Genomic DNA, 110,190 nt, shown 5'->3' with positions numbered 1-110,190 from the left:
GCCCTTGCCACGAGTATCCTGACGGCGCAAAGCCGGGCTTATATATTGCGCGGCACATCCTAAGCTGGGATGTACCGGATTGTGCGTCGTACCCTATTGACAGGTGTGGCCCCATAAAAGTGTGAGATGTCACTGCATCCGGACGTTGGACAGGCCGCGCAACAAATCGTTGATGCGTTCGTTGCCGCATGGAATAGCCACGATGCCAGCGCCTTTTCCGCGATATTTGCGCAAGACGCCGATTTCACGAACGTATTTGGAATGAAGGCAACGGGCCGATCATCGATCGAGCAGTTTCATAGGCCCATATTCGAGACGATGTTCAAGGACAGTCAGCTCAAAGCCACCAAAACCCAAATGCGTCCTATCCGCTCCGATGTTGCCGCACTCGACATTCACTGGAGCATGACGGGCGCGCGCGATCCGCAAGGGAATGAATGGCCTGAACGCCATGGGCTGATCAACATGGTGATCGTGCGCGAACACGATGTCTGGTCGATCGCCGTCATGCACAACATGGACCTGCCCGAGGACGGCAAAGCGGAAGCTCAGCGTAAGCTGCAGAGTTGACGCACTCTTCAGAACCCAGCGAAGCGGGCGTCCCTGCGAATAAGCATGGGGACGCCGGACTACTGCTTCCGTGGCCATATTGTGCGCAGCTCAGCTTGGGCGTGCCTTTTCCGGCCCATGCTCCATCTTCAGCGGCAATTCCGGCAGAAACAACAGCACGATCAGCGCCAGCGCCACGATGGCTGTTCCCGTTGCGAAGGTCATGGCGATCGCGTGACGATAGAGTGCTATCGCGGCGGCATGAGCCTCGGGAGAGACCGTAGCGAGCTGTTTCATGCCAGCCTCGGTCAAGGACGATACATGCATCCCATCCAGCGCGCCGCCAGCGTTCTGAACGCGATAGGCAAGGATGGCGCCGGAGCCGGTAACGCCGATAAGGCCGCCGAGCGAGCGGAAGAAGGCGAGCGTCGCCGTTCCCACGCCGCGATGGGCTAGGGGCAGGGCATTCTGCACCGCGATCGTCATTGTGGGCATGACGAGGCCAAGACCGAGGCCGAGTGCAAAGACCGTCGGCTCGATGATCCAGAAGCCCTGACTGGTGGCTGCAGCCCAGGCGAGTACGGCGAAGGCAGCGGTTGCGAGGCTGAGACCGCAGAGCTGCGCCGGCTTGTAGCGCCCGAAGCGATGCAGCAGCACCCGACCGTTGACCATGGAGGAGATGACGACGCCGATCATCAGCGGGCCGGTGAGCAGGCCGGAATGCGATGGGCTGACCCCCATGACCATCTGAAAGAACAGCGGAAAGAAGAGGCTTGCGCCCAGCATTCCCATGAAGGTCAGGGCGAGCACGGTGCAGGCGACGACGAACAGCCGGTTGCGGAAGAGATCGGGCGGCAGCACCGGCTCTGGTTCATGCCGGATATGCAGAATGAAAAAGACGAAGAGAACGAACGCAAGGGCGGAAAGCCCGAAAATCTCAGGCGAATTCCAGGACCATTCATTGCCGCCGAGGGCCAGCACCAGCAGGAAGCTGGTCGTGCAGCTGGTCAGCAGCGCCGCGCCGAGATAGTCGATGCGGCGGCTGCGCGCCTGATGCGGCCGCTTCAGTGCCCGGCCGATCATAACGAGCGCGACGGCGCCGATCGGCAGGTTGACGTAGAAGATCCAGTGCCATGACAGGAGATCGGTGATGACGCCACCGGCGATCGGGCCGATGACGCTGCAGATGGCGAAGACGGCTGCGATCGAACCTTGATTGCGGCCGCGTCTGGCTGGCGGCACGATATCGCCGATGATGATCTGGGCCAGCGGCAGCAATCCCCCGGCGCCGATACCCTGGATCGCCCGGAAGATGATGAGCTGCGGCAGCGTCTGCGCGATGCCGCTCAGCACCGAGCCGAGAAGGAAGATGAGGATCGCCGCATAGATCATCGGCTTCCGGCCATATTGGTCGCTGAGCTTGCCGTAGAGCGGCATGGTGCTGGTTGAGGCGAGCACATAGGCGCTGACCACCCAGGAGAGGTGCGTCAGCCCGCCGAGATCGCTGACGATACGCGGCAGCGCCGTCGCGACGATGCTCTGGTCTATGGCGCCGAGGCCGAGAACGATCATCAGTCCGAGGATGACGGCGCGAATCTCGCGACGATCGGGCGGGTCGCCTGCCGCCGGAGCGGATGGTGGGGCAACATTCGGGCGAGCGGTATTCATTGTCCGATCTCCATGAGCGGTTCGATTGCGGCACGAATGGCGTCACGCTGCTGCGGCGACAGTTTGGCGAGTTCGGAGGCGAGCCAGTCGGTTCTCCGCCGTTTCAGGCTGCGGATGATGTCCTCACCTTTCTCCGTCGCCACCAGACCATTGCGGCGCCGGTCGCTCGGGTCCGGTTCCGAACGGGCGATGAGGCCATCCCGCTCCATGGCTTTCACATGCCCTGAAATCGTCGGTCCGCGCAGCTTCTCCATCCGCGCCAATTCGGCAACGCCGATGCCCGGCTGGCGCATGATGGCGACGAGCAACAAGGCATGCAGCGGCGACAGTCCGGCCTCGTCGCTCTCGCGCCGCAATTGTCGATGCAGGCGATGGAGGGCAGGACGCAACACCTCGGCCAGCGCGTAGGCTTCCTCGATTCCGTGATGACGGTCGGCTTTGCTCATCGATAGACTCGTTCACATCTAGATAGATAGGCTTCCTATCTATATACCTATCGTGCGGCATGTACTTGCGCAAGCAATAATATTGTGAAAGATTTTCAATCATTGCGCGTTGTTCATCAGTATTACGACTCGATAGGAGGAGAAGAGCTGTGAAACGATTCCTGACAACCGTAACAGTGACTGCCCTGAGCGCCCTGCTTGCGGTAGTGTCTTTCGACCCCGCGGCCGCTGCACCGATTCAGCCGCTGATCCAGCCGGCAATCCAGCAGACCGACAATCAGCTCGCTGGCCTGACCGAAGTTCAATATCGCCACCACAACAGGCACTATCGCGGGCGTCACCGTCCGCATTATCGTCCTCACTACCGTCCGCATCATCGCCCGGGTTATTGGCATGGCCATCGCGGCTATCGCTATCACCGTCCGGGCTACCGGCGTCATGGTGGCTGGTGGTATCCGATGGCCGCCTTCACCGCCGGCGCGATCATTGGCGGAGCCGTTTCGCAGCCGCCGCGCGGCAGTGCGCATGTCCGCTGGTGTGCAAGCCGCTACAAGACCTATCGTGCGTCGGACAATACCTATCAGCCGACCAATGGTCCGCGCCGCCAGTGCGTCAGCCCGTAATACGAAATGGATCGAAATCCCTCTCCGTTTCGCGGAGGGGGATTTCTTTTCAGACTGTCGCGGGAAGGCTGTCTTCAACCGGTCAACTGTTCGGAGACGTCCCACAACCGCCGCCAGATCGCCTGATCACGGGCATGAGCGGCAATCTTGGCACGCACCGGCGGACCTTTGAGCTCATAGAAACCGTTCGGGCCATACATGGCGCCGCCTTCCGCCGTAGGCGAGGTGGCCGCAAAGAGGCTCGGGAGGGCGCCGGCTGCTGCCGTATGCGATAGAAACGGCCCCAGCAATTTTGTCGCGATTTCGAGACCGCCGGCCCGATCACGGCCCATGCGCGGACCCGTGGTCTGCAGGCCGGTCGCGGCATAGCCGGGATGAGCGGCAACGCTTTTCAGCTTCCAGCCTTCGGCGCGGGCGATGCGATCGAGCTCCAGGCTGAACAGCAGCGTTGCCAGCTTCGATTGGCAATAGGCGGGCCAGGGACGATAGCGCTTGCGCCACTGCAGATCGTCGAAATTGATCCTGCCGCTGCGATGCGCCAGGCTGCTCACCGTGACCACTCGCGGATTTTCCGCAGCAGAAACCTTTGGCAACAGCCGCATCGTCCAGGCGAAATGGCCGATATAATTGGCGCCCATCTGCATTTCGAAACCATCTTCGGTCTCATGCCGGTCCGGGATGGCCATGACACCGGCATTGTTGATGAGCAGATCGATATGCGGCAGTCTATCTCCGATGCGGGTTGCCGTGCGCGCGACGGAATCGAGGCTGGCAAGATCAAGCGCTTCGAATGTCACGTCTGCGCCCGGTGTCGCCGCACGGATCTTGGCGAGTGCCTCATTGGCCCTGGCCTCGTTTCGTGAGGCGATGACGACCTTTGCGCCGGCTCCTGCCAGAGCCTTTGCTGCTTCGTAGCCGATACCGCTGTTGGCGCCGGTAATGACTGCGATGCGGCCCGTCTGCGGCGGAATATCTTTTATTGTCCAGTCTGGCATTGCGGAGCTCCTGTGAAGAGATTTTGGCATTGCCCATTGTATCTGGTAATTTCTACACTAAATGCAAGTTTGCAATAAATGAAAATATGTAAGTGCAAAATATGCGATGATGCTTGCATATCAATGGCTTTCGACGGTCTAATGGCGTGGCATGCCTTCGAATTGCCACGCTGTTCGGCCCTCATAAAATTATGTGACCGAAGATTGGATTTGCGGAATGACGACAAAGACCTCATGCGCTGATTTTGTGCAGTTCTTCCGCTCCTGGGTCAGCGATCCCCTGCGTGTTGCGGCTGTGGCGCCCTCCGGTGAGAGGCTGGCAAGGCTGATGACCCAGGAGATCGAGCCGTTCGATGGTCCGATCCTCGAACTTGGTCCGGGCACCGGCGTATTCACGCGGGCGCTGCTGGCGCGTGGCGTCCCCGAAAGTGCGCTGACACTCGTCGAATTCGGCGAGGAGTTCGCTGTCCGCCTGCGGGAGCGTTTTCCGGCGGCGCGGGTGGTGCATATGGATGCGGCGCAGCTCGGCCGATGCGGACTTTTCGATGACGCGCCTTTCGGCGCCGTCATCAGCGGCCTGCCGCTGCTGTCCATGCCGCCCTCCAAGGTGGTGGCCATTGTCGGTGGCGCCTTTGAAACGATGAAGCCGGGAGGAGCTTTCTATCAGTTCACCTACGGCCCGCGCTGTCCGGTGCAGAAACCGATCCTTGAAAGCCTGGGGCTTACGGCAAAGCGCATCGGCGGTACGGTGCGCAACATTCCGCCGGCCGGCGTCTACAGGATATCGCGGCAAAATCCTCTGGAGCTCTCGATTGCTGGCTCCAAATATCGTAGCACCGGAGAGAATGCCGGAATCAGCGCCTAAGCGCCGGAAGCCGGCAAGGCCGATTTGGGGCGGCCCGAAGTGAGTTCCGGGGGTAGCGGATGGCGAAAAAGCCGGATGTCGATGGCGCGGTGAAGGAAGGCCGGCGCGAACGCAAGCGTCGTCAAACCCGCGAACGCATCGAATCCGCCGCCTTGCGGCTGTTTCTCGATCGTGGCTTCGAGGCCACCACCATCGAGGACATCACGGAAGCTGCCGATGTTTCCAAGCGCAGCTTCTTCGATTATTTCCCCAGCAAAGAAGATGTGGTCACCGCCTGGCAGGATGGTTTTGCCCGCGAGCTGATCGGCGCGGTCGCGGCCCAGCCCGAAGATGCTTCGATCGTCGACGTCATCGAGAAGGCTGTCAATTCTGCCCTTCGTGCTGCCATCGCCGATCCGCAGAGCCTTGCTCTGGCTGCCCTGATTCACAATACGCCGACGCTTCAAGCACGCGACCAACTCAAATATGCCAAGCTGGAGAAGAAGCTTGCGGATGCACTGTTTGCCCGTGGCAGCGGCAGCGAGGAGGAGCGTCTTCGTCTTGGCATGCTTGCGGCCGCGGTCGTGACGATGCTGCGCATCGGCAGCGAGCGCTGGATGCAATCTCCGCAGGATGTTTCCGTAGAGCAGTTCGCTCGTAACCTCTTCGATGAGCTTTGGGCCACGCTTGCCGATCTCGGCAAACAGGTGCAACGGCGTACATGATGGCACCTGGCTAGACTAAGGGAAACCGCCCTGATCGGTCGCGACGCATCGCGTATCGATACATTGCATACGCCGCGATGCAGACCCATCTAGTATCGGATCGCGACTGTATCTCTCCCTCGCGAAACCCTCGATTTGCCCCTCGAATCTCGGCTCCCCTCGGATGCCGGAAACGCCAGCCACATTTCAGATCAGCAAAAGGGACTATAACCATGTCAGAATTCGACGCAGCCAAGTCCGGTCAGTTCAAGATCGGCGGTGACCTTCCCGTTCATCGTCTCGGTTTCGGCGCCATGCGCATTACCGGCGCCGGTATATGGGGTGAGCCAGAGGATCATGACGAAGCCGTCCGTACGCTGAGGCGCCTGCCGGAACTCGGCATCAATTTCATCGATACGGCCGATTCCTATGGTCCGGATGTTTCCGAACGTCTGATCAAGGAGGCTCTCCATCCCTACGGTCATGGCCTCGTGGTCGCGACCAAAGGCGGTTTGACCCGAACCGGCCCGAATGTCTGGGTGCCCGTGGGTCGCCCCGAATATCTGATCCAGCAGGCGCACAAGAGCCTGCGCAACCTCGGCGTCGATCGCATCGATCTCTGGCAACTGCATCGCATCGATTCCAAGGTACCGGCGGCGGAGCAATTCGACGCCGTGAAATCGTTGCTAAGTGACGGCATCATCCGTCATGCGGGCTTGAGCGAAGTCTCTGTTGCCGACATCGAAGCCGCATCGAAGCATTTCAAGGTCGTGACGGTGCAGAACCGTTACAATCTGGTCGATCGCACCAGCGAAGACGTGCTCGACTATTGCGAAAAGCACGGCATCGGCTTCATCCCGTGGTTCCCGCTGGCCGCCGGCGACCTCGCCAAGGAAGGCTCGCTGCTCGATACCATCGCGAAGAAGCACAATGCTGCTCCGAGCCAGATCGCACTTGCCTGGGTGCTGAAGCGCAGCCCCGTAATGCTGCCGATCCCTGGAACCGGCAAGGTCAAGCATCTTGAGGAAAATACCGCAGCGGTCGATATCGTTCTGTCCGACGAGGAGTTTGCGGCGCTCGATGCCGAGGGCAAGAAAGCCTTCAAGGCCGCATAAGCCGAAATTCGTTTGTCCGGTCGGCGGTTGCTGACCGGACAAGCGTCGGCGAGGGTGCTTTCCCCTGCAGAAACGCCGATCACAATCATGTGAATCTGAGGATTTAGGTCGATAACGACTGCAAAATAGGCGTTGGAATCTCGGAAATGCCGGTGCTATGCGATATTTTTGGCATCTGCGGAGAAAGCAATGCGCTCATTGCATTGCTGCAATGCGAAAGATAATCTGTTCATACTATCGCGAGCATTATATTTACTCCCTCGAAGGCAGCGCACTCCTCCTCCCAGCGCTCCTTCAATGATTGGCAACACTCCTCCTCCTCCCAGTTGCCAATCCGGATCAAGAGCCCGATGCATCCTCCTCCCGCATCGGGCTCTTTTTTACTTCCAGTCGGATCATCAGTTAGCGGTGTTGGACGATTGCGTTGCGCCTTTGCAATGCTGTCGCGAATTAGCATTGCGTCATGAGCCAAAGAACCGCTGGAGTCGCTTGCGCCGTGGACATGCATGCGTAGAGTGGCGCGACGTTATGGCGGTAAGGAAGGGTTGCATGATGCAGCGCATGGCGGGTTCGGACCGATGGGGGAAGCTGTTTTTCCGAACTGTAGCTGTCGTTGCCACATTGTCGCTGGCCGGATGCGGCCGTCCCATCGGGGTTATGCAGCCCATCAGTGAAAACGTGCCTGGCACATCCAAGGTCGATCTCCTCGTCGCGACGACACGCCTGCCGGACAAGGACCCGGCCATTCTGTTTTCCGGCGAGCGCGGGCCGGGGCTCAAGGTGGATGCCGTCAGTGTTTCCATTCCGCCTGAGGCCAATCGCAAGGTCGGTCAGGTGCAGTGGCCGAGCCGTCTGCCAGGCGATCCGTTGAAGAATTTCGTCACGACGGCCGTCAAGCCTTTGGCGACGGAGGCGGACGGGCGAGCCTGGGTGCATGCGGAACTGCCGAAAAACAAGCGTGTGCTGATTTTCGTGCATGGCTTCAACAACCGCTACGAGGATGCCGTCTACCGCTTCGCGCAGATCGTTCACGATTCGCACGCCGACGTCGCGCCGATCGTGTTCACCTGGCCGTCGCGCGCCAGCATTTTCGATTATGCCTACGACAAGGAGAGCACCAACTATTCCCGCGACTCGCTTGAGGAATTGTTGCGTCGCGTTGCGGCCGATCCGGCTGTCGGCGACATCACCGTCATGGCGCATTCGATGGGCAGTTGGCTCGCGGTCGAATCGCTGCGGCAGATGGCGATCCGCAATGGCCGCGTCGCGCCGAAGATCAAGAACGTCATCCTGGCGTCGCCCGATCTCGACGTCGATGTCTTCGGAAGGCAGTTCGCGGCACTCGGCAAGGACAAGCCGCATTTCACGCTGTTCGTCTCGCGGGATGACCGCGCGCTTTCGCTGTCGCGGCGCATCTCCGGCAATATCGATCGCCTCGGCCAGATCGATCCGACGGCTGAACCCTATCGCAGCGAGCTGGAAAAACAGGGGATCACCGTGCTCGATCTCACCAAGCTCAAGACTGGCGATGGCCTCAATCACGGCAAGTTCGCCGAAAGCCCGGAAGTGGTGAAGCTGATCGGCGCGCGGCTGATTGAGGGCCAGACGATCACCGATTCCGATGTCGGCATCGGCGATGCCGTCGGCGCGGTCGCCATGGGTGCTGCCCAGACGGTCGGCAGTGTCGCAGGTGCTGCCGTCAGCGCTCCGATTGCCATTTTCGATCCTCGGACGCGGGCGAATTACGGCGAGCAATGGCGTCGCGTCGGTGCGTCGGCGAACAATACCGTCGGCTCGCTCGGCGATAGCGTCGAGGCGACCGGCAACAATGTCGGCGACGCATTGAAGCAATAGCGCTGTCGCGGCATGTCCCTCAGCGGAGGCGTTTCAGCGCCGCCGCAAAACGCCATAGCCACGCCGCTCGATCTGATATATCAGAGGGGTGTGCATGGCGCTCGCTCGGTTTACCCTCCAGAATGCCTGCGTTGGCGGCGACATGACGCAACACGTCCGATGGGAGCCTGTGAAATGAGATGGAAGCGCACAATCCAGCTGCTGGATGTCCACTGCGAAGGTGAAATCGGCAAGGTTGCCATCGGCGGCGTCCCAAAAATCCCCGGCAACAGCATTGCCGAGCAGCTGCATTGGCTGAACACGGATCCGAAGGGTCAGGAACTGCGGCGCTTCCTTGTGCTGGAGCCGCGCGGTGCGCCGATCGGCTCCGTCAACCTGCTGTTGCCGGCTAAGCATCCTGAAGCCGATGCCGGTTTCATCATCCTGCAGCCGGATCAGGCACATGCAAGCTCCGGCTCGAACTCCATCTGCGTGACCACCGCTTTGCTCGAATCCGGCATTGTCGAGATGAAGGAGCCTGAAACCGTCGTCACGCTCGATACGGCCGCCGGTCTCGTGCGCGCGACTGCGACCTGCCGCGACGGCCGCTGCGAAAAGGTGCGTCTGACTATGGTGCCGTCCTTTGTGCATGAGCTGGATGTCGAGCTTGAGACGCCGCAATGGGGCAGGATCAAGCTCGATCTCTGCTATGGCGGGATTTTCTATGCGCTTGTTGATGTCGGCCAGATCGGATTGAAGATCGAAAAGGCCAATGCAGCCGCCCTCGTGCAGCCCGGCATGATCCTCAAGGAAGCGATCAACCGGGCGATGACCGTGGTCCACCCGGAAATTCCCGCAATTTCCGGCGTCGCCTATGTCATGTTCCGCGATATCGACGCCGATGGCGCGATCCGCACCTGCACGACCATGTGGCCCGGCCGCGCCGACCGTTCGCCCTGCGGCACCGGCAATTCCGCCAATCTGGCGACGCTGCATGCCCGCGGCAAGGCCAAGGTCGGCGATGTCTTTAAATCCCGCTCGATCATCGGTTCGGAGTTCGAGGTAGGCCTGCTGGCGGAGACCGAAGTTGCCGGCAAGCCGGCCGTCATCCCGACCATCACCGGCCGCGGCTTCACCTTTGGCTTGAGCCAGGTGGCGCTCGATCCCTTCGACCCGATGGCGGAAGGTTTTGCCATGACGGATGTCTGGGGGCCTTCAGCTGGAGATATTTGAGGGTAGGCGGATGATTAGCTTCTGCCATCTATGAGAGTTTCGCCCCTCACCCTAACCCTCTCCCCGCAGGCGGGGAGAGGGGACTAGTCCTGTATCCTCGTCTGAGTAAAGTGTGGGAAGGAAGGCTGCGGTTGCGCCCATCTCCTTCTCCCCGCATGCGGGGAGAGGTGGCCGAAGGCCGGATGAGCGGCGGGCCTGCTATTTTGCTGGATAAATCACACCCTTGCGCAGAATGATATTCCCATAGAGCCGGGGCTCGCTGGTCTGGATCAGCGCATGTGCCTGCTTCACCCGCTCGTAGAATTCCGCCGGCAGTAGCGGCACGACATTCATATCTGGCACATGACGGGCACAGCACTCGATCATCTCCGCATGAACGGGGTCGACGGCATCGCGGTCCTGCTTGACGGTTGCCCGGAAAATCGCCTGCGGCACGAAATCGTCGATCGGCAGCACGCTTAGCACTGCATCGAGCACGGGAATGACGCCATGGCCGTCGAGGCGGATGAGGCGGCGTCCATGTTCGAGACCGGGATAATTGCCGTCGACAAGGGCGATCTCGTCGCCGTGGCCCATGGCGCGTAGCGTCGCCAGAAGTTCCGGGCTCAACAGCGGGTCAATGCCCTTCAGCATGCTCAATCTCCTTGAAAAGAACGTTTTGGTCGATGAGGTAGCGCGCGAAGATCGGCAGGCTGGCGCCGCCGATGGCGCGGGCCTGCGGCCCCACGGCGCCCTCGATGATCTCGGGCATGACGACACCTTGAAGATCCAGTTCCGCCGCTGCCTTGATGGTTGCGCGCACCACGCGTTCCCGCACCCAGCCGGGGAAGCCGCCATCGATGACGGCAGCGCTGAAATCAAGAACGGAAGCGGAGGCGACGATCGCCTGTGCCAGTGCCTTGGCCGTATCCTGGATCCAGATCTCCAGCGGCTCGCCGAAATCGATCCAATTATCCGCCGAATACCAGAGAGGGCGTGGATCGAAACCGTGATCCCGCAATAGGTTTTCCAGCACGAAGATCGAGGCGATTTCCAGAAGCTGCCGGTTCTCGCCGTTGCGGCCGCGCACGGGCAGAGGGCCGAGCGCGCCGGCCGTCCCGGTCCGGCCAACAAAGACGGATGAATTGAGGACGATGCCGCCGCCGATGAAGGAACCGATGAAGAAATAGACGAAATCAGGATAATGCGGGCCGACGCCGAAGACCAGCTCGGCACCGCAGGCGCTGGTGGCGTCGTTCTGCAGGAAGACAGGGTAAGCGACGCGCGAAGCGATTTCGGTTCTCAGATCGAAGCCGCGCCAGGCATCCATCGCACCGGGCGGGGCACCTACCTGCTCGGCCCAATTCCAGAGCTCGAAAGGTGCCGCGACGCCCATTCCGGCAATCTTGCGGCGCTGGTCATCATGGAGGCGTCCCTCCAATTCCCTGATGCCGGCCGTGACGAAGGCGATGATGTCTTGCGGCAGCGGATATGGGTAGGTCTGATGCAGCTGCATCCTGATACCGCCGACAAAATCCATCAGCACAAGGTCGGCGCTGCGCCGGCCGATCTTGACGCCGAAGGAGAGCACCGCATCCGGGTTGAGCCGCATGGGAATGGATGGCTGGCCGACACGGCCGCGCACCGGAGCATCGCGGGATAGCAGCCCGTCCTTCTCCAGCGCGCGCATGATGACGGAGACTGTCTGCGCCGAAAGCCCGCTGCGCCGCGCGATATCGGCCTTCGACAGCGCGCCGTGACGGCGAACGAGCGAAAGCACGAGCCGCTCGTTATGGGCGCGCACGCCAAGCTGGTTCGCGCCCCCGGAGGGGTCGAGAATCGCCGGTGTTGTGGGTGTGTCCTCCGGGTCCTGCACGAGAGACATGGGCCTGCTCCTTCCATCATGGCCATGCCTGATTTTTTTCAAGAATGCCACATCGAATTAATAATTCAATCCGATTTATTTATTGACAGCTGGAAATCTTTAGGTTCAGATATGGGGGTAGGAGATGCGCATATGGCCGTGGAGGAGGTCCACTGGAAATAATCCGACAGGCATGGCGCGTCTTCAAGCCGGGTTGAGGCCCGGGGCTGCCGGAAGGTCCGGCTTTTAAACATCGGGAGGATTGAATGAAGAAATCTGTTATTTCCGCCGCCGTCGCCGCCCTGGCGCTCGGCGTTGCTTTTGCCGCACCTGCGAAGGCTGCCGGCGTATCCGCCTGCCTCATCACCAAGACCGATACCAATCCCTTCTTCGTCAAGATGAAAGAGGGCGCGACCGCCAAGGCCAAGGAACTCGGCGTGACGCTGAAGTCCTATGCCGGCAAGATCGATGGCGATAGCGAAAGCCAGGTTGCTGCGATCGAGAGCTGCATCGCAGATGGCGCGAAGGGCATCCTGATCACCGCCTCCGACACCAAGGGCATCGTTCCCTCGGTCAAGAAGGCACGCGATGCCGGCCTGCTGGTCATCGCGCTCGACACTCCGCTTGAGCCGGCCGATGCGGCCGACGCCACCTTTGCCACGGACAATCTGCTCGCCGGCAAACTCGTTGGCCAGTGGGCCAAGGAAACGCTGGGCGACAAGACCAAAGACGCCAAGATCGGCTTCCTCGATCTGACGCCGTCGCAGCCGTCGGTCGACGTTCTGCGCGACCAGGGCTTCATGATCGGCTTCGGCATCGACCCGAAGGATCCGAACAAGATCGGTGACGAAACCGATGCGCGCATCGTCGGCCATGACGTCACCAACGGTAACGAAGAGGGCGGCCGCAAGGCCATGGAAAACCTTCTGCAGAAGGATTCCAGCATCAACGTCATCCACACGATCAACGAGCCGGCTGCAACCGGCGCCTATCAGGCTTTGAAGGCCGTCGGCCTCGAAAAGCAGGTGCTGATCGTGTCGATCGACGGCGGTTGCCCGGGCGTCAAGTCGGTCAAGGATGGCGTAATCGGCGCGACTGCGCAGCAGTATCCGCTGATGATGGCGGCCCTCGGCGTCGAGGCGATCAAGAAGTTCGCCGACTCGGGTGAGAAGCCGAAGCCGACCGAAGGCAAGACCTTCTTCGACACTGGCGTTTCCCTGGTGACGGACAAGCCGGTCTCCGGCCTGAAGTCCATCGACACCAAGGAAGGTCTCAACAAGTGCTGGGGCTAAGCCCCTCACGAATGTGATATAGTCCCTTCAGAGCCGCGTCATGCGCCTCATGGCGCGGCTCTTTGACAGGGAGAAGACAATCGCAACAGTCACGTCGGTCGGGCTCAGATCCTGGCTGGCCCCCAACAGCCGGCGGTTTCCGCGCATGTGCGCGGTGGCGGAGGAATAATTATGTCCGGAGCACAGGAATTCGAACGTGTTCTCGACGGCAGCGACAAGAACGTCGCTTCGTTCGAGCACAACGATGTCTCTCTTTTGAAGCGCGTGCAGCACTTTCTGCATTCGACGCCGGCGGCGGTGCCGCTGATCGTCCTGGTGCTGGCGATCGTGATCTTTGGTATCGCGATTGGCGGGAGGTTCTTTTCCGCCTATACGCTGACGCTCATCCTGCAGCAGATCGCCATTGTCGGCATTCTCGGCGCGGCCCAGACGCTGGTCATCCTGACCGCCGGCATCGATCTCTCGATCGGCGTCATCATGGTCATCTCCTCGGTCGTCATGGGCAATGTCGCCGTGACATACGGCTTGCCGACACCTGTAGCAATCGTCGCCGGCCTGGCCGTGGGCGGCATCTGCGGGCTGCTCAACGGCTTCCTTGTCGCCAATATGAAGCTGCCGCCGTTTATCGTGACGCTCGGCACGTGGAATATCGTCATGGCGACGAACTTCATCTATTCGGCCAATGAAACCATCCGCGACACCGATGTCGATGAAAAGGCGCCGCTGCTGCATCTTTTCGCCGCGAGCTTCCGCGTCGGCGGTGCCGTGCTCACCCTCGGCGTCATCGCCATGGTGCTCCTCGTCATTGGCCTCTGGTATGTCCTCAATCACACCGCCTGGGGCAGGCATGTCTATGCCGTCGGCGACGATCCGGAAGCGGCGAAACTCGCCGGTATCCAGACCAAGAAAGTGCTTCTTGCCGTCTATGGCGTCTCGGGATTGATCGCAGCGCTTGCCGCCTGGGTCTCCATCGGCCGCAATGGCTCGGTCTCTCCGTCTTCCGCGGTGACCGATTTCAATCTTCAGGCAATTACTGCAACCGTGATTGGCGGCATCTCGCTCTTCGGCGGACGCGGCTCGATCCTCGGCACGCTCTTCGGCGCCATGATCGTCGGTGTCGTTTCCATGGGCCTCAACATGCTCGGCGCCGATCCGCAGTGGAAGGTGCTCCTGACGGGCGTGCTCATCATCGGCGCCGTCGCGATCGATCAATGGATCAGAAAGGTATCGGCATGACCACGACCGTCGAACCCATCCTCACTGCCCGCGGTCTCGTGAAGCGCTATGGCCGCGTGACCGCCCTCGACAATGCCGATTTCGACCTCTATCCTGGCGAGATCCTTGCCGTGATCGGCGATAACGGCGCCGGCAAGTCCTCGCTGATCAAGGCGATCTCCGGCGCGGTCACTCCCGATGAGGGCGAGATCAAGCTGGAAGGCAAGCCCGTTCACTTCCGCTCGCCCATGGAGGCGCGGGAGGCCGGCATCGAAACGGTCTACCAGAACCTGGCTCTGTCGCCGGCGCTCTCGATCGCCGACAACATGTTCCTAGGCCGCGAAGTGCGCAGGCCGGGCATTCTCGGCTCCGTGTTCCGGATGCTCGACCGCCCGGCTATGGAAAAGCGCGCCCGCGACAAGCTCTCTGAGCTCGGTCTGATGACGATCCAGAACATTAACCAGGCGGTGGAAACGCTATCCGGCGGCCAGCGCCAGGGTGTCGCCGTGGCGCGTGCCGCCGCCTTCGGCTCCAAGGTCGTCATCATGGACGAACCGACGGCCGCCCTTGGCGTCAAGGAAAGCCGCAAGGTTCTCGAACTCATCCTCGACGTACGCGCCCGCGGCTTGCCGATCGTCCTGATCTCGCACAATATGCCGCATGTCTTCGAGGTTGCGGATCGTATTCACATCCATCGCCTGGGACGACGCCTGACCGTCATCAATCCCAAGGATTATTCCATGTCCGATGCTGTTGCTTTCATGACCGGCGCCAAAGCTCCGCCGGTCGAGAATGTTGCTGCATGAGCGTCTCTCTTGACGATGTTGCCGGCGAGATCATCGCGCGCGCCGGCAACAGGAAACGATTCCTGGTCGCGATTGCCGGCCCTCCCGGTGCCGGCAAGTCCACCCTGGCCGACAATGTTGCCAAGGTCTTGAAGGCGAGAGACGAGAGCGCCGAAGTCCTGCCGATGGACGGCTTTCATATGGACAATGCCGTCCTGATCGAGAAGGGACTTTTGAAACGGAAGGGTGTGCCTGACAGTTTCGACGTGCGCGCCTTCCTCGATATCGTCAAGGCCGTGCGTGCCGCCGATCAGGAGGTCCTCGTGCCGGTCTTCGACCGTTCGCGGGAGATTGCGATCGCCTCTGCCCGCATCGTCTCGGCCGATCATCGCTTCATCGTCATCGAGGGGAATTATCTGCTGTTCAGCCAGGGAAAATGGGCTGAGCTGGAAGGCATGTTCGATTATTCGATCATGCTCGCCCCACCGATGGAAGTGCTGGAAGAGCGGCTATGGGCACGCTGGCGGGGCTACAAGCTCGATGAGGAGGCCGCTCATGCCAAGGTCTATGGCAACGACCTGCCGAATGGCCGGCTGATTCTGGAGAACCGCCGCCCGGCCGACGTCACCATCGACATCGTGCAGGATTGACCATCTATCATTTAAGCGCCGTCGCGGATTGTTTTGCGGGGGCGTATGGTGCTATCGAAGCGCGATATCAAAGAGCACGATCCCGAAGAAGCCGAGACGGTTTCCTGACGAGATTGCGCTCACATTTCCAGAGGTCGCGCCCATGCAAAAGCTCACCATCCGCCGTCCTGACGACTGGCATCTGCATTTGCGTGACGGAGCCATGCTGGAGGGTGTGATTGCTGATACCTCCAAACATTTCGCCCGCGCCATCATCATGCCCAATCTCGTGCCGCCGGTCGTGACCACGGCGGATGCGACTGCCTATCGCGAGCGCATCCTAAAGGCATTGCCGACGGGTGATCGGTTCGAACCGCTCATGACGCTTTATCTTACCGAGCATACCAGCCCCGACGACGTCGAAGAGGGCAAGAAGAGCGGCCTTATCACCGCCGTCAAACTCTATCCGGCCGGCGCGACGACCAATTCGCATGGCGGCGTGCGCGATCTGAACAAGGCAATGCCGGTGCTGGAGCGCATGGCAAAGATCGGTCTGCCGCTCTGCGTTCATGGCGAGGTCACGACGCCGGAGGTGGATATTTTCGATCGCGAGGCAGTGTTCATCGAAACCGTGCTCGATCCCTTGCGCCAGCGCTTGCCGGAACTGAAGGTCACGATGGAGCATGTGACCACGTCAGATGGCATCAACTACATCAAATCGGCAAAGGCCAACCTCGCCGGCTCGATCACGACGCATCACCTGATCATCAACCGCAACGCCATCCTCGTCGGCGGCATCCGTCCACATTATTATTGCCTGCCGGTCGCCAAGCGCGAAAGCCATCGCCTGGCGCTGCGTGCGGCCGCAACCAGCGGCGATACCCGGTTCTTCCTCGGCACGGATTCGGCTCCGCATGTCGATCCGCTGAAGGAATGCGCCTGTGGCTGCGCCGGCATTTATACATCGATCAACACCATGAGCTGTCTTGCCCATGTCTTCGAGCAGGAAGGCGCGCTGGACAGGCTCGAAGCCTTTGCTTCGCTGAACGGCCCAACCTGGTACGGCCTGCCGGTCAACGAGGACAGTATTACCCTCGTGCGCCGGCCCGAGGCTGTAACCTTCCCGGCAAAGATCGAAACTGGCGCCGGTCCGGTCACCGTCTTCGACCCGATGTTCCCTTTGCACTGGGACGTCGAGATTTAATTTCAGATTAATCTACATAAGTAAATATAAACATATAAGACGTATTGCGACACTTCATTGGTGTATGCCGGGATTTGAAACGTATATTTTGTTGAAATACATTTTCTTTATTATTTGCCGTAACTAATTTGATACCCCTGACGGCCTAGCGTGGCAGCAATCCCCTGCGGTAGAAACCAAACCGTTGAAAGAGCATGATGCTGGTCGATTACAACTCGCTTCTTCTGGCCCTCGGCGTTTCCGCCTCATGCCTGGCGGTCACGTTGGTCGGAAGCTGGTTTTCGCGTCGGCCCGATACCTTCCTCCTGACGTGTTCTGCCGGTCTTGTGCCTATCGTCGGTGGCATCTTCACCTATGGCGCCTATGTTGACCATCCCAGGCCGATTTTCGCCATTTTGACGTTCGTCTTATTCTTCCTCGGCTTCGCGACGATATGGGTGGCGGGTTATCAGTTTCGCAAGGGTCGCCTTTCCAAGATCCGCTTTGCCCTTGGTTGCTTGTCTGGCATGACAGTATCGATCGGACCGATGCTTGTCGGTTACGACGGTCTGGCTTTCATCGCTGATAATCTTGTCATCTGCGTGCTGCTGCTTCTGACGGCGCGCGAATATTGGCTCAGCCGGCGCGAGGCGCCGACGCCGCTTTACGGCATTACGGCGCTTTACACGCTGACGGCGATTTCCTTTGCCTTATGCGCGGCCGTGCTGATTGCCGATGGTAAGCTCGTGCTCGGTCATGCGCCGGATAACTGGGCGGAGGATGTCAGCCTCGCCGTCTGCATCGCCGGAATGACCGGGATCGGGGCTCTATCCCTCGCTTTGCACCAGTGGCGCCAAGCAGCATTTCATCGTCAGGAGGCGATCACCGATGCCCTGACCGGGCTGCTCAATCGCCGCGCGCTGTTCGATCTCTACGGCCGCCGGTCCTTCGGTCCCTCGATGGCTGTCATCATTTTCGATATAGACCGCTTCAAGACGATCAACGATCAACATGGCCATGCTGCCGGCGATCTTGTGCTTAAGCTTTTCGCGGAGGAGCTCTCCTTCGGCCTGCGGTCGTCCGACACTGTGGCCCGCCTCGGCGGCGAGGAGTTCGCGCTCGTGCTTGACAATATGCTGCCGGGCCGGGCCGAGCAGGTCGCCGAGCGGGTGCGCGATGCCTTTGCAGCACGGGCGATCAGCATCGAAGACAAATCTCTCGCCTGCACCGTCAGTGCCGGTATCGCGACCGGCACTGCCAAAGGGCTCGGCTTCGACGATGTGTTACGTGCCGCCGACAAGGCGCTTTACGAAGCAAAACGAAACGGCCGCAACCGTGTGGAGGTCGCGGCCTATCTGCGGGCTGTCTAGCCGGTCGCTTTGGCTGGTGCCCGATCGTTTCCAGGTTTTCAGAACATGGCCTTCACGAAGGCGCATGCGGCGAGCAGCGAGGCGACCGTGCGCACATGGTTCCATCGCATCCAGTCGCTGAGATAGGTCGACCAAAATTGTACCGCCTCGGCTGAATGGCCATCGATCTTGTCGAGCGCGTCGTTCAGCGGCACGTTGAACACCATGGTCGAAAGAAAGCTCGCGACGATATAGAGCGCGGCGCCCGTGAGCATCATCACGCTCACGCTGCCCCGCCAATGGATGATGGCCATAACGGCGATGAAGAGCGACAGCGCGGCCGTCAGCAGGAACAACACGATGAAGGGCGAACGCACGATCGTAACGTTGATCGATTGCATGGCAGCAATCCCTTGATCGACCGGAAGGCGGGCGAGGGACTGCATAACGAACGTCGAGAAGGCGAAATAGACGCCGGCGAGAAGGCCGCTGCAGAGTGCTGCGATGACGAGGGCGATATTCGTGATCGGAAAAGTCATGACTGGACACTCCAGATGCCGGTTGCGGCGGTTTCACGGGCGTAATCGGAAAAATCTTTAGGCTGTCGGCCAAGGATCTGGCTTATGCCGTGCATGACAGGTGAATTGCGGCCATCAAGAACCTGCGTGAAAAGCTCATGCAGAAGGTCCGTCGTCGCTCGCGGCAGGCCGTAGGCGGTCATCTCGGCGATAAAGGCGTCGATCGGAACCGTTTCGTATTCTATGGGCCTGTTCGAAGCCGTCGCGATTTCGGAAACCGCCTGACGGAAGGTTAAAGCGCGGGGTCCCGTCAGTTCGTAGGTTTGGTTGCGATGACGCGGATCGATAAGACATTCGACGGCCGCATCCGCGATGTCGTCTGCGTCGATGAAAGGCTCAGGGACATCGCCGGCCGGTAGAGCGAGCTTGCCCTGCAAAAGGCCGTCCACGAAGGCGCCCTCACTGAAATTCTGGTTGAACCAGCTGGCGCGCAGCACCGTATAGCCGATGCCGCTGGCCTTGAGTTTTTCCTCGCTGCGAACGGCTCCGTCTTCACCACGCCCGGAAAGCAGCACGATGTGTTCCACACCAGCCTCGATAGCGGCTTTTGCCAGAGCGCCGATGGTTTCTGCCGCCCAATCGACCGAAAGGTCCGGCTGGAACGTGACGTAAGCGGCAGAAGCGCCTTCCAGTGCCTGCCGCCATGTGCTGCGGTCCTGCCAATCGAAGCGTGGTGTCGTTGAGCGGGAGGCTGCGCGAGCCGCGATGCCGCGCTCTTTCAGCCGCTCGGCGACCCGGCCGCCGGTTTTTCCCAATCCACCGATGATGGCAATTGTCGAGATCTGCATTTCAAGCTCCTCCAGCGCAAAACGTGATAAATTCTCTCATTTGCGAAATGTGATAAACTCTCTTATATTGCCTGTCAACAGGCACAGGCGGGGAATGGTATGGCGCGGGAACTGATCGCGAGACGCAGGCGCAGCAAGGATGAGGCGGGCACACCACGACGCATACCCAGCCAGCAGCGCGGCCGCGAGCGCGTCGACCTCATCCTTTCGGTGGCATCCGAGCTGATTGCGAAAAACGGCAGCGATGCGCTACGCATGGGCGAGATCGTCGAAAAGGCAGGCGTCTCCTTCGGTTCGCTCTACCAATATTTCCCCGACAAGACGGCGATCATCCGCGTGCTGGCTGAGCGCTTCAACGAGCAGGGCAGGCAATGCGTCGAGGATGAGTTGGCGACGATCAAGAGCCGCGATCAGCTCCAATCCGCTCTTGGCCGCGTTGTCGATGGCTACTACGCCATGTTTCTCAATGAGCCGGTCATGCGCGACATTTGGCATGCCACTCAGGCCGACAAGCTGCTGCAGCAGGTCGATGCTGAAGACATGGAATGGCATTCGCAGGCGTTTCTGACCGTCCTAAAACGCCTATGGCCGGAGCGCGACGATTCCGAACTTGCAAGAACGGCCCGATTGACCATGCAGCTCGTCGCGGCCGCGGTGCGCTATGCGATTTCGATCGAAAGAGAAGAAGGCGATAAGGTCATCGAGCTGTTCAAGGCCATGCTTCTTGCCGATCTTGGTATACTGCGCTGATTGCTTCGGCTCGCCCTGCGGGCGCCAGCCGAGAGGATATTGGCAAAAGCTTTCATACGTCTGGAAACTCGGGCCGCTTGCTGCTATTGCCGCTGGAACATTAGCGCTCGCGAAGGAGGCCTCGTATGACCCAGATGATATTCACCGATCGCACTGTCATGGCCGAGCTGATGGCCAGGATGCTTTGGGAGATCAAGGCGGTCCACTTCAATGCCGACAAGCCCTACAAATTCGCGTCCGGCATGGCGAGTCCTGTCTATATCGATTGCCGCAAGCTGATTTCCTATCCGCGCATCCGCTCGACAGTCATGGACTTCGCCGCAAGCCTCATCGTTCGCAATGTCGGCTTCGAGCAGTTCGATTGCGTCGCCGGCGGCGAGACGGCGGGCATCCCCTTTGCCGCCTTCCTCGCCGAGCGCCTGAACCTGCCGATGATCTATGTGCGCAAGCAGCCGAAGGGCCATGGCCGCAATGCCCAGATCGAAGGCGACATGAAGGAGGGCGCCCGCGTGCTCGTCATCGAGGATCTGACGACGGCTGGCGGCAGCATGTTCACCTTCATCGACGCCATTCGTGCGGCTGGCGGCATCGTCGATCACGGCATGGCGCTGTTCTATTACGGCATCTTTCCCGAGGCGGTCGAACGCTTTGCCAACCGGAAAGTCAGCCTGCAATACATCACGACCTGGCGCGAAGTGCTCGCCGTCGCCAAGGAGCAGAAGCTGTTCGACGACAAGACGCTGGAAGAAGTCGAGGCCTTTCTCAATGCGCCGCTCGCCTGGTCAGGCTGGAATGGCGGCATTTCGGAGCTGCCGACAAACTGACACTTTGCTTTTGCATTGAATCTATCTAATCGATTTATGTAACTGGATAAGACAGACGCGCTCTTTGGGAGGCCGGAATGATATTGTGCTGTGGCGAAGCTTTGATCGATATGCTGCCGCGGGATACGACGCTGGGTGAGAAGGGCTTCGCCCCTTACGCCGGCGGCGCGATCTTCAACACTGCGATCGCGCTTGGTCGTCTCGGCATTCCCACGGGCTTCTTCACCGGCATTGCCGATGACATGATGGGCGAAATCCTGCGCGACACGTTGTCGGCCGCCAAGGTGGATTTCAGCTATTGCGCCATCACGCCGCGTCCAAGCACGATTGCTTTCGTCAAGCTCGTCAATGGTCAGGCGACCTATGCCTTCTACGATGAAGGCACGGCTGGCCGCATGATCACCGAGGCGGATCTCCCGACGCTCGGTACTGATTGCGAAGCTCTGCATTTCGGTGCGATCAGCCTCATCCCCGATCCCTGCGGCGCGACCTATGAGGCGCTGATGAAGCGCGAGCACCAGAGCCGCGTCATCTCGCTAGATCCGAACATTCGTCCGGGCTTCATCAAGGACAAGGCGGCTCATATGGGTCGCATCAGCCGGATGGCTGCCATGTCCGACATTCTCAAATTCTCCGATGAGGATCTGGAATGGTTCGGTATTGCTGGCAATCACGACGAACTCGCCGCCCATTGGCTGAACCAGGGCGCCAAGCTCGTCGTCATCACCAAGGGTGCCGAAGGCGCAACCGGCTATACGAAGTCGCTGAAGGTCTCGGTGCCGAGCGAGCGCGTCACTGTCGTCGATACGGTCGGGGCTGGTGATACCTTCGATGCCGGCATCCTGGCATCGCTGAAGATGAACAATCTGCTGACCAAGGCGCAGGTGGCATCGCTGAACGAGAAGGCGTTGCAGGATGCGCTTGCTCTGGGCGCCAAGGCTGCGGCGGTGACTGTGTCGCGCGCGGGTGCAAATCCGCCCTGGGCACATGAGATCGGGCTGTAATCGTTTATCGGCTTTCGGAAGCGGGGAGAGTACTGCACCCCCTCTGTCACTGTCGTGACATCTCCCCCACAAGGGGGGAGATCGGTAATTCGCGGCGCTTCATCACCTCAAGCTGATATCGAACCGACTGCGCTTGCTTTGTTTGCGGAGCGCGCGGCAAACTCCCAATGATCTCCCCCCTTGTGGGGGAGATGTCAGCGAAGCTGACAGAGGGGGGTACTTTCACGACATATTTGGATAGAGCGTTCAGCCAGCAAAACCCTCCCCTTGAGGGGAGGGTCGACACGTCATGCCGAGGTGGGGTGATCCTTTGGTCGTTCCGATGCGGAGAGCTCAATCACCCCCACCCGTCGCCTTGCGGCGACCTCCCCCGTCAAGGAGGAGGTGGATAATCAGCTTACTTCGCGCGGCTTGCGAGCGCTGCCACCAGCCCTTGCGTCGAGGAATCGTGGCCGGCGGCGCTTTCCTTGCCTTCGATGACCGGAAGCAGGCCTGTTGCCAGTTCCTTGCCGAGCTCGACGCCCCATTGGTCGAAGGAGTTGATGCGGAAGAGCACGCCCTCGACGAAGACGCGATGTTCGTAAAGCGCGATCAGGCGGCCGAGCGCAAAGGGCGTCAGCTTGTCATAGACGAAGGTGATCGACGGGCGGTTGCCGGTGAAGACGCGGTGCGGCGCGATGAAATCAGCCTTCTTGTCGTCCATGCCCTTGGAGGTGAGCTGAGCCTTGGCTTCCTCGAAGGTGCGGCCCTTCATCAGCGCTTCCGACTGTGCCAGGCAGTTGGCCATCAGCAGGTCGTGCTGGTGGCGCAGCTCCGGCTCGAAGCCGTTGGCGGCGATCATGAATTCGGCCGGGATGATGCTCGTACCCTGATGGATGAGCTGATAGAAGGCGTGCTGGCCGTTGGTGCCGGGCTCGCCCCAGACGACCGGGCCGGAATTGCCTTCGACCGGCGTGCCGTCGATGGTGACACCCTTGCCGTTCGATTCCATATCCAGCTGCTGCAGATAGGCCGGGAAGCGCGAGAGACGCTGGTCATAGGGCAGGATCGCACGCGTCGGATAGCCGAGCACGTTGCGGTGATAGAAGCCGATAAGGCCGAGCAGCATCGGCAGGTTTTCCTTGAATGGCGCCTGGCGGAAATGGTTGTCCATCGCATGCGCGCCATCGAGGAATTTGCCGAAGTTTTCCGGGCCGATCGCGATCATCAGCGGCAGGCCGATCGCCGACCAGATCGAATAGCGGCCGCCAACCCAATCCCAGAAGCCAAAGACGCGTTCACTGTCGATACCGAAGGCGGCGACCTTATCGAGCGCCGTCGAAACGGCGGCGAAGTGATGCTGCACGGCAGCTTCGCCGAGCGCGTCGGCGATGAACTTGCGCGCCGTCTGGGCGTTCGTCATCGTCTCGATGGTCGTGAAGGTCTTCGAAGCAACGATGAAGAGCGTCGTTTCCGGCTTAACGAGCTTCAGGATATCGGCGATATGGGCGCCATCGATATTCGAGATGAAGTGCGAACGCGGGCCGTCGTGGTAGGGGGCGAGCGCCAGCGTTGCCATGACCGGCCCGAGATCGGAGCCGCCGATGCCGATGTTGATGACATCGGTGATCGCCTTGCCCGTCGAGCCCCTGAGTGCGCCCGAGCGGATGCCGTCGGCGAACTTGCCCATCGCGGCCAGAACCGCGTTGACATCAGGCATGACATCCTTGCCATCGACGAGCACCGGCTTGTTCGAGCGGTTGCGCAGCGCAGTGTGCAGAACGGCGCGATTTTCGGTGAAGTTGATCGCGACGCCGGAAAACATTTCCTCGCGCTTGGCGGCAACGCCGCCCTCGGCTGCGAGCTTCTCGAGCAGGGCGAGGATATCGTCGTTAACAGCCGTCTTGGAGTAATCCATCAACAGATCGTCGAACGAGGCGCTGAAGCGGGAAAAGCGTTTCGGATCGGCGGCGAAGGCGGCGCGAATATCCGTGGCCTTCGTTGCCGATGCGGTGCTCTTCAGTTGGTCGACGAGGGCGTTCATGGGAGGCTCCTTGCGGTTCGCGCTGCTGGCCTTCAAAACCGGGCCAAGCGCTTTGAGATTGGTCGCGAAAACTATTCCCTATGTAGGGCGTAAATCAAGTTCACCTATCGCCCAAAACGAAAAAAGCCGCTCGTGAAAAAGCACGAGCGGCTTCCTGAATGACATCGAATTATGTCAGCCGCGCAACTCCTTGCGCAGGATCTTGCCGACATTCGATTTCGGCAGTTCGGTGCGGAATTCAATGAAGCGCGGACGCTTGTAGTTGGTAAGGTTTTCCGCGCAATGAGCCTTGACGTCGGCCTCCGTCAAAGCCGGATCCTTCTTGACGATGAAGAGCTTCACCGCTTCACCGGAATGCGGGTCGGGCACGCCGATTGCCGCGGCCTCAAGAACGCCCGGATGCATGACCGCGACTTCCTCGATCTCGTTCGGATAGACATTGAAGCCCGAGACCAGGATCATATCCTTCTTGCGATCGACGATCTTAGTATAACCGCGCTCGTCCATGAAGCCCATGTCGCCGCTGCGGAAGAAGCCGTCCGGCGTCATCACGCGCGCGGTCTCTGCCGGCTGCTTCCAGTAGCCTGCCATGACCTGCGGCCCGCGAATGCAGATTTCGCCGACTTCGCCAAGCGGCAGGGAATTGCCGTTCTCGTCGCGAATATCGAAATCCGTACCCGTGATCGGCAGGCCGATCGTGCCGGTAAATTCCGGGCTGTCGAAACGATTGGCGCTGGCAACCGGCGACGTCTCGGAAAGGCCGTAGCCCTCCGTGATCCAGGCGCCCGTCATCTTCTGCCACCGTTCGGCGACGGGCCGCTGCACCGCCATGCCGCCGGCAAGCGTTGCGGTATTGGACAGGTCGAGTTTGCTAAACTCCGGATTGTTCATCAGCGCGTTGAATAGCGTGTTCAGGCCGGGGAACATGTCGAACTTGTATTTGCCGAGCTCCTTGATGAAGGCCGGTATGTCGCGTGGATTGGCGATCAGCACATTATGGCCGCCGAGCGACATGCCCATCAGCGAATTCACCGTCAGCGCAAAGATATGATAGAGCGGCAAGGCGCAGACAAAGGTCAGCTGCTCCGGGCGCGGCTTGTTGATATAGGCGGATTGGAGCCAGAGCAGCAATTGCAGCTGGTTGGCGAGCAGATTGGCATGGGTAAGGATCGCGCCCTTGGCGACGCCGGTCGTGCCGCCGGTATATTGCAGAAATGCGATGTCGCTGCCGGTCAGTTCCGATAGCTTCAGGGGCAGACGCGAGCCCTCGGCGATCACGCTCTTGAAACTGCGATGGCCGGGAATGGACCAGGCTGGAACCAGCTTCTTCACTTTACGGACGATGAAGTTGACAATGTGACCCTTGGCGCCGAGCATGTCGCCGAGCGCGGTGACGACGACATGGCGCACATCCGTATGGGCCAGAACCTGCTCGACCGTATGGGCGAAGTTTTCCAGAACGAAGATCGCCTTGGCGCCGCAATCGCGCAGCTGATGTTCGAGTTCGCGTGGCGTGTAGAGCGGGTTGACGTTGACGACGACGAGCCCGGCACGAAGAATGCCATAAACTGCGATCGGATTTTGCAGCACGTTCGGCATCATGACGGCAACGCGATCACCCTTCTGCAGGCCGAGGCTCTGCAACCAGGCGGCAATCTTGCGCGTCTGCAGATCGAGATCGCGATAGGTGATGGATTTGCCCATGCTGGTGAAGGCGGGTCTGTCGGCATAGCGCGCGCAGCTTTCCTCCAGCAGTTCGGCGAGCGATGCATGTTCCAGCGGCGGCAGCTCCGCCGGTACGATATCCGGATAGGAGGCGAGCCATATTTTCTTGACCTGCGGTCTATCCGAAGGAGCGGAGACTGAATTCATGCGCATTTCCTCCTCTACGCACCATCACCACGCCCCGCCGTCATATGCGGCGGCTATGCAGAGTGTCATTGGACGATCAAAAAGTCTCCCGCTTTTCACATCGCCGCAGTCTTTGCTCTCAACTAAATCATTGGAGCGAAACCGACGCTACAATAACCTTGACGTAAACGTCAATAATCGTCTTGCGCTCACGTTTTTTTACAATCTTGAAAAAAGTACTGGAACTTTTATGACAACGGAGCGTTAATAGCGCCATGGGTTTAAACCCATCGGAGCATCGTGCTGCCCCAAAGAGCAGATCGGACGCTCCATAGTTTATGTGACGCGTATCCAAAAGGAGGTGCGCATATGCATAAAGAGAGTGCCGATTTTTCGGGTCGTGACCTTTACATCAAGGACATGTCGATGCTGGTCGCCTGCGATCGCGTCGAAGGGTCGAGAGTGTACGGCTCGGACGGCAAACAGATTGGTCATATCGAGCGGCTGATGCTGGAAAAAAGTGATGGACGCATCGCTTTCGTCATTCTGAGCTTCGGCGGTTTCTTCGGCATCGGCCAGGAGCACTACCGGCTGCCGTGGGAGAAGTTGCGCTACGATGCCCACATTGATGGCTATCGCGTCAGCATGACCAAGAATGACATCGAAAAGGCGTGCCGCTTCGCTGCCAAGGACGACCACGACCATAAGAATCATGGCCACAAGAGCCACGATTATTTTGGCGTGCCGCCCTATTGGATGTGAGCGCGCTGGCGGAACTGCCGGATGCCCCGCCGATGCGGGGCTTGCTCCCTGTTTGGGCTAGTTGAACCGCCCAAGCCTTTGCACCACCTCGATCTTGTAACCATCGGGGTCGGTGACGAAGAACAGCAATGCAAAAAGCTTCCCATCACGATTGAGTTCGATGATCTTGCCGGGGTTGAGCCCGAGTTTGGTCATACGCGCATGCTCGTCCTTCAGTTCCGAAACTGAAACCGCGAGATGGCCGTAGGCATCCCCTTGCGCATAAGGCTCGATGCGGCCCTGATTGATGGTCAATTCCAGCTCGAAGCCGGTCTCGGCATTGCTGAGATAGACCAGGGTAAAGGTCTCGAAGGCAATACGGTCGGCAACCTTCAGGCCGAAAGCCTTGTCGTAGAATTCGATCGAGCGCGCCTCGTTCAGCACGCGGATCATCGAGTGAATCATCTTGGCCATCGGTGCCTCCATAAATCGTCGGGACATATCATTGCAGCCAATGCCATCGGCAGCCAGTGAAGGCAAGCATGGGGAAACTCGCCATATCTCCAGCCGAGCATAGATCCGGGGGTTCCCGGATTGCGATCGGTCTGCTTAACTCCCGGCGCTCACGTATAGGGCTCAAGGGGGAGAATCCATGTACTACGCCATTCTGGCCTACCACGAGGAAAGTATCGTCGAATCCTGGAGCAAGGAGGAGGATACCGCGCTCATGAAGGAGCTTTTGGAGATCAATGACCGCATGGTCGCGCAGAGATCGCTGGGGCCGGCTGCGCGTCTCGGATCGACCCAAAACGCCGTCACTTTGCGGGGGCCAGGTGCGGGAATGGTGATCGATGGACCGTTTGCAGAAACCAAGGAGCAACTGCTGGGCTTCTACGTCGTCGATTTTCCGACGATTGAGGGCGCGGTGGAGGCCGCGCGCGAGTTGCGCCGCGCCAATCCGACAGCCATCTACGAAATCAGGCCGGTCCTGCTTTATCTGCCGGGCGCATCCTTGCCGTCAGGCGAGGGCAAGGATGGGGAGCTGTGATCGGCGTCGACCTCAATGAGGTTGAAGGCCGATCTTGCTGGTGACCGACCGCTCGATCATCTCCATGCCGTCATAGATCAGCACCGCCATGAGGCCGACGATCAGGCCGCCCTGCAAGATGAAGGCGGTGTTGTCATTGATGAGCCCGGCGATGATGACTTCACCCAGCCCCTTGGCGGCGACGGTGGAGCCGATCGTCGCCGTACCGATATTGATCACGGTCGCGATTTTCAGCCCTTCGATGATGAGCGGCAGGGCGAGCGGCAGCTCGACGCGGAAGAGCCGCTGCCAGCCGCTCATGCCCATGCCGTCGGCGGCATCGAGCACCGAGGCGGGTACCTGCTGCAAGCCTGCGACCGTGTTCTCGAAGATCGGCAGCAGCGCGTAGAGAAACAGCGCGATGAATGTCGGGACGGCGCCGAAGCCGGTGGTTGAGATCGCAAGCGCCAGCACGGCAACCGGCGGGAAGGTCTGGCCGGCATTGGCGATCGCTCGCGACAGCGGCAGGAAGTCGGCGCCGATCGGCCGCGTGACGAAGATACCGCCAAGCACGGCCAAGATCCCACTTGCGGCGATCGAGACAAGGATCAGCTCGAGATGGCTGAGCGCCAGGCTCGGTAGGCTGTTCTGCGTATAGATCGGAGACGCCCCGAATTTGGTCAGCGGTGCCAGAACAGGTATCAGCCATTCCGGACGGAAGAGCATCACCAGCAGCAGCGCCAGAGCCAGGAGGCGAAAGAGATTGGCGGCGAGAAATTTCATGCTTTGCGGCCCAGCTCGATCAGGTGCTGGATCGAGATCGAGCCGACGGGCACCTTGCGCTCGTCCTCGACCGTCGCCTCGTCCGCGCCCTGCCAGATCAGTTCGGCCAAAGCGTCGCGAAGATTGAGGGTTTGCGGCAGGCTGTAGCCTAGGCCCGGCCGCGGCGGCTGCATGCTTTCCTTCAGCGGCAGCAGGGACATCAGCTTCAAGGCACGGTCGGATGTGCCGGTCAGTTGCTGCACGAAGGGATCGGCCGGCTCGGTCAGGATTTTCTCAGGCTCGGAACATTGCAGCAGCTTGCCGCCGCTCATGACGGCGATCTGGTCGCCGAGATGAAAGGCCTCGTCCATATCGTGGGTGACAAGGACGATGGTCGTGCCGAACTGCTTCTGGATGGCGAGCAGGTCGTCCTGCGCCTTGCCGCGGATGACCGGGTCGAGTGCGCCGAAGGGCTCGTCCATCAGCAGCAATTCCGGTTCCGCTGCAAGCGCGCGTGCGACGCCGACGCGCTGCTGCTGGCCACCGGAAAGCTGGCTTGGATATTTGCCGGCAAAGGTGCCGGGGTCGAGATGGAAAAGATTGAGGAGCTCTTCGACACGGCCGTCGATGCGCGTCTTTTCCCAGCCGAGCAGCTCGGGGACGGTAGCGATATTCTGCGCAACGGTGCGATGCGGAAAGAGCCCGTGCCCCTGAATGGCATAGCCGATACGGCGGCGAAGCTCGGTCGCCGGCACATTCATGATGTCCTCGCCGGCAACGGAGATGTGGCCCCCCGATATCGGCACCAGCCGGTTGATCATGCGCATCAGCGTCGATTTGCCGGAGCCGGAGGTGCCGACGATGACGGTGATTGTGCCCTTCTCCATGCTCATGCTGACATTGTCGACGACCGTTGCGTTGCCATACCGCTTGGTGACACCCTTGAGCTCGATCATGCTGGTCATGCGCGTTGTCCCCGGATGCTGTCGATGACCGCATCGAGGATGACGGCCGATGAGAAGGCGAGAAAGACCGTCGGCACGGCGCCGAGCAGCACCAGGTCATTGGCCGTCTGGCCGATGCCCTGGAAGATGAAAAGACCGAAGCCGCCGCCGCCGATCAATGCCGCCACGGTGACGAGGCCGATTGCCTGTACCAGCACGATGCGGATGCCCGTGAGGATGACGGGGAAGGCGAGCGGCAGGTCGATGCCGGTCAGGATCTGCCGGCGCGTTAGGCCCATGCCGGCGGCGGAATCGCGCACGGAAGGGTCGACGCCGGCAAGGCCGACGACCGTATTGGCGACGATCGGCAGCAGAGAATAGATGACGAGCGCTACCAGCGCCGGCGCCACGCCAATACCTTTGACGCCGATCTCGGCGGCGAAAGGCACGTTGGCGGCGATATAGCCGAGCGGCAGCATGAGAATGCCGAAGAGGGCAAGGCTGGGGATGGTCTGCACCAGGCTCAGCGCTCGCAGCACCACGGCGCGGATGCCAGGTTGCCAATAGCAGAAGATGCCGAGTGGCAGCGCCAGCACGATGGCGATGGCGACCGAGCCCAGAGACAGGAAGACATGGTTAAGCGCCTCATGCCAGAATTTGTCGGCATTGTTGGCGTATTCCTTCATGATCGAGAGATTGTTGAGCAGGCCGGAGCGCAGGACGACGGCAAGCAGCGCTGCATAAACAGCCAGCGCCGCGACCCGCAACCAGGGTGTCAGCCGCAGCTTGACCAGCGCGTCCGAAATCATCAATCCCACGACGGCGAGCAGCACCCAGAAGCAGCCGCCGGGCGTAATACGTGCCACGGTGCTGCCCGCAGGCGTTGCGGCCGTCGAGACCAGTCCGAGGGTTACGATCAGCATGGCGATCGCGAGTGTTGCGATCCCGAGGCGAATGACCTGGTTGCGCAGGAAAAGCGCGGCGAGCGCGGCTGCGGCCAGAAGGACCAGCAGGCATAGGGCCGACGGCTGGGCAAGAAGCTGCGTCAGCAGTTGTGGCTTGCCGGCGGCGATGCGGTTTGCCTTGACGATGATGAACGGCATCCAGGCCGTTGCCAGCACGCCGCCGGCCACCAATACCACTCCGAGACGGTCCACTCTGCGGACCGCTAGCGCATCTTCCATCAGGCAAGCTCCGTCAGCGCATGAGCCCAGAATTCAAGGCGGGTTCGGACAAGATCATGCCCATTCGAATGTCCGCGGCTCCACCTTATCAAAATGGAGCCGCCGGAACGGATGATTTTAGGTCTGCTAGACCTAAAATCTGAATCCGCTCCGGAACCAGAGGAGTAGAGCATGATGTCGTCCGAAAACCGTTGACACTTTTCGGCATCATGCTCGAGAGCAGCGTCAATGCCTTATTTCAGGAAGCCATTATCCTTGAGGTAGGATTCGGCAACAGCCTTGGCCGGCTCGCCATCGACCTGGATGCGGCCGTTGAGCTTGCGCAGCACGTCGGCGGTCAGACCCTTGAAGATCGGAGCCAGAACCTCTTCGATCTTCGGATTGGCCTTCAGCACAGCCTCGCGGATGATCGGCGTCGGCGCATAGACCGGCTGCACACTCTTGTCGTCCTCGAGCACGGTCAGTTCGGCGGCTTCGATGGCGCCGTCGGTGCCATAGACCATCGCCGTGTTGACGCCGTTGGTTTGGTCGGCAGCAGCCTTGATCGTCGCCGCAGTATCGCCGCCCGAAAGCACGACTTCCTGATCCGGCTTCAGCTTGAAGCTGTAGGTGGTTTCGAAGGCCGGCAGGGCTGCCGGCGAATTGACGAATTCAGAAGAGGCTGCGATCTTCACAGAGCCGCCGCCAGCAACCCACTTGCCGAAGTCCGACATGGTTTTCAACTTGGCCGGGCCGGCGACGTCACTGCGCACGGCGATCGCCCAGGTGTTGTTGGCGGGCGAGGGCGTCAGCCAGACGATCTTGTTGGCGTCATAATCCAGCTTCTTGGCCAGATCGTAGCCCTGCTGCAGGTTCTTCCAGGCCGCATCGTCGGCCTTGTTGAAGAAGAAGCCGGCATTGCCGGTATATTCGGCATAGATGTCGATTTCGCCCGCGGTAATCGCCTTGCGCACGACCGGCGTCGTGCCGAGCGCGATGCGATCCTGCGCCTTGATGCCGTTGGCATTGAGCGCCGCGAGGATGATGTTGCCGAGCAGCGTGCCTTCGGTGTCGATCTTCGAGGAGACGACGACGTCGGCGGCGCTGGCGCCACTGGCAAGGAGAGCCGTCAGCGTGGCGGCAAGTGCAAGCTTCTTGAACATGATGTTTCCCTTTGTACCCCGTTAAATCGTTCTTCTGCTTGCCCGCGCCGCCTTGAAGGGCCGCAGTCCGGACAGGCAGGCTTGGAGCGGGCGGTCAGCCCACAGGCGAATTCGTGGCCGCTTCGGGCAGGTAGCGCTCATCGCGGAAAAGTCGATGTGCTTTGGATTCCCGTTGCAGTCGCGCGATTATGACGAGCGTACTCGACATTCGCGCGAAATTGGATTTCTTTTTTCGGGGGCAAGTGCGTTTGTTTTTGTTCCCCTTACCCGTTTGGCGCTGTTCCGATCTCATTTTTGCGGCTGGATCGGTAAGGCGGCAAGGAAACGATAGCCGTCGCTTTTCGGCTTAGGGATATCTTTTTTCGAGAACACATCATATCGTCGGGATATCGTTGATATTGCTGCGGTCGAGCCAGGATGCGCGCGGCGGCTGAGGAGATCTGATTTGTATCTCGGCGCATTGTTCATAGCCGATATGGTGTTCTCCATCGGCTCGGTGAGGGAGACCGCGCGGCGGCTGTCTTTTTCCGCTTCGACCGTCTCAAGCGCGTTGCGCCGGCTCGAGACCGAGCTGGCCATGAAGCTTGTCGAGCGCGCCTCCGGCGAGCTTGCAACCCTTCTGGCGAGTTCGAAGGTTCAAAAGGGCCTGCAACCTATTCTCGAGAGCATGCGTCAGCTTTCCGCCCTGGTGAAGGAGCCGCCGGCGCCCGGGGACTATGACCAATGGGCCGCGCGCCTGCCGCTGAAGATCGCCACAATAGAACGCTTTCTGGAGGTTGCCGATCAGGGCAGCATCAATCGTGCGGCCCGCCGCCTGCGTCTTGGCCAGCCGCAGCTCTCCTTGCAGATCGCCAATCTGGAGGAATTGTTCGGCTGCCGCCTGTTCGCGCGGCAGGCGCAAGGCTCCATGCTGACGGAGGCCGGACAGCAGGTTCACGCCATTCTCTCCGCCATTGCGCAGGCCTGGGACGAGATGAAAGCGGCGGCGGACGAGCGCTTTCAGCGCACTGCACGCGCGGTCCGCATCGGCTCGATCATTCCAACCGGTTCGGAAAGCTGGGTCGCCCGCTCGCTTGCAAGCCTGGTGTCGCGCTGGAACATCGGCGGCAACCGCAACATGCTGTCGCTAATGCTGATGACGGCCGATGATCTGCGCGAGGCGCTTCGATCAGGCCGTATCGATGTCGCCATCGTCGATTCCGTCTTCGGCCTCGATGCCTTCGAACATGTGGAACTGATCGCCACGGACATGGTGGCGATCGCCCCGCCCGACAGCACGGAGCAGACATTCGCCGCGCTCGTCGAAAATCATCCGCTCTGCGTGCCGAGCCCCCGGACCGGTATCGGCAATGCCGCGACGGCCTTCGGCTATGACAGTCGCGACCGCCGCCGGTTTCGCGGCCGCGACATTACCTCGGCCGACTCGCTGCCCGTCATCGTCGACCTCGTTGCCAATCACGGCTACGTCTCGTTTCTCGGCCGCGTCAGCGCCATTCCGATTGCCGACAAGGTCCGCATCGTCGATCCGGATGAGATATTGCCGCTGTCCTATCATCTCGCCCATAACGGCCGCAAAGCCTCTGTGGAAGCCTGCCGGTTGATCCAGCAGGCGGTTCGTGAACTGGTTGGAGAGATGGGAACGGCACGAAAGCGGCTGTCGTCTCGCGGGTAGCGGAACAAACGTGGCATATTCGCGTTTAGGTGGGTTAGGTTAGTCCGGGCGTACGCAGCCGGGGGGCTCGTTCGGCACCCAAGGAGAGACCATAGATGAAAATTCTTGCAACTGCGCTCGTCGCATTAGGCATTATTGTTCTACCCGCTACCTATGCCGAGGCGCGTGATCATCACCACCACCGCTGGCATCAACATCACCATCGCGACTATCGCCCTCATCATCATGGCTGGCATCGCCATGAGGGATGGGGGCATGGACATCGCCATCATCGCTGGCACAGCAAGCCGCATTTCTCGCATGCCTGATGGCTGTAGGCGGGTATGAAAACGGCGCCCTGGGGCGCCGTTTTTGCGACTGTGCCATCCGTTGCCTCCTCCTCATTTCCTCTTGACGATACCGGTTGAAACCCTCAGCCGGCAAGCGCGTGATCGTGCTTAGACGGACCTATGGCGATGTCGCGAAAACGCCTGCTCTCCAAGGGATAACGGAACTTTCGAAGGCGCTGTTGCGTTTACTATATCGTCCGGAGGACGCGAGTAATACGAGTAGCGTTTACGTCCGGCATTGAAGGAGGCTGGAAATGAAAATTCTGGCAACAGCGCTGGTTGCGCTAGGTATGGTCGTGTTGCCGGCAACCTATGCCGAGGCGCGTCCCCATCACCATGGGCACCACCATCGGGTGTTCGTCCATCGGCATTATCACCACCACTACTATTACCGCCATCACTACTATCGCCCCTATTACGGCTATTACGCGCCGTATTATGGCTATGACCGACCCTATTACGGTTATTACCAGCCCTACTATCCTTTAGGGGTATTCGGTGTTTTCGGCGGCTATGGCGGCTATCGCCACCACCACGGTTGGTATGGCGGGCGCGGATACCATCACGGCTGGTATGCCGGCGGCCATCGCGGATGGCACGGCGGGGGTGGCCACTGGCGCTATTACAGCCAGCCGCACTTCTCGCACAATTGACGGCCTGGCCGCTGGCAAAACGGCGCCTCCGGGCGCCGTTTCATGATGACATCAGAAGCTGTCCGGCAGCGACAGGTTCACGCCGGGTTCAGGACGTGAACGGCGCGATCGGCCATCAGATGCTTCACCTTCTCGCCGTAGGCAGCCATATGCGCGGAAGCGGCATGCGCCTTCAGCGCTGCCAGGCTTTCCCATTTCTCGACCACGACGAAGGTGTCAGGCCCAAAGGCCGGATCGGCCCCTTCGACATCCACGACGGCGGTATATTCGATACAACCGTCTTCGGCGTGGACGGCCGGAACATTCGCTTGGAACGCTTCGAGCACTTCGGCGCGCTTGCCGGGATGGGCGGTGAGGATGGCGAGTACGTGAATCATGGAGATGTCCTTGAAGCGATATTCAATAAGGATGGAAAATAACGGACGCCACCGGATGTGCGGCCGGTTTCAACCATTACCACGGAACAGGTTCGTCCGAACGCCGAACTTCAATTTTTATCGCGCATGGGATTCTTGCCGGATTGCGGCGTTCACATCCGATTAATGTATTTCGGATCGAGCGATCCGCTCAGCAAATGGCCGACCGCGAGGAGATTGCCCTGCAGGCGACCCCGCCGGTCGATATAGGGCGGTGGGTTGACGGAGCCGACAACATTCGAGGCGATATTGCCGCCCATCAGCTTCAGCGCCCATTTCAGCGAGACCGAGCGCTTCTTGACGAGATAGAGCGGATTGGCGACCTGGGAGTACCCAAGGCGCAAGCCCGATGTGCGGCCAGTCTTGACGCCAAGATGGACGCCACGCAGGCGATTGAACTTGACGATCTTGCCGAAAGGACGCAGCCGCCGGCACAGATCCACATCCTCCTGCCAGGCATAGAGCGGCAGATCCTCGTCGAAATAGATGCCGTTTGCGAGCATCTGCTTCCGGCGGAAAATCATATTGCAGCCATAGGCGTTGTGCGTGTCCTCGATCGTTGGCGCCGGAAAGGGAGTGGCATCGGCTGCGAGCGCCTCGTCCGCCTCGTCCGCCGTCAGGCCCGGTCCAAGGATACCGTCGCGGACGACTTCGCCGGTCGCCACGACGATCTCCTCATCCGCCTCGAACAGGGCTTCCGTTTCTGCGAGATAGTTCGTTGCCGGGAAGAAATCGTCATCGAAGAATACGACCACATCCATGCCGACGGCCGCATCGATGATGGCATTGCGCTGCGGGCAGCTTCCCTGCGGTGAGGAGACGATCGTCACCGGAAAAGGCGCAGAACCTAAGCGTTCCGTGTCGATGTCGTCACTCTTGACCGGGCACAGGAAGAGATGATCCGGCTTGCGCGCCTGTCCGGCAAGCCTCTCGATCATCGCCCCCAGAATCGCCTTGCGACCGCATGTCGCCACGCCAACGGCAATTTTCATGATGCATCCCCAGAATATGATCCTAAGGCGCACGGAACCACCAAAAGCTGAATCTTTGGTTGTGCTAATCGCATGCATTCAACGGATTGCGCGCGAAAGCTGTTTCGTTGCCGGCGGCCGACCCATTTACAGCCGTCGATGGAGCGTTTCGAAAGAGGGGGCCGTCTCGCGGGCCGGCATTTGCGATCGGCTCGAATGCCTGACGCAAGCCATGAATGCCAAGACTTACAGCACCCACGGTCCAGAAGCAGGTCGTCCATGCGATCTGCCCTTCAGCCAATATCGAAGGTATCCGCCGCCAAATGCAAACGCGCGACTCGAGATTTCAGTACAAGAGCGGCATGCCGCATACGCAGCTCGGCCTGCATCACATGGAAAATGCCCGACTGCTGCCCGATCGCGGCGAGCTGCTGCACCGCCTGCCGCATGGCGGCGTCTGCGCCGAGATCGGCGCGGCTTTCGGCGATTTCACCGCCGAGATTTTTGAAAAGAACGCGCCGCGAGAGCTTTACCTGATCGACGCGTGGGATACGCCCCGCTATCAGGAGGGCCTGGAGCAGATCAGGTCAAAATTCCGCGGCGCATTGGATCAAGGCCGCCTGCGCATCGTCCAGGGCTACTCCACCGTCCGGCTTTCTGAATTTCCCAACAGCTTTTTCGATTGGGTCTATGTCGACACCAATCACAGCTACGAGACGACTCTGGAGGAACTGCAGATCAGCCACTTCAAGGTCAAGCAGGACGGCCGCATTGCCGGCCACGACTTCTGCACCGGCAATGTCGTCGATGCCATTCCATATGGCGTGGTCGAAGCCTGCACCAAGTTCTGCAAGGATTTCCATTGGCAGTTCGAATACATGACCTTGGAATCCCACGGGCATTTTTCGTTCTCGCTGAAACGGCTTTGAAGCATGTCGCGTAAAAATGCGCAGCGGTTTTGCGACAATGACATGCGCAAAATCAAAGATCTGAAGCGCGAAAAGCGAATCTGAAAGATCGCGCCGCGCTTTGGGTGTCATGGCCTATGATCGGCAGGCACCCCCGTCGCCGATGCGGGCTCAATAAGGCCGCTGCCGTTCGGCGCCTGACATGAGATGATTGCAGCGGCCGACCGGCCGATCATGGGCCGATGCAGGCTCAATCCTCGAAAATAAAGATGTCGCCTTCCTGCAAAGCCGCGATGAAGGCCTCCCTGGCTTTCTCCGCGTCAAGCTTACCCTCATGCGCGTCCAGCAGCGCTTTTCTGGCGGTTCTGTAGGCTTGCCCGTCCTCGAGCGTCGGCCACTCCTTCGCCATGTATTCCATGGCGCGTTCCGCATTCGATATCACCAGCCGGTCGCCCGTTTTGCGGGTCTCGACGATTACGGGTTTGCTCCACCATTGGGCCATGAGTTTCTCCTTCCGCGGTCAACGTGCCGTTGGCTGGAATGTTCCGCAGCCCCGTCGGCCGGATCCGCGCCGTCACGACAGCAAGGGAACTCCCGCTTCGGCCGCTGCGGCAATGAAGGCGACGCGCGCTTCCTCAGGCGCTCGCCAGCCGCGCTGGACGTCGATGCAGATGAGCAATGCCGACAGAAAGCAGTCGCCTTCCTCCGAAGGCCAGTCATCGAGAAGCGTCTTCCAGACTTCCTCGGCCGAGCCTACGGACTTCGCTTCACCGGAACCGTTGCGAATGACGCGGATGGGAGAGAAGTGCGGCACGATGTTCATGATAGCAGACTCCGTCAAGGCAGAGGCTGTTTTGGCCCTTTTGCCACTGGGCGCGCATTTAACTTTCTTAATCCGCCGGCCGCTTTGAGGCATATGTGATCAATCTTCGCCCGCACGCCTGCGATATCAGCAAAATCGCGCCTGAGTGGGGCGCTGACCAATCACGCCAGGATCGATACTTCTCGCGGCAAATTTGGTCGACGGCGCGGGCGAACTTGCTGAGGACTGGCGATGCCTGGAATAGAGTTGAGGGTATTCGGGGCAGACAGGATAAGTGGTGCCGCTTACGTGACTCGAACACGTGACCCCATCATTACGAATGATGTGCTCTACCGACTGAGCTAAAGCGGCATTCTGCGGAGCATTCGGTTCGGCCCCGCGATTTGCATGGCGCTGATACAGTCTATGTGGCGAGATTTCAAGCGCTCAAATTGCCAATTGGCAAAAAAGCGAGATGCTTGTGAAAAAATACCGCCTTTCGCGTCCGATCAAAGTGCCAGTCGGGCGCGCGCCTGTCGGTATTCTCTCTCAAGCCTGTCGACGAGGGCGGATACGGGCTGGATGGATTTGACGGCGCCGATACCTTGGCCGGCCCCCCAGATATCCTTCCAGGCCTTCACGCCGGTCGTGGCGGCCTCGAAATCCATCTTGGAAGGATCGGCCTCTGGCAAATTGTCCGGATCGAGGCCGGCGGCGCGAATGGAGGGCTTCAGATAATTCCCAAGAACGCCGGTGAAATAATTGGAATAGACGATATCGGCGGCGGAACCTTCGACGATCGCCTGCTTGTAGGCGTCAACCGCACGGGCCTCCTCCGTCGCGATGAACGGCGAGCCGATATAGGCAAGATCGGCGCCGGACGCCTGGGCGGCCAGGACGGCGCCGCCGGTGGCGATGGCGCCGGCCAGGAGCAGCGGCCCATCGAACCATTCGCGGATTTCCTGCACCAGCGCGAAGGGCGAAAGCTGGCCGGCATGGCCGCCGGCGCCGGCAGCGACGGCAATCAGCCCGTCCGCACCCTTGCGGATCGCCGAATTGGCATGCCGGTTGTTGATGATGTCATGCAGTACGATGCCGCCATAGGAATGCACGGCGGCGTTCACCTCGGGCACGGCGCCGAGCGAGGAAATGACGATCGGCACCTTGTATTTCACGCAAAGCATCAGATCGTGCTCGAGGCGTTTGTTCGACGTATGGACGATCTGATTGACCGCAAATGGAGCTGCCGGACGGTCCGGATTTGCGGCATTGTGTGCGGCAAGATCCTCTGTGATCATGGCAAGCCATTCGTCGAGCTGGCTTTCCGGACGTGCGTTCAGCGCCGGAAAGGAGCCGACAACGCCGGCCTTGCATTGCGCGAGCGTCAAAGCGGGGTGCGAGATAATGAAAAGCGGCGAAGCCACAACCGGCAGGCGCAGACGCTCGGTCAGGATGGAGGGGAGGGCCATGAACATCATCCCTTTTGACGTTTACGAAAACGTCAAAAGGGATAGCAGATGTCTATCGAGAGGGGAAGAGGGTGGAAGAGGCAGGGAAAGGCAGTAGGCAATAGGCAACAGGCAACAGTAATAGCGCTTGACCGCCCCGGTCCGATACCTTCGCCTACTGCCTACTGCCTACTGCCTACTGCCTACTGCCTACTGCCTACTGCCCACTGCCTACTGCCCACTGCCTCACCTCCACCCCATTTGCGTCGTCTTTGCCGTTTATCCCCGCCCGAGTGCCCTTAACCCAAGGCGGAGGCTTGCGTATTGCAGAACGGGGCGTTACCGAATCCGGTTAACGGATGATGAAAATATGGCTGCCTTATCGGTAGAGTATGCGCGTATGTTGCGAGTGAGCGTAAAGGATCGGATGTGAGCGGATTAGAAACGGCTATCAGAAGCGCGTTGGATCGGTCTGATCGCGCCAATCCGGAAATTCGGGCTCGCATCTATCAATCGGCGCGGCAGGCTCTGGAAGCCGGCCTTCGCAAGCAGGACATTACCGATATCAACCTCATCGCCGCCCAGCGCCAGCGTCTGGAGGCGACGATCCGCGAGATTGAGGCTGACGAACGCGCCCGCCCCATGCAGGCGATGCCGGTTTCACCGGAGCTGGATGCTCCGCATGTTTCTTCTTCCGTACCCAGGTCCGATGCAAGGCAGGCAGCGGCACGACCGCAGGAGCCTGTCATGAGCGTGCGCGGAGAAACACGTGATCCGCCAACGTCGGCAGGCCCGGCCGTTCCGCCCGAGCCGACCTCGACCGAGCTGGCGGCACGTGAAGACGATTTCGGCGATATGCGCGCCGGCCCCGCCGATCATCTCGGGGCGGACAGTGATGTGCGGCCGACGGCTGATGCGCCGACGCCGCGGTCGATGAATTTCAAGCCGGAGCGGGCGGCCGTGCGCCGCAAGCCGCGCAAGTTCTTCTCGCGCCTGCTCGTCTTCTGCATTCTGCTGGCCTTCCTCGGCGTCGGTGCCTGGTGGATCAAGACCTCGGGCTTGCTAATGTCTGCATCCCAGAGGGATACGAGCGTGCCCAATCCGCCGGCGCATGTCGATTCGCAGGATTTCAGCGGCAACAGCAACGATGACGATACCTCGGACCAGGACGACAATAGCGGTCCGGTCAATCCGGGCCTTGCGACCATCGATCCGCAGAACAGCTTCTCCGCGGAATGGTTGGAGGTATTGAAGCCCACCGACGCGCCGAAGGTTACCGCCAGCGCGCAATCGAAGGCCGAGAATGTATCGGAAAACGAAGGGCCGGCCGTGAGGCTGACCTCGCTCAGCAGCGGTCCAGACGGCAGTGGCTCGGTCGAGGTGCCCGTCAATGTGTTGCAGCAGATGGCCGGCAAGGCTTCGACGGTCGCGCTGACATTGCAGTCCACCTCGGATGCGCCGACGCAGATCACCGTGGAATGCGATTTCGGTTCTCTCGGTCGTTGCGGCCGGCACCGTTTCACCGTCAGCCGGCAAAAAACGGACTCGCTGTTCCAGGTCAAGTTCGATCGCGCCATGGCGCCGACCGGTTCGGGACGCCTCATCATCAATAGCGATGTCGACGGCAAGGCACGCGGCATCAATATCTACGCCATCCGCGTCCTGCCCGGGCAATAACCCCGGGGCGATGCCTCGACCTCGTCAGGCAAGGATAGCCGATCCCATGCCGAGAATCTTGTCGTCGACCTTGCCGATGGCTTCCTTGTCCTTGCCGTCATAGTCGAGCGTCAGCAGAATGTGACGGATAAGATTCAGGCGTGCGCGCCGCTTGTCGTTGGCGCGGAGGACAGTCCAGGGTGCGTGGTCCGTATGCGTATCCTTCAGCATGCGGTCGCGCTTCTCGCTATAGTCCTTCCATTTCGGCAGGGCGGCGATATCCATCGAGGAAAGTTTCCAGACGGCGCGCGGATCGTGGCGCCGATCGTGGAAGCGCTTCAGCTGCATCTCCCGGCCGATATCGAGATAGAATTTGAAGAAGTAGATGCCGTCCTGGACGATGAGCTTTTCCATCCTTGGGGCCTGCTTTAGGAACTGCTCGTATTGCTGCGGCGTGCAGAAGCCCATGACCGGTTCGACGCCGGCGCGGTTGTACCAGGAGCGGTCGAAGAGCACGAATTCGCCCGCCGTCGGGAACTGGGCGACATAGCGCTGGAAATACCATTGCCCGGCCTCGCGATCGGTCGGCTTCGTCAGCGCCACCACGCGCGCCAGACGGGGGTTCATATGGGCTGACGTCGCGGCGATCGAGCCTCCCTTGCCGGCCGCGTCGCGTCCCTCGAAGAGCGCCATCACTCGCTTGCCGGTCGCCTGCAGCCAGAACTGCACCTTGATGAGTTCGATCTGCAGCGCTTTCAGCTCGTCGAGATATTCATCTTCCTTCAGCTTCTTCTTGTAGGGATAGCCGCCCGAGGTCAGCGCCTCGTCTTCGATCCAGCTTGGGAGCACGGGGTCATCGACATCGAATATGCGCTTGATGCCATGGATATCCAACTCTACTGCCCGGCTTTCTGTCTTCTCCCCCATATGTCGGCTCCTCGGCTGTTTACACGGCGTTAACCCTACCGCTGGCAGCGGTAAAAAAGCTTGGCCAGGAAACTGGAGCTTTTGTTCAATAGTTTCAAGCCCTTTACGGCTACCCTCCTTTGCCGGCTACATTTATTTTTGTCAGTTACTGGCTTCTGTGGATAGAGCCGAATACTTCTGTCATGAATCGCAGATAAGACGCGGAATCCAGCGTTCCATGATGGCAGGCGAAGGACGGCGCAGTTGGAAGACGAATGGTCATTTGTCAGGAGGTTGGCAGTTCGGCTGCGGCAGGAGAGCGCCATCCTGGTTCTGGCGACGCTGATTGCCGCACTCGCCCTGTTTGAAGGCATCAATACCGGCGCCGTATTCTGGATCTGGGCGATTGTCATGATAGTCACACTGCTTCGCCCGCCGCTCGTCGAGCGGGTCGAGGTTCCGTCGCAGGCCGAGACTCCGTCCGTTGATGCGCAAGCCCTGCTCCGCACCGCCTTTGCAGGACTGGCAGCACTCGATATGCCAGTGCTGATCATCGACCGAGAGGCATCGGTGCTGGTGCAGAACATGGCCGTCGAAAAAGCCTTCGGTGCCTTTCCGATCGGCGCACATATTTCCTCCAAGCTGCGCTCGCCGGGTCTGCTCGACATGGTGCGCGAGACCATCGCGACCAATACGCCGAACCAGATCGAGCACTCCGAGCGCCTGCCTTCGGAACGGGTCTATGTCGTCCGCATCGCGCCGATTGATCTGCCGGAGATCGACAGGCAGGAAGATGCGCTCTTCCTGCTCTCCTTCCGCGACATATCGGAGCTGCGCCACATCGACCGCATGCGATCCGATTTCGTCGCCAATGCCAGCCACGAATTGCGCACGCCGCTGGCGTCGCTGCGAGGCTTCATCGAGACGATCCAGGGACCTGCCAAAGCCGATCCGAAGGCGCAGCAGCGTTTCCTCGGCATCATGCTCGATCAGACGACGCGCATGAGCAGGCTGGTCGACGACCTCCTGTCGCTGTCGCGCCTGGAGCTGAAGTCGCATATCGCGCCGGATCAGAAGGTGGATCTGGTGCCCCTGCTCGGCCACGTGCGAGACTCCCTGTTGCCGCTGGCCGGTGATCTCGATGTCAGCATCAATCTGCATTTGCCGGCGGGCAAGGTGGAAGTATTGGGCGATCGCGACGAGCTGGTGCAGGTCTTCGAAAACCTGATCGAGAATGCCTGCAAATACGGCCAGGAAGGCAAGTCGGTCGAGGTTTCGCTGCTGAACGGTGCCGGCCAGGCCGTCGAGGTCGTCGTCTCGGACAAGGGGCCGGGGATACCCGCAGAACATGTGCCGCGCCTGACCGAGCGCTTCTATCGCGTTAACGTTGAGGATAGCCGGTCCAAGAAGGGAACCGGTCTCGGGCTTGCCATCGTCAAGCACATTCTGACCCGCCATCGCGCCAGACTGATCGTCAAGTCGGAAGTCGGAAAGGGAACCGACTTTACGGTTCGCTTCTGACAAGCTCTACCTGCCCCGGTTTAGGTGGCGATTTATCCAAATTATATCAGGCATATAGCCTGTCATAATTGTTTCACTCGCCTGACATAAAAGGGCGGTGTTTTCGCCAGTAAGAATGGACTGCTGAAAAAGTGGATGTGGCCTCCACCTCGGCGCTCTTCAAAGCTCATCAGGGGGATTCGTTGTGAATGCTTTGAAAATATCCATTCTTGCGCTGGTTGCATCGGTTGCCCTTGCCGGCACTGCAACCGCTCGCGATCAAATTCAGATCGCCGGTTCATCGACCGTATTCCCATATGCCAAGATCGTGGCCGAAACTTTCGGCGAGACCTTCACCAACTTCAAGACCCCGGTGGTCGAGTCCGGCGGCTCCGGAGCCGGCCTGAAGGAATTCTGCAAGGGTGTGGGAACGGATTCGATCGACATTGCCAATTCCTCTCGTCCGATCAAGGACAGCGAAGTCGCAGCCTGCAAGGCTGCCGGTGTCGCTGACATCCAGCAGGTCAAGATCGGCTATGACGGCATCGTCTTTGCCTTCGACAAGAGCAATCCGGATATCAGGTTCGAACCGGTCGATCTCTACAAGGCGCTTGCTGCCGAGGTCGTCGTCGACGGCAAGCTCGTCGCCAATCCTTATAAGAAGTGGTCTGAGATCAATCCATCGCTGCCGGATTTTGAAATCGCCGCCTATATTCCGGGCGAGAAGCATGGCACGCGCGAAGTTTTCGAAGAGAAGGTGCTTGCTGCCGGCTGCAAGGCTTCCGGCGCGGCCGATGTCATCAAGGCAGCATTCTCGGATGCCGCTCAGCAGGCGAAGAAATGCATTGCCGTGCGCAAGGATGGCGCCGCAGTCGATATCGATGGCGACTATCCCGAGACCTTGGCCCGCATTAATGCCAACAAGCATGGCATCGGTGTGTTCGGCCTGTATTTCTTCCAGAACAACGCCGACAAGCTGAAGGTCGCCACCGTCAGCGGCATCGTACCCTCGGGCCAGACGATCGCCGATGGCACCTATCCGGTATCGCGACCGCTGTTCTTCTACGTCAAGAAAGCCCATCTGGGTGTCGTCCCGGGGCTCAAGGAATATGTCGATTTCTTCACGAGCGATCAGATGATCGGACCGGACGGCCCGCTGGCGGAATATGGCCTCGTGCCGGCGCCGGATGCTGAGCGCGACCAGATCCGCAAGGACTTCGCGGGCGGGAAGATCATGTGACTGCTGAAGGGTCGGGCACCGGTGCGGCTTTCCGCTGCCCCGGGGTTCGCCGGGGAATGGGAATGAGTGTATCGCTGCTGCTGCTCTGCTTGTCGGTCTTCGGCGCCTCCGCTTTCGTGCTGGGGCGAGTGAGGGCGGCTGCGCTGTCGGGCGGCAGGTCTTCGTCCATGCATTCCCGGCTCGGCTATCACGGTGCCTATGCCGCCATATGGGCGGTACTTCCGCCCCTGGCACTCATCTGCGCCTGGCTGATCGTCAGTCCCATCGTCATCGACCGCCTGGTGACCAAATCCTTTCCCGAGGAGGTTCAGTCTCTGCCGCCGGCTGAGCTCAATCTCAGCTACGGCATGGTGCGCAGCATCGCCCGTGGCATGCGCATGCTCGATAGCCAGGAGCTTGCCGACGTTGATGGCGGCAAGGCCGATCTTCAGTTGCTGTTGGCGCAGAAGGGCGTTCCACTCGCCGTACGCCCCACGGGCTACATGATCGAGGCCGCGAATAGATATAATGGCATGCGTGAATTGAGCCGCATGATCATGTCGGTAGCGGCGATCGTCCTGTCGTTGCTTTGCGCAGTCCATGGTCTTCGCGCGATTGCGCCGCGTTTTCGCGCCCGCAACCGGGTCGAGCAGGTCATTCTCGGAGCTCTGATCGTTGCCTCCTCCATTGCGGTGCTGACAACGGTCGGCATCGTCGTTTCCATGCTTTCGGAGGCGGCGCGTTTCTTCAGCGCAGTGCCGGCCAGCGAGTTCTTCTTCGGCACCGTCTGGGACCCGCGCTTCACCGGCGCCGGCGCGCAGACCTCGGGCACCTTCGGTCTGATCCCGCTCCTGGCAGGTACGATTTATATCGGGCTCGTGGCCATGCTCTTTGCCGTGCCTATTGGCCTGTTTGCCGCGATCTACATGGCCGAATATGCCTCGGCTCGCGTCCGTTCCATCGCCAAGCCGATGCTGGAGGTTCTGGCCGGCATTCCAACGATCGTCTACGGCTTCTTCGCCCTTGTCACAGTCGGCCCCTTCCTGCGCGATATCTCCGCCGAGATAGACGGGCTGATGACCGGAAACTACAGAAGCTTCATCGAGGCGCAGAGCGTTTTGACGGCTGGCTTTGTCATGGGCGTGATGCTTATCCCTTATGTTTCGTCGCTGTCGGACGATATCATCATGGCGGTGCCGCGCTCGCTGCGCGACGGCTCCTTGGGCCTCGGCGCCACGCGGTCGGAAACGGTCAAGCGCGTGCTCCTGCCGGCGGCTCTTCCGGGCATCGTCGGCGCGCTGCTGATGACCGCGTCGCGGGCGATCGGCGAAACCATGATCGTGGTACTGGCCGCAGGCGTTGCCGCGCGCATGCAGCTCGATCCCTTCGAGCCGATGACGACGGTCACGGTGAAGATCGTCAATCAGCTGACCGGCGATCTGGAATTCACCTCGCCGCAGACGCTCGTCGCCTTCGCCCTCGGCATCACGCTGTTCTGCCTGACGCTGTGCCTCAACGTCTATGCGCTCTACATTGTCCGTCGATACAGGGAGCAATACGAATGAGCGGCGTCGTATCTTCCTCTCAGCTCAACATGCCGCGCGGTCTGACGCCGGGTGCGTCTGTGCACCGAGATATCGGCATCAAGCGGCGCTATGCCGCCGAGCGTCGCTTTCGCGCCTATGGGATGACCGCCGTCATCTTCGGTCTCGTCTTCCTTATCATCCTGGTCTCGACCGTGGTCCGCACTGGTTATACCGCCTTTGTCCAGACTTCGATCACCTTGCCGATCGAATTCACCGAGAAGGTAATCGACCCGACGGGTAAGCGCATGAACGATCCGAAGGTGCTGATCGCTGCCAATTACCCCGTACTGGTGCGCGATGCGTTGGTGAAAGCGCTTGGCATCGATCCGGCCAATCGCACGCTTGTACGCGAGGCGATGGCGATGGTGTCGGACAGCGCCAGGATCGTGTTGCGCGACAGAGTCGTTGCCAACCCCTCTATCATAGGGACGACACAGAGCGTCACATTCCTGGCCAGCGCCAACATCGATTCCGCCAACAAGGGGCAGATCGATCTGACCGTCAGCGAGAAGGATCGCAAGATTTCCGACCGCCAGGTCGCATGGATGAAGCAACTCAGCGAAAGCGGCGCGCTTCATAAGGCCTTCAACAGCGGTCTCTTTCTGTCGGGCAATTCGAGCCGGCCGGAAGCCGCCGGGCTTGGTGTCGCGCTGATCGGCTCGCTCTACCTGATGCTGACCGTTCTCGTACTTGCCTTGCCGGTCGGCGTTGCCGCCTCGATCTATCTGGAAGAGTTCGCCCCGAAGAACCGGCTGACGGATCTGATCGAGGTCAACATCAACAATCTCGCTGCCGTCCCCTCGATCGTTTATGGCCTGTTGGGTCTCTCGGTCTTCATCAACATGATGGGGCTGCCGCGCTCGGCATCGCTGGTCGGCGGCCTTGTACTGAGCCTGATGACGCTGCCGATGATCATCATCGCCACGCGCTCGGCCTTGCGTGCCGTGCCGCCGTCGATCCGCAGCGCAGCGCTCGGTCTTGGCGCATCGCGCATGCAGATGGTCTTCCATCATGTTCTGCCGCTCGCGATGCCTGGCATTCTGACGGGCACGATCCTAGGGCTTGCCCATGCGCTCGGAGAGACCGCGCCGCTGCTTCTGATCGGTATGGTCGCCTTCGTTGCCAATTATCCGGCATCGCCGCTCGATCCCTCGACGGCGCTGCCGGTGCAGATCTACATGTGGGCGAGCGAAGCCGAGCGGGCCTTCGTCGAAAGAACGTCCGGCGCCATCATCGTGCTCCTCTTCTTCCTCGTCGCGATGAACATCGGCGCCATCCTGCTGCGCCGCCGCTTCGAGCGGCGCTGGTAAGGGAGGGCGCACGAAATGAACATGATGACGGAAGCTGCCAGCGAAAGAGCCTTGGCCAAGAAGATGACGACGATCCCTTACAAGATGATCGGCCAGGACGTTTCTGTGTTCTACGGCGACAAGCGGGCGCTCTTCGACGTCAATCTGAAGATCCGCGCCAATACGGTCACGGCCCTGATCGGCCCTTCCGGCTGCGGCAAGTCCACCTTCCTGCGTTGCCTCAACCGCATGAACGATACGATCGAGACCTGCCGCGTCACCGGCAAGATCACGCTCGACGATCAGGATGTCTACGACGACAGCATCGATGTCGTGGAATTGCGCGCCCGCGTCGGCATGGTCTTTCAGAAGCCCAACCCGTTTCCGAAGTCGATCTACGAGAATGTCGCCTACGGCCCGCGCATCCATGGCCTGCATCGCTCGAAGGCCGATCTCGAGCATATCGTCGAAACCAGTCTGCAGAAGGCCGGTCTCTGGGGTGAGGTGAAGGATCGGCTCCATGACGCCGGCACGAGCCTGTCGGGCGGCCAGCAGCAGCGCCTCTGCATCGCGCGCGCCGTTGCGGTCAGCCCGGAGGTGATCCTGATGGACGAGCCGTGCTCTGCGCTCGATCCGATCGCAACCGCCAAGGTCGAGGATCTCATCCACGAGCTTCGGGAGAATTTCACCATCGTCATCGTGACGCATTCCATGCAGCAGGCCGCTCGTGTCTCGCAGCGTACCGCAATGTTCCATCTCGGCCACCTGGTCGAGGAGAACGACACCGATAAGATGTTCACCAATCCCGACGATTTCCGCACGCAGGATTACATCATGGGCCGTTTTGGTTGATGATGGCAGGCGCGCGGCTCCTTTCACACAGTTCACTTGAGGATAGAAAAATGGTCTCCACTCACATTCTCTCTGCCTATGACGAAGACCTGAAGTTTCTGACGCGCCGCATTGCCGAAATGGGCGGCCTGGCCGAGCAGATGGTTAGCGACAGCGTACGCGCTCTCGTCAACAGCGACGCGGCCCTGGCCCAGAAGGTCATCTCCGACGACGTCGTTCTCGACCATGCCGAGCGCGAAGTTGGTGACAAGGCGATCGTCACCATCGCTCGTCGTCAGCCGATGGCAGCGGACCTGCGCGAAATCATGGGCTCGATCCGCATCGCCTCCGATCTGGAGCGCGTCGGTGATCTCGGCAAGAATACCGCAAAGCGCGTCATCGCCGTTCAGGGCACGGGCGTGCCGCGTCGTCTCGCTCGTGGCATCGAACACCTCTCCGAACTGGCACTGAGCCAGCTCAAGGAAGTTCTTGATGTTTACGCGACCCGCTCGCCCGATAAGGCCGTGTCGATCCGCGAACGCGACGAGGAAATCGACGCCATGTACACCTCGCTCTTCCGCGAGATGCTGACCTACATGATGGAAGATCCGCGCAACATCACCACCTGCACGCATCTTCTCTTCTGCGCCAAGAACATCGAGCGCATCGGCGACCATGCCACCAACATCGCCGAGACGATCTATTACATGGCGACCGGTGCTCAGCCGGAAGGCGAGCGCCCGAAGGACGATACCGCCAACACCGTCGGCGCAGTGACGGAATAATCTGGAAGCGAAGAAAGGAGACCATAGGCGCATGGTTCCGAGAGTTGCTGTTGTAGAAGACGAGGAAGCGCTTAGCGTTCTGCTGCGCTACAATCTTGAGGCCGAAGGCTTCGAGGTCGACACGATCCTCAGAGGTGATGAGGCCGAGCTGCGTCTCCAGGAGCGCATCCCCGATCTCCTGATCCTCGACTGGATGCTCCCCGGCGTGTCCGGCATCGAGCTCTGCCGCCGGCTGCGTATGCGGCCGGAGACGGAGCGCTTGCCGATCATCATGCTGACGGCTCGCGGCGAGGAAAGCGAGCGCGTGCGCGGACTTTCGACCGGCGCGGACGATTACGTCGTCAAGCCGTTCTCGACGCCGGAGCTGATGGCCCGCGTCAAGGCGATGCTGCGGCGCGCCCGCCCGGAGGTTCTCTCCACGGTGCTGCGTTGCGGCGATATCGAGCTGGACCGCGAAACCCATCGCGTCCACCGCAAGAGCCGCGAAGTCCGGCTGGGGCCGACAGAATTCCGCCTGCTGGAGTTCCTGATGTCCTCGCCAGGCCGCGTCTTCTCGCGTTCGCAGCTGCTCGATGGCGTATGGGGGCACGATATCTACGTCGATGAACGCACGGTCGACGTCCATGTCGGCCGTCTGCGCAAGGCGCTCAATTTCTCCAATATGCAGGATGTCATCCGCACCGTTCGCGGCGCGGGCTATTCCATGGAAGCCTGAGCGGCTCGCCGCTCGGGTGTTACTAAATAGCGGCGGAAATAGAAAAACGGGCCTCGAGGGGCCCGTTTCTCTTTGTCTTGCGGTAACTTTCAGCCGTTGTTGCGACGGCGGTCATGCACCGGCTGGTAGGCCATGCGCTGATGATAGGTGCAGTAGGGGGACGAATCCGGGCTGTCATTGCCGCAGAAGTGGAAGTCGTCCTTCAGCGGGTCCCCGACCGGCCATTTGCAGGTGCGTTCCGTCAGCTCCGTCAGGCCGAGGCGGCGGGAGATCGGAACGACGACGTTCGATGCCGGGCGATACTGAATTTCATTGACGGAATCTATCTCGATCTCTTCCTTCAGCATGGTTGCACCCTGCTGGCGGGCGACCACGGTGCGGGTAGCGACGCGCGAGCCGTAGGTCGTTGCGCGGGGAGCCGCGGCACTGCGCTTTGGCGTGCGCGTCGCGGTTGCCGTGCCGCCCGCCTTCGCTCGGCCAGGAAGGTTCAGGCGGTGCACCTTGCCGATAACGGCATTACGGCTCACGCCACCGAGCTGCGCAGCGATCTGGCTGGCGCTCAACCCTTCGGACCATAGCTTTTTCAGCTTCTCGACGCGTTCGTCTGTCCAATTCATGCCCTGTCTCCGCTGTCGCGTTTCCGATGGCAGAATCCCTCACCATTGCCTCGCATGGGAACGAGGCGCGAAACGCTCTAAAATTGTGGTGACTAGTTCCGCCGCATGCAGTCTAGCAATTGCTTTTTAACCTAGTGTGAGGCTGACTCCGTGACAAGAGTCGCGAGAATCTTGAGGAATCGATTTCGAGGTTTTCCCCAACTTGCTGCCTAGGCGTGGCATTTCTGCAATAGGCGCCGCCGAACCTATCTCTTTTGCCCGCAAGCGCTATCTCGCACCTGCTAAAACGCCAGTTTTGTTGACATCGCGATGCAAAACATCAATAGTGCCCGGGCCGCCGCAAGGCGGCATTTTTGATTTTTTCGGACCCGTTTCATCAAATCGAAGCGATCGGTCCTTAAAGTTGTGATCAGGAGATATGGCCATGGCCGAGACCACGCCGCTTTATGACACCTATATGCGCGCTCCGTTACGGTTCGAGCGAGGCGAGGGCGTCTGGCTGGTCACCGAAAATGGCGAGCGCTACCTCGATTTCGCAGCCGGCGTCGCGGTCAACTCGCTCGGTCACGCCCATCCTCATCTCGTCGCCGAATTGAAGGCCCAGGCCGACAAGGTCTGGCACCTGTCGAACCTCTACGAGGTGCCCGGTCAGGAGAAGCTGTCGAAGCGGCTGACGGAAGCGACCTTCGCCGACAAGGTATTCTTCACCAATTCGGGCGCCGAGGCGCTGGAATGCGCCATCAAGACGGCGCGGCGCTATCAATTCGCCAAGGGGCATCCCGAAAAGTTCCACATCATCACCTTCGAGGGCGCCTTCCACGGCCGCACCATCGCGACCATCGCCGCCGGCGGCCAGGAGAAGTATATCGAGGGCTTCGGACCCAAGGCACCGGGTTTCGATCAGGTACAATTCGGCGATCTCGATGCCGTGCGCGCCGCCATCACGGATGCGACGGCCGGAATCCTGATCGAGCCGGTTCAGGGCGAGGGCGGCATCCGTCCGGCCACCAACGAATTCCTGCGCGGGCTGCGTGAGATCTGCGACGAACATGGCCTGCTGCTGATCCTCGACGAAGTACAGTGTGGCGTCGGCCGCACTGGCAAGCTCTTCGCCTATGAATGGGCCGGCATCAAGCCTGATATCATGGCTGTCGCCAAGGGCATCGGCGGCGGTTTCCCGCTCGGTGCATGCCTTGCGACGGCAGAAGCCGCCTCAGGCATGAAGGCAGGCACCCACGGTTCCACCTATGGCGGCAATCCGCTCGCCATGGCGGTCGGAAATGCCGTTCTCGATATCGTGCTTGCCGAAGGCTTCCTGCAGCATGTGCGCGATGTCTCGCTGGTCTTCCGCCAGGGGCTCGCCTCGCTCAAGGATCGTTTTCCTGACATCATCGAGGACGTTCGCGGCGAAGGTCTGATGCTCGGCATCAAGGCGGCCATTCCGCAGGCAGAGCTGCTGCAGGCTATCCGTGCCGAGCATCTGCTCGGCGTGCCGGCCGGCGATAACGTCATCCGCCTTCTGCCGCCGCTGGTCGTCACCGCCGAAGAAGCACGCGAAGGTCTTGCCCGCCTGGAGCGTGCCGCCGAGCGTGCGCGCGCTGCCCGCACCAAGAAATCGGCTTGAGTTCAACGCCCGCTGACGGGGCGTTCCTGCCCCACGCGGGCGTTATTGTTTTTTCTGGAGCACAGGTAAGGACATGGCTTCTCCGAAACACTTTCTCGACCTCTCTGCCGTTCCGGCTGCCGATCTGCGCAACATCATCGATGACGCGATCGTGCGAAAGAGCGCGCAGAAGGCCGGCACTGCCGACAAGCCGCTCGCCGGCAAGATGCTGGCGATGATCTTCGAGAAGCCGTCCACCCGAACCCGCGTTTCGTTCGATGTCGGCATGCGACAGTTGGGCGGCGAGACGCTGTTCCTCTCCGGCACCGAAATGCAGCTTGGCCGCGCCGAAACGATCGGCGATACGGCCAAGGTGCTGTCGCGCTATGTCGATGCGATCATGATCCGCACGACCGATCATTCGCGCCTGCTGGAGCTAGCGGAACATGCGACCGTTCCGGTCATCAACGCGCTGACCGACGATACGCATCCCTGCCAGATCATGGCGGATATCATGACGTTCGAGGAGCATCGCGGCCCGATCAAGGGCAAGACGCTTGCCTGGACGGGCGACGGCAACAACGTGCTGCATTCGCTGATCGAGGGTGCGGCACGCTTCGGCTATCGCATGAATATGGCGGTACCCCTTGGTTCTGAGCCGAAGGATCACTATCTGAACTGGGCCCGCAACGAGGGCGCCGAAATCATGCTCTCGCATGATGCAGACCGTGCGGTCGCCGGCGCCGATTGCGTGGTAACCGATACCTGGGTTTCCATGAATCAGGAGCACCGGGCACGCGGTCACAACGTCTTCCAGCCCTATCAGGTCAACAAGGCTTTGATGGCACAGGCCGGCAAAGACGCTTTGTTCATGCATTGCCTGCCTGCTCATCGCGGGGAGGAGGTGACGGACGAGGTGATCGATGGCCCGCAATCCGTTGTCTTCGATGAGGCGGAAAACCGCCTTCATGCGCAAAAGTCGATTCTTGCTTGGTGCCTGGGCGCGATCTGAAGATATTAAACCGCGTCTCAAGGGCGCGGGCGCAGTAGGAGTAAAGCAATGGCCGAAAATGCCGCAACGCTGGGTCAGTTTGATTTCGCCGGTGACGATCATGTCGTTCCCTTCCAGGTGGAAGGTCTGGACGTGCGCGGCCGTGCCGTACAGCTCGGTCCGCTGCTGGACGCGATCCTTGCCCGGCATGACTATCCGACGCCGGTTGCACGCCTTCTGGCGGAGGCCATCGTCCTGACCGTCCTGCTTGGCACGTCGCTGAAATTCGAAGGCAAGTTTACCGTACAGACCAAGGGCGACGGTCCCGTCGACCTTCTGGTTGCCGATTTCACGACGCCGGAAAACGTTCGCGCCTATGCCCGTTTCGACGAAGAAGCACTGGAAAAGGCAGTCGCCGAAGGCCGGACCGAGCCGGAACAGCTGCTCGGCAAGGGCGTCCTCGCCTTCACCATCGATCAGGGCCGTTTCAGCCAGCCCTATCAGGGCATTGTCGCGCTTGATGGCGCCTCGCTCGAAGAGATTGCCGGCACCTATTTCCGTCAGTCGGAGCAGATCCCGACGCGCGTGCGTCTGGGGGCGGCAGAACTTTTCGACCGTGATGAGAACGGCAAGCCGCGTCACCGCTGGCGGGCCGGTGGCCTGATCGCGCAGTTCCTGCCCGAAGCGCCCGAGCGTATGCGTCAGCCGGACCTGCATGGCGGCGATGGCGATACCGGCGTGCGCGATCATGTCGAAGACGATGCCTGGGCGGAGGCACGCAGCCTGGTGGAAACCATCGATGCCGATGAGCTGACGGATCCGCAGGTTGGCACCGAGCGCCTTCTCTATCGCCTGTTCCACGAGCGTGGCGTACGCGTCTACGAGCCGAAGGCCGTCTATGACCGCTGTTCGTGCTCGCGCGACAAGCTGAAGGGCGTCTTGAAGGGCTTCACGGCCGAGGAGATCGAGGCCAGCCAGGAGAATGGCGAGATCGCCGTCACTTGTGAATTCTGCTCTACGACGTATCGCTTCGACGTGTCGGAGATAGAGGCGGCCTGACGGTGCCGATTTTGTCGGCTCAGTTCAGCGTGCGCAACAGGTTGGGCGTATCCAGAGAAAAGGCGGGGATCTTGACATGGAATTGCTCTCCGTCGTCCGTTTCCATCTGGTAATGGCCGAACATCATGCCTGACGGCGTATCCAGCGGGCAGCCCGATGAATATTCATAGGTATCGCCGGGTTTCAGATGCGGCTGCTCGCCGACGACGCCCGGCCCCGTCACCTCATCCACCATGCCATTCATGTCGGTGATGTGCCAGTAGCGTGTCACCAGCTTCACGGCCTTCTTCGAATGGTTGGATATGACGATGCGGTATCCCCAGACATAGCGATCGTCGTCCGGATCGGATTGCTCCTCCAGATAAAAAGGTTCGACGACAACCTCGATGTCGCGTGTTAGGGCGCGATACATGCCTGATACCTTGCCACTGCCCTGAAGCGCCGAGCGCTTCTCCAAGCCTCACTGCCGCTTCAGCATTTCCACATTCGCGGCATATTATCCGCATTCCACCACCCCCGCCAAGAGCGGGATATCTAGCGGTATCCTATAACCAGCCCGCTCCGTCAAGGAACGGCGTGATGAAAACTTGCGTGAACGGGTAGAGCCTTCCCGGCATTTAGCTATTACAGCTAATAACGAAGGTTAACGAGACGTCGAAAGAAGTATCTCAAATCGTCTGTCATTTGGTATTCTCTGACATGAAGCCTCTCTCTCCACTTTTGGTGAGAAGAAACGCTTGCCGCAGCCAAAGGTGCACTTGTAGGTTGCCCGTCATATCTGCAGCCCGCCGATCAAAATCTCCAGCTCATATAATTCCTCATTTCATCTTATGTTCCCTGGGGGTGTGACCGCAATTTTCATCGGAAGGCATTTCGGCTATCATCTGATTCTGGCATGGCCCGTGCCTCCCCCCTCCATTCGGGAAAGTATATTTCATGCGGGGCCGTCGATATCAAAACCGACTGTTTGAGCGCCTGGCATAAGGAGGGGTTGCGGTCATTGCTCGCAATAGGAGGTTTAGATGAGGCTTTCTGCCCCTGTTTATCATTTAAAGCGCAAGGCTAGGCTCCTGTCTCGCCAGCAGAAAATCCCCTTGCACGCCGCGCTGGATCGCGTCGCGGCTGGCGAAGGCTTTGCGGGCTGGAGCTTGCTCGCAAGCAAAACGAGCTCAGCTGTGCCCATCGGTGAGCTATATTCGCGTCTGAGCCCGGGCGATCTGGTGCTGATCGGCGCGCGGCGCGGTCACGGCAAGACCCTAATGAGCTTGCGGCTCGCCGTCGAAGCCATGAAGGCTGGCAATCGCGGTGTCTTCTTCACGCTGGAGGACACGGAAAAGGTCGTCCTGGACCGTTTTCCTGTCATCGGTGCCGATTATGCGGAATTTGCCGATCTGTTTGAATTCGACAATTCAGATGCCATCAGCGCCGATTATATCGTCGAGAGGCTGGCCGGTGCGCCGCGTGGCACGTTGGCGGTCGTCGATTTTCTGCAGCTGCTCGATCAGAAACGGGAAAAACCGGAGCTGATGATCCAGGTCCGGGCGCTGAAGGCGTTTGCGCGCGCCAGAGGCGTGATCGTCGTCTTTGTCTCGCAGATCGACCGTTCCTATGATCCGGCGCTGAAACCAGTGCCCGATCTCTCGGATGTTCGCCTGCCGAATCCGCTGGACCTCAAATTGTTCGACAAGACGGTCTTCCTGAACAACGGTCAGGTTGAATTCAAGGCCGCTAACTGACGAGCTACCCTATCTCTCGCGAGATTGCCCGATGAGGGCAGGTCGAGCCGCCCGGAAAAATCCGGGCGGCTCGATTGATATCAGGCGGAAACCTGCTCGAGCGCGCGGGCGAAGTCCTCGACCAGATCCGCGCTGTCTTCGATGCCGGCGGAGAAGCGCACGGTGCCCGGCGAAATGCCGAGCTCGGCGCGGGCTTCGTCGGTGAGGTTCTTGTGCGTCGTGGTGGCAGGATGCGTGATCAGGCTCTTCGAGTCGCCGAGATTGTTGGAGATCTTCACGATCTCCAGCGCATTCTGCAGCTTGAAGGCCGCTTCCTTGCCGCCCTTGAGCTCGAAGGCGACCAGCGTAGAGCCGCCGCTCATCTGCTTGGCGATGATATCGGCCTGCGGATGGTCCCTGCGGCCGGGATAGATCACGCGGGCGACCTTGTTGGTCTGCTCGGCGAGGAAATCGGCAACCTTGGAGGCGTTCGCCGTCTGCTGCGCAACGCGCAGCGGCAGCGTCTCAATGCCTTTCAGCAGCGTCCAGGCGGTAAAGGGAGACATGGCCGGGCCGGTGTGGCGGAAATAGTCCTGCAGGTTCTCGTCGATCCACTGCTTGTCGGAAAGGATGACGCCACCAAGCGAACGACCTTGGCCGTCGATATGTTTGGTGGCGGAGTAGACGACGATATGGGCGCCGAGTTCCAAAGGCTTTTGGAAGAGCGGCGTGGCGAAGACGTTGTCGACCACGACCTTTGCGCCGATCTGGTTGGCGAGCTTGGCGACGGCGGCAATATCGACCACTTCCAGCGTCGGGTTGGTCGGGCTTTCGAGGAAGAAAACCTTGGTGTTCGGGCGGATGGCTTTTTCCCAGTTCTCGGTAAAGCGGCCGTCGACCAGCGTGCATTCGATGCCGTATTTCGGAGCCAGCGTCTCGACCACCCAGCGGCAGGAGCCGAAGAGGGCGCGGGCAGCGACGATATGATCGCCGGCCTTCAGCTGGCAAAGGATGGCTGCGGAGACAGCGGCCATGCCGGACGCGGTGGCGCGGGCGTCTTCAGCGCCTTCCAGCGCGCACATGCGCTTTTCGAACATATCGTTGGTGGGGCTGCCGTAGCGGGCGTAGATAAAGCCGTCCGTCTCGCCCTTGAAACGGGCTTCCGCCGCTTCCGACGTGTCGTAGACGAAGCCCTGGGTCAGATAGATTGCTTCGGAGGTCTCGCCGAATTGCGAACGGAGCGTTCCGTTGTGTACGAGCTGGGTTGCGGGGCGCCAAGTCTTGCTCATGCCATCACCACTTTCAAAACAAAAAAACCGGTCGCGAAAGCAGACCGGTTCAACCCCGGTCTTTTTAGCCATTTGTTTAACGTGGCTGCAAGCCGACCGGCCAAATCACCACGGGATAAGTTGCAATACTGCCGTTGACGGCTTGCGTCAATTCCCCGAGTTTGGTTTTGTCTGCGACAAATTATGAGAGAAGCATGATGGCTCGCAATACTGGAATTTTGGCCGATCGCGCCATCGCAGCGCTGTTTGAAACGGGGCGGCTGACGAGCGAGAGAGAACTGGACGTCGATCAGATCCAGCCGGCAAGCCTTGACCTGCGGCTCGGCTCGCATGCCTTCCGCGTCCGCGCCAGCTTCATGCCCGGTCCATCACATCTCGTCGCCGACAAGCTCGACCGGCTGAAACTGCATGTGGTCGATCTCTCCGAAGGCGCTGTGCTGGAAACGGGCTGCGTCTATATTGTGCCGCTGATGGAGCGGCTGGATCTACCCGAGGATATGTCGGCCTCCGCCAATCCGAAGAGCTCGACCGGCCGTCTCGACATCTTCACCCGCGTCATCACCGACCGGGCGCAGGAGTTCGACAAGATCCCGGCCGGCTATTCCGGCCCGCTCTATCTCGAAATCAGCCCGCGCACCTTCCCGATCGTCGTTCGCCGCGGTTCGCGCCTGTCGCAGATCCGCTTCCGCGTCGGCCAGGCCCTGCTCACCGAGCCGGAACTGCTGGCGCTACACGAGAGCGAGACGCTGGTCGCCAGCAAGAAGCCGAATATCACCGGCGGCGGCATCGCGCTCTCGATCGATCTTGCCGGCGACAAGGAAGGCCTGATCGGCTATCGCGGCAAGCACCATACCGCCGTCGTCGACGTCGACAAAAAGGCCCAGCACGATATTTTCGATTTCTGGGAACCGCTCTATAGCCGCGGCCGCACCGAGCTGATCCTCGATCCCGATGAATTCTACATCCTCGTCTCGCGCGAGGCTGTGCATGTGCCGCCGCATTTCGCCGCCGAGATGACGCCGTTCGATCCGCTGGTCGGCGAATTCCGCGTCCACTATGCCGGCTTCTTCGATCCCGGCTTCGGCCATGCCCCGGCCGGCGGCCGCGGCAGCCGCGCCGTGCTTGAAGTGCGCAGCCACGAAGTGCCCTTCATCCTCGAGGATGGCCAGATCGTCGGTCGCCTGATCTATGAACACATGCTGGAACAGCCAAGCAGCCTCTACGGCTCCGGCCTCGGCTCGAACTACCAGGCACAGGGTCTGAAGCTCTCCAAGCACTTCCGGCTTTGATCGATTGCCGACCGGCCTTGACAGAGGCCGGTAACTGTTGGACATCTCACGGTGTCAGGCGGGTGTAGCTCAATGGTAGAGCAGCAGCTTCCCAAGCTGAATACGAGGGTTCGATTCCCTTCACCCGCTCCATAATCTTCACGCGAGAAGCGGTCTCTTCGTTTTCAGCGTTTCCTTCAGCGCTTCCCCAAAAATTGCGATCGGACGGGCAAGCCGCCCCGCCGGCGGCCGATGCACCAGCCAGTTGACGACTTTCGGGCTGAAATCCGGGGCTTCGACGATTTCGACCAAATCGCGCCAGCGGCTGTCTGCTAGTGCGGCCGGCGTCAAGACGCCGATGCCGAGACCGCGCGCGACCAGCGACATTCTGAGATCGGCGCTCATGGCCTCGACGCCGACGTCGAAGGGCAGGCGTTCGGCTTCGAAGCGATGCTGAATGAAGGCGCGAAAGCCGCAGCCGCTCTGGTTCATGATCCAGGGGAAGCGGGAGAGATCTTCCAATCTCGGTTCCTTGGGGACGCCCAGCGACGGTGCCGCGACGAGAATGACGGCATGGACTCCGAGCATCTCGCCGACGACATTATCCGGCGGCTGCAGCCCTTCCGCCAGGCAGACGGTTGCCGCATCGAGCTGACTGTGAGCGACCTGTTCGATCAGTTGCGGCGACCAGCCGGTAACGATGCGCAGCGTCAATTGCGGAAACTGGCCGCGCAATTCGTCGAGCGGGGCCGATAAGGCCGCTTCGGAGAGATAGGGCATGATCCCGAGGCGGAATTCGCCGCCGATCGTGCCGCCGGGCGAAACGCCGGCCTTGAGATCGTCGAGCGAGCGCAGCACCCGACGGCCATGCTCATAGGCCTCGCGTCCTGCCGCCGTCGGCCGCAAGGGCTTGGACTGCCGGTCGAGGAGAGCGATGCCGAGACTGTCTTCCAGGTTCTGTATGCGCCGGGTGATGCCTGGCTGGGTCAGATTGATGCGTGCGGAGGCGGCAACGATCGAACCTGTTTCCACCACTGCGACGAAAGCTTCCAGGTCATGAATGTTCATGCTGAGCTCGCATAATCATTATTAGTTCATTTCAATTGCCGCATTATGCAACGAAGCGATAAAGATGGCTATCTTTATTATCAGAAATTTGGAGAGATCATGTCGCAGGTCCCGGAATGCATCACGAGCGAGTCGGAGGAAGAGGTTTCCGCAGCAACGGCCGCTCCCTCGACATTGTTGTTCGCCATCGCGACCGGCGTCATCATCATCAATCTTTTCGCGCCTCAGACACTGGTCGGCATCATCGGTCCGTCGCTCGGCTTTTCCGAAAGCGGTGCCGGCCTGGTGGCCATGGCCTCGCTGCTTGGCTACGCCGCCGGCCTGTTCTTTCTGGTGCCGCTGGCGGACCTTATGGAGAACCGGCAGCTGGTGCTGCGCATGCTCCTTTCGGCTCTGGTCATGGCCGTTGCCGCCGCCTTCGCGCCGACCGGCTGGAGCCTGTTGATCTTCCTCTTCCTTCTGGGAGCGGCCTGCTCCGCCATCCAGATCCTCGTGCCGATCGCGGCAGCGATGGCGCCGCCCGAACATCGCGGCCGGGTGATCGGCAATGTCATGAGCGGCGTCATGGTCGGCATTCTTGTCTCACGCCCTTTGGCGAGCCTGATTGCCGACTTTTGGGGCTGGAGAAGTTTCTATGCCCTGAGCGCCGCAACGCTTGCGCTCCTCGCCGCTGTGCTTGCCCTGCGCCTGCCCGAGCGGCGCCCTCTGATCAGCACGAACTACGGGGCCTTGATCGGTTCGCTCTTCAAGCTTTTGCAGGAGGAACCGGTGCTGCGGCTGCGCGCCTTCACGGCGGCCTTGATGATGGCGAGCTTCAGCCTGTTCTGGACTTCCGTCGCACTGCGTCTGGCGCAGCCGCCGTTCTCGCTCGGCCAATCCGGCATCGCGCTGTTTGCCCTTGTGGGCGCCGGTGGTGCCGCGGCGACCTCCGTCTTCGGCCGTATGGGCGACAGGGGATGGACGCGGACGGCGACATTGGCCTCGCATCTGATCGTGCTTGCCGCGATGGCGCTGGCCGCCTGGGTGGGTGGAATACGCTCGGGCAGCTCCGTGGCCCAGTTGATCCTTCTGGGCATGAGCGCCGTCTTGCTCGATGTCGGCGTCACCGGCGATCAGACCTTGGGTCGCCGTGCCGTCAATCTCCTGAAGCCGGAGGCGCGCGGGCGGATCAATGGTCTGTTCGTCGGCATCTTCTTCCTCGGCGGGGCTCTCGGATCGGCGCTCGCCGGCACGGCATGGGATTTCGGCGGCTGGGCTGCGGTATGCGCAGGGGCGGCGGGCTTTGGCGTGATTGCATTGATCACGGGCCTTGCTGCGCGCACCTGAGCAATGCAAGGACAACACTTGTGACTGCGCTGCCGCATCGCCATCTGTGACGCATTCAGGTGGCCGCCAGACAAGCATGCAAAAACAGGCGCCCCTTGTCAGGAGCGTCGGAATGCGTGGAATAGCATGGTTTTACAGGCTGAGGGCGCTCTTTCGGAGTGGTGCGCTGAAGATCGCCCGCAGCACGAAAGTACCTCTCAGCACCAGGATCATCTGGCGGCGCGGCGACGTTCGCATCGGGGAAAGAGTGCATTTCCGCAAGGGAGTCGTCATCGATGCACAGGAAGGCAGCATCGAGATCGGTAATCACGTCTCCTTCAACGATTACAGCATTCTGCTGGGCCGCGGCGGGATCGTCATAGGCAATGATGTACGCATCGCTGCGCATGCGATGATCGTTTCCTTCGATCACAATTTCGATGATATTTCCCGCCCAATTCGTCTTCAGGGCGTGACGAAGAAGCCGATCGTCATCGAAGACGATGTCTGGATCGGAGCGGGCGCCAAGATCCTCGGTGGCTCCCATATTTCCAAAGGATGCGTCATCGGTGCGAATGCCGTCGTCAAGGGTAGGACCGAGCCTTACGGCATCTATGTCGGTACCCCGGCAAGGCTGTTGAAGCGGCGCGGGGAGGCGGGCGGCACCCGATCGGCAAAGATTGAACGGCTCGTTCTGCCGAAAAAGTAAAAGGCTCGAACGCCGCTCATCCCGGAGCCGCTTCGACCATCAGTAGGCCGCGATATTCCCCCTGCGGCATGACTCTGCTACATCGGATTCGTGAAACCAGAAATGTGCATCCACGACCGGAGGCCGGATCCAGACCATGCGTGTTTGCCTTTCCTCGATCATGTCGGCCGCCCGGCATCTTGCGCTTACGGCCTTGATCGCCATGTCCTGCACCCTGCCGCTTGCCGCTCAGGAGACGAAGCCGCCGAGCCTGCCGATCCTGTTCGATGCGCGTGAGCGCCTGCCGAAGCCGGATCTGTCTTCGCTGGTCAGACTGCGCTTCCTGACGTCGATCGACTTTCCGCCCTTCAATTTCCTCGATCAGAACGGCAAGCTCACCGGCTTCCATGTCGAGCTGGCGCGCAAGATCTGCGACGAGCTGGCAATAGCGGACAAGTGCCAGATCCAGGCCTTGCCCTTTGGCGAATTGCAGGGCGCACTTGCCGCTTCGCAAGGCGATGCCGTCATCGCCGGCGTTGCGGTCACACCCGAACTGCGCAAGACCTTCGCCTTTTCACGGCCGTTCCTGATGTTGCCTGCCCGTTTCGTGCGCAATCTCAAGGCATTGATCGGCGGCACGACAGCTGCCTCGCTCTCGGGACATCCTGTTGGCGTCGTCAAGGGCACAGTGCATGAGGCAATGCTGACGGCCTTCTTCCCGGCGATCAAGCCGGTGCCCTTCGATGACAAGGATGGGCTTCTGGCCGCCGTCAAGGACGGCAAGGTCGATGCAGCATTTGCCGATGGCCTGCAGCTTTCCTTCTGGGTCTCGTCGCCGGCGGCGGAAAAATGCTGCGCTCTTTTTGACGGTCCTTACCTGTCACAGCAATTTCTCGGCGAAGGCATGACCATCATGCTGCGTCAGCAGGATGCCGATCTGACGGCCGCGATCAACCACGCGCTTGCCACCCTGTCTCGCGACGGCAGGCTGCAGGAAATTTATCTGCGCTATTTTCCCTATGGGCTTTACTGATTAGCGCGATTTCAGGAAAAGCCTCTAGGCCTTGCGATAGCGGGCGATTGCGCTGCGTTCGATGGCGGCACAAGTCAGCTTGTCGAGGCCGAGACGGTCGCGGAGCAGGCTGAGCAGGCGCAATTCCTCGGCCTTGACCGACAGGTCGGCCGAAGCGACTTCGACGGCAAGGGCGTAGGCTGTGTCATAAAGACGGGCGGGAAGCGTATCGCGCACGGTTTCGAGCACGATGTCCAATCCCTCATTGTTCGAAAGAAGCTTGGCGCAATCGCGAGAGACGGAAATCAGCTTCTCGTCGTCGAACCCCTTGAAGACCGGCAGGGCGTGAATGAGCTCCCCGATGCGGCTGAGCTCCCGGTCGTTCATCGTGCGATCGACGGCCGAGGCCAGTACCATGACGTAGATCAGGGCCTCGTGAGCAGAAAGCGGCTTGTTCATGACAGGCGAAGTCCTTTGAATTTGGCAAGCTGAAAAGTCGCGCGTCTATGGCAAAAGTTACTGCATAATTCCTTGAATCGGAATCGATTTAAGGAATTATGCGGCGGATTGGAAGTGCCGTAGCGGCCTTTGCGCGCGATATATGACGCGCGGCGCTGTGGTGGCTGAAGCAAGACGTCAGATCGGATTGAGCGGATCTTCCTTGGGCAAGGCCGGCCCGAGCGTCGATTTTCCATTCTTGCGCGGATCGTCGCCATACATGCCGCGCTTCTTCTGCTTGGCCTCGTCGACGAGCGATGCAAGCGGCGAACCTGGCTCCGGATCGGCCCAGCCAAAGCGCACCAGCCAGGCGCTGAGATCGACGCGGACATAGCGGCAGGCGCCCTTGACGGTGCCTTTCCAGTTGGCATCGGGCACATCGCAATCGATCGATCGGCCACGCAGATACATGCGGAATGCCGTGCGCGCGGCTTGGCCGCAGGGCCAGTCCTTCCCGCTCGGGCCGGTGCACATTCGATCGACATCGGTCGGAATGATCCCGGTGAGCTGTACGCTCCTACCGGTGATGGTCAATATGCCGGCCTGATCCGAGAAGGGGCGGACGAGTTCGATCGTTGTCGTCTGCTCCTGCGGCTTGGATGCGGGATCAAGTGCTGCCTGTTCGGACTGAGACGCTGGCTGCTGCCGCGGCAATTCCGGCGGCAGGGTTCGATGTTCGGCCGCCGCCGTCTCCCTGTCGATCTGGTCGGCCGGTATCCGGTTGTCCGGGATGGGATCGGTCTTGGCCTGGTCGTCAGACCCAGTCTCCGATGAAGCGGCTACCGCCTTGCCCGGCGTGTTTTCGCTTGACTGCTGGGCCTGGGACGTGGCGGCGTCCTTGCCGCTCGCCATATCTGTCGCAGGCGGCAGCTTTTGGATTTCCTCTGGCTTCGTCGATACGTCGTTCGAACGGGCAGCGTCGGTCGGAACCTTGTCGTCCTGTTGCGTCACCGGCGGCGCTGCCGCCGTCTTGTTTTCCACGGCCTTAGTCTCGTCGCCATCGCTCGCCGCCGCTGCCGCCGCCATGGCAGCGGCGGCGAGCTCGGGACTGCCGTCGGAACTGCTTGTCGATGGGGATGCTGTGGCGAGGATCGTTGCCTTATCCTTCGTTGCTTGCGTGGCCGAGCCGGCGGCTTGCGCTACCGGTTGGCCTTCCGATTGCGCCTGACCTGAATTTGCGCCGTTCTGCTTCGTGGTCTCGGCTTGCTTAGGTGCCTCGATAGCCTTTGGTGGTGTGGTGCCGGCCTTGGCAGTCTCGCCCGGCCCAGTCACAGCCGGCTTGCTTTGAGCCGTCGTGTCGCTGTGGTCTCGGTGGGGCAGGCTGAAACCACGCTCGCTGACCTGAATCGCGACGAGGGTCAACCAAGAACCGACGATCGCGCCTGCCGCACCTGCAAGCCAAATATTACGACGCATAACGAGAAAACTTTCCTATTGGCTGGCCCAAATAATCCGGGCAATCCATTCCACATCCGCAAGATCGAAGCTGCGGTTGGAGTGTTCGGGATTGAGCGACAAAAGCTCGATCGACTTGGCGCTCTGCCGCAGCAGGACCTTGGCCATGACTTCGCCTTCGCGGGTCTTCACGACGACACGGTCGTTTTTCCTGATCTGAGCACCTGGCTCGACAATCAGAATATCCCCGTCGCGATAGAGCGGCAACATGCTTTCGCCCTGCACCTCAAGCGCATAGGCGCCGATCCTGTGCCCGGCAGCGACGGGAAATTCCACCATGTCCCAGCCCTGGCCGGCTGGAAATCCGCCATCGTCGAAGAAACCGCCTGCACCCGCTTGGGCAAAGCCGATCAGCGGTATGGCGTTGCCGGCCGGCAAAATCCCGTTTGGCGGAGTCGTAGCGCCCGGCGGCTCGGCTGGCCGGATGAAGCTCAGGAACTGCTCCAGGCTGGCACCCGTCGCATCGAGGATCTTGGCGATCGATTCCGTCGAGGGCCAGCGCAGGCGTCCGTCTTGGCTCAGCCGCTTCGATTTGTTGAAGGAGGTGGCATCGAGGCCGGCGCGGCGGGCGAGACCGGAAGGGGTCAGGGCATGCCGCTCGGCAAGCCGGTCGATCGCACCCCATATCTGCTCGTGTGACAGCATCGCCGCTCGGTATCCGCGCCGGCTCGCCCGGCGCTTTGCTCTTCAGAAAAGGTTAACCGAGGCATTTTGGCGAGTAAAGACCGGTATAGGAATACGGTCCTTTATCCCCGTGCTTTCGCCCGCGGTTTTCGCGGTCTCAAGTCTTCTGCGGCTGCGGCTTCGCGTCCGGCTGCTCGTTCTGGAATTCCTTCGCCATGCCCATGAAGCCACGCATGAATTTCTGCATGATCCCGAGCGTACGGTCGATCTCGGCGTCGTCGGGCAGGCTCGATCCCTTGTTTGCGGCAACGGTCTTTTCCAGCTTCGTCACGCGATCGGCCAGCCGGTCGAGCTCGTCGTCATAGGCGCTGCGTTCGTCGGCGGCCATGCGGCAGACGAGATTGCCGCTTTGGTCCTGGCAGATGGACATCGCCCCGGTGTGCTTGTCGAGGCGGATGAAATGATCGCCACTGCGCTCCAGCTGGAAGCGTTCGGCATCCGGTTCGGCTGAAAGAGCCGGCGTGGAGAGAAGAATAGCAGTGGGCACCAGCATGGCTGCGAGACCGATTTTCAGTTCCTTCGTCATGTCATCCTCCGGATTTTCTGCGTTAAACCCCAAATCCATCACGGAAACCGTGGACATCGGCTGATGTTTTCGTGCAAAGCCCTATCAGGACAGCTTTACAGAGGGATGATGACCGCCATGCCAGTGGTTTACAAGATCGTGCCGGACACGCTCTGGCAGCAAGCCAGACAAACCGGCGTTTTTCATGGCGCGGCGATCGATCTGACTGACGGCTATATTCATCTCTCCACCGCGAAGCAGGCACGAAAAACCGCCGAGCTCTATTTCGCAGGGCAGACCGGGCTGCTGCTCGTCGCGATCGACGGCGATGCGCTGGGCGACAAGTTGGTGTTCGAACCCTCACGCGGCGGCGATCTCTTCCCGCATCTCTATGCGCCGCTGCCACTTTCGGCCGTGCTCTGGGAAAAGCCGTTGCCGATTGGTGAAGATGGTTCTCACACCTTTCCGGAGATGGCGGAATGATTGGCGCCTTTCGCGATTTCGGCCGGCGCGGCCTGTTCCTGTTCGATCCGGAAACCGCGCATGGCATGTCGATAGCTGCGCTGAAATCCGGCCTCGTGCCGACCTGCCGCACACGCAACGATCCCCGCCTGCGCCAGACCGTGGCAGGGCTCGAATTTGCCAATCCCATCGGCATGGCCGCCGGTTATGACAAGAATGCCGAAGTGCCGGAGGCGCTGCTGAAGCTCGGTTTCGGCTTTACCGAGATCGGCACGGTGACGCCGAAGGCGCAGTCGGGCAATCCGCGCCCACGCATCTTCCGGCTAGTCGAAGACGAAGGCGTCATCAATCGCCTCGGCTTCAATAATGAGGGCCATGAGGCAGCATTCCGACGGCTAAAGGCCATCCGCGGCAACGGCATCATCGGCGTCAACATCGGTGCCAACAAGGATAGTGCCGACCGAATTGCTGATTACGTCGCCGGTATCCGCCGCTTCTATTCCGTGGCGCGCTATTTCACCGCCAATATCTCCTCGCCGAATACGCCGGGCCTGCGCGATCTGCAGGCGCGCGAAAGCCTGTCGGCCCTGTTGTCGGCCGTGCTTGCCGCGCGCGACGAGGAAGCGGCCAAGGCCGGCAAGCGCATTCCCGTCTTTCTCAAGATCGCGCCAGATCTTACCGAAGAGGGCATGGATGACATCGCCGCGGAAGTATTGTCGCATGCGCTCGACGGTCTGATCGTCTCCAACACCACGCTCTCGCGTGATGGCTTGAAAGACCAGCGTCAGGCGAAAGAGGCAGGCGGCCTTTCCGGCAAGCCGGTCTTCGAAAAATCGACTGTGGTGCTTGCCAAGATGCGCCGCCGCGTCGGTGCCGCACTGCCGATCATCGGTGTTGGCGGCGTTTCCTCAGCGGAAACGGCGCTGGAGAAGATCAAGGCCGGCGCGGATCTCGTGCAACTTTATTCCTGCATGGTCTATGAAGGCCCGGGATTGCCGGGCCGCGTCGTGGCGGATCTCTCGAAGTTGCTCGATCGCGAGCGCGCCGGCTCGATCCGCGACCTGCGCGATACCAAGCTGGACTACTGGGCGAATCGGAACGTCTGATCCGCCCGCTTCTTCAGGCCCATGGCCAGGAAGATGCCGCGAAACAGCAGGAAGGCGTTCATGGCCATCCACAGGCCATGATTGCCAAGCGTCGGCACGAAGACGGCGAGCGCTATGAGATAGCCGCCGAAGGATAGCAGCATCTTGTTGCGCATCTCGCGCGACCATGTGGCGCCAATAAAGACTCCATCCATCAGGAAGGCGAGCGCCCCAGTCAGGCCGGTGATTGCCGCCCAGGGCAGATAGGTCTCCGCAGCGAGGCGCACCTCTTCGGAAGTTGTCAGCAGGCGGATCAGCGCCGGCCCAACCGTAAAGAAAAAAATGGCGGCGGCAAGCGCCAGCCCGAAGGACCAGAGCGCTGTCAGTTTCAAGCCGCGCTCGAAGGCCGGCCTGTAATTGGCGCCGATCGAGCGGCCGGTGATCTGCTCGGCTGCGTTCGCGAGCCCGTCGAGATAATAGCCCGACAGCAGGAAGAAGTTCATCAGCACCGCATTGGCGGCGAGCATGACGGCGCCGAAGCTGTTGCCGATACGCGTCATCAGCGTGAAGGCGGCAATCAGCACGAAGGTGCGGATGAGGATATCGCGATTGAGCGCGAAGAGCTGGGTAAGTTTGGCGCGGGAAAGCAGTTCCACGCGCGGCGGCCGCTCCTCGCCGGCAAAGCTGCGCAGGACAATAGCAAGCCCTAGCAGCATGCCGCTTGCTTCGCCAATCAGTGTACCCCAGGCGACGCCGGCGACACCCCAGCCAAGGTATAAGCCGAGCAGGATGGCGAGCACCATATTGACGCCATTGATGACGGTCTGCAGCAAAAGCCCGATACGGCCTTGGCCGCGGCCGAGCACGAAACCGAGGAGTGCGTAATTGGCAAGTGCCGCCGGGCCGGAGAGCATGCGGATGGAGAAATAGGTTCGCGTTGCGTCGGCAATGCCGCCTTCCGGCCCCATCAGCTTAATGCCGATCCAGAGCAGCAGCGGCGAAAGAATGACGATCAAGATGCCACAGGTAAGCGCCGATATTAGCGCCCGCCAGAACACGGCTTGCTGTTCGCGACGGTCATGGCGGCCATAGGCCTGCGCGGTTAACCCTGTGGTCGAGGCGCGCAGGAAATTGAAGCTGGCAAAGAGAAGGTCGAAGAGCACAGCGCCGATCGCAAGCCCGGCCAGCGCGTCTGGCTGGCCCATGTGGCCAACGACGGCCGTATCGACAAGGCCGAGCAGCGGTGTCGTCATGAAGCCGAGCGTCATCGGAATCGCGATCGACAGCACGAGCCGATGCGTCACGTCGAAGGGCAGAACCTTCCGGCTCTCCTGCTGGACATCCATGTTGCCTTACGCCTCCTCAGTTCGAGGAAAGCACCATGGACCAATAAGGCCTGTCGCCGGAAGAGGGGGCATAGGCAAGAGCGACGCCAAGGCCATCATATTTGCCGAGCATGTTGTGCAAATGCTTCGGCGAATTGATCCAGGCCGTCACCGCCGCATTCACGTCGCGCTGGCCCTCGGCAATGTTCTCCGCTGCCGGCAGCTTGACGCCGCTTGCCTTGACCCGCTTGCCGAAATCGTCGCCGAGGCCGATCAGGTGCTCCATCTTGCCGGCATCCGCCATCCGCCTCGCCTGATAGACGGCGGCGGTGCTGGCAGCGGTATCGATCTTCAATGGTGGCAGGCCGTTCTTGGCGCGCAGTGCATTGACGAGCGGCAGGGCGGAGGCAGTCTGGTCGCTGGCGGGGATATTGGAAATCCGGGCGGGCGGCGTGGCGCAGCTTGCGACGGATGCGGTGAGCGCAAGAGCGGCGAGGCGCAGCGCATCGCGGCGCGTGCAGTTCAGTGTCTGGGAGGTCATGTCAGCGGCGGTAGTTGAACAAACGAAGTATGATGAAGATGGGAATGACGATGGAAGCGCCGAGCAGCACATAATCGCCGAACTCGCCAAGCGCAGCGAAGCCACTGTGCCAGAGATCGAGCAGGAAGCGACGGACGCCATAGAGGAAATCGAGCGGCCGCCAGCCGAAGAACTTCATCACGAAGCCGACCACGAGCGACACGATGACGAGCTTCACCAGCGTTCTGCCTGGCGAGTCGCCAAGGAATCTGTTCACCTGATCGGACATACTGACGTCTCCATATGGCAGTCGGTCGGTGCTGAGATAGGGCCGGCACCTGCGACTCGCAAGCACTTTCGCCCAGCTTACACCCTAAACCAGCGCCTGCCTGAAATAGGACTTGAGTTTTTTTATGGCCGCGTTCAAAGGCGAGCATCAAACAGGATGAAACACATGCTGCCAAGCCAGCTTTCCTCCGGCGATGTCATCGCCGACCGCCGCGCCGATTATGCGAAGATGCTTGCCGAGAGCGGAGAACCCGCGAGTGCGGCCGAGCTGATGGAGCAGGCGCTGGAGCTGGTACCACGCTGGGCGGCGGGCTGGTTCACGCTTGCGACCTATCGCGAGAAGGCCGGCGATGCATCCGGCGCAATCGCGGCGCTGAACGAAGTGCTGATGCTCGATCAAGGCGATGTCTTCGGCGCCCGCCTCAAGCTTGCCGTTCTCGGCGGTGCCGATGTGCCGGACCGGCCGCCGAGCCTCTATGTCGAGCGGCTGTTCGACGACTACGCCGACCGCTTCGAAACCTCGCTCGTCGAGAAGCTCGGCTACAGCGTGCCCGGCAAGCTTGCCGGGCTAATTGCCGAAACGGCGGGTATCCCGAAACATTTCCGTCTCGCGATCGACCTTGGCTGCGGCACGGGCCTGCTGGGGCCGGAAATCCGCGCCCGGGTCGATCGGCTGGAAGGCTACGACCTATCGAAGGGCATGCTCGCCAAGGCGGCCGAAAAGAATGTCTACGATCACCTCGGCCAGGCCGATCTCGCGCTTGAGCCGGAATTGTCAGGCATTTTCGGTGGTGAGTTTGAGGCCGGCCGCGCAGATCTGATCACCGCCGCCGACGTGCTGATGTATCTCGGCGATTTGCATGGCGTGACGGCGATCGTGCAGAAACTTTCGGCCGATGGCGCCATCTTTGCGTTTTCGGTCGAGGATGCACAGCAGGCGGACGGCTATGTCCTGCGCGATTCCTTACGGTTCGCCCATTCCGAAGCCTATGTCAGTCGGATTTTGGCCGCTTACGGCTTTACGGCGCTGGATCTCACCCGCAGCATCATTCGCATGGATGGCGGAAAACCGGTCCATGGCATTCTGTTCATTACCCGGAAATCGGCTTAATAATTTCGAATCTTGCGAATTTGAAATAGGTCAGCATTGCTTACGTATTTTTGCTTGATTATCGCCTGAGCTTTCAGCAAAAAGCCTTGAAACCCAGGGGAAATCACATGGCAAACGCAAAGAGCGCATTTGGTATCTGGAATACATCCGCGACCCGGCATTCGTGGATCGAGGATGTTCAGGGCATCGTCTCCGGCAGCCTGATTTCCTCGCTTGGGCTATTTTGCCTTTCAAGCGCTGGCTTGTTGACCGGCAGCACCGCCGGCATAGCCTTCCTGCTGCACTATGCGATCGGCGTGAATTTCGGCCTCGCCTTTTTCGTGGTCAATCTGCCGTTCTTCTATCTGTCTCTGAAACAGCTCGGCCCGGTCTTCACCATAAAGACCTTCATCGCCATTGCGCTCACCTCGCTGCTGACCAACCTGCAGCCGCTGCTCTTCGATGTCGCGCATATCAACGCGCTCTGGTCGGCGGTGCTCGGCGGCATTCTGCTCGGCTTCGGCCTGCTCGCGCTCTATCGTCATCGGGCAAGCCTCGGCGGCGTCGGCATTCTGGGGATTTACCTGCAGGAGCGTTTCGGCATGAGGGCAGGGTTGGTGCAGCTTGCAATCGACCTATGCGTGCTCGCCGTCGCTTTTGCGGTGACCACGCCTGCTGTGGTCATCTGCTCGGTGATCGGCGCAATCGCGCTCAATCTCTTCGTCGCGATCAATCATCGCTCGGATCGCTATATAGCGCTGTAAAGCTAAAGCCTACTGCTTGCGGGTCTCGTCGGATTCGACGATCGCGGCTTCGTGATACCAGCTATCGAATGCGGCCGTCGCAATGGACGGGCCGATATCCGGGGTGAGGTTCACCTTCGGACGCTGGCTGAGCGCCGTGGGGCGAGCCGTAACGGGAAACTGATAGATCTTTGCGGTTTCGTGCCGAGTACCGATTGCCATTCTTTGTCTCTCCCTTTTTGGTGTTCAAGCGGGCGCGCTTCAAGAGACAACTCATATATAGCAAAGCCGAAGGCGAATATCACCATTTCGCTTAAAAAAAATGCTAAATGATGAAATTATAGGCAAATCAACAATGGTGTCGCCGATGCCGTTTCTTTGGTCTGCCGATTTTCCAATCCGTTTTAGGGCCTGGTCGAGCCTGCGACACTTTGGCAGCTCGATTGAAGCCATGGCGGCGATTTGAAAAGAATCTGATGCTTGGCACTGGGAAATCTTGCCCGAACACGCCTCAATCATAAAAATCTCGCCTGGCGGGCTAGGTGTCGATGCGATCTGGCACGGCACATGCATCTCTCTTGGCAGCCGTTCGTAGTGAGGAATTTTCCGGCGGGCGCGCCGGCCAAGTTTTTCCTACTTCGCCTGATTAACTGTTATGAGGTGCGTAATGACGAAGTTTAAGCTCGAGTACATCTGGCTCGACGGGTACACCCCGGTACCGAACCTGCGCGGTAAAACGCAGATCAAGGAATTCGACGCATTTCCGACGCTCGAGCAGCTTCCGCTTTGGGGCTTCGATGGTTCGTCGACGATGCAGGCAGAAGGCCGCAGCTCCGACTGCGTGCTGAAGCCCGTCGCTATCTATCCGGACCCGGCCCGTACCAACGGCGCTCTCGTCATGTGCGAAGTCATGATGCCTGATGGCATTACCCCGCACGAATCCAACAGCCGCGCGACCATCCTTGACGATGAAGACGCATGGTTCGGTTTCGAGCAGGAATACTTCTTCTACAAGGACGGCCGTCCGCTCGGCTTCCCGGAATCCGGCTATCCGGCCCCCCAAGGTCCGTACTACACCGGCGTCGGCTACAAGAACGTCGGCGATGTCGCTCGCGAAATCGTTGAAGAGCACCTCGACCTCTGCCTCGAAGCCGGCATCAACCACGAAGGCATCAACGCCGAAGTGGCCAAGGGTCAGTGGGAATTCCAGATTTTCGGCAAGGGCTCCAAGAAGGCCGCCGACCAGATCTGGATGGCACGCTACCTGCTGCTGCGTCTTTGCGAAAAGTACGGCATCGACATCGAGTTCCATTGCAAGCCGCTTGGCGACACCGACTGGAACGGCTCGGGCATGCACTGCAACTTCTCGACCAAGTTCATGCGCGAAGTCGGCGGCAAGGCCTATTTCGAAGCGCTCATGGCTCAGTTCGACAAGAACCTCGAAGCCCACATCGCTGTTTACGGTCCGGACAACCATATGCGCCTGACCGGCAAGCATGAAACGGCTCCGTGGAACAAGTTCAGCTACGGCGTTGCCGACCGCGGCGCCTCGATCCGCGTTCCGCACTCGTTCATCAAGAACGACTACAAGGGCTACCTCGAAGATCGTCGCCCGAACTCGCAAGGCGACCCCTACCAGATCGCTTCCCAGGTTCTGAAGACCATCTCGGAAGTACCGACCGCTGGTTTCGGCTCGGTTGCTGCCTGACGTATTTCGATCTCGGTTTTCCGAGGCGGAGATAAACGAAAAGCGCGGGATTTAGGTCCCGCGCTTTTTGCTTTGATGATAACGGTTCTAGGCAGCCTTGCTTGCCGCATCCAACGGATGCTGCGAGCGGAAGCCGACGGCAAGACGGTTCCAGATGTTGATCGTGCCGATTGCGACCGTGATCTTGACGATCTCTTCTTCGCTGAAATGCTGCTTCAGCGGTTCGAAATCGGCATCCGGAATGCCGGTCTGGGCGATCTTGGTGACGGAATCGACCCACCGAAGCAGGGCACGTTCGCGGTCGTCATAAACAGGCGATTCCCACCAGACGCATATCAGGTTGATCCACTGTTCGCTCAAGCCATCGTGGCGGGCTTCCTTCACATGCATGTCGACGCAATAGGCGCAGCCGTTGATCTGCGAGGCGCGGAGCTTGATCAGGTGAATGAAGCGGCGCTCAAGGCCGCTGCTCTGAACGAAGTTTTCCAGCGCGACGACGGCCTTGTAGGAGTCCGGGGAGGCTTTGGCGAAATTGAAACGCGGATGCATGGTCTTCTCCTTGGGTTTTAAATTGAGGTTCAGTTTCTGGTCTTGCGTTCATGCAGCTCGAGAAAGGCGCAGCCTCTCGCGGCTATGCCACCGTCCGTGTCCGTCTGCCGGAGGTCGGTCAGCACGTCGGCGATCGTTGTCTTTGCCAATTCGGCCCGATAGACGCGTTCTGCTGCCAGCATGGCGGCATTGATGCCGCAGGGCTTGGCGAAGTAGCGCCCTTCCAGCGGGTTTGGGCCGCGCTGGCGGATTTCCGCGCAGCGGAAGGCGGGTGCTGGGCCTTCAGCCGCCAGTACGATATCGAGAAGCGTGATCTCCTCCGGCTTGCGCGCCAGCCGATATCCGCCCTTCGGCCCCGGCACGCTATCGAGAATGCCGGCGCCAGAAAGCGCCTGCAGGTGCTTCAGAAGATAACTGACCGAAACGCCGTGAAATTCCGCAAGCGCCGCAGCCGAGAGCACGCCGCCATCGGACAAACCCGACAGCATGGCAACGCAATGGATGGATTGTTCGACGCCGTCTCCGAGCTTCATCTTCGTGCCTTTCTAATCGTAGATAATTTTTATCCATGATTATGGTGGGAGTCAAGGCCCTTGAAATGAGCGGCATGTAAGCTGCATTTGAATATGTCGGACGTCTGACACCCCCTCTGTCACGACAGTGACAGAGGGGGTATTGCGTTCTCCGCAAACGCTGAAACGAAAGGACACGAAGTCTCCCCGCTTCTCATCCGCCGCATATCCATTACATTGAAGCCCGTGGACCAGATCGACGCGCAGTACCCCTTTGTCTTACCTGCCCCTTTTCTCCGCTGGTTTGCGGAAAAGGGCTGGCAGCCGCGTGCGCATCAGCTGGAGCTGCTGGCCCGCGCCGAAGCCGGCGAAAGCACGCTGCTGATTGCGCCCACTGGCGCCGGCAAGACGCTCGCCGGCTTCCTGCCGTCGCTGACGGATCTCACTCGGCGCGGCAAGATCCCACCAGGTTCGGCCTTCACCGGCATCCATACGCTCTACATTTCGCCGCTGAAGGCGCTGGCGGTCGATATCGAGCGCAACCTGATGAAGCCCGTTTCGGAGATGGGCCTGCCTGTCACGGTCGAAAACCGCACCGGCGATACGCCGAGCGGCAAGCGGCAGCGGCAGAAGCTCAACCCGCCCGATATCCTGCTGACGACGCCGGAGCAGGTGGCGCTGCTGCTCGCCAATCGTGAGGCCGAGCGCTTCTTCAAGGATTTGAAATACATCGTCTTCGATGAACTGCATTCGCTCGTCACCTCCAAGCGCGGTCATATGCTGTCCCTTGGCCTTGCCCGCATCCGCAAGCTGGCGCCGCGCGTGCAGACCATCGGTCTTTCAGCGACGGTTGCCGACCCCATGGATCTGCAGAAATGGCTGGTAGCGCAGCGGCCGGGGGAGGAGCGCCATGCGGGCCTCGTCATCGTCGAAGGTGGCGCCAAGCCCGATATCTCGATCCTTGCGACGGAAGAGCGCATCCCCTGGTCCGGCCACTCGGCCAAATATGCGATCCCCGACATCTATCGCGAGCTGAAGGCCCATCGCACGACGCTGCTCTTCGTCAACACGCGCTCGCAGGCCGAAATGCTGTTCCAGGAGCTATGGTCGGCCAATGACGACAATCTGGCGATCGCCCTGCACCACGGCTCGCTCGATGTCGGCCAGCGCCGCAAGGTGGAGGCGGCTATGGCAGAGAACCGGCTGCGTGCTGTCGTCGCCACCTCCACACTCGATCTCGGTATAGATTGGGGCGACGTCGATCTCGTCATCCATGTCGGCGCGCCGAAAGGCGCCAGCCGCCTTGCCCAGCGCATCGGCCGTGCCAATCACCGCATGGATGAACCCTCGAAAGCAATTCTTGTGCCGGCCAACCGCTTCGAAGTCATGGAATGCCAGGGAGCGCTTGATGCCAACTATACAGGCGCGCAGGACACACCACCCATTGGCGCCGGAGCGCTCGACGTTCTCGCCCAGCATGTGCTCGGCATGGCCTGCGCCGAGCCCTTTGACATGCTCGAACTTTATGACGAGGTGCAGAGTGCAGCACCCTATGCCGAGCTTTCCTGGGAGACCTTCGAGCGCATCGTCGATTTCGTTGCCACCGGCGGCTATGCGCTGCGGACTTATGAGCGCTATGCCCGCATCCGCAAGACGGCGGATGGACGCTGGCGCGTCTCCAATCCGCAGGTCGCCCAGCAGTACCGGCTGAACCTCGGCACGATCGTCGAAGAGGCGATGCTCAACATCCGCCTGGTAAAGCGCAACGCGCTGGGCTCGCTCGGAAGAGGCGGCGCGCCGCTCGGCAAGGTCGAGGAATATTTCGTCGAGCAGTTGTCACCCGGCGATACCTTCCTGTTTTCCGGCAAGGTTCTGCGCTTCGAAGGCATCCGCGAGAGCGAATGCCTCGCGTCGCAGGCCTTCTCGCTGGATCCGAAAATTCCCTCCTATGCCGGCGGCAAGTTCCCGCTGTCCACCTATCTGGCCGATCAGGTGCGCGCGATGATAGCCGATCCGGACCGGCGGCACCGCCTGCCGGATCAGGTGCGCGATTGGCTGGAAATTCAGAACGAGAAGTCCTTGCTGCCGAAGCGCGACGAGTTTCTGATTGAGACATTCCCGCGCGGCAGCCGCGCCTACATGGTTGCCTATCCTTTCGAGGGAAGGCTGGCGCACCAGACGCTCGGCATGCTGCTGACCCGAAGGCTGGAGCGCGCCGGCGCCAAGCCCATGGGCTTCGTCGCGACCGATTATTCGCTCGGCATCTGGGGTCTGGAGGATATGGGGTTGATGATCGCCAACGGGCGCCTCAGCCTCTCTGATCTCTTCGACGAGGATATGCTCGGCGACGATCTCGAAGCCTGGCTCGATGAATCTTTCCTGCTGAAGCGGACCTTCCGCAATTGCGCCGTGATTGCAGGCTTGATCGAGCGCCGGCATCCGGGCAAGGAAAAGACCGGCCGGCAGGTGACCGTCTCGGCCGATCTGATCTATGACGTGCTGCGCAGCCACGAGCCCGATCATATCCTGCTGCAGGCAACGAGGCAGGATGCCGCGACCGGACTTTTGGATATTGGCCGTCTTGCGGATATGCTGAAGCGAATCAGGGGCCATATCACCCATCGCGCGCTGGACCATATTTCTCCGCTCGCCGTTCCGGTGATGCTGGAAATCGGCAAGGTGCCGGTACCGGGCGAGGCTCACGATTCTCTGCTTGCGGAAGCGGCTGACGACCTGATCCGCGAAGCGATGGAATAGAGATGCCGCAAAGCAGACGACGAAGGTAGATTGTTACGGTGATGAACCGCCTGGCGCTAGCGCGAGATATGAATGAAGGCAACGGCGCAACCAGTGCGCTGGGTGTCGAGGCCGTCATTCATGGCGTCGCCGCCGTCTGCGATCCGCTCGGCGCGCTCTATCTGCCGGATGCGGGCATTCTCGTCGTCTCCGATCTGCATCTGGAAAAGGGCGCGGCCTTTGCCCGCCGAGGCATGATGCTGCCGCCCTACGATACGCTGGCGACCCTGACGGTCCTCTCCGCCGTCATCTCGCGCTATGATCCGAAACTCGTGGTGTCGCTGGGCGACAATTTCCACGATCGGATCGGTTCGCAGCACTTGCCGGAAGAGTTTCGCAGCCTGATCGTTAACATGGCGCGCGGCCGCGAATGGATCTGGATCAACGGCAATCATGATCCGGATGGCACCGTCGATCTCCCCGGCCATTCGGTTGATGAGATGCATTACGGTGGTTTAACGTTCCGCCATGAGCCAAAGGCCGGGTTGCAGGCCGGCGAGATCGCCGGCCACCTGCATCCCTCGGCCACCGTTCGGCGTCGCGAGAAATCGGTGCGCCGCCCGTGCTTTGCCACCGATGGCGCCCGCCTGCTGATGCCCGCCTTCGGCGTGATGACCGGCGGCCTCGATCTTCGCCACAAGGCCATGGCCGGCCTTTTCGAGCGCGAGAGCTTGATTGCGCACCTGCTCGGCCGCGACCGCATCTACTCCGTGCGGTTCGGCAATCTCTCGGCCTAGGCCGCGTTCGCCGGTTCGTAACGCAGGATGACAGCCCCGGTTTTGAGGGGCGTGGAGCCGATGAGCTTCATCGGGCGCTGGTCGGGCGCCGGTTTAAAATGCGGATTGCCGGCACCGAGGACGACCGGAACGAGGCAGATCCTGAGTTCATCCACCAGCCCCGCCTTGAGCAATGCATCGGTCACTTCGGCACTGCCGAAGACAAACATGGTCTTGCCCGGTTCTTCCTTCAGCTTCTTCACCTCAGCGACGATGTCACCAACGACGCGGGTATTGTTCCAGTCTGCTTTGTCGAGCGTCCGCGAGGCGGCAATCTTGGCGATACCGTTCATGTAGGCGGCGATGTCGGGCGCTTCCGTCGCGGTCGGCCAATAGGCGGCCATGCCTTCATAGGTCTTGCGGCCGAAGATCAGCAGATCGCCTTCCTTGCCGAGTTCGACCGCATAGTGTTCCAACTCATCGCCCCAGGCGAGCCTATGGAAATCAAGATCCCACGGCTTGGTTCCCTCGAAATAGCCGTCGAGCGTCATGAGATTCCAGATAACGAGCTTCCTCATCACTTCCTCCATTGTGATAACCGTACCATAATCAAAACTAGTTGCTAAAAGAAAGTAGTTGCAAATTAATCGTACTGATAGCAAAATGCAAGCGGTCTTTTGGAGGCCCTTATGGACGCAGTGCATCGTTCCGGCTGCCCGATCAATTTGACCCTGGAAATCCTCGGTGATCGCTGGAGCCTGATCGTCATCAGGGACATCATGTTCGGCAATCGCCGGCATTTTCGCGAGTTGCTGCAGAATTCGCAGGAGAGGATTGCTTCCAATATTCTCGCCGATCGGCTGAAGCGGCTGGTGGAACGTGGTCTGCTGACCCGCGAAAGCGATCCCACTCACAAGCAGAAGGCCGTCTACAGCCTGACGGAAATGTCGATCGACCTCGTGCCCATTTTTGCCCATATGGGTGCCTGGGGCCGCAAGCATCTGCCGGTTTCCGAGGAGCTGTCGATCCGGGCCGAACTCCTGGAGGATGGCGGCCCAAAGCTCTGGGATGATTTCATGGAGGAGTTGCGTGCCAAGCATCTCGGCAAGGTGCTGCTCCCGGGCACGCCCTCGGTGCTCGGCCGGTTGACCGAAGCGTATATCGAGGTCGCCAATCGCCGGAAAAGCGGTTGATCAGTTCTTCCGGAAGATGAAGCTTGCGCCCCAGCCGGTGACGAGGGCGAGCAGCACCGAGAAAATGCCATAGGTGATCGGCCGCTGATGCGCCGCATCGGTAATGGTCTGCTCTATCCCCGTCTTGATGACGCGCAGCGGCAGCGATTTCTCGCTCAAGAACTTGCCGCTCTTGAAGAGATAGGCGCGCACCATATGCACCCCGTTCGGCACATCGGCGGGTACCCTGAGCGTTGCTTTGAAGAGCGAGGAGCTGACGAAGCGAACGCCGGCGGGGTCGCTTTCATAGAGCCCGCCGGCTTTCTGCAGGCGTCGGAAGGCGTTGCGGAATTCCGGGACATCGCCAACATTGCCGACGAAGCCGACCGGCGTCAGCGGAAGATGGTCGACGCCAATGCCGCGGTCGCTGAGTTCGAGCGGCGTGGTGATATTGTCGACCGCACGCGTGCTCGAGAGCGAATAGGCTTCCGGCACATGCTCGAACGTCATCGAGCGGGTGTTGACCCATATGCCGAAGACGCGCTCTTTCCTGCGAACCGTTGCATTCTCGCGCGGCCCCTCCAGCACGACGACGATATCGTACTGGCCGATGGCCAGAAGCAGCTGGTCGGTGTTGGAAAGGGCGCCGAAGATCGTCAGATCGGCGCCGGTGAAGTCCGAGGTGATGGCGATTTCGCTCGTCGATGTGCCGATCTCCATCGTCTCCCGCGCCGTAGTCGAGGTCGTCGGCTGATCGAGCAGCACTTGCGCCGGCGCGGTGAACGGAGTGAGCAGCAATGCGGCGGCAAGGAGCAGTCCGAATCCTCTCATCGGCTCACCCCTTCCATGACGACGGAGTAAACGTCCGCCGGCGTCACCACGAGAGTGATGACGAGGCGAAGGCCGACGGCCAGGACGAGGAGGCCGAGGAGTGCGCGCAATTGCTCGCCGCGCAGCTTCTGGCCGACACGCACGCCGTATTGCGCGCCGACGACGCCCGCCACCATCAAGAGGAAGGCCAGGATGATATCGACGGAATAGTTGGTGGCTGCCTGGACGATTGTTGTAAAGGCCGTCACGAAAATGACCTGGAACAACGAGGTGCCGACAACGACATTTGTGGGCACGCGCAGCAGATAGATCATGGCGGGCACAAGAATGAAGCCGCCGCCGATACCCATCGGCGTCAGCATGCCGACGAAGAAACCAAGACCGATGACCGGAATGGCGCTGAGATAGAGCTTGGATTTCTTGAACCGCAGTTTCAACGGCAGCCGCTGTACCCAGTTGTGATGGCGCGGCTTGCCGGTTGCCGGGGGCAGTTTGCCGGCTGCGCGGCGCATGGCTCGCACGCTTTCCCATAGCATCAGCGAGCCTACGGTGCCGAGGAGAATCACGTAGATCAGGGAAATGATCAGGTCGATCTGGCCGAGCCTTCGCAAGAGCACGAATAGCCAGAGGCCGAACGTCGCCCCCGCGAGACCGCCGGCCAGCAAGATCGAGCCCAGTTTCAGGTCGAGCGAGCCACGGCGGAAATGGCTGAGCGCTCCCGAAACCGAGGAGGCGACGACCTGATTGGAGCCGGTGGCGACGGCAACAACAGGCGGGATGTTGTAGAAAATCAGAAGAGGCGTGATGAGGAAGCCGCCGCCGACGCCAAACATGCCGGAGAGAAACCCTACGGCTGCTCCCATGCCGAGAATAATCAAAATATTCACCGACAATTCTGCGATCGGCAGATAGATCGTCACGCCTTGTTCCCATTTGCAGGCTTTTCGGCGCGGTGACCGAAGCCCATTTCCCCTTAAATGGCGGATTCTAATCTGAAATCATTGCCAGAGCCTTAGGAAAGGCCGAGCTGCCCCAGTTTTCGAATTGCCGCATTCACCCTAACCCGGCTTTTTCCACTTTTCTGTGACGCTGTATAGCGGAATGGTGGGTGCTGGCAGGGGATGCGGCAGCTTTGAGCTACCTAAACAAAATGCCGGCGTGCTGACGCCGGCATTTTGGTTGATCGTTTTCGCACGAAAGCCCGAAGCTACTTGTTGCGGGCGAGCAGCTCCTTGACCACTTGATCGGTGACCCGGCCATCCGCCGGCAGGCCGACGGACTTTTGGAAGCTCTTCAGGGCGGCTACCGTCTTGTCCCCCATGGCGCCATCCGGTGCACCGGCGTCGAAGCCATTCTTGTTGAGGATGGCCTGAATGTTGCGGATCGCCTTCTTCATGTCGATCGAGGCCGTGTTCACGCCCTTGCCGGTGGTCCATTCGTCGGGGATGTCGGTGCCGTTGGCCTTCGGATCGGCCGACTGCACTTTCCAGAGATCGACCTTGGCACGCGCACTTTCGAGATCGGCCGGTTTCATGGCGTTGGCCACTTCGTCACGCTTCTGCGCGGCGTCCTTGTCACCGCTCTTGGCGGCGATCGCGAACCATTTGTAGGATTCCTGCAGGTCCTGTTTCACGCCGTTGCCGCGCGCATAGAGGATTGCGAGGTTGAACTGGCTGTCGGAGACGCCGAGGTTGGCGGCGCGGACGAACCAGTTCGCCGCGCTATCATAATCCTGCGGTCCTACTGTGCCCGAGGCGTAGAGAACCGCGAGATTGTGCATGGCGCTGGCATTGCCCTGATTGGCGGCCTGTTCGTAATACTGCTTGGCCTTGACGAGGTCGCGATCGACGCCGTTGCCCTTCTCATACATGCTGGCGAGGCGATATTGGGCCGGGGCATAACCCTTGTCGGCCGAAAGCTGATACCAGGTTGCAGCCTGCTTCATATCGGCAGCAACGCCGCGGCCATCCGTATAGCGTGCGCCGATTTCGAAGAGCGCCACCGGATCGGCCGATTTAGCGGCAGCGACGAGCGATGGCGGCTGGATGCCGTCGGGTACCGCGATTTCCGGCGCTGCCGGCGTGGTGGCGGGAGAGACAGCGGATGTGTTCTCAGTCTGAACGAAGGCGGTGGCCTGCTGTGCAGGTGCGCTGCCGGCAGGAGCCAACTCTTCGCTTGCCGTCTGGTTGCCGTCGAGCGGCGTAGCTGCCGTCAGGTGATCATTCGCGGGTGCGGCGGGATCGGTGGCCGTGGGTGCAGGCTGGACTTCCGCCGTCTCCGTCGTGGAAATCGAGGGTGCGGCGGCCTGGTTTGCAGCAGGCTGCTGATTGCTGGCGGCCGGGTTCGTGTTGGCAGCGACGGTATTGATCGCGGTACTATCGGCAGGCGCGACCATTGTCGATACCTGGGCCGGTGTCGGCGCCTTCTGGCCGCGTGTCAGTGTGTTCGCCAGCGGATAGGCCATGATGGCGAGCATGACGGCGCCCAATGCAAGCAGAATCGGCCGGCGGAAGCGCGAGAACGCACCGCTCTTGGCGTCTTTCTTGGAAGCAGGAGCAGAACGCTGCGTCTGGTCGACTTCCATGGCTGCGGCCTGCGCGGCGCGGCGGGCGGCCGCGATATAATCGGCCCGTTCGTTCTCGCTCGGCTGGCGGGCGTTTCCGCTGCGCGACGTGTTCTGGCTGGCGCGCACGCGCTCGAGGATCTTCTTGATGTCAGGCGCGCCGGAGCCCGGCTCCAGCAGTTCGTTGGCCTCTTCGCCGGGCATCACGTCGGCGGGATCGATCGACGGCGCCTGCTCGATGACCGGGCGGTCCGGCAGAAAGATCGGTTCGGCCTTTTCCGGCATGAAGAAGCGCTTGCCGAGGCTGGCAAACAGGCTGGTCTTGCCGCTCTTCTTGGCTGCCGCCTTGATTTCAGCCTTCGTGTTGGCGTCGATCGCCTGTGCGACCGCGACTTCGGCGGAAACCGAGGCTTCGGCAGGCGCCATCGTGCGGATGATCGGACCCGCCTTCTGCTGCGTGGCCATTGGCGGCCTCAGCGCCGGAGCATCCTCTTCGGCAAAGACGTCGCTTTCGAATGTCGCGGCCGGCATGACGGGCGCCGGCTTGCGCTGTTCCATATGATCGAGACGGTCGGCGATCTGCAGCAGGGTATCGTGCAGAGCCTCGAAGGTGCGGTGCGTGCGCTCGTCGCTGGCGCGGCTGAGGTCCTCAAGATGACGAAGGTCTTCGGCAAGTGCCGTCAATGCCGCCATATCGGCCGCCTGTGCACCATGACCCATTGCGCCTTCGCGCGAATAGGCTTCGACGACGGTTTCCGCCGCATGGCGGGCCGCTTCGATGATATATTCGTCGTTGGTCGCCATATAGTCCTCAATCGCGCTCATGCGGCGATCGAAATCTGGAGGCAGATGATCGCCGCCGGCGCGAGGCTCGGCCGTCAGCAATGTCGAGAGATGGGCGATCTGCTCTTCGAGACTGCGCAGCGCCTGCGTATCCGTCGGCGGAGCGGCAGTGCTCGCTTCCAGCCGGGCTGCGATGTCGGAGAGGCGGCCTTCGAGCCGGCGTGCCATGCTGTCGTCGAGGCTTGCGGCCGGCGCTGCCGGATGGAAATCGATCTCGTCGATGCGGCGAGCGAGATAATCCAGCCGGTCGGCCAGCGCGTTGCCGACAGACCCATGTTCCAGCGCATCGATCTTATGGGAGATGTCGGCGAGATAGGTGACGAGCTCCGGCTGCGGCGTGGCCTTCTGCGAACGTTCCATCAGATACGAAAGCTGGTCCAGCCGCTCCTCGAGGCGGGCGACGGCCTTGGCGCTGCCGAGTTCGTCGATGCGCATGGCAAGCGCTTCGAGACGGCCGGAAAGGTCGTCGGCAGGCTGACGCCGGCCCGCATCGCGGCTCATCATGTCGATCTGGTCGGCAAGGCCGCTGAGGCGGCCTTCCAGCCGCTGCATGGCCTGGTCCTGCGGCTGCATCATCGAACCGAGGCTTTCCATCGCGGTCGCGATCGTCAGCAGCTTGGTTTCCAGCGCATGCACGGCCGGGCTGTCGTTCACGCCGCCGAGATGCTGCTTGATGTCATCGAGACGATAGGCAAGCGAGACGAGCTCGTCCTGCAGGCCCGACGTGTCGATCGCCTTCACCTGACGCTCGACATGGTGAAGCGACTCTTCGCGGGCGAGGCCGTCCATCAGCGAACGCAGCTCATCGAATTCTGCTTTCAGTCCGGCAGTCTCCGGCTGACCGGCGAGCTGGTTGATGCTGTCGGCAAGCCTGGCCATGTCCTGGCGGACATCGGCGGCGAAATGCTTGTCCTCGGCGTTTTCGCGGATATCGCGGATTTCGGCACGCAAGGCGGTGACTTCGCGGCTCACGCTATCGGCGATGTCGCGCTTCAGATCCTGGCGAAGGTTGACGAGCGCCTGGGCGATATCGACCGGCGCGTCGGCGGCAGCGGCCCGCATCGGCTGGCGCTGGGGATAGCTGTCGATCGGACGTCGTGCCGGCTGCAGTTCTGCATGCGCGATTTCCTCGCGCCGTGGCTGCAGACGTTCGCGGTTTGCTTCCAGCGTGCGCTGGCGCTGACGGATTTCGGCAAGCGGATCGGAGCGAAGGTCGCTCTCGTGACGTTCGTTGCGGAGCGGGCGCTCGTAAGTGCGACTGGCATATTGTTCGCGGTCGGGGCGGGGCGGCATCCGCTCGGGTGCGGCTCGTTCGGGAGCAGGCGCATAGCCGGCAGCGGCGCGCTGGCGCGTATCGCGCGCGGCGGCGGTTCCCATCAGCCCTTCGATGCGTGCCTCCAGCCCCTCGATTGTGCGGCTCAGAGCATCCAGCGACGTCCAGTCACCGGTTCCGGTATGATTTGATCGCGATCCGCTCATATCTCTTGCTCGCCTCGAACTGTGGACCACCAGGCTGTCATGCTGACGAAAGAAGACGTTGCTGCATCGCCTTGCTGTCTGCATCCCGCCGTTCGGAAAGGGATAAATCTATTGGCTTTCCTCAAACAGAGCGGCATAGACAGCGCGATTTCCAAGCATAAGTTGAAGAAACGCGAAGCACTGCTGCTCAACTCGTACAATTTACGAAACGTGGTAAACAACTCGTTAAGTTTGCCTGATGTCTTAACCTTTTATTTTGGTTCTGCTGTACCGCCGCCTGATATTCTTGCGCTGAGGCAGCACCAGTTTGCTTGGGCGGAGGGGAGGTATCGGCGATATCCAGAATGCTCTCCCCCCATCGGCTTCATTAAAATTTCACCGCGAGACACGAATTTGACGTTTACGCAAACGTCAATATTTTGTAAGAGTATGAAAGTGGCCGGAATCTCAAGGTCCGGCGGCGAATTGGAGGAATTCGAGAAATGCCAGTCTACAAGGCCCCGGTGAACGATACGCTCTTCGTCCTGAACGATGTGCTTGGGCTGGAGCGCTACAACAATCTTCCGGGTTATGCCGATGCCACGCCTGACATGATCGAGGCGATTGTCGGTGAAGCGGCCAAGATGTCGGAAGAGGTGCTTTTCCCGCTCAATTATTCCGGCGATCAGGAAGGCTGCGTGCGCCATGACGACGGCACCGTCTCGACGCCGAAGGGCTTCAAAGAAGCCTATCGCGCCTATCGCGAAGGTGGCTGGCTGGGTCTTGCCGTGCCGGAAGAATTCGGCGGGCAGGGGCTTCCCTATGTGCTGCACTGCGCCGTCGGCGAATATACCTCCGCCGCCAACATGTCTCTGATGATGTATCCGGGCCTGACGCAGGGCGCTATTGCCGCCATCCTCGTGCATGGCACCGACGCACAGAAGCAGACCTATTTGCCGAAGATGGTCGAGGGCAGCTGGTCCGGCACCATGAACCTCACCGAGCCGCATTGCGGCACCGATCTCGGACTCTTGCGCACCAAGGCGGTGCCACAGCCTGATGGCAGCTATAAGATATCAGGTCAGAAGATCTTCATTTCGGCCGGTGAGCACGACATGACGGACAATATCGTTCATCTCGTCCTTGCCCGCATCGAAGGTGCGCCTGAGGGCACCAAGGGCATCTCACTCTTCATCGTGCCGAAGTTCCTCGTCAAGGATGACGGTTCGCTCGGCGATCGCAACCCTGTCTCCTGTGGTGCGATCGAACACAAGATGGGCATCCACGGCAACGCCACTTGCGTCATGAACTATGATGAGGCCACAGGCTTCCTGATCGGTGCGGAGAACAAGGGCCTCAACGCCATGTTCGTGATGATGAACGAGGCTCGCCTCGGCGTTGGCCTGCAGGGTCTCTCCATCGCCGAGATCGCCTATCAGAACGCGGCCAATTATGCCCGCGAGCGCATTCAGGGCCGCTCGCTCTCCGGCCCGAAGGCGCCCGACAAGAAGGCGGACCCGATCATCGTGCATCCGGATATCCGTCGCTCGCTGATGACGATCCGCGCCTTCAACGAGGCCGGCCGCGCCTTCCTGCTCTGGACGGCGCTGAAATCAGATATCGCCCATCGCTCCCCGGATGAGAAGGACCGCCAGGCAGCTGACGATATGCTGGGTCTGGCGACGCCGATCCTGAAGGGCGTCCTGACCGACAAGGGCTTCGAGCATGCCGTCATGGCACAGCAGGTCTTCGGTGGTCACGGCTATATCGAAGAGCACGGCATGAGCCAGTATGTCCGCGATGCCCGCATCACCATGATCTATGAAGGCGCCAACGGCATTCAGGCGCTCGATCTCGTGGGCCGCAAGCTGGCGCTGAACGGCGGCCGCGCCGTCATGGCTCTCTTCAAGGAAATCGGCGATTTCTGCGAGGAAAACCGCAGCGACGAGCAGATGGCTTTCTTCACCAAGCATCTGAAGAAAGGCTTGAACGATGTGCAGGCCGCAACCATGTGGTTCATGCAGAATGCCATGGCCAAGCCCGACAATGCCGGTGCCGGCTCGACCGATTACATGCACCTCTTCGGCCTCGTCGTTCTCGGCTATATGTGGGCGAAGATGGCCAAGGCGGCGCAGGCAGGCCTTGCGGCTGGCGACAGCGCGCGCGAGGATTATCTGAAGAACAAGCTTGTCACGGCGCGGTTCTACATGGAGCGCATCATGCCGGAAACGGCGCTGCGCAAGGCGCGCATCGAAACCGGTGCCGACACGATGATGGAACTGGCGGCGGAAGCCTTTTGATCAAGGCGGCGCCAGCCGCTGCAGGGAGATGAGACATGACCGAGGTTTTCATTTACGACCACGTGCGCACGCCGCGCGGGCGGGGCAAGAAGGATGGGGCGCTGCATGAAGTGCCCTCCGTGCGCCTTGCCGCCAAGACGCTGGAGGCGATCCGCGACCGCAACGGCCTCGATACCGAAACGGTTGACGACATCATCATGGGCTGCGTCGATCCTGTCATGGAAGCAGGCGCCGTTATCCCGAGGGGCGCTGCCTTCGAAGCCGGCTATTCCACCAAGGCGCCTGGCATGCAAATTTCCCGCTTCTGCGCCTCCGGCCTTGATGCCGTGAATTTCGGCGCGGCCAAGATCGCTCAAGGGGCTGATGACATCGTCATCGCCGGCGGCGTCGAAAGCATGTCGCGCGTCGGCTTGGGCATGTCGGGTGGTGCCTGGTTCATGGACCCCTCCGTCAATTTCCCGGCCTATTTCATGCCGCAGGGCGTCTCGGCCGATCTTATCGCCACGAAATACGGCTTCTCCCGCGATGACGTCGATGCCTATGCCGTCGAAAGTCAGAAGCGCGCCGCCAATGCCTGGGAGAAGGGCTACTTCAAGAATTCGGTCATTCCGGTGAAGGACATCAACGGCCTGACCATTCTCGACCGCGATGAGCACATGCGTCCCGGCACCGATATGCAGGCGCTCGCCTCGCTCAATCCGTCCTTCCAGATGCCCGGCGAGATGGGAGGCTTCGAAGCCGTCGGCATCCAGGCGCATCCGGAAGTCGAGCGCATCAACTACGTCCATCACGCCGGCAACTCCTCCGGGATCGTCGATGGTGCTGCCGCCGTTCTGCTCGGCTCCAAGGCGGGCGGTGAAAGCATGGGGCTGAAGCCGCGTGGCCGTATCAAGGCCTTCGCCAATATCGGCTCCGACCCGGCGCTCATGCTGACAGGCCCGGTCGACGTCACCGAAAAACTCCTGAAGCGCAGCGGCTTGACGCTTGCCGACATCGATCTTTTCGAACTGAATGAAGCCTTTGCCGCCGTCGTGCTGCGCTACATGCAAGCCTTCGATATCGAGCATGACAAGATCAACGTCAATGGCGGCGCCATCGCCATGGGCCATCCGCTCGGCGCCACCGGCGCGATGATCCTCGGCACCGTGCTGGATGAGCTGGAACGCCGCGACCTCAACACGGCGCTGGTTACGCTCTGCATCGGCGCCGGTATGGGCACGGCCACGATCATCGAACGCGTCTGAGGAGGGGAAACCAATGGCTTACACGAATTTCACCGTCGAAACCGACGCAGACGGCATAGCCCTTGTTACCTGGGACATGCCCGGCAAGTCCATGAATGTCTTCACCGCCGAGATCCTCGAGGAGCTGAACGCCATCATCGATGCCACGGTTGCCGATGCGGCCGTCAAGGGCGTGGTCTTCACCTCAGGCAAATCCTCCTTCTCCGGCGGTGCCGATCTCTCGATGATCAAGTCGATGTTTTCCTTCTATCAGGAGGAAAAGGCGAAGGATCCGGCCGCTGCCACGCAGAAGCTCTTCGATCTCGTCGGCCGCATGACCGGCCTGTTCCGCAAGCTCGAAACCTGCGGCAAGCCATGGGTTTCGGCCATCAACGGTACCTGCATGGGCGGCGCTTTCGAGCTGTCGCTGGCCTGCCACGGCCGCGTCGCGTCAAACGCCAAGAGCGTCAAGATTGCGCTGCCCGAGGTCAAGGTCGGTATCTTCCCCGGCGCCGGCGGCACGCAGCGCGTGTCGCGCCTGACGGATGCGCAATCCGCCCTGCAGATGATGACGACGGGCCAGTCGCTGACGGCGGCTCGCGCCAAGGCTATGAACCTGGTGCATCAGGTGGTCGAGCCGGATCAGCTGATCCCGGCCGCCAAGCAGATGATCAAGGATGGCCTGAAGCCCATCGCCCCCTGGGACGAAAAGGGCTTCAAGGCACCGGGCGGCGGCATCTGGACGCCGGCCGCAGCCCAGCTCTGGCCAGCAGCCCCGGCCATCCTGCGTCGCGAGACATCCGGCAATTATCCGGCAGCGCTCGCCATCCTCAAATGCGTCTATGAAGGCCTGCAGGTTCCCTTCGATACCGGCCTGAAGATCGAGCAGCGCTATTTCACCCATGTGCTGCAGACCACCGAAGCCTATTCGATGATCCGCTCGCTGTTCATCTCCATGCAGGAACTCGGCAAGGGCGCCCGCCGCCCGGCCGGCCAGCCGAAGACGGAGCTGAAGAAGGTCGGCGTCGTCGGCGCCGGCTTCATGGGCGCGTCCATCGCCTATGTCACGGCTGTCGCCGGCATCCCGGTCACGCTTATCGACCGCGATATCGAAGCCGCAACCAAGGGCAAGGGCGTCGGCGAGGGGCTGGTCAAGGACTCGATCGGTAAGGGAAGGCTGACGCAGGACGAAGGCGCAGCTCTGCTCTCGCGCATCACGCCGTCGGCCGATTATGCCGATCTCAAAGATGCCGATCTCGTCATCGAAGCCGTGTTCGAGGATCGCGACGTCAAGAAGGCCGTTATCGAGGCCGTCGAAGCCGTGCTGCCGGCCGGCGCCGTCTTTGCCTCCAACACCTCGACGCTGCCGATCACGGGCCTTGCGAAGAATTCCAAGCGCCCGGTCGATTTCATCGGCGTCCACTTCTTCTCGCCGGTCGAGAAGATGATGCTGACCGAAGTCATCCTCGGCAAGGAAACCGGCGACCATGCGCTGGCGGTTGCGCTCGACTATGTCGCCGCCATCAAGAAGACGCCGATCGTCGTCAATGATACCCGTGGCTTCTTCGTCAATCGCTGCGTCTTCCGCTATATCCACGAAGCCTATGACATGCTGATCGAAGGCGTGCCCGCAGCCATGATCGAGAATGCCGCCAAGATGGCTGGCATGCCTGTCGGGCCTCTGGCGCTGAACGATGAAGTCGCTATCGATCTGTCCTACAAGATCCTGAAGGCGACGGTTGCCGATCTCGGCGAAAAGGCGGTCGACCCGCGTCATATGCAGCTGATCAGCGGTCTCGTCGAAGGCGAGGGTCGTTTAGGCCGGAAGAACTCCAAGGGCTTCTACGATTACCCGCCGAAGCCGGCGAAGAAGTCGCTCTGGCCGGGCCTCACGGATCTCTATCCGCAGAAGAAGGCCGATGAGATTGATGTCAACGTGCTGAAACAGCGCTTCCTTGTCACGATCGCGCTGGAAGCTGCCCGCACCATCGAAGAAGGCATCGTCACCGATCCGCGCGAAGCCGATGTCGGCTCCATCCTCGGCTTCGGCTTCGCTCCCTATACCGGCGGTGCGCTGTCCTATATCGATGGCATGGGTGTGAAGGCTTTCGTGGAGCTCTGCGAAAAGCTGGCGGCCCCCTACGGCCCGCATTTCCAGCCCACAGCGCTTCTGAAGGATATGGCCGCAAAGGGCGAGACCTTCTACGGCCGCTTCGATCCCTATGGCGCCAAGAAGGCGGCCTGAACCGGAGAGCTATTGCTCGCGACAAATCATGGGCCGCCCCTGTCAGGAGCGGCCCTTTTTTGTTGATTGGTTCAGCCTAGATCAATGGCGAGTACGTAAGATTTTGCTTACGCGTTGCTCAATGGCTTCTCTTGCCCCGCCCTCAGCGCAACGACGCCCCAACCCACGAGCAGAAGGATCGCTACCGCATAGATATCGGCAGCCTCGGCAAAGCCGAGCGCTTTCGACAGGAAGCCGGCGAAGATGGCGGGGACGCTGAAGGCGAGGTAGCTCTGGATGTAGAAGGCGGAGAGCAGCCCGGCGCGTTCGTCGGGCTTTGCCAGTGGCATGATGCTTCTGACCGTGCCGAGGAAAACCGCCCCGAAGCCCGAGCCGGCAATCACAGTTCCCAGGGCGAGGATCGACACTTCAGCCGCATGCATGCCGGCGATGATGGTCAGTATGCCGAGGCACATGGTTGGTATGCCGAACTTCATGATCGCGGCGGCGGATCGCTTACGCAACAGGAACACCGCGGCCGCACCGCTGATCGTCAATGCCCCGACTACAGAACCGCCGACCAGCGGCGCCGTGCTGCCGGTCGTGGCGCTGACCAGCGAGGGCACCAGCGACAGATAGAAGCCGGCGAGCGCCCAGACGGCGATATTGATCGGCGTCAGCGCTAGCAGCGTCCGCCGCGCCTGCTGGGGAACGGCGACTTCCGGCTTCAGCGATGCGAGCACGCCGGTCCTTCGGCTCGTAGTCTCCGGCATCAGCCATAGCAGCGCGGCTTGCAGCGCCAGCAGGGCAAGCGTGACGATATAGACGAGTACGGTCGGGGCCGGCGCGAACTGGATCAGCAGGCTCGTACCGATCGCGCCGATCGCCATGCCCACAAGCGGGGCAAGGCTGTTGGTGATCGATCCTCTGATCGGATCGAGATCGACAAGCGCGGCACCGACGGAACTGACGGCAGTGCCCGTCGCGAAGCCCTGCACGATGCGGGCGGCAATTAGCCAATCCGAACCACTGGCCATTAAAAACAATACTATCGCCACCATATTGAGGAGGATCGAAGCAAAGATCACAGGCCGACGGCCGAGATGGTCGGAGATCGAGCCGACGATGAGGAGCGCGGCGAGAAGGGAGAAGGCATAGACGGCGAAGATCACCGTAAGCAGCACCGGCGAAAAGGCAAAGGCCTGCTGATAAAGGCGATAGAGAGGCGTCGGTACGGACGAGGCAGCCAAAAACAGCGCGCTGGTTGCGGCATAATAGAAAGGCGCCAGGCGTCTGGCTGGTGAAATCGGAGCGCTGCCGGTGGAATCGAGTTCGGTCATCGACTATATCCTACCTAAAGCTAAAAGATTGCGTTAGACGCATATAGGGCGCCTGATGTATAAAAACAAATAATTTGCGTTAGTGAATGTCCACGGATCATTCACGATCCGCAAAACGGGAAAAATTGGCAAGGGCTTATGGGCTACAGAGAAAATCCCCGCCCCGGCGGGCGCAGCGCCAGAGTGCAAGCGGCCGTGCATCAATCCGTCCGCGACATGCTGGCGACGATGGATCGCGCCGAGGTGACGATCCCGCTGATCGCGCAGCGCGCCAATGTCACGCCGTCGACGATCTACCGCCGCTGGGGCGACCTTCAAAAGCTTCTGGCGGATGTTGCCGCCTCACGCCTGCAGCCTGAAGGCGAGCCCGCTAGGATTGGCAGCGCCCGGGAGGACCTGGAGGCCTGGGTCGAGCAATATGCCGATGAAATGGCCTCGGGAGTCGGACGGCAACTGCTGCGCGATGTTCTCGCGGTACCCGATAGCGCAAATGCGGAAAAATGCTGCACCTATACACGCTGCCAACTAAGCGTATTTATTGCGCGGGCGGAGGCGGCTGGCGAGCCCTTTCCGACTTTGGTGGAACTGATGGATCACGTCATCTCGCCGATCATCTATCGCATTCTCTTCGATCAGGCGCCCGGTCCTGACTACGTTCGCAAGCTCGTCGCGGAAGTGATGCGGGAGAGTGCCGTCAGCGCTTGACGCGCGGCCGACTATGCCGAACGACTGACCCTAGATCCCTGATGTACAGCCAGTGGCCTCGGCTTGGTTGCTCGCAACTGACGAACAAGCTGCCGAATATATGCGCCCTAAAGTTGCTAATGTGGTGAAATTATCATGGGATATGCATGCCTGGACAAGACTCCTGGTCAATTTGCTGTTGAAAAATAAGGAAAAAGATGGTGCTAATTATCATCAGTGAATTCAACGGCAACGCGAAGGGGACTGCTCAATGCTAAATGAATTCAAGGCATTTATCGCCCGCGGCAATGTCATGGATCTCGCAGTCGGCGTGATCATCGGCGGCGCTTTCGGCGGCATCGTGAAATCGCTGGTTGACGATATCATCATGCCGATCGTCGGCGCGATTTTCGGCGGCTTCGATTTTTCGAACTATTTCATCGGCCTTTCTTCGGCGGTCAACGCGCCGACGCTGGCAGCCGCCCGTGCCCAGGGGGCGGTCTTCGCCTACGGCAACTTCATCACCGTCCTCATCAACTTCCTCATCCTCGCCTGGATCATCTTCCTGATGGTCAAGGGCGTGAACACGCTGCGTGCCCAGCTCGAGCGCAAGGAAGAGAAGGTTGCCGAGGCAGCTCCGCCGCCGGCCGACGTTCAGTTGCTCACCGAAATCCGCGATCTTCTCGCCAAGCGCTGATAGGCCTGCTTCAACCTCTTTCAAAGCTCCGGTTCCGTCAAGGATCGGGGCTTTATTCATCACCAAAATCGATCGGTCACTAAGGCAAAGTCATGGGATTTGTCCGCCGCTCTGCTTTATGAAGGCAGAAACCGGAGACTTTGCATGTCGATACTAGATAGCCTCAGCCCACGCGCGCTCGCAGCGCCCGAAAGCGGGATCGTGGAAGTTGTCAACTATGCCCGCGGCCGTGAGGGCCTGCTGCCACTCTGGGTCGGTGAGGGCGATCTGCCGACGCCGGATTTCATCAACCGCGCCGCCATGGCCTCGCTCAACGCCGGCGAAACCTTTTACACCTGGCAGCGCGGTATTCCCGAGCTGCGTCAGGCGCTCGCCGATTATTATGGCCGGCATTTCGGCACCTCGCTGCCGATGGAGAATTTCTATGTCGTCGGCTCCGGCATGCAGGCGATCCAGCTGTCCGTGCAGGCGATCACCGCTCCCGGCGACGAGATGGTCTATCTGTCGCCCGCCTGGCCGAACATTGCTGCGGCGCTCGAGATCGCAGGCGCCCGTTCCGTCGCCGTACCCTTACAGTTTGAACACGGCAAATGGTCGCTCGATCTCAACCGGCTGGAAGGGGCGATTACGCCGAAGACCAAGGGCCTCTTCATCAATACCCCGTCCAACCCCACAGGCTGGACGGCGACCCATCAGGATCTTCGCGATATCCTCGCTTTGGCGCGCAAGCATGATCTCTGGATCATGGCCGACGAAATCTATGCGCTCTACTATTATGCGGGCGGCCGCGCGCCGAGCTTCCTGGATGTCAAGGAAGCCGACGACAAGATTCTCTTCGTCAATTCTTTCTCGAAGAACTGGTCAATGACCGGCTGGCGTGTCGGCTGGATCGTCGCACCGGCCGAGCTCGGGCAGGTGATCGAAAACCTCGTGCAATATTCGACTTCCGGCGTCGCGCAGTTCATGCAGAGAGGCGCGGTTGCAGCGCTGAACGAGGGCGATGATTTCGTTCGCTCCAATATCGAAAAGGCCACTCGCTCGCGCGACATCCTCTGCGACGCGCTGATCGCCACCAATCGCGTGCAGACGCTGAAGCCGGATGGCGCGCTCTATTCCTTCCTCAGGATCGACGGCGTCACCGACAGCCGCAAGGCCGCCATTGACATCGTCGATAAGACCGGCGTCGGCCTAGCACCCGGAACGGCCTTCGGTTTGGGCGGAGAGCTGTTCATGCGCGCCTGCTTCCTGCGCGATCCGGTGCAGGTGGCGGATGCCGCGGAAAGGTTGAGTAGATATATTTTGAGTTTGTGAGGGCTTCGCTTCGACCGGCTCCACGATCGAAAGGCATCCTCTCGCTTGCCTCACCTTTGATACCCCCCTCTGTCGCTATCGCGACATCTCCCCCACAAGGGGGGAGATCGTTGGGAGTTTACAGCCGCCCTTAACAATACAATCCGCTTCACTCTCTGCGGATACGAAGTTGGTTTAAGGTAGGTTGATGCTACAGGTTACCAATCTCCCCCCTTGTGGGGGAGATGTCACGAAGTGACAGAGGGGGGTATGCACTCTCCGATATATGCGAGGCCTGCCGTCGCATACCCAATCCATAAAATCCAATCAAACTGCGAAAGCCCCCTCTAACCATTCTCGCAATCTTTCCCGCCCCACCTCCGGCTTTTAATCAATTTCGCAGGGGAAGCGGCCTCATATATCGCCGATAAGACTTGGCGGGGACGCGAAGAATGACTGTCTTGGTGACGGGCGGAGCCGGCTATATCGGCAGCCACATGGTCTGGAGATTGCTTGACGCGGGCGAGGACGTTGTTGTTCTCGATTGCCTTTCCACGGGCTTTCGCTGGGCAGTGCCGCCCGCGGCCCGCTTCTATCTCGGCGATGTCGCTGACGAGGCGCTGCTCAAAACGATTTTCGCCGAGAACGATATAGAAGCCATCATCCATTTCGCTGGCTCTGCCGTCGTGCCGATGTCGATCGAGGACCCTCTTGCCTATTACGAAAACAACACCGGCAAGACCCGCGCCCTGATGAGCGCCGCCGTCAGGGCCGGCATCCGCTATTTCGTCTTTTCGTCCACCGCTGCCGTCTATGGTCAGCAGCCCGCGGATCGACCGGTTAGCGAAGATGTGCCGTTGCGGCCTGAATCCCCCTATGGTCAATCCAAGCTCATGTCCGAGCTGATGCTGCGCGATGCCGCCGCGGCCTATGATTTCCGCTATGTGGCGCTGCGTTATTTCAATGTCGCCGGCGCTGATCCTGGGGGAAGGGCTGGTCAGTCCACTGATGGTGCCACCCATCTCATCAAGGTCGCCTGCGAGGCGGCCCTCGGCCGCCGCCGTCAGGTGGATATCTACGGCACGGATTACGCGACACATGACGGCACCGGCGTGCGCGACTACATCCACGTGAGCGATCTTGTTGAGGCGCATCTCGTGGCCTTGCGCCATCTGCGCGATGGCGGCCGCTCGCTGGTTGCCAATTGCGGCTATGGCCACGGTTATTCCGTGCTTGACGTGCTCAACATGGTCATGCGCATCCATGGCCGTTCCTTCCGTATCCATATCGCTCCGCGCCGGCCTGGCGATATGGCGAGCATTGTTGCAGACGCGACGCTTGCTCGTCGCGAGCTGGGCTGGGTTCCAAAACACGACAGCTTGGAAACGATCGTGCGTTCGTCGCTGGATTGGGAGCTTCGCCTCGTCGAGCGGGCGAGCTTCGATGCCGCCGGGCTCGGCAAGATCTATGCTGCCCCGAGCACGCTATAGCCTGAAGCGATCTCAGTTCTCGGTTTTTCTCCAGGGGCCCAGAAACGCCGGTGCGTTCCTGCGTACGGCTTCCGCCAAAAAATCGATGACGGTGCGCACGCGTGGCGATTGGCGCAGGTCGCGGTGGCAGGTGATCCAGTAGTGGCGCCTGAGATCCACCTCATGTGGTAGCACGACCTGCAGATCCGGATGTTTGCCGGCGATGAAGAACGGCAGCACGCACAGCCCCTGGCCATTCTTCGTCGCCGTCAGCTGCGCAAAGATGCTCGAGCTCTGGAATTGCGGCCTGATGCGCGGATGGACGTCATCGAGATAGTCCAGGCCCGGCGCGAAGATCATGTCCTCGATATAGCCGATGAAGGTGAAGTCAGGCAGATCGTCGCGGCTTTCGATTGGCGGATGGCGGGCAAGGTAATCGCGCGATCCGTAGACCTGCAGATGATAGTCTGTCAGTTTTTCGGTGAAGTAGGGTCCCGCCTTCGGCGGGTCGAGCACCACGACGATGTCGGCTTCCTTGCGCGAGAGCGACATGATCTGCTGGATGGTGATCAGCTCCAGCGAAATGTTCGGATGTTTCGCAGTGAATTCCGGCAGAACGCCGGTGAAGAAGAAATTGGAAAACCCCTCCGGCGCGCTGATGCGCACCACGCCGCCTTGGGCTGCCGATCCCGTCGAAAGATCGGTCCGCAGACGCTCGGTTTCCTGCTCCATTCTTTCGGCCGTATCGACGAAGCGCTGCCCCATTCCGGTCAGCATGTAGCCGCGCGGATTGCGCTCGAAGAGCTTGACCTTCAAGGCGAATTCCAGCCGGTCGATACGGCGCGAGACCGTGGCATGGCTGGTACGCAGCTGTCGCGCCGCAGTCGAAAGTTGCCCCGTTCGCGCAACGGCGAGGAAGAACTGCAGATCGTCCCAGGTAAAATGCGGCGTGCGCTTCATGCCTCCCCCTCTGTTCAAAAATGAACAGACCTTGTTTGGAATTAGTTGCAATCGCGACTTGCGTCAACGCGCGAATTCCGTGATCTTGCCTATCGGGAAAAGTCGCTTTGAGGAAAGCGGCTGGCCAATTTTGAACAGATTCGTTTTTGCCAAATCTCTGGGAGGAGAGGATATGCGAAAGAGTCTTATTGCGTCCCTTGCATTTCTGCTTGCCGGCACCGCGGCTTTCGCCGCCGGCCCGTCCGATGGTGTCGTCAAGATCGGCATTCTGAACGATCAGTCCGGAGTCTATGCGGATTTCGGCGGCAAGTCGTCGGTAGCGGCCGCCAAGATGGCCGCCGAGGATTTCGGCGGCAAGGTTCTAGGTGTGCCGATCGAGATCGTCGATGCCGACCACCAGAACAAGCCCGATATCGCCTCCAACATCGCCCGCCAATGGTACGACCAGGACAAGGTCGATGCCATCATGGAGCTAACGACCTCTTCGGTCGCGCTCGCCGTGCAGGCGGTCGCCAAGGAAAAGAAGAAGATCGATATCGTCACCGGCGCCGCGACCACCGATCTCACCGGCAAGCAATGCTCGCCCTATGGCTTCCACTGGGCCTATGACACGCATGCCCTGGCCGTCGGTACCGGCGGCGCGCTCGTCAAGCAGGGCGGCGACACATGGTTCTTCCTGACCGCGGACTACGCTTTCGGCTACTCGCTTGAGCAGCAGACCAGCGATTTCGTCAAGGCAAGCGGTGGTAAGGTGCTCGGCTCCGTCCGCCATCCGCTGTCGACCAATGATTTCTCTTCCTTCCTGCTGCAGGCGCAGTCCTCTGGCGCCAAGGTCATCGGCCTTGCCAATGCCGGCCTCGACACCTCGAATGCCATCAAGCAGGCCTCGGAATTCGGCATCACCCAGGGCGGCCAGCATCTGGCGGCACTGCTCTTCACGCTCGCCGAAGTGCACGGCCTCGGGCTGCAGGCGGCGCAAGGCCTGACGCTGACCGAAGGCTACTACTGGAACCTCGACGACAAGAGCCGCGAATTCGGCAAGCGCTTCTTTGCCCGCACCGGCAAGATGCCGAACATGATCCATGCCGGCACCTATTCCGCCGTGATGCAATATCTGAAGGCCGTGCAGAAGGCCGGCACGGATGATACCGACGCCGTTGCCAAGCAGCTGCATGAAATGCCGGTTGATGATTTCTTCGGCCGCGGCGGCACGGTCGGCGCCAATGGCCGCATGATCCACGACATGTATCTGCTTCAGGTCAAGAAGCCGGAAGACAGCAAGGAGCCGTGGGATTACTTCAACGTGCTGGCGACGATCCCCGGCAAGGACGCCTATATCGATCCGGCCAAGAGCGGCTGCGACCTCGTCAAGCAATAGGGCTCGGAACAGCCCATGGCGATGTCAGCGACACATCCGCATGAAGAGCCCCGGGTGGTCTTGTCCGCCCGGGGACTGCGCCGCGATTTCGGTGGTTTCACCGCCGTCAAGAATGTCGATCTCGACGTGCATCATGCCCAGGTCCACGCTCTGATCGGCCCGAACGGCGCCGGCAAGACGACGGTGTTCAATCTGCTCACCAAATTCCTGCAGCCGACGCACGGCACGATCACGCTGCTCGGCACCGATATTACCAAGACAAGACCCGACAAGGTCGCGCGCATGGGTCTCGTGCGCTCCTTCCAGATTTCCGCCGTCTTCCCGCATTTGACGGTGCTGGACAATGTTCGCGTCGCCTTGCAGCGGCCGAACAATCTTGCCCACCAGTTCTGGCGGCCGCTATCCGCTCTCGACAGCCTCAATGCCCGCGCCGAACAGCTCATCGCCTCTGTCGGTCTGTCGAAGGAGCGTGATGCTGTAGCAGCCGATCTTTCCTATGGCCGCAAGCGCGTACTGGAGATCGCAACGACGCTCGCGCTCGATCCGAAGGTGCTGCTGCTCGACGAGCCGATGGCCGGCATGGGGCTGGAGGACGTAAACACCGTTTCCGCCATCATCCGAGATGTGGCGCGCGACAGGGCTGTGCTCATGGTGGAGCACAATCTCTCGGTCGTTGCCGATATCTGCCATCATGTCACCGTGCTGCAGCGCGGCGAAATCCTGGCCCAGGGCGATTATGCGACGGTCAGCAAAGACCCGCGCGTCCGCGAAGCCTATATGGGCACGGAGGAGGCTTGACGATGGCGCCGCTTCTGGACGTTCAGGGCCTCAATGCCTGGTATGGTGAAAGTCACATCCTGCATGGCGTCGACATGCGTGTGGGCGAGGGGGAAACCGTCACCATCCTCGGCCGCAACGGCGTCGGCAAGACGACGACATTGCGCACCATCGTCGGCATCGTCCGCGCCCGCAAGGGCAGGATTACCTTTGCCGGCAAGGACATGATGCAGGTGCCGCTGCACAAGACGGCACATCAGGGTATCGGTTTCGTGCCGGAAGAGCGCGGCATCTTTTCCACGCTCAGCGTCTATGAAAACCTGATGCTGCCGCCGGTCGTGGCGGCAGGCGGCATGACGCTCGACGAGATCTTCGAGCTGTTTCCAAATCTGCATGAGCGGCGCAACAGCGTCGGCACAAGGCTTTCTGGCGGCGAGCAGCAGATGCTCGCCATGGCCCGCATCCTGCGCACCGGCGTCCGTATGCTGCTGCTTGACGAACCGACCGAGGGCCTTGCCCCGGTCATCGTTCAGCGCATCGGCGAAGTCCTGCAGAAGCTGAAAGGCCGTGGCATGACCATCTTGCTCGTCGAGCAGAATTTCCGCTTTGCCAGCCGCATCGCCGATCGCTTCTATGTGATGGATCACGGCCAGATGATCTCGGAATTCCCGGTCGGCGAGCTCTCCGAGCGCATGGATATGCTGCACAAGGTTCTGGGGGTCTGAGCATGACGACGATATTCGGCATCCCCGCCCAGGCTCTTCTCGGTCAATTGCTGATCGGGCTGATCAATGGCTCCTTCTATGCGTTGCTGAGCCTTGGTCTCGCGATCATCTTCGGCATGCTCAGGGTCATCAATTTCGCCCATGGCGCGCTCTATATGCTCGGGGCCTTCACCGCCTATCTGCTGCTTTCCTATGCCGGCATCGGCTATTGGCCGGCCCTCGTTTTGGCACCGCTGACCGTCGGCCTGTTTGGCGCGCTGGTGGAAAGGTTCTGCCTGCGCAGGCTCTACAGGGTCGACCCGCTCTATGGCCTGCTCTTCACCTTCGGCATGGCCCTGACCATAGAAGGAACCTTCCGCTATCTCTACGGCTCCTCCGGCCAACCCTATGCCGTACCGACGGAGCTGGCGGGCGCAAGAAATATCGGCTTCATGTTCCTGCCCGTCTATCGCGGCTGGGTGGTCATTGCCTCGCTGGTCGTCTGCATCGGCACTTGGCTGCTGATCGAAAAGACCAAGCTTGGCGCCTATCTGCGCGCCGCGACCGAGAATTCCACGCTCGTCCAGGTTTTCGGCGTTAACGTGCCGGTGCTCCTGACGCTGACCTACGGCTTCGGCGTCGCGCTTGCCGCCTTCGCCGGGGTGCTCGCAGCACCGATCTATCAGGTTTCGCCGCTGATGGGGTCGAACATGATCATCATCGTCTTCGCCGTCGTGGTCGTCGGCGGCATGGGCTCGATCATGGGGGCGATCGTGACAGGCTATATGCTTGGGATTGCCGAAGGCCTCACCAAGGTCTTCTATCCGGAAGCTTCCAACATCGTCATCTTTGTCATCATGGCAATCGTGCTGCTTCTGAGGCCCGCGGGTCTCTTCGGTCGGGAGGCGTGATATGGCTGGATTGATCAGCTTGAGTTCCAAGGAGCGTCCGAAGCTTTCGGTGCAGAAGCTGTTGCTGATCCTCGGCCTCGTTGGCCTGATCTGGGCGCCGTTCTTCATCTACCCGATCTTCGTCATGAAGGTGCTCTGCTTTGCGCTGTTTGCCTGCGCCTTCAATCTGCTGCTTGGCTATGCCGGCCTGCTCTCCTTCGGTCACGCCACCTTCTTCGGCGGGGCCGCTTATTTCACGGCCCATGCGGTGAAGGAGTGGGGGCTTCCGCCCGAACTCGGCATCCTGATCGGCGTCGCCGGCGCGTCGCTGCTCGGCCTCGTCATGGGCTTCGTCGCCATCCGCAGGCAGGGCATCTATTTCGCCATGATCACGCTGGCGCTCTCCTACATGTTCTATTTCTTCTGCCTGCAGGCGGCATTTACCCATGGCGAGGATGGCATTCAGTCGGTGCCGCGCGGCTACCTCCTAGGCGTCCTCGATCTCAACAACTCCTTCAACATGTATTATTTCGTCCTCGCGATCTTCCTGATCGGCGTGCTGATCATCTGGCGTTTCATCAATTCGCCCTTCGGCATGATCCTGAAATCGATCCGCGAGAACGAGCAGCGGGCGATTTCGCTTGGCTATTCCGTCGCGCATTATAAGCTCGGCGCCTTCGTCATGTCGGCGGCACTTGCGGGGCTGGCCGGAGCGGTCAAGGCACTGGTCTTCCAGTTTGCGACGCTGACGGACGTCGCCTGGCAGATGTCCGGCGAAGTCATCCTGATGACCTTGCTTGGCGGCATCGGCACGCTGATCGGCCCGATTTTTGGCGCGGGGTTCGTGGCGACGCTGGAAAACTATCTCGCTACCTCGGAATTCCCCGTCACCATCATCACCGGCATCGTCTTCATGGTCTGCGTCTTGCTCTTCCGCCGCGGGGTTATCGGCGAATTCTATGCCTCGCGGCTGGGACGGAAGCTGGGGTTTGAATATCGGCGGTAATGATCAAACCTATGCGTACTTGTTGTGCACCCCCTCACCCCAGCCCTCTCCCCGAGGGGAGAGGGGGAACGGTCTTTGACGATGATCGGATACGGGGCCGAGGCAAATGCCGAAATAGTCCCCTCTCCCCTCGGGGAGAGGGTTAGGGTGAGGGGGCATACCAATGGACAGCTTTGACTACATCATCATCGGCGCCGGCAGTGCCGGATGCGTGCTGGCCAACCGGCTTTCGGCCGATCGCAACAACAGGGTGCTGCTACTGGAAGCCGGCGGCAATGACAATTACCACTGGATCCATATCCCGGTTGGCTATCTCTATTGCATCAACAATCCCCGCACCGACTGGTGTTTCACCACGTCACCCGAAGCAGGTCTCAACGGTCGATCGCTGAACTATCCGCGTGGCAAGGTGCTCGGCGGCTGCTCCTCCATCAACGGCATGATCTACATGCGCGGCCAGTCGCGCGACTACGATCTCTGGCGCCAACTCGGCTGCGCCGGCTGGGGTTGGGACGACGTATTGCCCTATTTCATCAAGTCCGAGGATCATTATCGCGGCAAGGATGAGATGCATGGCGCCGGCGGCGAATGGCGGGTCGAGAAGGCCCGCGTGCGCTGGGCCGTGCTCGACACCTTCCAGGCCGCGGCCAAGGAGGCCGGTATCCCCGAGACGGCGGATTTCAATCGCGGCAACAACGAAGGCTCCGGTTATTTCGACGTCAACCAGCGCTCCGGCATCCGCTGGAACACGACGAAAGCCTTCCTGCGGCCGGCCATGAAGCGCGGCAATCTCACCGTCTATACCAAGGCGCAGGTCCGCCGCCTGATCGTCGAGGGCGATGCCGTGACCGGCGTCGAGTTCCAGCATGATGGCGTAGCAAAGCGCGCCTATGCGAACAAGGAGACGGTACTATCGGCCGGTTCCATCGGATCGCCGCACATTCTTGAGCTGTCAGGCATCGGCAACGGCGAGGTGCTGAGCAAAGCCGGTATCGACGTCGTCCGCGAGGTCCGGTCCGTCGGCGAGAACCTGCAGGATCATCTGCAGCTGCGCCTTGCCTATAAGGTGACCGGCGTGCCCACGTTGAACGAGAAGGCGACCAAGCTGATCGGCAAGGCTGCGATCGGCCTCGAATATCTGGTTCGCCGTTCAGGCCCTATGGCAATGGCGCCAAGCCAGCTCGGCATCTTCACGCGCTCCGGGCCGGACAAGGAAACGCCGGATCTGCAATATCATGTGCAGCCGGTCTCGCTCGACAAATTCGGCGATCCTGTCCACCCTTTTCCAGCCATCACCGCCAGCGTCTGCAATCTGCGACCTGAAAGCCGCGGCTCGGTGCATGTGCGCAGCCCCGATTTCGCCCTGCAGCCGGCCATCAGCCCGAATTATCTTTCGGCGGCACGTGACCGGGAGATCGCCGTGCGCTCCATTCGTCTGACGCGGCGGATTGTAGCGCAGCCTTCCTTTGCCCGATTCAGACCGGAGGAGTTCAAGCCCGGGCCGACCTACGAGACCGATGCGGACCTAGAGCGCGCCGCCGGCGATATCGGCACGACTATTTTCCATCCGGTCGGTACATGCCGCATGGGCGGCGACGCGCAAAGCGTGGTTGATCCGCGGCTGCGGCTCAGGGCATTGGCAAGGCTGCGCATCGCCGACGCTTCCGTCATGCCGTCGATCACGTCGGGCAATACCAATTCACCAACCATCATGATCGCCGAGAAGGCAGCCGAGATGATCCTTGCCGACAACAGATGAATCCCTGAGGATCGATGGCAGCAGGGACAGGAGATTTGCATGGATAGCACGGACGAAGTCATCATCGAACGGCGGGGGTCGGCCGGGATCATCAGGCTCAACCGGCCGAAGGCGTTGAATAGCCTGACATTGCCGATGGTGCGGGTCATCGCTCCGGCACTGGCGGATTTCGCCGCCGATCCGGCGATTGCGAGCGTCATCGTTCTGGGCGAGGGGGAGCGCGGCTTCTGCGCCGGCGGCGATATCCGCCTGCTGCATCAGAGCGGCAAGGACGGCTCCGATGAAGCGGAAACCTTCTGGCGCGAGGAATTCCTGCTCAACCACGCCATCTCGCGCTATCCCAAACCTTATGTGGTGCTGATGGATGGCATCACGATGGGCGGCGGCGTCGGACTTTCGGCGCATGGTAGCCATCGCGTCGTCACCGAGCGTACGCGCCTCGCCATGCCCGAAACCGGCATCGGCTATTTCCCGGATGTCGGCGCCACCTGGCTGCTGCCGCGGGCGCCGGGGGAAGCCGGCACCTGGATGGGCCTAACAGGCCTGACCATCGGCGCCGCCGATGTCATCCATGCCGGCTTTGCCGATCACTGTGTGGCATCGTCGCAACTGCCGACTCTGGTCGATGCGATTGCGGCATTGTCTACCTCGGCCACGGCAGCAGACGTGCATGCGCTGATCCGGACGATGGCGGTAGACGCCGGCGAAAGCCGGCTTGCCGCAAATCGGGATGTGATCGACCGGGCGTTTTCGGCAAACACGGTGGAGCAGATTCTGAAGGCCTTGGCCGGTGAGCCCGGAGAGTTTGCCGCTGAAGCTGCCGGCGTCATCGCCAGCCGCTCGCCGACCAGCCTGAAGCTGACCTTGCGGCTTCTCAGGGCAGGGCGAACGAGCGCCGATCTTGGCGAATGCCTCAATCGTGAACTCGGCGCCTGCAAGGGCATATTGTATAATCACGATTTCTACGAAGGCGTGCGCGCCGCCGTCATCGACAAGGACCGCAATCCGAAATGGTCGCCGGCGAGCCTTGCCGAAGTGACGGCGGATGCCATCGACCGCTTCTTCATACCGGCGCAGCCACCGCTTTTCGCAAAATAACCGATCATGGGAGGAAAACATCATGACACGGATCGCCTTTATCGGCCTCGGCAATATGGGGGGGCCGATGGCCGCCAATCTCGTCAAGGCCGGCCACGCCGTCACAGGATTCGACCTTTCGCATGATGTGCTGAAGGCAGCCGAAGCATCGGGGGTAAAGCCTGCCAGCGTGCTCACCGAAGCCCTGGCGGATGCAGAGGTGGTCGTGACCATGCTGCCGAAGGGCCAGCATGTCCTCACCGTCTGGACCGACGTGCTGCGCTCCGTGCCCAAGGGGACCCTGTTGATCGACAGCTCCACCATCGATGTCGATAGCGCCCGCAAGGCGCATGCGATGGCCGGTGATGCTGGTTGCCTCTCGCTCGATGCGCCCGTTTCCGGCGGCACAGGCGGCGCCGCAGCGGGAACGCTGACTTTCATGGCGGGCGGCTCGACGGAGAGCTTTGCTGCCGCCAAGCCGTTGCTCGAGGTGATGGGCAAGAAGATCGTTCATTGCGGCGATGCCGGCGCCGGCCAGGCGGCGAAGATCTGCAACAACATGATCCTCGGTATCTCGATGATCGGCGTCTGCGAGGCCTTCGTGCTTGGCGAAAAGCTCGGCCTCTCGCATCAGGCTCTCTTCGATGTCGCCTCGACTTCCTCTGGTCAGTGCTGGTCGATCAATACTTATTGCCCGGTGCCCGGTCCTGTGCCGACTTCACCGGCCAATCATGATTACAAGCCCGGCTTCGCAGCAGCCTTGATGCTGAAGGACCTGCGCTTGTCGCAGGAGGCGGCGCTCTCCAGTGGCGCATCGACGCCCCTGGGCGCGGAGGCGGCGCAGCTTTATGCGCTCTTCGAAAAGCTCGGAAATGGCAGCCGCGATTTTTCGGCCATTATCGAGATGTTTCGCGAGGCGAAGTGAGGATGACTCGCGACAATCGAGTGAGTTGAAAGCTCGGATTGCCCCTCACCCCCGGCCCTCTTCCCGCAGGCGGAGAGAGGGGGATTGGTGCCCCAAGCGGCTTCACTTTGAGGAGAGGCCTACCGCTTGATGAGGTCGTCCCCTCGCCCCGCTTGCGGGGAGAGGGCTAGGGTGAGGGGCCACGCACAAAGAGGCGGCATCACAAAACATGCCTGACCTGCTGCTCACAACCGCCAAATTCACCGCCACATGCCCCGCATCCGCGCGCCCACATCGACGCGTACCTCCCGCGCCCGGATCGCGGCAGCACTTTCGGCCCGTGCCTGCGGCCAGCCGCAAACCTCGAAGAACTGCAGCAAGGTCGCGGGAATGAAGCGGGTGCGCGAGGCAAAGACATGTTTGTCGCCCTGCGCATGCTGGCCGTGCACGAAGAAGCGCTGCGGAATGACGAGGTCGAGATTGTCCTTCGCCCGCGTCATCGCGACGTAGAGCAGCCGCCGTTCCTCCTCGATCTCGGCCGATGATCCGACCGCGAGATCGGCGGGGATGCAGCCGTCGACGGCGTTGAGGATGAAAACCTTCGTCCATTCCTGGCCCTTGGCGGAATGGATAGTCGACAAGATCAGGTAGTCCTCGTCCAGCAGCGGCACGCCGGCCTGATCGCTGGTGGCGTCAGGCGGATCAAGCGTCAATTCCGTGAGGAAGCGCTCGCGCGAGCCGTAGCCCGCGGCGATCTGTTCGAGCTGGACGAGATCCGCCTGGCGGGTCGCGGCATCCTCATGCGCGCGTTCCAGATGCGGCTCGTACCATTGGCGAACCAGGCCGATTTCCCCCGGCCAGCCGGCCTTGCCGCTTTTGACCTCCCGCATCGTCTCGACAAAGGCGGTCCAGTCGTCGCCCGTGCGCGGCGGTGGCGGCAGTTCGGTGAGTGCGGTAATCGGGCTTGCCTCTTCGCCGATCTGGTCGAGCACGCGCTGCGCCGTGGAGGGGCCGACGCCGGGCAAGAGCTGCATCAGGCGGAAGCCGGCGACGCGATCGCGCGGGTTCTGGGCGAAGCGAAGCGCCGCCAGCATATCCTTGACATGAGCGCTATCGAGGAACTTCAGCCCACCGAACTTGACGAAGGGAATGTTGCGCCGGGTGAGTTCCACTTCCAGCGGGCCGCTATGGCTGGAGGTGCGGAATAGCACTGCCTGTTGCTTCAGCCTTACGCCGCCCTCACGATTTTCCAGTATCTGATCGGCGATGTAGCGCGCCTGATCGGCCTCGTCGCGCACCGTCACCAGCCGCGGCCGTTCCGTGCTTTGCCGTTCGGTGCGCAGGTTCTTGGTGAAGCGCTCCGAGGCGAGATCGATTACAGCGTTGGCGGCAGCAAGGATCGGCTTCGTCGAACGGTAGTTGCGGTCGAGCGTCACGATATCGGCCGAGGGCGTGAAAGCCTTGGGGAAGTCTAGAATGTTGCGCACGGTCGCGGCGCGGAAGGAATAGATCGACTGCGCATCGTCACCGACGACGGTCAGTCCGCGGCCATCGGGCTTGAGAGCCAGCAGAATGGAGGACTGCAGCCGGTTGGTGTCCTGATATTCGTCGACAAGCACATGGTCGAAGCGGCTGCCGATATCCTCGGCGATCAGCGGCTCTTGCAGCATATGCGCCCAATAGAGCAGCAAGTCGTCGTAATCGAGCACGTTCTGCGCCTGTTTCGCCTCGACATAAGAGGCGAAGAGATCACGCAGCTGCTGCTCCCACGTGGCGCACCACGGGAAGTAATCCCGCAGCACGCCGTCGAGCGGCGCTTCCGCATTGACGGAGCGTGAATAGATCGCAAGGCATGTCGCCTTCGTCGGGAAGCGGTTCTCCGTCTTCGAGAAGCCGAGATCATGGCGCGCAAGATTCATCAGGTCGGCGCTATCTTCCCGGTCGTGGATCGTGAAGGCCGGATCGATGCCGATCTGCTCGGCATAGTCCCTGAGCAGACGTGCGCCGATGCCGTGGAACGTGCCGCTCCATGCCAGCGCGTCGGCGTTAATGCCGGCATTCGCACCCAGCACCTCGCGGCAGATCCGCTCGACGCGACGGCCCATCTCGGCGGCAGCGCGGCGCGAAAAGGTCATCAGCAGGATGCGGCGCGGGTCCGCACCTCTAACGATTAGATGCGCGACGCGATGGGCAAGCGTATTCGTCTTGCCGGAGCCGGCCCCGGCGATGACGAGCAGCGGCCCGGCAATATGACCGTCGCCTGCCGTCGTGCCATGTTCCACCGCCAGCCGTTGCTCCGGGTTCAGCTTTTCCAGATAGGCGGCGGTCATCGACTCTCCTGAGTACCTCCGGCGGCAGGCGGAGCGCGGCATGCGGCGAATCGCAAGCGCGAAAATATAGGGACGTTCTATGGATGTTCCGAATCGCCAAAGCCTGTCAAGATGAACAGGGCCTGCACGCGGATGTGACCTCCGGCGCAAGAATCTTATCCGGATTTGCACTCGTCCGGCTCGAAAAGGATCTTCTTCGTGCTTATGTATCATTCCGGCGCAGCATTTTGAGTTTTTGGGGCTTCGTAATGCGTAGAATGAAGGTTTCAAAACATGAACGAAACGATTGCCACCGGGCTGCGTCTGCCTAGCGGCCTCGTGGCTTTGCCGGACGGCCGCCTGGCGGTCGTGGAAATGGATGCCAGTCGCCGCTGTCTGAAACTTTTCGACACAAGCGGCGTACCGCAGGAACTTTGCCGGGTCGGCGGCCGGCCGATGGGGATTGCGGTCGATGGCGACGGATGTTTCTGGGTAGCCAACGGCCCGGAGAATTCTCTTGTCAGATTATCGGCGCAAGGCCGCGTCCTGCAAGTCATCGAGGGTAGCGCGGATGGTCCCTTTCTGCATCCGAATGCACTCGCTTTCGGACCCGACGGCCTGCTTTACATGACTGATTCTGGCATCCGTCTTGCCAATCTTCTCGAAGGCGGCCACATCCATCCCGATTTCTTCAAGGCGGCTTACAATGGCTGCGTCTATCAGATCGATCCGGCTGAGGGACGGGTCATCCGTGTCCTCGCAGCCGGTCTGCTCTTTGCGAGCGGCATTGCCTTCGATGCCGATGGATTGCTCTATTATAGTGAAACACTGACTGGAAAAATCTATCGGCAGGTCGTTGGCGGCAGGCAGGAAATGTTTGTCCAGTCGATGACATCGCCCGCCGTGAACGCGCTGCGCGGGCCGGCCGGCCTCGCCTTTGATCGCAGCGGCATGCTTTACTGCGCCATGTACGGCCTGGGTGAAATTTCCATGGTGGACGCCGAGGGAAAAATGGCCGGTCATATCCGCACGGACGGCGCGCGCCCAGCTAATATTGCTTTTACCGTCGACGGCAAACATCTGCTCGTCAGCGAACAGGAAAACGGTGTCGTGGAAAAGATTACGGCGCCGCGTCCGGGCTTGCCTTTGCATATGCCGCCGATTTCGTAGGGCGGCGAAGGACATGCCCCGAAGCCGGGCATGTCCTCTTTTCATTTATTATGCCGCAGGAATCTGCTTGTTGTCCTTACCGGATTTGCCGTCTGTCGATGCCGTATCATTGGCAACCGGCTTGGCATGACGGCGGCGCCAGTCGCCGAGGAACAGCAGGATCGGTGCGGCGATGAAGACCGACGAGGCGCCGGCAACGAGGATGCCGAACACCATCGGGATCGCGAAGCTGGAGACGGCGCTGCCGCCCCAGATTGCCATCGGCACCAGCGCCAGGAAGGCAGTGGCGTTGGTATAGAGGCTTCGCGCCAGGGTCTCGTTGATCGATTTGTCGATGATGTCGCGCAGCGGCATCGACTTGTAGAGCCGCATGTTTTCACGCATGCGGTCATAGACCACGACCTTGTCGTTCACCGAATATCCCACAAGCGTCAGGATCGCGGCGATGGCCGTCAGGTTGAAATCGAGGCCGGTGATCGCGAAGAAGCCGATCGCCTTGGTGACGTCGAGCACCAGCGTCACGATGGCGCCGACCGCGAACGGCCATTCGAAGCGATACCAGATGTAGAACAGCATCGCCAGGCTGGCGATCACGACCGACAGGATGCCGGCCCAGGCAAGCTCGCCCGAAACCTTCGGACCGATGACATCGGTGCCTTCGATGGTCGCGCTCGGGTCGATCTTGACGATTTCGGCTTTAAGCTTGGTCACTGCCGCCGTCTGCGCCTCTTCGCCGCCGTCCTGGCGCTGGGCGCGGACAAGGAGGCTGTTATTGTCGCCGAAGGACTGCAGTGCGATTTCGCCGAGGCCGAGCGTGTTCAGACCCTCGCGGAACGTCGCCAGATCGGCCGCGTCCTTGGTCTTGACCGACATCTGGATACCGCCGCGGAAATCAACGCCGTAGTTGAGGCCCGGATGGATGAACAGGACCACCGAGGCGAGCGACAGGATCGCCGAGACGGTGACGCCGAAGAAGCGGGCCTTCATGAACTGGATGTGCTTGTCATAGGGGCTGAAGGGGATCAGCGGCCTGATGTTGATCACCTTCAGCTTGCGGCGACGGGTGATGGCGATCATCACGACACGCACGAAGGCGACGGAGGTGAACATTGAGATGATGAGGCCGAGACCCATGGTCACGGCAAAGCCGCGAACCGGGCCGGAGCCGAAGTAGAACAGGATGGCGGCGGCAATCAGCGCCGTCATGTTGCCGTCGATGATCGTCGAATAAGCCTTCTTGAAACCGTTATCGATGGCGGCGAAGGCGCCGCGGCCCTTCCGGGTTTCTTCGCGGATGCGCTCGTTGATGAGAACGTTGGCATCAACCGCGAGGCCGATACCAAGGACGACGCCGGCGATGCCGGGCAGCGTCAGCGTGGCGCCGACAAGCGTCAGGGCCGAGAAGGTCAGGACCGTGTGGATGAGCAGGGCAACATTCGCCAGAATCCCCCAGGCGCCATAGAGCACGAAGATGAAGGCGGCAACCAGAACGAAGCCGACCAGGCCGCTATAGATGCCCTTCTGGATCGCGTCGCTACCAAGGTCGGCGCCGACGGTGCGCTCCTCGATGACGGTGAGCTTGGCCGGCAGGGCACCGGCGCGCAGCAAGGCTGCAAGCGTGGTGGCGCTGTCTGCGGTGAAGTTGCCGGAGATCTGGCCCGAGCCGCCGGTGATCGGCTCGCGGATATTAGGCGCACTCAGAACCTTGTTGTCGAGGACGATGGCGAAGGGCTTGCCGACATTTTCGCGGGTGATTTCGGCAAACCGGTTGGCGCCGGCGCTGTCGAAGCGGAAGGTGACGAGCGGCTCGTGCGTGTTCGGATCGAAGCTGACGCGGGCATCCGTCAGGCGGTCGCCGGACAGTTCGATGCGGTCGAGAACCGGATAGCTGTTGCCCTGCTCGTCCTTCATGATGGTGACGCCGGGGCCGGGATTGTTCGGGTCGACGTTATCGGCCAGCAGATGGAAGGACATCTTCGCGGTCGAGCCGAGAAGCTCGCG

General features: G+C 60.7%; 105 protein-coding genes, 2 tRNA genes and 1 riboswitch (1 of these 108 running past the window's edge). Of the genes, 63 read left to right on the top strand and 44 right to left on the bottom strand.

Annotated elements, in window-relative coordinates; all coding sequences use genetic code 11:
- Window positions 1-126: 126 nt before the first annotated feature.
- A complete protein-coding gene (locus JJQ51_RS07505; RefSeq protein ID WP_113330025.1) occupies window positions 127-570 on the top strand; it encodes an SgcJ/EcaC family oxidoreductase in 444 nt (147 codons plus the stop codon).
- Window positions 571-660: 90 nt separating this feature from the next.
- Here the strand turns inward: JJQ51_RS07505 and JJQ51_RS07500 are convergent, their stop codons facing one another.
- Together JJQ51_RS07500 and JJQ51_RS07495 are read right to left on the bottom strand one after the other, a co-directional pair.
- Window positions 661-2,217 (bottom strand): MDR family MFS transporter, encoded by a 1,557-nt coding sequence (locus tag JJQ51_RS07500; protein WP_113390018.1) that lies wholly within the window; start codon window positions 2,215-2,217, stop codon window positions 661-663.
- On the bottom strand, window positions 2,214-2,663 hold the full coding sequence (locus tag JJQ51_RS07495) for a MarR family winged helix-turn-helix transcriptional regulator (RefSeq protein WP_113330027.1): 450 nt from the start codon (window positions 2,661-2,663) through the stop codon (window positions 2,214-2,216). The genes JJQ51_RS07500 and JJQ51_RS07495 overlap by 4 nt, the downstream gene beginning before the upstream one ends.
- A gap of 290 nt (window positions 2,664-2,953) precedes the next feature.
- On the opposite strand from JJQ51_RS07495, the gene JJQ51_RS07490 reads away from it, so the two are divergent.
- Window positions 2,954-3,286 carry a BA14K family protein gene (locus tag JJQ51_RS07490; protein WP_233788615.1) on the top strand — a complete coding sequence of 111 codons (333 nt, stop codon included), beginning with the start codon at window positions 2,954-2,956 and terminating at the stop codon, window positions 3,284-3,286.
- Between the two features lie 74 nt (window positions 3,287-3,360).
- Here the strand turns inward: JJQ51_RS07490 and JJQ51_RS07485 are convergent, their stop codons facing one another.
- Window positions 3,361-4,281, bottom strand: a complete 921-nt coding sequence (locus tag JJQ51_RS07485) for an oxidoreductase (RefSeq protein ID WP_113390020.1) — start codon at window positions 4,279-4,281, stop codon at window positions 3,361-3,363.
- 217 nt (window positions 4,282-4,498) lie between these two features.
- Between JJQ51_RS07485 and JJQ51_RS07480 the strand changes: the two genes are divergently transcribed.
- The 5 genes from JJQ51_RS07480 (at window position 4,499) to JJQ51_RS07460 (ending at window position 10,010) form a co-directional block, all read left to right on the top strand.
- A complete protein-coding gene (locus JJQ51_RS07480) occupies window positions 4,499-5,146 on the top strand; it encodes a class I SAM-dependent methyltransferase (protein ID WP_113390021.1) in 648 nt (215 codons plus the stop codon).
- Between the two features lie 59 nt (window positions 5,147-5,205).
- Window positions 5,206-5,850 carry a TetR family transcriptional regulator gene (locus JJQ51_RS07475; protein ID WP_113390022.1) on the top strand — a complete coding sequence of 215 codons (645 nt, stop codon included), beginning with the start codon at window positions 5,206-5,208 and terminating at the stop codon, window positions 5,848-5,850.
- Window positions 5,851-6,062: 212 nt separating this feature from the next.
- On the top strand, window positions 6,063-6,944 hold the full coding sequence (locus tag JJQ51_RS07470; RefSeq protein ID WP_113330032.1) for an aldo/keto reductase: 882 nt from the start codon (window positions 6,063-6,065) through the stop codon (window positions 6,942-6,944).
- A gap of 561 nt (window positions 6,945-7,505) precedes the next feature.
- Window positions 7,506-8,798 carry an alpha/beta hydrolase gene (locus JJQ51_RS07465; RefSeq protein ID WP_371864871.1) on the top strand — a complete coding sequence of 431 codons (1,293 nt, stop codon included), beginning with the start codon at window positions 7,506-7,508 and terminating at the stop codon, window positions 8,796-8,798.
- A gap of 174 nt (window positions 8,799-8,972) precedes the next feature.
- The gene (locus JJQ51_RS07460; protein ID WP_113390024.1) at window positions 8,973-10,010 is read left to right on the top strand and encodes a 4-hydroxyproline epimerase; all 1,038 of its coding nucleotides are present in this window, start codon (window positions 8,973-8,975) and stop codon (window positions 10,008-10,010) included.
- Between the two features lie 198 nt (window positions 10,011-10,208).
- On the opposite strand, the gene JJQ51_RS07455 is transcribed toward JJQ51_RS07460, so the two are convergent.
- On the bottom strand, window positions 10,209-10,643 hold the full coding sequence (locus JJQ51_RS07455; protein ID WP_113331990.1) for an RbsD/FucU family protein: 435 nt from the start codon (window positions 10,641-10,643) through the stop codon (window positions 10,209-10,211).
- The gene (locus JJQ51_RS07450) at window positions 10,627-11,874 is read right to left on the bottom strand and encodes an ROK family transcriptional regulator (RefSeq protein ID WP_113390025.1); all 1,248 of its coding nucleotides are present in this window, start codon (window positions 11,872-11,874) and stop codon (window positions 10,627-10,629) included. Before JJQ51_RS07450 ends, JJQ51_RS07455 begins: the two co-directional genes overlap by 17 nt.
- A gap of 245 nt (window positions 11,875-12,119) precedes the next feature.
- Here JJQ51_RS07450 and JJQ51_RS07445 point away from each other — a divergent pair, with 245 nt between their 5' ends.
- The 6 genes from JJQ51_RS07445 to JJQ51_RS07420 all read left to right on the top strand — a co-directional run bounded on the left by JJQ51_RS07445 (window position 12,120) and on the right by JJQ51_RS07420 (window position 18,327).
- Window positions 12,120-13,145: a sugar ABC transporter substrate-binding protein gene (locus JJQ51_RS07445; RefSeq protein ID WP_113390026.1), complete on the top strand. Its 1,026-nt coding sequence runs from the start codon at window positions 12,120-12,122 to the stop codon at window positions 13,143-13,145.
- Window positions 13,146-13,316: 171 nt separating this feature from the next.
- Complete coding sequence (locus JJQ51_RS07440; protein ID WP_113351281.1) at window positions 13,317-14,381, top strand: ABC transporter permease; 1,065 nt, start codon at window positions 13,317-13,319, stop codon at window positions 14,379-14,381.
- A complete protein-coding gene (locus JJQ51_RS07435) occupies window positions 14,357-15,166 on the top strand; it encodes an ATP-binding cassette domain-containing protein (protein ID WP_173002500.1) in 810 nt (269 codons plus the stop codon). The genes JJQ51_RS07440 and JJQ51_RS07435 overlap by 25 nt, the downstream gene beginning before the upstream one ends.
- Window positions 15,163-15,795 carry a nucleoside triphosphate hydrolase gene (locus JJQ51_RS07430; protein WP_113390027.1) on the top strand — a complete coding sequence of 211 codons (633 nt, stop codon included), beginning with the start codon at window positions 15,163-15,165 and terminating at the stop codon, window positions 15,793-15,795. Before JJQ51_RS07435 ends, JJQ51_RS07430 begins: the two co-directional genes overlap by 4 nt.
- Before the next feature lie 142 nt (window positions 15,796-15,937).
- Window positions 15,938-16,978 (top strand): dihydroorotase, encoded by a 1,041-nt coding sequence (gene pyrC / locus JJQ51_RS07425; protein WP_113390028.1) that lies wholly within the window; start codon window positions 15,938-15,940, stop codon window positions 16,976-16,978.
- Between the two features lie 197 nt (window positions 16,979-17,175).
- Window positions 17,176-18,327, top strand: a complete 1,152-nt coding sequence (locus JJQ51_RS07420; RefSeq protein ID WP_113332086.1) for a GGDEF domain-containing protein — start codon at window positions 17,176-17,178, stop codon at window positions 18,325-18,327.
- Between the two features lie 38 nt (window positions 18,328-18,365).
- Here the strand turns inward: JJQ51_RS07420 and JJQ51_RS07415 are convergent, their stop codons facing one another.
- Window positions 18,366-18,845 (bottom strand): anthrone oxygenase family protein, encoded by a 480-nt coding sequence (locus JJQ51_RS07415; RefSeq protein ID WP_113331996.1) that lies wholly within the window; start codon window positions 18,843-18,845, stop codon window positions 18,366-18,368.
- On the bottom strand, window positions 18,842-19,672 hold the full coding sequence (locus tag JJQ51_RS07410; protein WP_113390029.1) for an NmrA family NAD(P)-binding protein: 831 nt from the start codon (window positions 19,670-19,672) through the stop codon (window positions 18,842-18,844). Before JJQ51_RS07410 ends, JJQ51_RS07415 begins: the two co-directional genes overlap by 4 nt.
- A gap of 99 nt (window positions 19,673-19,771) precedes the next feature.
- Here JJQ51_RS07410 and JJQ51_RS07405 point away from each other — a divergent pair, with 99 nt between their 5' ends.
- The 3 genes from JJQ51_RS07405 (at window position 19,772) to JJQ51_RS07395 (ending at window position 22,250) form a co-directional block, all read left to right on the top strand.
- The gene (locus tag JJQ51_RS07405; protein WP_113390030.1) at window positions 19,772-20,422 is read left to right on the top strand and encodes a TetR/AcrR family transcriptional regulator; all 651 of its coding nucleotides are present in this window, start codon (window positions 19,772-19,774) and stop codon (window positions 20,420-20,422) included.
- A gap of 125 nt (window positions 20,423-20,547) precedes the next feature.
- A complete protein-coding gene (locus JJQ51_RS07400; RefSeq protein WP_113331999.1) occupies window positions 20,548-21,246 on the top strand; it encodes an orotate phosphoribosyltransferase in 699 nt (232 codons plus the stop codon).
- A gap of 77 nt (window positions 21,247-21,323) precedes the next feature.
- On the top strand, window positions 21,324-22,250 hold the full coding sequence (locus JJQ51_RS07395) for a carbohydrate kinase family protein (RefSeq protein ID WP_113332000.1): 927 nt from the start codon (window positions 21,324-21,326) through the stop codon (window positions 22,248-22,250).
- 397 nt (window positions 22,251-22,647) lie between these two features.
- Here JJQ51_RS07395 and pgi read toward each other — a convergent pair whose 3' ends face one another.
- Together pgi and JJQ51_RS07385 are read right to left on the bottom strand one after the other, a co-directional pair.
- Entirely contained in the window at window positions 22,648-24,273 is a 1,626-nt protein-coding gene (gene pgi, locus JJQ51_RS07390) for a glucose-6-phosphate isomerase (RefSeq protein ID WP_113332001.1), read from the bottom strand.
- A 174-nt stretch (window positions 24,274-24,447) separates the two neighbouring features.
- The gene (locus JJQ51_RS07385) at window positions 24,448-26,145 is read right to left on the bottom strand and encodes a long-chain fatty acid--CoA ligase (RefSeq protein ID WP_113351277.1); all 1,698 of its coding nucleotides are present in this window, start codon (window positions 26,143-26,145) and stop codon (window positions 24,448-24,450) included.
- Between the two features lie 348 nt (window positions 26,146-26,493).
- Between JJQ51_RS07385 and JJQ51_RS07380 the strand changes: the two genes are divergently transcribed.
- Window positions 26,494-26,886: a PRC-barrel domain-containing protein gene (locus JJQ51_RS07380; protein ID WP_095433862.1), complete on the top strand. Its 393-nt coding sequence runs from the start codon at window positions 26,494-26,496 to the stop codon at window positions 26,884-26,886.
- A gap of 57 nt (window positions 26,887-26,943) precedes the next feature.
- On the opposite strand, the gene JJQ51_RS07375 is transcribed toward JJQ51_RS07380, so the two are convergent.
- Window positions 26,944-27,339, bottom strand: coding sequence for a VOC family protein (locus JJQ51_RS07375; protein ID WP_113332087.1), 396 nt, complete (start codon window positions 27,337-27,339; stop codon window positions 26,944-26,946).
- Between the two features lie 178 nt (window positions 27,340-27,517).
- Between JJQ51_RS07375 and JJQ51_RS07370 the strand changes: the two genes are divergently transcribed.
- Window positions 27,518-27,913, top strand: coding sequence for a YciI family protein (locus JJQ51_RS07370; protein WP_113390033.1), 396 nt, complete (start codon window positions 27,518-27,520; stop codon window positions 27,911-27,913).
- A gap of 12 nt (window positions 27,914-27,925) precedes the next feature.
- Here the strand turns inward: JJQ51_RS07370 and JJQ51_RS07365 are convergent, their stop codons facing one another.
- The 5 genes from JJQ51_RS07365 to JJQ51_RS07345 form a co-directional block, all read right to left on the bottom strand.
- A complete protein-coding gene (locus tag JJQ51_RS07365; protein WP_113351274.1) occupies window positions 27,926-28,675 on the bottom strand; it encodes an ABC transporter permease in 750 nt (249 codons plus the stop codon).
- Window positions 28,672-29,619: an ABC transporter ATP-binding protein gene (locus JJQ51_RS07360; RefSeq protein WP_113351273.1), complete on the bottom strand. Its 948-nt coding sequence runs from the start codon at window positions 29,617-29,619 to the stop codon at window positions 28,672-28,674. Before JJQ51_RS07360 ends, JJQ51_RS07365 begins: the two co-directional genes overlap by 4 nt.
- The gene (locus JJQ51_RS07355) at window positions 29,616-30,782 is read right to left on the bottom strand and encodes an ABC transporter permease (protein WP_113390034.1); all 1,167 of its coding nucleotides are present in this window, start codon (window positions 30,780-30,782) and stop codon (window positions 29,616-29,618) included. Before JJQ51_RS07355 ends, JJQ51_RS07360 begins: the two co-directional genes overlap by 4 nt.
- Window positions 30,783-31,015: 233 nt before the next feature.
- Entirely contained in the window at window positions 31,016-31,924 is a 909-nt protein-coding gene (gene osmF, locus JJQ51_RS07350; RefSeq protein WP_069611224.1) for a glycine betaine ABC transporter substrate-binding protein OsmF, read from the bottom strand.
- 288 nt (window positions 31,925-32,212) lie between these two features.
- On the bottom strand, window positions 32,213-32,503 hold the full coding sequence (locus tag JJQ51_RS07345) for a hypothetical protein (RefSeq protein WP_269244462.1): 291 nt from the start codon (window positions 32,501-32,503) through the stop codon (window positions 32,213-32,215).
- Here JJQ51_RS07345 and JJQ51_RS07340 point away from each other — a divergent pair.
- The 3 genes from JJQ51_RS07340 to JJQ51_RS07330 all read left to right on the top strand — a co-directional run bounded on the left by JJQ51_RS07340 (window position 32,400) and on the right by JJQ51_RS07330 (window position 34,578).
- Window positions 32,400-33,596, top strand: a complete 1,197-nt coding sequence (locus JJQ51_RS07340; RefSeq protein ID WP_269244461.1) for a LysR family transcriptional regulator — start codon at window positions 32,400-32,402, stop codon at window positions 33,594-33,596. The genes JJQ51_RS07345 and JJQ51_RS07340 overlap by 104 nt on opposite strands.
- A 95-nt stretch (window positions 33,597-33,691) precedes the next feature.
- A complete protein-coding gene (locus tag JJQ51_RS07335) occupies window positions 33,692-33,904 on the top strand; it encodes a hypothetical protein (protein WP_269244453.1) in 213 nt (70 codons plus the stop codon).
- 275 nt (window positions 33,905-34,179) lie between these two features.
- Window positions 34,180-34,578, top strand: coding sequence for a hypothetical protein (locus tag JJQ51_RS07330; protein ID WP_186450305.1), 399 nt, complete (start codon window positions 34,180-34,182; stop codon window positions 34,576-34,578).
- A gap of 77 nt (window positions 34,579-34,655) precedes the next feature.
- Here the strand turns inward: JJQ51_RS07330 and JJQ51_RS07325 are convergent, their stop codons facing one another.
- A complete protein-coding gene (locus JJQ51_RS07325; RefSeq protein WP_092708861.1) occupies window positions 34,656-34,955 on the bottom strand; it encodes a putative quinol monooxygenase in 300 nt (99 codons plus the stop codon).
- A 152-nt stretch (window positions 34,956-35,107) separates the two neighbouring features.
- Entirely contained in the window at window positions 35,108-35,986 is an 879-nt protein-coding gene (locus JJQ51_RS07320; RefSeq protein WP_113332010.1) for a glycosyltransferase family 2 protein, read from the bottom strand.
- A 302-nt stretch (window positions 35,987-36,288) separates the two neighbouring features.
- Here JJQ51_RS07320 and JJQ51_RS07315 point away from each other — a divergent pair, with 302 nt between their 5' ends.
- On the top strand, window positions 36,289-36,894 hold the full coding sequence (locus JJQ51_RS07315; protein ID WP_069611385.1) for a class I SAM-dependent methyltransferase: 606 nt from the start codon (window positions 36,289-36,291) through the stop codon (window positions 36,892-36,894).
- A 229-nt stretch (window positions 36,895-37,123) separates the two neighbouring features.
- Here JJQ51_RS07315 and JJQ51_RS07310 read toward each other — a convergent pair whose 3' ends face one another.
- The 4 genes from JJQ51_RS07310 to JJQ51_RS07295 all read right to left on the bottom strand — a co-directional run bounded on the left by JJQ51_RS07310 (window position 37,124) and on the right by JJQ51_RS07295 (window position 39,144).
- Window positions 37,124-37,375, bottom strand: coding sequence for a DUF982 domain-containing protein (locus tag JJQ51_RS07310; RefSeq protein ID WP_069611230.1), 252 nt, complete (start codon window positions 37,373-37,375; stop codon window positions 37,124-37,126).
- A 72-nt stretch (window positions 37,376-37,447) separates the two neighbouring features.
- Window positions 37,448-37,696 carry a DUF982 domain-containing protein gene (locus tag JJQ51_RS07305; protein WP_162746365.1) on the bottom strand — a complete coding sequence of 83 codons (249 nt, stop codon included), beginning with the start codon at window positions 37,694-37,696 and terminating at the stop codon, window positions 37,448-37,450.
- Window positions 37,697-37,971: 275 nt separating this feature from the next.
- A tRNA-Thr gene (locus JJQ51_RS07300) sits at window positions 37,972-38,047 on the bottom strand.
- A 137-nt stretch (window positions 38,048-38,184) separates the two neighbouring features.
- Window positions 38,185-39,144: an NAD(P)H-dependent flavin oxidoreductase gene (locus JJQ51_RS07295; protein ID WP_269244451.1), complete on the bottom strand. Its 960-nt coding sequence runs from the start codon at window positions 39,142-39,144 to the stop codon at window positions 38,185-38,187.
- A gap of 408 nt (window positions 39,145-39,552) precedes the next feature.
- Between JJQ51_RS07295 and JJQ51_RS07290 the strand changes: the two genes are divergently transcribed.
- The gene (locus tag JJQ51_RS07290) at window positions 39,553-40,800 is read left to right on the top strand and encodes a hypothetical protein (RefSeq protein WP_152093738.1); all 1,248 of its coding nucleotides are present in this window, start codon (window positions 39,553-39,555) and stop codon (window positions 40,798-40,800) included.
- A gap of 24 nt (window positions 40,801-40,824) precedes the next feature.
- Here JJQ51_RS07290 and ppk2 read toward each other — a convergent pair whose 3' ends face one another.
- Window positions 40,825-41,706 (bottom strand): polyphosphate kinase 2, encoded by an 882-nt coding sequence (ppk2, locus tag JJQ51_RS07285; protein ID WP_069611233.1) that lies wholly within the window; start codon window positions 41,704-41,706, stop codon window positions 40,825-40,827.
- Between the two features lie 243 nt (window positions 41,707-41,949).
- Between ppk2 and phoR the strand changes: the two genes are divergently transcribed.
- From phoR to phoB, 7 genes are all read left to right on the top strand, one after another.
- Window positions 41,950-43,206: a phosphate regulon sensor histidine kinase PhoR gene (gene phoR / locus JJQ51_RS07280; RefSeq protein ID WP_145633438.1), complete on the top strand. Its 1,257-nt coding sequence runs from the start codon at window positions 41,950-41,952 to the stop codon at window positions 43,204-43,206.
- Window positions 43,207-43,390: 184 nt separating this feature from the next.
- The gene (locus JJQ51_RS07275) at window positions 43,391-44,425 is read left to right on the top strand and encodes a substrate-binding domain-containing protein (RefSeq protein WP_113390036.1); all 1,035 of its coding nucleotides are present in this window, start codon (window positions 43,391-43,393) and stop codon (window positions 44,423-44,425) included.
- 62 nt (window positions 44,426-44,487) lie between these two features.
- Window positions 44,488-45,969 carry a phosphate ABC transporter permease subunit PstC gene (gene pstC, locus JJQ51_RS07270; RefSeq protein ID WP_269244450.1) on the top strand — a complete coding sequence of 494 codons (1,482 nt, stop codon included), beginning with the start codon at window positions 44,488-44,490 and terminating at the stop codon, window positions 45,967-45,969.
- Entirely contained in the window at window positions 45,966-47,300 is a 1,335-nt protein-coding gene (gene pstA / locus JJQ51_RS07265) for a phosphate ABC transporter permease PstA (protein ID WP_442967287.1), read from the top strand. Before pstC ends, pstA begins: the two co-directional genes overlap by 4 nt.
- Before the next feature lie 15 nt (window positions 47,301-47,315).
- Window positions 47,316-48,131: a phosphate ABC transporter ATP-binding protein PstB gene (gene pstB / locus JJQ51_RS07260; RefSeq protein WP_113332018.1), complete on the top strand. Its 816-nt coding sequence runs from the start codon at window positions 47,316-47,318 to the stop codon at window positions 48,129-48,131.
- A 50-nt stretch (window positions 48,132-48,181) separates the two neighbouring features.
- Complete coding sequence (phoU, locus tag JJQ51_RS07255; protein WP_015338719.1) at window positions 48,182-48,895, top strand: phosphate signaling complex protein PhoU; 714 nt, start codon at window positions 48,182-48,184, stop codon at window positions 48,893-48,895.
- Between the two features lie 31 nt (window positions 48,896-48,926).
- Entirely contained in the window at window positions 48,927-49,610 is a 684-nt protein-coding gene (gene phoB / locus JJQ51_RS07250) for a phosphate regulon transcriptional regulator PhoB (protein WP_004128368.1), read from the top strand.
- An 89-nt stretch (window positions 49,611-49,699) separates the two neighbouring features.
- On the opposite strand, the gene JJQ51_RS07245 is transcribed toward phoB, so the two are convergent.
- Complete coding sequence (locus tag JJQ51_RS07245) at window positions 49,700-50,227, bottom strand: GcrA family cell cycle regulator (RefSeq protein ID WP_113332019.1); 528 nt, start codon at window positions 50,225-50,227, stop codon at window positions 49,700-49,702.
- Between the two features lie 424 nt (window positions 50,228-50,651).
- Between JJQ51_RS07245 and JJQ51_RS07240 the strand changes: the two genes are divergently transcribed.
- The 3 genes from JJQ51_RS07240 (at window position 50,652) to JJQ51_RS07230 (ending at window position 53,880) form a co-directional block, all read left to right on the top strand.
- Window positions 50,652-51,851: an aspartate aminotransferase family protein gene (locus JJQ51_RS07240; protein WP_113332020.1), complete on the top strand. Its 1,200-nt coding sequence runs from the start codon at window positions 50,652-50,654 to the stop codon at window positions 51,849-51,851.
- 73 nt (window positions 51,852-51,924) lie between these two features.
- The gene (gene argF, locus JJQ51_RS07235; RefSeq protein WP_069611241.1) at window positions 51,925-52,842 is read left to right on the top strand and encodes an ornithine carbamoyltransferase; all 918 of its coding nucleotides are present in this window, start codon (window positions 51,925-51,927) and stop codon (window positions 52,840-52,842) included.
- A 48-nt stretch (window positions 52,843-52,890) separates the two neighbouring features.
- On the top strand, window positions 52,891-53,880 hold the full coding sequence (locus JJQ51_RS07230) for an Hsp33 family molecular chaperone (protein WP_145633431.1): 990 nt from the start codon (window positions 52,891-52,893) through the stop codon (window positions 53,878-53,880).
- A gap of 19 nt (window positions 53,881-53,899) precedes the next feature.
- Here the strand turns inward: JJQ51_RS07230 and apaG are convergent, their stop codons facing one another.
- Window positions 53,900-54,292 (bottom strand): Co2+/Mg2+ efflux protein ApaG, encoded by a 393-nt coding sequence (apaG, locus tag JJQ51_RS07225; protein WP_113332090.1) that lies wholly within the window; start codon window positions 54,290-54,292, stop codon window positions 53,900-53,902.
- A 610-nt stretch (window positions 54,293-54,902) separates the two neighbouring features.
- On the opposite strand from apaG, the gene JJQ51_RS07220 reads away from it, so the two are divergent.
- Complete coding sequence (locus JJQ51_RS07220; protein ID WP_152095561.1) at window positions 54,903-55,616, top strand: DNA helicase; 714 nt, start codon at window positions 54,903-54,905, stop codon at window positions 55,614-55,616.
- A gap of 80 nt (window positions 55,617-55,696) precedes the next feature.
- On the opposite strand, the gene JJQ51_RS07215 is transcribed toward JJQ51_RS07220, so the two are convergent.
- Window positions 55,697-56,884 carry an O-succinylhomoserine sulfhydrylase gene (locus JJQ51_RS07215; RefSeq protein ID WP_152093733.1) on the bottom strand — a complete coding sequence of 396 codons (1,188 nt, stop codon included), beginning with the start codon at window positions 56,882-56,884 and terminating at the stop codon, window positions 55,697-55,699.
- A gap of 43 nt (window positions 56,885-56,927) precedes the next feature.
- Window positions 56,928-57,006, bottom strand: a riboswitch (SAM riboswitch).
- Between the two features lie 72 nt (window positions 57,007-57,078).
- On the opposite strand from JJQ51_RS07215, the gene JJQ51_RS07210 reads away from it, so the two are divergent.
- On the top strand, window positions 57,079-58,173 hold the full coding sequence (locus JJQ51_RS07210; protein WP_069611245.1) for a 2'-deoxycytidine 5'-triphosphate deaminase: 1,095 nt from the start codon (window positions 57,079-57,081) through the stop codon (window positions 58,171-58,173).
- A 58-nt stretch (window positions 58,174-58,231) separates the two neighbouring features.
- Window positions 58,232-58,305: transfer RNA gene (locus JJQ51_RS07205), tRNA-Gly, on the top strand.
- A gap of 6 nt (window positions 58,306-58,311) precedes the next feature.
- On the opposite strand, the gene JJQ51_RS07200 is transcribed toward JJQ51_RS07205, so the two are convergent.
- Window positions 58,312-59,220 (bottom strand): LysR family transcriptional regulator, encoded by a 909-nt coding sequence (locus tag JJQ51_RS07200; protein WP_152093732.1) that lies wholly within the window; start codon window positions 59,218-59,220, stop codon window positions 58,312-58,314.
- Window positions 59,221-59,319: 99 nt separating this feature from the next.
- On the opposite strand from JJQ51_RS07200, the gene JJQ51_RS07195 reads away from it, so the two are divergent.
- From JJQ51_RS07195 to JJQ51_RS07185, 3 genes are all read left to right on the top strand, one after another.
- Window positions 59,320-60,546 (top strand): MFS transporter, encoded by a 1,227-nt coding sequence (locus JJQ51_RS07195; protein WP_152093731.1) that lies wholly within the window; start codon window positions 59,320-59,322, stop codon window positions 60,544-60,546.
- A 112-nt stretch (window positions 60,547-60,658) separates the two neighbouring features.
- Window positions 60,659-61,234 (top strand): acyltransferase, encoded by a 576-nt coding sequence (locus JJQ51_RS07190; RefSeq protein WP_113332027.1) that lies wholly within the window; start codon window positions 60,659-60,661, stop codon window positions 61,232-61,234.
- A 202-nt stretch (window positions 61,235-61,436) separates the two neighbouring features.
- Window positions 61,437-62,246, top strand: a complete 810-nt coding sequence (locus JJQ51_RS07185; protein ID WP_233788613.1) for a transporter substrate-binding domain-containing protein — start codon at window positions 61,437-61,439, stop codon at window positions 62,244-62,246.
- Window positions 62,247-62,270: 24 nt separating this feature from the next.
- On the opposite strand, the gene JJQ51_RS07180 is transcribed toward JJQ51_RS07185, so the two are convergent.
- The 4 genes from JJQ51_RS07180 to JJQ51_RS07165 form a co-directional block, all read right to left on the bottom strand.
- A complete protein-coding gene (locus tag JJQ51_RS07180) occupies window positions 62,271-62,684 on the bottom strand; it encodes a tellurite resistance TerB family protein (protein WP_015338732.1) in 414 nt (137 codons plus the stop codon).
- Window positions 62,685-62,861: 177 nt separating this feature from the next.
- Complete coding sequence (locus tag JJQ51_RS07175; protein WP_152095559.1) at window positions 62,862-64,139, bottom strand: hypothetical protein; 1,278 nt, start codon at window positions 64,137-64,139, stop codon at window positions 62,862-62,864.
- Between the two features lie 15 nt (window positions 64,140-64,154).
- Window positions 64,155-64,823, bottom strand: coding sequence for a S24 family peptidase (locus JJQ51_RS07170; RefSeq protein ID WP_113351249.1), 669 nt, complete (start codon window positions 64,821-64,823; stop codon window positions 64,155-64,157).
- Window positions 64,824-64,959: 136 nt separating this feature from the next.
- The gene (locus JJQ51_RS07165; protein WP_113351513.1) at window positions 64,960-65,388 is read right to left on the bottom strand and encodes a hypothetical protein; all 429 of its coding nucleotides are present in this window, start codon (window positions 65,386-65,388) and stop codon (window positions 64,960-64,962) included.
- 105 nt (window positions 65,389-65,493) lie between these two features.
- Here JJQ51_RS07165 and JJQ51_RS07160 point away from each other — a divergent pair, with 105 nt between their 5' ends.
- On the top strand, window positions 65,494-65,850 hold the full coding sequence (locus JJQ51_RS07160) for a DUF952 domain-containing protein (protein WP_113351248.1): 357 nt from the start codon (window positions 65,494-65,496) through the stop codon (window positions 65,848-65,850).
- Window positions 65,847-66,935, top strand: a complete 1,089-nt coding sequence (locus tag JJQ51_RS07155; RefSeq protein ID WP_113351247.1) for a quinone-dependent dihydroorotate dehydrogenase — start codon at window positions 65,847-65,849, stop codon at window positions 66,933-66,935. The genes JJQ51_RS07160 and JJQ51_RS07155 overlap by 4 nt, the downstream gene beginning before the upstream one ends.
- Here JJQ51_RS07155 and JJQ51_RS07150 read toward each other — a convergent pair.
- Genes JJQ51_RS07150 through JJQ51_RS07140 form a run of 3 tightly spaced genes read right to left on the bottom strand, consistent with a single transcriptional unit; the run spans window position 66,911 to window position 69,048 of the window.
- Complete coding sequence (locus tag JJQ51_RS07150; protein ID WP_113351246.1) at window positions 66,911-68,260, bottom strand: MATE family efflux transporter; 1,350 nt, start codon at window positions 68,258-68,260, stop codon at window positions 66,911-66,913. The two genes, JJQ51_RS07155 and JJQ51_RS07150, sit on opposite strands and share 25 nt — an antisense overlap.
- A 16-nt stretch (window positions 68,261-68,276) precedes the next feature.
- Window positions 68,277-68,780 carry a CAP domain-containing protein gene (locus JJQ51_RS07145; protein ID WP_113351245.1) on the bottom strand — a complete coding sequence of 168 codons (504 nt, stop codon included), beginning with the start codon at window positions 68,778-68,780 and terminating at the stop codon, window positions 68,277-68,279.
- Window position 68,781: 1 nt separating this feature from the next.
- Window positions 68,782-69,048, bottom strand: coding sequence for a DUF6460 domain-containing protein (locus tag JJQ51_RS07140; RefSeq protein ID WP_069611256.1), 267 nt, complete (start codon window positions 69,046-69,048; stop codon window positions 68,782-68,784).
- Between the two features lie 165 nt (window positions 69,049-69,213).
- Between JJQ51_RS07140 and JJQ51_RS07135 the strand changes: the two genes are divergently transcribed.
- Window positions 69,214-70,158 (top strand): methyltransferase domain-containing protein, encoded by a 945-nt coding sequence (locus tag JJQ51_RS07135; RefSeq protein WP_113351244.1) that lies wholly within the window; start codon window positions 69,214-69,216, stop codon window positions 70,156-70,158.
- 107 nt (window positions 70,159-70,265) lie between these two features.
- A complete protein-coding gene (locus JJQ51_RS07130) occupies window positions 70,266-70,901 on the top strand; it encodes a YitT family protein (RefSeq protein ID WP_113351243.1) in 636 nt (211 codons plus the stop codon).
- Between the two features lie 9 nt (window positions 70,902-70,910).
- Here JJQ51_RS07130 and JJQ51_RS07125 read toward each other — a convergent pair whose 3' ends face one another.
- Window positions 70,911-71,102 carry a DUF2735 domain-containing protein gene (locus JJQ51_RS07125; RefSeq protein ID WP_015338743.1) on the bottom strand — a complete coding sequence of 64 codons (192 nt, stop codon included), beginning with the start codon at window positions 71,100-71,102 and terminating at the stop codon, window positions 70,911-70,913.
- A 445-nt stretch (window positions 71,103-71,547) separates the two neighbouring features.
- On the opposite strand from JJQ51_RS07125, the gene JJQ51_RS07120 reads away from it, so the two are divergent.
- A complete protein-coding gene (locus JJQ51_RS07120) occupies window positions 71,548-72,588 on the top strand; it encodes a glutamine synthetase beta-grasp domain-containing protein (RefSeq protein ID WP_113351242.1) in 1,041 nt (346 codons plus the stop codon).
- An 87-nt stretch (window positions 72,589-72,675) separates the two neighbouring features.
- Here the strand turns inward: JJQ51_RS07120 and JJQ51_RS07115 are convergent, their stop codons facing one another.
- Together JJQ51_RS07115 and JJQ51_RS07110 are read right to left on the bottom strand one after the other, a co-directional pair.
- Complete coding sequence (locus JJQ51_RS07115; protein WP_113351241.1) at window positions 72,676-73,137, bottom strand: carboxymuconolactone decarboxylase family protein; 462 nt, start codon at window positions 73,135-73,137, stop codon at window positions 72,676-72,678.
- Between the two features lie 29 nt (window positions 73,138-73,166).
- A complete protein-coding gene (locus JJQ51_RS07110) occupies window positions 73,167-73,670 on the bottom strand; it encodes an RrF2 family transcriptional regulator (protein ID WP_113351240.1) in 504 nt (167 codons plus the stop codon).
- A gap of 225 nt (window positions 73,671-73,895) precedes the next feature.
- Here JJQ51_RS07110 and JJQ51_RS07105 point away from each other — a divergent pair, with 225 nt between their 5' ends.
- On the top strand, window positions 73,896-76,406 hold the full coding sequence (locus JJQ51_RS07105; RefSeq protein ID WP_113351239.1) for a ligase-associated DNA damage response DEXH box helicase: 2,511 nt from the start codon (window positions 73,896-73,898) through the stop codon (window positions 76,404-76,406).
- A gap of 41 nt (window positions 76,407-76,447) precedes the next feature.
- A complete protein-coding gene (pdeM, locus tag JJQ51_RS07100) occupies window positions 76,448-77,182 on the top strand; it encodes a ligase-associated DNA damage response endonuclease PdeM (RefSeq protein WP_113332040.1) in 735 nt (244 codons plus the stop codon).
- On the opposite strand, the gene JJQ51_RS07095 is transcribed toward pdeM, so the two are convergent.
- The gene (locus JJQ51_RS07095; RefSeq protein WP_113351238.1) at window positions 77,179-77,739 is read right to left on the bottom strand and encodes a dihydrofolate reductase family protein; all 561 of its coding nucleotides are present in this window, start codon (window positions 77,737-77,739) and stop codon (window positions 77,179-77,181) included. The two genes, pdeM and JJQ51_RS07095, sit on opposite strands and share 4 nt — an antisense overlap.
- Window positions 77,740-77,850: 111 nt before the next feature.
- On the opposite strand from JJQ51_RS07095, the gene JJQ51_RS07090 reads away from it, so the two are divergent.
- A complete protein-coding gene (locus JJQ51_RS07090; RefSeq protein ID WP_113351237.1) occupies window positions 77,851-78,354 on the top strand; it encodes a winged helix-turn-helix transcriptional regulator in 504 nt (167 codons plus the stop codon).
- Here the strand turns inward: JJQ51_RS07090 and JJQ51_RS07085 are convergent, their stop codons facing one another.
- The 3 genes from JJQ51_RS07085 to JJQ51_RS07075 all read right to left on the bottom strand — a co-directional run bounded on the left by JJQ51_RS07085 (window position 78,355) and on the right by JJQ51_RS07075 (window position 84,049).
- Window positions 78,355-79,164: a TIGR02186 family protein gene (locus JJQ51_RS07085; RefSeq protein ID WP_113351236.1), complete on the bottom strand. Its 810-nt coding sequence runs from the start codon at window positions 79,162-79,164 to the stop codon at window positions 78,355-78,357.
- Window positions 79,161-80,084, bottom strand: a complete 924-nt coding sequence (locus JJQ51_RS07080; protein WP_113332044.1) for a sulfite exporter TauE/SafE family protein — start codon at window positions 80,082-80,084, stop codon at window positions 79,161-79,163. Before JJQ51_RS07080 ends, JJQ51_RS07085 begins: the two co-directional genes overlap by 4 nt.
- Window positions 80,085-80,371: 287 nt before the next feature.
- Entirely contained in the window at window positions 80,372-84,049 is a 3,678-nt protein-coding gene (locus tag JJQ51_RS07075; protein ID WP_152095556.1) for a peptidoglycan-binding protein, read from the bottom strand.
- Window positions 84,050-84,531: 482 nt separating this feature from the next.
- On the opposite strand from JJQ51_RS07075, the gene JJQ51_RS07070 reads away from it, so the two are divergent.
- The 3 genes from JJQ51_RS07070 to JJQ51_RS07060 are packed head-to-tail and all read left to right on the top strand — an operon-like array spanning window position 84,532 to window position 89,796.
- The gene (locus JJQ51_RS07070; protein WP_113351234.1) at window positions 84,532-86,328 is read left to right on the top strand and encodes an acyl-CoA dehydrogenase C-terminal domain-containing protein; all 1,797 of its coding nucleotides are present in this window, start codon (window positions 84,532-84,534) and stop codon (window positions 86,326-86,328) included.
- Between the two features lie 35 nt (window positions 86,329-86,363).
- On the top strand, window positions 86,364-87,572 hold the full coding sequence (locus JJQ51_RS07065; protein WP_113351233.1) for an acetyl-CoA C-acetyltransferase: 1,209 nt from the start codon (window positions 86,364-86,366) through the stop codon (window positions 87,570-87,572).
- A gap of 13 nt (window positions 87,573-87,585) precedes the next feature.
- A complete protein-coding gene (locus tag JJQ51_RS07060) occupies window positions 87,586-89,796 on the top strand; it encodes a 3-hydroxyacyl-CoA dehydrogenase NAD-binding domain-containing protein (RefSeq protein ID WP_113351232.1) in 2,211 nt (736 codons plus the stop codon).
- A 107-nt stretch (window positions 89,797-89,903) separates the two neighbouring features.
- Here the strand turns inward: JJQ51_RS07060 and JJQ51_RS07055 are convergent, their stop codons facing one another.
- Window positions 89,904-91,115, bottom strand: a complete 1,212-nt coding sequence (locus JJQ51_RS07055; protein ID WP_113351231.1) for an MFS transporter — start codon at window positions 91,113-91,115, stop codon at window positions 89,904-89,906.
- 138 nt (window positions 91,116-91,253) lie between these two features.
- Here JJQ51_RS07055 and JJQ51_RS07050 point away from each other — a divergent pair, with 138 nt between their 5' ends.
- The 4 genes from JJQ51_RS07050 (at window position 91,254) to galE (ending at window position 95,276) form a co-directional block, all read left to right on the top strand.
- Window positions 91,254-91,820, top strand: coding sequence for a TetR/AcrR family transcriptional regulator (locus JJQ51_RS07050; protein ID WP_113351230.1), 567 nt, complete (start codon window positions 91,254-91,256; stop codon window positions 91,818-91,820).
- A 250-nt stretch (window positions 91,821-92,070) separates the two neighbouring features.
- The gene (mscL, locus tag JJQ51_RS07045; RefSeq protein WP_069611273.1) at window positions 92,071-92,496 is read left to right on the top strand and encodes a large conductance mechanosensitive channel protein MscL; all 426 of its coding nucleotides are present in this window, start codon (window positions 92,071-92,073) and stop codon (window positions 92,494-92,496) included.
- Window positions 92,497-92,640: 144 nt separating this feature from the next.
- Entirely contained in the window at window positions 92,641-93,807 is a 1,167-nt protein-coding gene (locus JJQ51_RS07040) for a pyridoxal phosphate-dependent aminotransferase (RefSeq protein ID WP_113351229.1), read from the top strand.
- 431 nt (window positions 93,808-94,238) lie between these two features.
- On the top strand, window positions 94,239-95,276 hold the full coding sequence (gene galE / locus JJQ51_RS07035; protein WP_113351228.1) for a UDP-glucose 4-epimerase GalE: 1,038 nt from the start codon (window positions 94,239-94,241) through the stop codon (window positions 95,274-95,276).
- A 12-nt stretch (window positions 95,277-95,288) separates the two neighbouring features.
- Here the strand turns inward: galE and JJQ51_RS07030 are convergent, their stop codons facing one another.
- Window positions 95,289-96,215, bottom strand: coding sequence for a LysR family transcriptional regulator (locus JJQ51_RS07030; protein ID WP_113351227.1), 927 nt, complete (start codon window positions 96,213-96,215; stop codon window positions 95,289-95,291).
- Between the two features lie 172 nt (window positions 96,216-96,387).
- Here JJQ51_RS07030 and JJQ51_RS07025 point away from each other — a divergent pair, with 172 nt between their 5' ends.
- From JJQ51_RS07025 to mmsB, 8 genes are all read left to right on the top strand, one after another.
- The gene (locus JJQ51_RS07025) at window positions 96,388-97,593 is read left to right on the top strand and encodes an ABC transporter substrate-binding protein (RefSeq protein ID WP_113351226.1); all 1,206 of its coding nucleotides are present in this window, start codon (window positions 96,388-96,390) and stop codon (window positions 97,591-97,593) included.
- Window positions 97,594-97,608: 15 nt separating this feature from the next.
- The gene (locus JJQ51_RS07020) at window positions 97,609-98,391 is read left to right on the top strand and encodes an ABC transporter ATP-binding protein (protein WP_113351225.1); all 783 of its coding nucleotides are present in this window, start codon (window positions 97,609-97,611) and stop codon (window positions 98,389-98,391) included.
- A 2-nt stretch (window positions 98,392-98,393) separates the two neighbouring features.
- Window positions 98,394-99,095 carry an ABC transporter ATP-binding protein gene (locus JJQ51_RS07015; RefSeq protein WP_112724523.1) on the top strand — a complete coding sequence of 234 codons (702 nt, stop codon included), beginning with the start codon at window positions 98,394-98,396 and terminating at the stop codon, window positions 99,093-99,095.
- 2 nt (window positions 99,096-99,097) lie between these two features.
- On the top strand, window positions 99,098-99,985 hold the full coding sequence (locus JJQ51_RS07010) for a branched-chain amino acid ABC transporter permease (protein WP_113351224.1): 888 nt from the start codon (window positions 99,098-99,100) through the stop codon (window positions 99,983-99,985).
- 1 nt (window position 99,986) lies between these two features.
- A complete protein-coding gene (locus tag JJQ51_RS07005; RefSeq protein WP_113351223.1) occupies window positions 99,987-100,970 on the top strand; it encodes a branched-chain amino acid ABC transporter permease in 984 nt (327 codons plus the stop codon).
- 163 nt (window positions 100,971-101,133) lie between these two features.
- Window positions 101,134-102,729: a GMC family oxidoreductase gene (locus tag JJQ51_RS07000; RefSeq protein WP_269244449.1), complete on the top strand. Its 1,596-nt coding sequence runs from the start codon at window positions 101,134-101,136 to the stop codon at window positions 102,727-102,729.
- Between the two features lie 39 nt (window positions 102,730-102,768).
- A complete protein-coding gene (locus JJQ51_RS06995) occupies window positions 102,769-103,827 on the top strand; it encodes an enoyl-CoA hydratase/isomerase family protein (protein WP_152095548.1) in 1,059 nt (352 codons plus the stop codon).
- Complete coding sequence (mmsB, locus tag JJQ51_RS06990) at window positions 103,775-104,731, top strand: 3-hydroxyisobutyrate dehydrogenase (RefSeq protein ID WP_371864867.1); 957 nt, start codon at window positions 103,775-103,777, stop codon at window positions 104,729-104,731. Before JJQ51_RS06995 ends, mmsB begins: the two co-directional genes overlap by 53 nt.
- Window positions 104,732-104,970: 239 nt before the next feature.
- Here mmsB and JJQ51_RS06985 read toward each other — a convergent pair whose 3' ends face one another.
- Window positions 104,971-107,040, bottom strand: coding sequence for an ATP-dependent helicase (locus JJQ51_RS06985; RefSeq protein ID WP_113332062.1), 2,070 nt, complete (start codon window positions 107,038-107,040; stop codon window positions 104,971-104,973).
- Between the two features lie 273 nt (window positions 107,041-107,313).
- Here JJQ51_RS06985 and JJQ51_RS06980 point away from each other — a divergent pair, with 273 nt between their 5' ends.
- The gene (locus JJQ51_RS06980; RefSeq protein ID WP_113332063.1) at window positions 107,314-108,189 is read left to right on the top strand and encodes an SMP-30/gluconolactonase/LRE family protein; all 876 of its coding nucleotides are present in this window, start codon (window positions 107,314-107,316) and stop codon (window positions 108,187-108,189) included.
- Window positions 108,190-108,237: 48 nt separating this feature from the next.
- Here JJQ51_RS06980 and secD read toward each other — a convergent pair whose 3' ends face one another.
- Window positions 108,238-110,190 carry the 3' portion of a protein translocase subunit SecD gene (gene secD, locus JJQ51_RS06975; protein WP_113351218.1) on the bottom strand. 603 nt of this gene lie beyond the right edge of the window, so 1,953 of the gene's 2,556 nt are visible here — the last part of the coding sequence; its start codon lies beyond the right edge, outside the window; its stop codon occupies window positions 108,238-108,240.

This window comes from Rhizobium sp. AG207R, from assembly GCF_027109195.1.
Lineage (GTDB): Bacteria > Pseudomonadota > Alphaproteobacteria > Rhizobiales > Rhizobiaceae > Rhizobium > Rhizobium dioscoreae.
This window is presented reverse-complemented; position numbering and strand designations above follow the sequence as displayed.

Bases quoted from the DNA above. Each gene is read 5' to 3' on its own strand.
- JJQ51_RS07010 (WP_113351224.1), top strand. From the start codon at position 99,098: ATGACGACGATATTCGGCATCCCCGCCCAGGCTCTTCTCGGTCAATTG.
- pstC (WP_269244450.1), top strand. From the start codon at position 44,488: ATGAGTGTATCGCTGCTGCTGCTCTGCTTGTCGGTCTTCGGCGCCTCC.
- JJQ51_RS07020 (WP_113351225.1), top strand. From the start codon at position 97,609: ATGGCGATGTCAGCGACACATCCGCATGAAGAGCCCCGGGTGGTCTTG.
- JJQ51_RS07380 (WP_095433862.1), top strand. From the start codon at position 26,494: ATGCATAAAGAGAGTGCCGATTTTTCGGGTCGTGACCTTTACATCAAG.
- JJQ51_RS07085 (WP_113351236.1), bottom strand. From the start codon at position 79,164: ATGAGAGGATTCGGACTGCTCCTTGCCGCCGCATTGCTGCTCACTCCG.
- JJQ51_RS07395 (WP_113332000.1), top strand. From the start codon at position 21,324: ATGATATTGTGCTGTGGCGAAGCTTTGATCGATATGCTGCCGCGGGAT.
- JJQ51_RS07435 (WP_173002500.1), top strand. From the start codon at position 14,357: ATGGATCAGAAAGGTATCGGCATGACCACGACCGTCGAACCCATCCTC.
- JJQ51_RS07305 (WP_162746365.1), bottom strand. From the start codon at position 37,696: ATGAACATCGTGCCGCACTTCTCTCCCATCCGCGTCATTCGCAACGGT.
- JJQ51_RS07440 (WP_113351281.1), top strand. From the start codon at position 13,317: ATGTCCGGAGCACAGGAATTCGAACGTGTTCTCGACGGCAGCGACAAG.
- pgi (WP_113332001.1), bottom strand. From the start codon at position 24,273: ATGAACGCCCTCGTCGACCAACTGAAGAGCACCGCATCGGCAACGAAG.
- JJQ51_RS07405 (WP_113390030.1), top strand. From the start codon at position 19,772: ATGGCGCGGGAACTGATCGCGAGACGCAGGCGCAGCAAGGATGAGGCG.
- JJQ51_RS07040 (WP_113351229.1), top strand. From the start codon at position 92,641: ATGTCGATACTAGATAGCCTCAGCCCACGCGCGCTCGCAGCGCCCGAA.
- JJQ51_RS07030 (WP_113351227.1), bottom strand. From the start codon at position 96,215: ATGAAGCGCACGCCGCATTTTACCTGGGACGATCTGCAGTTCTTCCTC.
- JJQ51_RS07420 (WP_113332086.1), top strand. From the start codon at position 17,176: ATGCTGGTCGATTACAACTCGCTTCTTCTGGCCCTCGGCGTTTCCGCC.
- JJQ51_RS07025 (WP_113351226.1), top strand. From the start codon at position 96,388: ATGCGAAAGAGTCTTATTGCGTCCCTTGCATTTCTGCTTGCCGGCACC.
- JJQ51_RS07145 (WP_113351245.1), bottom strand. From the start codon at position 68,780: ATGACCTCCCAGACACTGAACTGCACGCGCCGCGATGCGCTGCGCCTC.
- JJQ51_RS07345 (WP_269244462.1), bottom strand. From the start codon at position 32,503: ATGGCCAGCTCGGTCTCGAGCCGGCGCAACGCGCTTGAGACGGTCGAA.
- JJQ51_RS07430 (WP_113390027.1), top strand. From the start codon at position 15,163: ATGAGCGTCTCTCTTGACGATGTTGCCGGCGAGATCATCGCGCGCGCC.
- JJQ51_RS07060 (WP_113351232.1), top strand. From the start codon at position 87,586: ATGGCTTACACGAATTTCACCGTCGAAACCGACGCAGACGGCATAGCC.
- JJQ51_RS07475 (WP_113390022.1), top strand. From the start codon at position 5,206: ATGGCGAAAAAGCCGGATGTCGATGGCGCGGTGAAGGAAGGCCGGCGC.
- JJQ51_RS07210 (WP_069611245.1), top strand. From the start codon at position 57,079: ATGATGGCTCGCAATACTGGAATTTTGGCCGATCGCGCCATCGCAGCG.
- apaG (WP_113332090.1), bottom strand. From the start codon at position 54,292: ATGTATCGCGCCCTAACACGCGACATCGAGGTTGTCGTCGAACCTTTT.
- JJQ51_RS07310 (WP_069611230.1), bottom strand. From the start codon at position 37,375: ATGGCCCAATGGTGGAGCAAACCCGTAATCGTCGAGACCCGCAAAACG.
- JJQ51_RS07360 (WP_113351273.1), bottom strand. From the start codon at position 29,619: ATGACCAGCATGATCGAGCTCAAGGGTGTCACCAAGCGGTATGGCAAC.
- JJQ51_RS07445 (WP_113390026.1), top strand. From the start codon at position 12,120: ATGAAGAAATCTGTTATTTCCGCCGCCGTCGCCGCCCTGGCGCTCGGC.
- JJQ51_RS07170 (WP_113351249.1), bottom strand. From the start codon at position 64,823: ATGCTGTCACACGAGCAGATATGGGGTGCGATCGACCGGCTTGCCGAG.
- JJQ51_RS07120 (WP_113351242.1), top strand. From the start codon at position 71,548: ATGACGAAGTTTAAGCTCGAGTACATCTGGCTCGACGGGTACACCCCG.
- JJQ51_RS07135 (WP_113351244.1), top strand. From the start codon at position 69,214: ATGCTGCCAAGCCAGCTTTCCTCCGGCGATGTCATCGCCGACCGCCGC.
- JJQ51_RS07325 (WP_092708861.1), bottom strand. From the start codon at position 34,955: ATGATTCACGTACTCGCCATCCTCACCGCCCATCCCGGCAAGCGCGCC.
- JJQ51_RS07200 (WP_152093732.1), bottom strand. From the start codon at position 59,220: ATGAACATTCATGACCTGGAAGCTTTCGTCGCAGTGGTGGAAACAGGT.
- JJQ51_RS07245 (WP_113332019.1), bottom strand. From the start codon at position 50,227: ATGAATTGGACAGACGAACGCGTCGAGAAGCTGAAAAAGCTATGGTCC.
- mscL (WP_069611273.1), top strand. From the start codon at position 92,071: ATGCTAAATGAATTCAAGGCATTTATCGCCCGCGGCAATGTCATGGAT.
- JJQ51_RS07095 (WP_113351238.1), bottom strand. From the start codon at position 77,739: ATGAGGAAGCTCGTTATCTGGAATCTCATGACGCTCGACGGCTATTTC.
- JJQ51_RS07180 (WP_015338732.1), bottom strand. From the start codon at position 62,684: ATGAACAAGCCGCTTTCTGCTCACGAGGCCCTGATCTACGTCATGGTA.
- JJQ51_RS07150 (WP_113351246.1), bottom strand. From the start codon at position 68,260: ATGGATGTCCAGCAGGAGAGCCGGAAGGTTCTGCCCTTCGACGTGACG.
- JJQ51_RS07005 (WP_113351223.1), top strand. From the start codon at position 99,987: ATGGCTGGATTGATCAGCTTGAGTTCCAAGGAGCGTCCGAAGCTTTCG.
- JJQ51_RS07175 (WP_152095559.1), bottom strand. From the start codon at position 64,139: ATGCGTCGTAATATTTGGCTTGCAGGTGCGGCAGGCGCGATCGTCGGT.
- JJQ51_RS07125 (WP_015338743.1), bottom strand. From the start codon at position 71,102: ATGGCAATCGGTACTCGGCACGAAACCGCAAAGATCTATCAGTTTCCC.
- JJQ51_RS07400 (WP_113331999.1), top strand. From the start codon at position 20,548: ATGACCCAGATGATATTCACCGATCGCACTGTCATGGCCGAGCTGATG.
- JJQ51_RS07320 (WP_113332010.1), bottom strand. From the start codon at position 35,986: ATGAAAATTGCCGTTGGCGTGGCGACATGCGGTCGCAAGGCGATTCTG.
- pyrC (WP_113390028.1), top strand. From the start codon at position 15,938: ATGCAAAAGCTCACCATCCGCCGTCCTGACGACTGGCATCTGCATTTG.
- JJQ51_RS07215 (WP_152093733.1), bottom strand. From the start codon at position 56,884: ATGAGCAAGACTTGGCGCCCCGCAACCCAGCTCGTACACAACGGAACG.
- JJQ51_RS07190 (WP_113332027.1), top strand. From the start codon at position 60,659: ATGCGTGGAATAGCATGGTTTTACAGGCTGAGGGCGCTCTTTCGGAGT.
- JJQ51_RS07055 (WP_113351231.1), bottom strand. From the start codon at position 91,115: ATGACCGAACTCGATTCCACCGGCAGCGCTCCGATTTCACCAGCCAGA.
- JJQ51_RS07455 (WP_113331990.1), bottom strand. From the start codon at position 10,643: ATGCTGAAGGGCATTGACCCGCTGTTGAGCCCGGAACTTCTGGCGACG.
- JJQ51_RS07070 (WP_113351234.1), top strand. From the start codon at position 84,532: ATGCCAGTCTACAAGGCCCCGGTGAACGATACGCTCTTCGTCCTGAAC.
- JJQ51_RS07340 (WP_269244461.1), top strand. From the start codon at position 32,400: ATGGTGTTCTCCATCGGCTCGGTGAGGGAGACCGCGCGGCGGCTGTCT.
- JJQ51_RS07195 (WP_152093731.1), top strand. From the start codon at position 59,320: ATGTCGCAGGTCCCGGAATGCATCACGAGCGAGTCGGAGGAAGAGGTT.
- JJQ51_RS07140 (WP_069611256.1), bottom strand. From the start codon at position 69,048: ATGTCCGATCAGGTGAACAGATTCCTTGGCGACTCGCCAGGCAGAACG.
- JJQ51_RS07385 (WP_113351277.1), bottom strand. From the start codon at position 26,145: ATGAATTCAGTCTCCGCTCCTTCGGATAGACCGCAGGTCAAGAAAATA.
- JJQ51_RS07370 (WP_113390033.1), top strand. From the start codon at position 27,518: ATGTACTACGCCATTCTGGCCTACCACGAGGAAAGTATCGTCGAATCC.
- JJQ51_RS06995 (WP_152095548.1), top strand. From the start codon at position 102,769: ATGGATAGCACGGACGAAGTCATCATCGAACGGCGGGGGTCGGCCGGG.
- JJQ51_RS07155 (WP_113351247.1), top strand. From the start codon at position 65,847: ATGATTGGCGCCTTTCGCGATTTCGGCCGGCGCGGCCTGTTCCTGTTC.
- JJQ51_RS07000 (WP_269244449.1), top strand. From the start codon at position 101,134: ATGGACAGCTTTGACTACATCATCATCGGCGCCGGCAGTGCCGGATGC.
- JJQ51_RS07230 (WP_145633431.1), top strand. From the start codon at position 52,891: ATGGCCGAAAATGCCGCAACGCTGGGTCAGTTTGATTTCGCCGGTGAC.
- JJQ51_RS07365 (WP_113351274.1), bottom strand. From the start codon at position 28,675: ATGAAATTTCTCGCCGCCAATCTCTTTCGCCTCCTGGCTCTGGCGCTG.
- JJQ51_RS07375 (WP_113332087.1), bottom strand. From the start codon at position 27,339: ATGGCCAAGATGATTCACTCGATGATCCGCGTGCTGAACGAGGCGCGC.
- JJQ51_RS07160 (WP_113351248.1), top strand. From the start codon at position 65,494: ATGATGACCGCCATGCCAGTGGTTTACAAGATCGTGCCGGACACGCTC.
- pstB (WP_113332018.1), top strand. From the start codon at position 47,316: ATGAACATGATGACGGAAGCTGCCAGCGAAAGAGCCTTGGCCAAGAAG.
- JJQ51_RS07495 (WP_113330027.1), bottom strand. From the start codon at position 2,663: ATGAGCAAAGCCGACCGTCATCACGGAATCGAGGAAGCCTACGCGCTG.
- JJQ51_RS07115 (WP_113351241.1), bottom strand. From the start codon at position 73,137: ATGCATCCGCGTTTCAATTTCGCCAAAGCCTCCCCGGACTCCTACAAG.
- pdeM (WP_113332040.1), top strand. From the start codon at position 76,448: ATGAACCGCCTGGCGCTAGCGCGAGATATGAATGAAGGCAACGGCGCA.
- JJQ51_RS07470 (WP_113330032.1), top strand. From the start codon at position 6,063: ATGTCAGAATTCGACGCAGCCAAGTCCGGTCAGTTCAAGATCGGCGGT.
- JJQ51_RS07500 (WP_113390018.1), bottom strand. From the start codon at position 2,217: ATGAATACCGCTCGCCCGAATGTTGCCCCACCATCCGCTCCGGCGGCA.
- JJQ51_RS06980 (WP_113332063.1), top strand. From the start codon at position 107,314: ATGAACGAAACGATTGCCACCGGGCTGCGTCTGCCTAGCGGCCTCGTG.
- JJQ51_RS07335 (WP_269244453.1), top strand. From the start codon at position 33,692: ATGAAAATTCTTGCAACTGCGCTCGTCGCATTAGGCATTATTGTTCTA.
- pstA (WP_442967287.1), top strand. From the start codon at position 45,966: ATGAGCGGCGTCGTATCTTCCTCTCAGCTCAACATGCCGCGCGGTCTG.
- ppk2 (WP_069611233.1), bottom strand. From the start codon at position 41,706: ATGGGGGAGAAGACAGAAAGCCGGGCAGTAGAGTTGGATATCCATGGC.
- JJQ51_RS06985 (WP_113332062.1), bottom strand. From the start codon at position 107,040: ATGACCGCCGCCTATCTGGAAAAGCTGAACCCGGAGCAACGGCTGGCG.
- JJQ51_RS07505 (WP_113330025.1), top strand. From the start codon at position 127: ATGTCACTGCATCCGGACGTTGGACAGGCCGCGCAACAAATCGTTGAT.
- JJQ51_RS07315 (WP_069611385.1), top strand. From the start codon at position 36,289: ATGCAAACGCGCGACTCGAGATTTCAGTACAAGAGCGGCATGCCGCAT.
- galE (WP_113351228.1), top strand. From the start codon at position 94,239: ATGACTGTCTTGGTGACGGGCGGAGCCGGCTATATCGGCAGCCACATG.
- JJQ51_RS07460 (WP_113390024.1), top strand. From the start codon at position 8,973: ATGAGATGGAAGCGCACAATCCAGCTGCTGGATGTCCACTGCGAAGGT.
- JJQ51_RS07415 (WP_113331996.1), bottom strand. From the start codon at position 18,845: ATGACTTTTCCGATCACGAATATCGCCCTCGTCATCGCAGCACTCTGC.
- JJQ51_RS07240 (WP_113332020.1), top strand. From the start codon at position 50,652: ATGGCCGAGACCACGCCGCTTTATGACACCTATATGCGCGCTCCGTTA.
- JJQ51_RS07220 (WP_152095561.1), top strand. From the start codon at position 54,903: ATGAGGCTTTCTGCCCCTGTTTATCATTTAAAGCGCAAGGCTAGGCTC.
- JJQ51_RS07330 (WP_186450305.1), top strand. From the start codon at position 34,180: ATGAAAATTCTGGCAACAGCGCTGGTTGCGCTAGGTATGGTCGTGTTG.
- osmF (WP_069611224.1), bottom strand. From the start codon at position 31,924: ATGTTCAAGAAGCTTGCACTTGCCGCCACGCTGACGGCTCTCCTTGCC.
- phoU (WP_015338719.1), top strand. From the start codon at position 48,182: ATGGTCTCCACTCACATTCTCTCTGCCTATGACGAAGACCTGAAGTTT.
- JJQ51_RS07295 (WP_269244451.1), bottom strand. From the start codon at position 39,144: ATGGCCCTCCCCTCCATCCTGACCGAGCGTCTGCGCCTGCCGGTTGTG.
- JJQ51_RS07130 (WP_113351243.1), top strand. From the start codon at position 70,266: ATGGCAAACGCAAAGAGCGCATTTGGTATCTGGAATACATCCGCGACC.
- JJQ51_RS07450 (WP_113390025.1), bottom strand. From the start codon at position 11,874: ATGTCTCTCGTGCAGGACCCGGAGGACACACCCACAACACCGGCGATT.
- JJQ51_RS07355 (WP_113390034.1), bottom strand. From the start codon at position 30,782: ATGGAAGATGCGCTAGCGGTCCGCAGAGTGGACCGTCTCGGAGTGGTA.
- argF (WP_069611241.1), top strand. From the start codon at position 51,925: ATGGCTTCTCCGAAACACTTTCTCGACCTCTCTGCCGTTCCGGCTGCC.
- JJQ51_RS07480 (WP_113390021.1), top strand. From the start codon at position 4,499: ATGACGACAAAGACCTCATGCGCTGATTTTGTGCAGTTCTTCCGCTCC.
- JJQ51_RS07110 (WP_113351240.1), bottom strand. From the start codon at position 73,670: ATGAAGCTCGGAGACGGCGTCGAACAATCCATCCATTGCGTTGCCATG.
- phoB (WP_004128368.1), top strand. From the start codon at position 48,927: ATGGTTCCGAGAGTTGCTGTTGTAGAAGACGAGGAAGCGCTTAGCGTT.
- JJQ51_RS07165 (WP_113351513.1), bottom strand. From the start codon at position 65,388: ATGACGAAGGAACTGAAAATCGGTCTCGCAGCCATGCTGGTGCCCACT.
- JJQ51_RS07410 (WP_113390029.1), bottom strand. From the start codon at position 19,672: ATGCAGATCTCGACAATTGCCATCATCGGTGGATTGGGAAAAACCGGC.
- JJQ51_RS07075 (WP_152095556.1), bottom strand. From the start codon at position 84,049: ATGAGCGGATCGCGATCAAATCATACCGGAACCGGTGACTGGACGTCG.
- JJQ51_RS07090 (WP_113351237.1), top strand. From the start codon at position 77,851: ATGGACGCAGTGCATCGTTCCGGCTGCCCGATCAATTTGACCCTGGAA.
- JJQ51_RS07050 (WP_113351230.1), top strand. From the start codon at position 91,254: ATGGGCTACAGAGAAAATCCCCGCCCCGGCGGGCGCAGCGCCAGAGTG.
- JJQ51_RS07185 (WP_233788613.1), top strand. From the start codon at position 61,437: ATGTCCTGCACCCTGCCGCTTGCCGCTCAGGAGACGAAGCCGCCGAGC.
- JJQ51_RS07485 (WP_113390020.1), bottom strand. From the start codon at position 4,281: ATGCCAGACTGGACAATAAAAGATATTCCGCCGCAGACGGGCCGCATC.
- JJQ51_RS07465 (WP_371864871.1), top strand. From the start codon at position 7,506: ATGGCGGGTTCGGACCGATGGGGGAAGCTGTTTTTCCGAACTGTAGCT.
- JJQ51_RS07015 (WP_112724523.1), top strand. From the start codon at position 98,394: ATGGCGCCGCTTCTGGACGTTCAGGGCCTCAATGCCTGGTATGGTGAA.
- mmsB (WP_371864867.1), top strand. From the start codon at position 103,775: ATGCCATCGACCGCTTCTTCATACCGGCGCAGCCACCGCTTTTCGCAA.
- JJQ51_RS07065 (WP_113351233.1), top strand. From the start codon at position 86,364: ATGACCGAGGTTTTCATTTACGACCACGTGCGCACGCCGCGCGGGCGG.